This is a genomic window from Thiohalorhabdus sp. Cl-TMA, from assembly GCF_041821045.1.
Lineage (GTDB): Bacteria > Pseudomonadota > Gammaproteobacteria > Thiohalorhabdales > Thiohalorhabdaceae > Thiohalorhabdus > Thiohalorhabdus methylotropha.
This window is the reverse complement of sequence record NZ_JBGUAW010000002.1, coordinates 1-107,898: the sequence shown is the minus strand read 5'-3', so window position 1 is coordinate 107,898 and position 107,898 is coordinate 1. Positions and strand designations below refer to the sequence as shown.

Here is a 107,898-nt window from a genome sequence, read left to right as displayed (position 1 = left end):
CGAGAGCGACAAGGAGGCGCTGCTGCGCCATACGGCCCTGGGCCGGGCGGGCGGCGAGGAGCCCGTGGCCGAGGCGGTGCACTACCTGGCGCGCGCCGACTACGTTACCGGGCAGGTGCTCAGCGTCGACGGCGGGCGGCTGCTGTATTGAGCCGGTAGCGGCCTCCGCCCGGGTAGCTCCCTCGCGGCGGCAGCGGGCTCAGCAGGGCAGGTCCAGCTCCACCCGCCGCATGCCGGCTTCGGCCTCCGCGGGGAAGGACGCCCAGAGCGCGCCGAAGGTCCGCTCCTCGCCCGGAATCCGGCCCTGGGCATCCAGATCGGCCAGCGGCTTGGCGACGAAGGGGTACTCGGCCACGTCGCGGCGGGGCAGCTCCACCGGCTCCCGGGTCACGCGGTCGCCGTAGAGCAGCAGGTCCAGGTCCAGGGTACGACTGGAGAAGGACTTTTCCTTGGGGCCTTCGCCGGGCTCGGGGCGCTCCCGCCCGAACCGCGCCTCGACGGCGCGGAGGCGCTCCAGCACCCCCTCCAGGGAGCGCTCGGTCTCCAGCCGCGCCACCAGATTCAGGAAGGGCGGTCCCTCGAAGCCCACGGGCTCGGTCCGGTAAACGGGCGAGCAGACCACCCCGGAGAATTCCGTGCGCAGGGCCTCCACGCCAGCGGGCACGTGGACCTCCGGGTCCAGGTTGCTACCGATGCCGACATAGGCGATAGTCATGGGGCCTGGATCCGGTTCAGGGGCATTGGCCGCGCTCCACTTCCACGCCGACGTCGCGGGCATCGCTCAGGGCCCCGGGCTTGTGCAGCCGCAGATGCACCCAGGGGACGCCGAACTCCTCGAGCACCGTTTCGGCCACGCGCTCCGCGGCCGTTTCCACCAGCTGGAACTCGCCCTCCACCAGCACGGCGGAGACGCGCTTGGAGAGGGCCTTGTAGTCCACGGCCTCCGTTACCTGGTCCGTGGCCGCGGCGGCGGCGCAATCCACGGCCACCTCCAGATCCACCGACAGGGTCTGGCGGATTCGCCGCTCCCAATCGAAAATACCGATCACCGCGCTGACGCGTAGATCGGTAACGAAAACCTTATCCATGGGCATCCCGAAACCGGTCTTGATCCGTCCTCACTCTACGGTCAGGATTCCGACCCTGCAAGCACAGGTGGTAATGCATGAGCCGAGCCCTTGAGAACGCGCGTCGCACCCTCGCCATCGAGGCCGACGCCATCCGTGCCACGGAGGAGAACCTCGACGGCGCCTTCGAGCGGGCGGTGGAGCTGATCCTCGCCTCCCACGGCCGGGTGGTGGTCACGGGCATGGGCAAGTCGGGCCTCATCGGCCGCAAGATCGCCGCCACCCTGGCCAGCACCGGCACCCCCGCCTTCTTCATGCACCCCGCGGAGGGCAGCCACGGCGATCTCGGCATGGTCACCCGCCAGGACGTGGTGGTGGCCATCTCCTCCTCCGGGGAGACCCAGGAGGTGGTCTCCCTGCTGCCGCTGCTGCAGCGCCTAAAGGTGCCCCTCGTGGCCATGGTGGGCCGCGCCGACTCGACCCTGGGCAGCCGGGCGGATTCGGTGCTGGACATCAGCGTGGAGACGGAGGCCTGCCCCATGAATCTGGCGCCCACCGCCTCCACCACGGTAACCCTGGCCCTGGGCGACGCCCTGGCCGTGGCGCTGCTGGAGGAGCGCGGCTTCACCCCGGAGGATTTCGCCCGCTTCCATCCGGGGGGAAGCCTGGGCAAGCGACTCCTGCTGCACATCCGCGACCTCATGCACACCGGCGACGACGTCCCGCGGGTGGGCACCGGCGCCTCCATGCGCGAGGCCCTGCTGGAGATGACCTCCAAGCGGCTGGGCATGACCGCCGTGGAGGACGGCGAGGGCCGACTGGTGGGCCTGATCACCGACGGCGACCTGCGCCGCGCACTCGATGAAGAGATGGACCTCCTGGCCACCACCGCCGGCGAGGCCATGACCCCGAGCCCCTTCACCATCGGGCCGGACGAGCTGGCCGCCCGCGGCCTGCAGTTCATGGAGGAGAAGGCTATCAACGGCCTGCTGGTGGTGGACGAGGGGCATCGCGTGGTGGGCGCCCTGAACATGCACGATTTCCTGCGGGCGGGCGTAATATGAGCGGCCTGCACCCCCTCAGCCCCACGGAGGTGGACGCCCGGGCCGCGGCGGTGGAGCTGCTGGTCCTGGACGTGGACGGCGTGCTCACTGACGGCGGCATCCTCATGGACGACGACGGCCGGGAGCTGAAGCGGTTCCACGTGCGCGACGGCCATGGCATCAAGCTCCTGCAGCACTACGGCGTTCCGGTGGCGGTCATCACCGGGCGCACCTCCGGGGTGGTGGCCAAGCGCGCCGAGGAGCTGGGCATCGCGTACGTCTACCAGGGATACCGGCGCAAGGAGCCGGCCTTTCAGGCGCTCCTCGAGCAGGTTAATGTGGCGGCCGCCGCGGTGGCCATGGTGGGAGACGACGTGGTGGACCTTCCCATCATGGTCCAGGCGGGACTGACCGTAACGGTGCCCAATGCCCACTCCCTGGTGCGCCGGCGGGCCCACTGGTGCACCCACAGCGCCGGCGGCCACGGGGCCGTCCGCGAGGTCACGGACCGGCTCCTGCGGGCCAAGGGGCTCGAGGAGCGGATCCTGGCGGACTACCTGACCCCCGGCTCCTGACCGTGTCCGCCGCACGTACCGGCCGGATAAGGCCTCCGGGGGGGCGGCCCTTCCTGCTGACCCTGGCGGTGGCGGTGGCCGTTGGCCTGGGGGTGGCCCTGCTCTGGCAGGACCGCGAGGAAGGCCCCGCCGCCGTTGAGGAGGCGGGGCCCGTGGTGGACGTGGAGGCCTGGTCGGTGCGGCTGCGCCAGCGGGCCACCGACGGCGACCAGTGGTGGCTGAACGCCGACCATGCCGCCCATTTCCCGGAGCACGGCTACACCCGGCTCCGGACGGTGCACCTGGAAGTGAGCAGGCCCTCCGGCCCGCCCCTGACCGTGCGCTCCCGAACGGGGCGGGTTGCGGACGATAGCAACCAGGTCACGCTGAAGGGCGATGTCCGGGTGACGGATCCGGAGGGGTATCGCATGACCACCAAGACCCTGCACTATTTCCCCGATGAACAGCGGGCGAGGACCAACGATCCGGTGCGGGTTACCGCGGAATTCGGAACCGCCGACGGTATCGGCGCCACCGTATGGACCGACGAACGGCGCGTGGAGATTCATGAACAGGTCAATACCACCTTCTGGAAGATCCCGCGTGGCTCCGGCTGAGCGCCTCCGCCGGCTGTTCGCGCTCCTGGGCCTCGCCGTGCTCCCGCTGACCCTCTGCGCCGCGCCGGCCGCCGCCCAGGAGGCGCCCGCGCAGCAGGGCGGCCAGTCCGGGGACGGCCAGGCTCAGGAGCCCCCGCTGGTGGTGGAATCGGACGAGATGCTCATCCGGGACGCCCGGAAGCAGGCGGTCTATACCGGCAACGTGGTGGCCACCAAGGGCGACATGGTCCTGCACGCCCGCAAGGTGGTGGTGGACTACAGCGAGGGCGGCCTGCGCACGGTCCACGCCTACGGCGCCCCGGTGACCATGGACCGGGGGGAGCGCCACGGCGAGGCCCGGGAGGCCATCTACGACGCCCGCAAGCGAACCGTTCTGCTGATCGGCGAGGCCTTCCTGGAGGAAGGGCCCAATTCCCTGAAGGGGGCCCGCATCCGCTACTTCATGGGCGAGCAGCGCACGGAGGTCTATAGCGGCGACCAGGAGGACGGTCAGGGAAGGGCCCGTGCGATCTTCCAGCCGGGCAGCGAGCCGGGTCCGCAACAGCCCGGCGCCTCCGACCAACCGAGCCAGCCAGACGACACCCCGGCCGATGAATAAGCTCGAAGCCACGAGTCTGACCAAGCAGTACAAAGGCCGGGCAGTGGTCTCGGGTGTTGACCTGTCCCTGCGCCCGGGTGAGATCGTGGGTCTCCTCGGCCCCAACGGGGCCGGCAAGACCACCAGCTTCTACATGATCGTCGGTCTGGTTCGTCCGGACGACGGGGCCATTACCCTGGACGGCGACGATATCACCGAGCTGCCCATGTACCGGCGGGCCCGGCTCGGCATCGGCTATCTCCCCCAGGAGGCCTCGGTCTTCCGCCGCTTGACGGTGGAGCAGAACCTGCTGGCCATCCTGGAGACCCTGAACCTGACACGGGCGCAGATGGAGGAGCGCCTGGAGAACCTGCTCCAGGAGCTGGGCGTGGCGCATGTCCGCCACCAGAAGGGCCAGTCCCTGTCCGGCGGCGAGCGCCGGCGCGTGGAGATCGCCCGGGCGCTCACCACCGAGCCCAAATTCATACTCCTCGACGAGCCCTTCGCCGGGGTGGATCCCATCGCTGTCCGGGATATACAGCACATCATCCACCAACTGGAGGAACGGGGAATCGGCGTCCTAATAACGGACCATAACGTCCGCGAAACGCTCGGTATCTGCCACCGGGCCTACATCCTTTCCGAAGGCACCGTGCTGACGTCCGGCCAACCAGACGCTATCATTGGTGATGAACGAGTCAGGCGCGTCTATCTGGGTGAACACTTCCATTTGTAGGTTATGAAACCAGCCCTCGAACTAAAGGTCTCCCAGCAGCTAAAGATGACCCCGCAGCTGCGGCAGGCCATCCATTTGCTGCAGCTATCGCGTCTCGAACTGGATCAGGAGATCCGCGAAACGCTCGAAGAAAACCCGCTTCTCGAGGAGGTCACTCCCGGAAACGAAGAGGAATTCGAAGCCGAAGCCGATTCGGAGCCCTACTCCTCGCTGGAGGTGGCCGACCGGACGTCCGAGCCCGAGAAGGCCACCAGCGACCACGGCCCGGAGGATACGGTGGACACCGACTGGGACGCGGGCGTGGCGCCCGACTCCCCCGCCCTCTCCGGCTCCGGCTCCGGTACGGGCGAAGAGGATGAGCTGCCCGGGTTCGAGGCGCGCAACTCCGCGCCCGAGACCCTCGGCGACCACCTGCTGTGGCAGATCCACATGGCTCCCCTCTCCGAGGGCGACCGGGCCATCGCCGAGGCCCTGGTCTCGGGGGTCAGCGACGAGGGCTATCAGACCGCGACCCTGGCCGAGGTGGCCGAGGCCCTGGAGGTGCCCGAGGAGGACGTCCACGCCGTGCACGTCTGGGTCATGCATCTGGATCCGGTGGGCGTGGGCGCGCGGGACCTGGCGGAATGCCTCGGGGCCCAGCTCGACCTCCTGGACAAGGATACGCCCGGATTGGCCACCGCCCGGGAGGTGGTCCGCCACCACCTGGAGGCCCTGGGCAAGCACGACCTCAAGGGCATCCGCAAGGCCGTGGGCGTGGAGGAGGAGGAGCTGGACACCGCCGTGGCGCTGATCCGGACCCTCAACCCCCGGCCCGGTTCGGTGATCGGCGGCGAGGCGGCCCCCACGGTGCTGCCGGACGTCCTGGTGTACCACCGCGGCGGCCGCTGGCACGTGGAGCTGAACGCCGAGGCCATTCCGCGCCTGCGCATCAATGCCGCCTATTCGGACCTGGTGCGCGGCAACGGTGCCGACCAGGAAGCCCGAAAGTACGTGCGCGACCACCTGCAACAGGCGCGCTGGTTCATCAAGAGCCTGGCGAGCCGCAACGAGACCCTGCTCAAGGTGGCCACGGCCATCGTGGAGCGCCAGCAGGGCTTTCTGGAGCACGGGCCCACCGCCATGCGTCCCATGGTCCTGCGCGACATCGCCGATGCCGTGGAGCTGCACGAATCCACCGTTTCCCGGGTGACCACCCAGAAATATATGCATACCCCGCAAGGGGTCTTCGAGCTCAAGTATTTCTTCTCCAGCCAGCTGGGCACCACGGATGGCGAAGGGGTCTCCGCCACCGCGATCCGGGCCATGCTCCAGCGCCTGGTGGACGAGGAGGAGCCCGGCAAGCCCTACAGCGACGCCAAGCTGGCCGAGATCCTCGAGGAGCAAGGCTTCCAGGTGGCCCGCCGGACGGTGGTGAAATACCGGCAGGCGCTCGGGATCCCCTCCTCCAGCCAACGGCGCCGCATGATGCGGCGCTGAATCGGGGCTTTCCCCGCCTGGGCGTTTTTTGAGCCCGGCCCACGCCGGAGGTTGCAAATGCAGCTAGATGTCAGTGGTCAAAACATTGAGATCACCGATTCCCTCCATGAGTACGTTCGCGAGAAAGTGGACCGGGTGAAGCGCCACATGGATCATGTCACGGTGGCGCATGTGGTGCTCTCGGTGGAGAAGTTCCGCAATTCCGCGGAGATCACACTTACCGCGAGCGGCGCCACCCTGCACGCCGACGCGGAAGACAAGGACATGTATGCGGCAATCGATGCGATGGCCGACAAGATCGACCGGCAGGCCCGCCGATACCAAGGGAAAGTCAAAGACCACCACCAGCGTGAAGCCCGCGATGCCAAGGAACAGCCCCCCGAACCAACCGAGTAACGCGGCGGCGGACGGCTCCGGGGGGAGCGCGCCCCGGGAGCCCATCCGGGTACGCGACCTCCTGAGCCCGGGCCGGGTTCGGACGGACCTGAGCGCGTCCAGCAAGAAGAGCCTGCTGGACCAGCTTGCGGAGGAGTTCCACGCCGACCGGCCCGACCTGGACGAGCGGGAGGTCTTCCAGACCCTGTTGCGCCGGGAGCAGCTCGGCTCCACGGCGGTTGGCCACGGTGTGGCCCTTCCCCACGGGCGCCTGTCGGACCTGGACCGGCCCATCGGCGCCTTTTCCCGGCTGGAGCAGCCCACGGATTTCGACGCCCTGGACGATCAGCCGGTATCCCTGGTATTCGCCCTGCTGGTCCCCAACGAGGAGAACGACCAGCATCTGCAGGTGCTTTCCCGTCTGGCCCGGATGCTCGACGACAGCGGCTTCCGGGATCGGCTGCTGGAGGCTTCCGGAAACGACCTGTACGACCTGCTGGTGGGCAAGGACGAGGAACTGGCGGGTTCGTGAGCGCTTCCACCATAACCGTTGAAGAGGTCTTCAACGCCCAGGCCGAGACCCTTGGCCTGGAATGGGTGGCCGCCCGCGGCGCCGGCGGCCACCAGATCGACTCCGAAATGGTTCAGAAGCCGTCCCTGGCCCTCGCCGGCCAGCTGGACTTCGTCTATCCCAACCGCCTGCAGGTCTTCGGACGGGCAGAGATCACCTTCCTGAACAAGATGGATCCGGAACGGCGCGCCGAGGTCCTGGAGGGACTGTTCGCCAAGGGCCTGTCCGCCCTGATGGTGAGCGACAGCGGCCAGCAGCATCTGCCCGAGGAGCTCGCGGCGGCGGCCGAGGAGCACGAAACGCCGCTCCTCCTCGCCCACCTTTCCAGCCCACAGCTGGTGCACCACCTCCACCACTACCTGAGCCGGGTCCTCGCCGACCGCACCACCGTCCACGGCGTGTTCCTGGACGTGATGGGCCTGGGCACCCTGCTCACCGGGCCGAGCGGCGTGGGCAAGAGCGAGGTGGCCCTTGAGCTCCTGACCCGAGGGCACCATCTCATTGCCGATGACGCCCCCGAATTCGCCGCAGAGGTCCCGGGCATGCTGGTGGGACGCAGCCCCGAGCTGCTCCGGGACCATATGGAGGTCCGGGGGCTGGGCATTCTCAACATCCGCCAGCTGTTCGGCCCGGCCACCATCGTCGCCAGCAAGCGCCTGCGTCTCATCATCCACTTCAAGCGGGTCCAGGGGGACGACCTCTCCCAGATCGACCGGCTCCAGCAGGAGCAGGACACCCAGTCGATCCTAGGCGTGGAGATTCCCCGGGTGGTGCTTCCGGTAAGCCCGGGGCGCAACTTGGCGGTGATGGTGGAGGTGGCCGTGCAGAGTTATTTTCACAAGGCATCGGGGTTCAACCCGGAGAAGGACTTCCGGGAGCGGCTGCGCAAGCGCCTTATCGAGGACGACCGGGGCGGTGAATGGAACTGATCGTCGTCAGCGGCATATCCGGCTCCGGAAAATCCAGCGCCATCCATGCCCTGGAGGATGCCGGCTATTATTGCGTCGACAACCTGCCGCCGGACCTGCTCTGCGAGCTGGCCCGGGTCCTGGCCTCGGGCCCCCAGCCCGTGAACAAGGCGGCGGTAGGCATGGACGTACGCACCCGCGCCCATCTGGAGGATCTGCCCCAGGCCCTGCAGCGGCTGGAGCAGGAAGCCTTCCTCGATATCCGCGGGCTTTTCTTGGAGGCCAATGAGGCCAGCCTGCTGCGGCGCTTCAGCGAGACGCGCCGCCGCCACCCCCTGGCGGAAGGCGGTCACAGCCTGCCGGAGGCCATTAAGCTGGAACGCCGGCACCTCGCGCCGCTGGCGGAAACGGCGGACTGCATCCTGGATACCAGCGCCATTTCCGTGCATACCCTGCGGCGCCGGGTGCAGGATTTCGCTTCCGGCGGGGTGGGCGGCCGGCCGCTGACCCTGTTGTTCCAGTCCTTCGGCTTCAAGCACGGCATACCGATGGACAGCGACCTGCTTTTCGACATACGCTTCCTACCCAATCCGAATTACGAGCCCGGACTGGCCGAATTGACGGGTCAGGACCAGGCGGTCATCGACTATCTGGAGGCCCAGCCCGAGCTCGAACGCCGCCTCTCGGATATCCACCGGATACTGGCGGATTGGGTGCCTTCCTACGCGGAAGAGCCGCGCAGTTATCTGACCGTCTCCATCGGCTGTACCGGAGGCCGCCACCGTTCCGTGTTCATGGTGGAGCGGCTGGCCAAGCTCTTCGACGACCGGGCTCCCCATGTGCTGGTACGCCACCGGGAGCTGGGCGCCACGCAGCCGGTGGGACGCCAACCGGGTGCTACGACCGAATGACACCGCCCATGGCTGGAATTCTGATAATCGCGCATCAGTATCTTGCCCATGAGATGATCCGGGCCGCCCAGCACATCATGGGCCGTGAAGAGCCCGCCCTCGCCGGCGTGGACATCGGCCCGGAGTCCCCCTACGAGGAGGCCCGCGAGCGCATCCTCGCCGCGCTCGACGAGGTACGCACGGAGGACGGCACCATCATCCTCACGGACATGTACGGCGGCACCCCCGCCAACCTGGGAATGGACTTCCTCGACCCGGGCCGGGTGGAGGTGATCGCGGGCGTTAATCTACCCATGCTGGTCCGCCTGCTCACCTACCGCTCCCGCCCCCTGGAGGAGCAGGTCCAGAAGGCCCTGGAGGGGGGCTGGGAAGGGATCGTGCTCGGCCGCAGCCGATCGCTGCAGTACTCGCCGCCGGGGCGTCCATGATCCAACGCCAGCTCGATATCATAAACAAGCTGGGCCTGCATGCGCGGGCGGCCTCCAAGCTGGTCTCCCTGGCCTCCTCCTACGAATCGGAGGTCAACCTGAGCCGCGACGGCCAGACGGTCTCCGGCAAGAGCATCATGGGGGTCATGATGCTCGGGGCCAGCCGTGGCACGGAGCTCGAGCTGACCGTAGAGGGGCCGGACGAGGAAGCCGCCGCCGAGGCCATCTCCGAGCTGGTGGAGGACCGGTTCGGCGAGGGGGAATGAATAAGAAAGGGCTGAAAACGTCGCCCGGTGGAACCCTTGATAAAGGCAGCCCCATCGGGTACGTCTCGCCCCGAAATATCGGAATGACCGGGTTTGTAACCAGCGGCAAACCAGCAACAAGGAAAGACCCATGAGCGGACACGAGCTGCCTTTCGAGAAGCGCGTTGACCGCAATGCCATGCATAGCTTCTTCGAATACCACGGCTTCGACGAGGAGCTGGAGGAGGCGTATTACCGCTTCCTGTTCGATTTCATCCTGGAGCGGATGGAAAAGGACAACGGCCTCAAGGCCGCCTTCGGCCCCACCTTCCAGCACTACCCGCACGGCCAGCACCACGGCGAGGACTTCCACCTCCACGGCCACAAGTGGGCAGTGCGCGCCGCCGACCTGGGCAACTTCATCGGCAAGACTGCCTATCTCGCCATGTCCGATGCCGACAAGGAGGATTTCGCCCGGCGCCACGCGGAGAAGGTGACCGAGCTCGACGGCCGGGTGGCGGAGCGCGGACGCGCGGAAACCGACGACATCCCCGCGTATCGCCATACCTGAGGCGGCATCCCGGGAAACCGCGCACGGGCGGCCCCAGGGCCGCCCGCTTTTTCCCTGGCTCTCCAGCCGCACAGCAACCGGAATACGACCGCATGTCCGACGCCCCCCGCGCCATGACCGCCGAGGAAGCCGAGGCCTTCATCGCCCGCCTTGCGGAAACGGATCCCACCCCCACCACCGAGCTCAATTACTCCACGCCCTTCGAGCTGCTGGTGGCGGTGAGCCTCTCCGCCCAGAGCACCGACGTGGGCGTCAACAAGGCCACGGAGAAGCTGTTCCCGGTGGCCAGCACCCCGGAGGCCATGCTCGCGCTGGGCGAGGAAGGCATCCGCGACTATATCCGCACCCTGGGCCTGTTCAACAACAAGGCCAAGAATCTGGCGGAGGCCTCGCGCATCCTGGTGGAGGAATACGGCGGCGGGGTGCCGGAGGAGCGGGCGGCCCTGGAACGGTTGCCGGGGGTGGGCCGCAAGACGGCCAACGTGATCCTCAATACCGCCTTCGGCCATCCCACCATCGCAGTGGACACGCACATATTCCGGGTCTCCAACCGCACCGGCCTGGCCCCGGGCAAGAACGTCACCGCCGTCGAGCGGGCCCTGGAGGCCATTCTGCCGGCCGCCTACAAGCGCCACGCCCACCATTGGCTGATCCTGCACGGGCGCTATACCTGCACCGCCCGCCGTCCCAAGTGCGCGCAGTGCCGGGTGTACGACCTGTGCCTGTGGCCGGAGAAGGAGGAGTACGCCGAATCGGCGGCCTCGTGAACGACAAAACCACAACGCCAAACCACCAAGAGCGCCACCACACGCCAAGGAAAAGACCAAAAAGCCTCGGAACCTCGGTCCCGGGCACGGATTCTCATACTCCAAGACCTTTTTAGACCCGCGGAAACGCGAACAAGGACCCCCTATGCTATTCGGCAACGACCGTTCCGAGACCCGCGAGGTGTTCTTCCGCTCCTGGGAGAAATTCCACAAGGGCGAGCCCCTCGAGCCCGGCGAGCAGCTGGTGATCGACGTGCTTCATCGCCACCCCGAGTACCACCGGGTGGTGGGCGACCGCGAAGGCTACGCCGACTACGAGTGGACCCCGGAGAGCGGCGAGACCAATCCCTTCCTGCACATGGGCATGCACATCGCCATCGCCGAACAGGTGGGCACGGACCGGCCCCAGGGGATCCGGGAGGCCTACCAGCGGCTGGCGGCCGGCATGGGGGACACCCATGCCGCGGAGCACGAGATCATGGAATGCCTGGGCCGATCCCTCTGGGAGGCACAGCGGTCGGGCGGCCAGCCCGACGAGCAGGGCTATCTGGAATGCATCCAGCGCCTGGCCCGCGACAAGGGAGGACCCGCGCAATGACCACGGACGTGCATGCGGTTCGCTGGGACCTTTCCGATCTCTACACCGGGCCGGACGATCCGGCTATCCAGCAGGACCTGGACGCTGCGGAGGCCGAGGCGGAGGCGTTCCGCGCCACCTACCACGGCCGGGTCGCCGAGCTGGCCGCGGAGGAGCTGGCCGAGGCGGTGGCCCGGCTTGAGGCCCTGGAGCAGCGGCTGGCCCGGCCGGCGGTCTACATCCAGCTATTGCACACCGTCCGCACCGACGACCCGGAGGTGGGCGCGCTGCTCACCCGGGTGGAGGAGCGGGCCACGGCCATCGGCAATCAGGTGCTGTTCTTCCAGCTCGAATGGCAGGGGGTGGACGACGAACGGGCCGCGTCCCTACTGACCGACGCATCCCTGGCCGGCTACCGCCACTTCCTGGAGACCACCCGCCAGTACCGGCCCTACCGCCTCTCCGAGCCGGAGGAACGGATCCTGGCGGAGAAGCAGCTCACCAGCCGCTCCGCCTGGAACCGGTTGTTCGACGAGACCTTCGCTCGGCTGCGCTTCGAGGTGGACGGCGAGCGGCTCTCCGAGGAGGAGGTGCTCTCCCGCCTCAAACGGGAGGACCGGGAAACCCGGCGGGCCGCAGCGGCGGGGTTCACCGCCGGGCTGCAAGCGCAGCTGCCCCTGCTCACCCATGTCTTCAACACCGTGCTTTCCGACAAGTCCATCGAGGACCGCCTGCGCGGCTACCCGCATTGGCTCACCGAGCGCAACCTGGATAACGAGGCCTCCGACGCCATGGTGGAGGCCCTGGTGGGGCGGGTCACCGACCGCTACGACCTGGTGGCGCGCTATTACCGGCTCAAGGCCCGACTGCTCGGCCTCGACACCCTGCACGACTACGACCGCTACGCGCCGCTGCCCGGCACCCAGCGCACGGTTTCCTGGGACGAGGCCCGGGAGACGGTGCTCGGCGCCTTCGGCGGCTTCTCGCCGCGGATGCGGGAGATCGCCGAGGAGTTCTTCGCCCGCGGCTGGATCGACGCCCCGGTGGTGGACGGCAAGCAGGGCGGCGCCTTCTCCCACCCCGCCACACCGGACGTCCATCCCTACGTGCTGGTGAACTTCACCGGCACGCCCTCGGATGTCATGACCCTGGCCCACGAACTGGGTCACGGCGTCCACCAGTACCTGGCGCGCGAACAGGGCTTCTTCAACGCCGACACACCGCTCACCACCGCCGAGACCGCCTCGGTGTTCGGCGAGATGCTGGCCTTCGAGCACCTGATGGGGCAGGAGGGGGACGAGCGGGCCCGACTCGGGCTGCTTTGCAACAAGCTGGAGGAGATGTTCGCCACCGTGTTCCGGCAGGTGGCCATGAATCGCTTCGAGCACGCCGCGCACACCGCCCGCCGCGAGGAGGGCGAGCTGTCCGCGGAGCGTCTGGGCGCGCTCTGGATGGAGACCCAGCGCCCCATGTTCGGGGACAGCGTGGTGCTCACCGAGGACTACCGCGCCTGGTGGTCCTACATCCCCCACTTCCTGCACGTGCCGGGCTATGTCTACGCCTATGCCTTCGGCGAGCTGCTCACGCTGGCTCTCTACGAAAGCTACCGGGAGCAGGGCGCGGACTTCGTGCCGCGCTACATGGAGCTGCTCGCCGCCGGGGGCTCGGATAGCCCCGAGGCCCTGGTGGGGCGGCTCGGCCTGGACCTCTCCGACCCCGGATTCTGGGACCGCGGCCTGACGGTGCTGGACTCCATGGTGGCGCGCGCCGAGCGGCTGGCCGATTCGGTGGGCACCCTGACCGGCTGAGCCGGACCGGTCTCAGGCCCGGCCGGGGATCGCGGCCGGGCGGCCCCGAAGAAGGCGCGCATGCCCTACTCCGGGCGCACGGACTGCTCGAGCCGGTGCTCCTCCACACCGGCGATGAGCCCCATGAGGGGCAGAGCCGCCTCCGTCACCCGGTTCAGATCCTGACCCGACGCCGGCTGCCGACCAGGGCGACCACAGGAGCACCAGCCCAGGGTCTGCATCAATAAGTCTGAATCCTTGGGCTAGGGCCGGAGGGAATCCAGCCACCCCCGGCGATGGGGCGCCAGATCGGTGAGATAACGCCGGTAGGCGAGGCCGATACGCTCCTCGAGGAAGACGGCGCGGTCCGTGAGCTCGTGCCAGGGATTCTCGGGCAGGGGGGCCCGTCCGGCGAAGGCGGAGACATTGGCCCGTCCCCGGGCCTGGAGCCGGTAAACGGGCGCTCCGTAGACTTCCTCCAGGGCTCCCAGGGTACCGCGCAGCCGTCGCCGGTTGCTGCTCCAGAGGTTGGCGGCGAGCACCCCCTCCGGATGCAGCCCCAGCCAGCAGCGCTCGTAGAATTCGGCGAGCAGGGTCGCCTGCTCCGGCCCGTCGGCGTTGTAGGCATCGGCCACGATCAGGTCCCAGCCCCGCCGGGGCGCGGTGCCGGGCTCGGCGAGGAAGGATGCCGCGTCGCGGAGGTGGATGGTCAGGCGCGGATCCTCCAGGGGGAGGGCAAAGAAATCGCGGGCCACGGCCACCACCTGGGCGCGATTCTCCACCGCCTCCACCCAGGCCCGGGGAAAATAATGGAGGAAGAAATGGGCGAGGGCCCCGCCGCCCAGCCCCACCAGCAGGATGCGCCGCGGATCGGGCCGGAACAGGAGCGCCGCGGTCAGGGTCCGAGTATAAGGCAGCACCAGCGCGTGGGGCGCGTCCGGGCGGACGCTGCTCTGCTTGGACGGGCTGCCGAAGTAAAGGCTCCGGGCTTCCCCCTCCTGGACCACCTCGATGGTCCCCTCGGCGTCACTGTGCCGGTACAGGGTCTTGCGGTCCACGAAGGCCTCCGGACGAATTGAGGAAGGGAACCCGCATTTTGGCATACTCCGCGGGCGCCCGATCCTTGCCGCGCGCCCTGTTGGAGTCAATGATGATAGGGCGCTAACCGAGCCCACCGCCTGCCACGGGGAGCATCATGCACCGCAGCGATCCGCTTCAGCCCCTGAGCCGTCAGCACCACATCGCCCTGGTATTCGCCAAGACCCTACGCCAGTGGGAGCGTCTGGATCCGCCCCCCGATCCCGGCGAGAAGCGGGTAGTGGGGGAGGCCGCCCATCGCTTCTGGGAGGTAGAGCTGGTGCCGCACTTCCGCGCCGAGGAGGAAGGGCTGCTTGGGCGCTGGCACCGTCCCGGTACGGATTCGCTGGTGACCCGGGTACTGCAGGAGCATGTGGGCATTCACCGGGTAGCCCAGCGCCTGGGACGCTGCCTCCGGCAAGCGGACATCGAGAGCGCCTGGGAAGAAGCACTCCGCCTCGGCCAGTGCGTCAATGCGCACGTCCGCTTCGAGGAGCGCCACTGGCTCCCGGAGCTGGAAGCGGAAATGGATGCGGATTTGCTGGCCGAGGCGGAGCACGGAATCGGCCACGCCCTGGACCCGGAGGCGGCGGAACGGGCCCTTCCCCCCCGTCCGGACCGGGAACGGATCGGCGACGAGCATTAGCCGGGTGGCTGCGCATCATGGAGCCCTGGATCAGCGCCGCGGTATCCGAGATCGGACTACGCGGCACCAACGAGGACAGCTTCCTGGAAGCCCCCGACCTGCGCCTGTGGGCGGTGGCCGACGGCATGGGAGGCCATAGCCACGGCGAAGTCGCGAGCCGCACGGCCGTGCGCGCCTTGAAGCACGCCGTTCTGGAGGGGGAAGACCTGCCCGGCGCCGTGGCCGCCGCCAACCGCGCCACCTGGCGGGAGGCGCGGCACCGGGCCTCGGACATGGGTACCACGCTCGTTGCTTTGCGGCTTCACACCGACCGCTGGGAGCTGTCCTGGCTCGGGGATAGCCGGGCGTACCGCTGGTCCAACGGGCGTCTGGAGCGGCTTTCCCGGGACCATACCCTGGTCCAGCAGTGGGTGGAGCAGGGCCGCATAAGCGCCGGAGAGGCCCGCAACCACCCCTATGGACACGTGCTCACCCAGGCGGCCGGTCTCGAGGAGCAGGCCCGGACGGACAGCCTGGAGGGCCCCTTAACGGGCTCCGAGGTCTTCCTGCTGTGCAGCGACGGCCTCACCGATACACTGGGAGAGGAGCGGATCGCCGAAGTGCTGGACGACATGCCTCCGGCGGATCCGGCCCGGGCCCTGGCGGATGCCGCCCTGGCCGCGGACAATCCGTTCCAGGACAATCTCACCGTTGTGGTCATCCGGCGGCATCCCTGAGGGCGCCTCCGCGCCCGCCCGGGGCTCTCCGGGCGATCCGGCGGCCGCCGGAGAGTACGGAAGGAAGGCCGGCATGCCCAAATATTCCATCGACGCCCTGAACCCCAGCGGGACCCGGACCTGGCGCCTGCAAAGCGACGGGAGCTGGCGCAAGGCCCGGTTCGCCGAGCCGCTCGCCGGGGAGGACTACACCACGAAGGATTCCGCCGAGGCCAAGGGATGGCTGGCGGGCCATGTGGAAAAGGACTGGCGCGGTCGCGTTACATGGGAAGCGGCGCCCGATCGCGGCCCGTTCGCTCCGGGCGAGATCGGCATCCACGCCATCGCCCACCGGGAGGGAACGGCGCGGGTACCGGACCGGGAAGCCCTGAAGCGGGTCCTGGCCGAGGCCCCCTCCGAGGGGCGCCGCGTGGTCTGCCTGGACATGGACGGCAACTTCCTGCTGCGCGATCCCGAGGCCGAGCCCGTGGCCGGGGATCCTCGGCTCGCCGCCCACGGCGACAGCCTCTCGGGGCCGGCCTACCTGGGCCCGGAGGCGGCGGCCAACGACCGGTACGTCAACGAGACCTACCGCAATTTCCTCGGTGCCTGGTATCAGCACCTGCGCAGCGGCCGGGTGAGCCTCTATGCCGGGGAGCCCATCTGGGACCTGGATACGGCGTCGCTCATGGCCCGCATCCAGGACTGGCGAGGCGCCGGATAGCGGCGCCGGGGCCTCAGACCTCCGACTCGGCGCGCGAGTCCTGGGCCGCTTCCTCGATGGTCATGCCCAGCTTGTCGAGGAGGGCGCGGTCGCTGTTCTCGTTCGGATTGGGGGTGGTGAGGAGCTGCTCGCCGTAGAAGATGGAGTTCGCCCCCGCCATGAAGCACAAGGCCTGCTCCGCCTCGCTCATGGAGAGCCGCCCGGCAGCGAGGCGGATGTAGGAGGTGGGCAGACAAATCCGCGCCGCGGCCACGGTGCGGATGAACTCCACCACGTCCACCGGCTCGTTGTCCTCCATGGGCGTCCCGGGTACCGGCACCAGATTGTTGATGGGCACGCTCTGCGGCTGCGGCTCCAGGGCGGCGAGCTGGGCGATCAGACCGGCCCGGTCGGGGCGCTCCTCCCCGAGTCCCAGGATGCCCCCGCAACAGACGTTCATCCCGGCCTCCTGCACCTTCTGCAGGGTGTCCAGCCGGTCGCTGTAGGTGCGGGTGGAGATCACCTCGTCGTAATGATCCGGCGAGGTATCCAGATTGTGGTTGTAGTAGTCGAGGCCGGCTTCCGCCAGACGCTCCGCCTGTCCGTCCCGGAGCATGCCCAGGGTGGCGCAGGTCTCCATACCCATGCCCTTCACCGCGCTCACCATCTCCACCACCTGATCCAGATCCTTGTCCTTGGGACCCCGCCACGCGGCGCTCAGGCAGAACCGGGTGGCACCCGCCTCCCGGGCGGCGCGGGCCCGCTCCAGCACCTGGTCCACCTCCATCAGCCCGTCCCGCTCCGTGCCCGTATGATAGCGGGCGGCCTGGGAGCAATAACCGCAATCCTCGGGACAGCCGCCGGTCTTCACGGACAGGAGGCTGCTGACCTGCACGGCCCCCGGCCGAAAGTGCCGGCGGTGTACGGTCTGCGCCTCGTAGACCAGGTCCATGAAGGGCTTTTCCAGAAGCTCCTGGACCGCCTCGACGGATGGGGAATCGGGCATGGGGAAACGCCTCCAACTGCATTAAGTATGATCAGAAGCCGGCCCCCGGCGGGGACGCGGGGACATTGATTGTATTGGGCATTCGGCGACCTGGGATCCAGTTGCTAGAATGCCTCGACCGTCAACTCGGCTTTACGGGAAAGCCCACGAGGGAACCCCCAGCGGAGGCCCCGTCATGCAATCATTGCTGCGCCCGATCCTAGGGCTGTTCATCCTATCCGCCGCGATTATGGCGGTTTCCCCGGCGCCCGCCAAGACCTTGGAGTGGGGCGGCTGCGGCATCACCAAGAAGGCCTTCATGCGGGCCCTGGCCGGCGCTTTCCAGGAAAAGACCGGCACCAGGATCCATATCCAGGGCGGCGGGGCCACCTATGGCATCCGCGGCGTGCACGAGGGGGAGCTGGACCTCGGCGGCTCCTGCCGACCGGCGCTGGCCAACGACGAGCGCGAGGACGTGCGGATGGTGCAGCTGGCCTGGGACGCGCTGGTGGTGATCGTTCACCCTTCCAACCCCGTGAACGACCTCTCCGGCGGAGAGCTGGAAAAGGTCTTCCGCGGCGAGATCACCAACTGGAAGCAGCTGGGCGGTCCCGACAAGTTCATCATCATCGGCTACCGCTCCCTACCCCTTTCCGGCGTGGGCTATTCCTTCCGCGAGCTGGGCTTTCGGGAAAGCACCGGCGCCGGCGATTTCGCCCGCGGCCTGGCGCGCAAGTCCTCGGGACCGTTGGAAATGGCAGTGGAGCACGTCCCCGACGCCATCGCCGTCACCGGCGTATCCAGCGCCCGCAAGCGCGACGTGAAGATCATCGGAGTGGACGGCAAGGCCGCGTCCGCCGAAAATATCGCCAACGGCGACTACCCGCTCTACCGGCCCCTGTACCTGACCGTACCGCGGGATCCCGAGCCTGCGGTACAACGGTTTCTGGATTTCGCCCTCTCCGACGAGGGACAGCGCATCATCGCCGAGCAGGGCACCGTGAACCTGGAGATGGGTCGCAACCTGGACAATCCCTGGGGCGGCGACTACATCGAGCCGCCGCAATAGCAACGCAGCCTCCGAGGAGCCAATCAAAATGGGCCATCGGCTCTCCCGCATCTATACCCGTACCGGCGACGAGGGCAGCAGCGACCTCGGCGACGGGACCCGCGTGGCCAAGAATCACCCGCGCCTGGAGGCCTACGGCGACGTGGACGAGCTCAACAGCCAGGTGGGCCTGATCGCGGCCGAGCCCCTCCCGGAGGACATCGCCCGACTGCTCGGCGACCTCCAGCACGACCTGTTCGACCTGGGCGCCGAGCTGGTGGTCCCCGGCCACGAGGCCCTGCGCGAGGCGCAGGTGGATGCGCTCGAAGCCCGCATAGACGAGCTCAACGCCGAGCTGGGCCCGCTCAAGGAGTTCATCCTGCCCGGCGGCGGCCGGGCCGGCGCCCAGGCCCACGCGGCACGAACGGTCTGCCGGCGGGCCGAGCGGGCCGTGTATACCTTGTCGATCGAGGAGCCCGTCTCCGCGGTCACCCTCCGGTACCTCAACCGGCTCTCCGACCTCCTCTTCGTCCTGGCCCGGGCCATCAACCGCCGGACCGGCGCCCCCGAAACCCTCTGGAACCGCGACCGCGGCTGACCGGCTCCGCCCGATTGCCAACCTTCCCGGCGCGGGGCGCCGGGAGCCGTTCCCAACACCGAGGAAAACGATGACCGCGATGCACCTCCGCCTGGCCACCGCCGCGAGCCTCCTCCTGGCGGCTTGCGCCTCCGGACCGCAGGGTCCCGCCCTGGAAACGGGCGGAGCCACCTACCGGGCCTTCAACCACGGAGCGGAACGGGTGGCGGACTGCGATTTCAACGGCAGCGGCGCCACCGATTTCGTGGCCACCGGGCGCAGCCCCGAGGATGCGGGCCGCACCACCGTACTGGCCATCGACGGCGGGAGGCTTCGGCAGCCGCTCAACCTGCAGCGGGACTTCGCCGACCTGGCCACCGGAGATTGGGATGCGGACGGCCATTGCGATTTCGCGGGCATTCCCGGCGGCAGCTCCCGCAATGATGTGCGGGTCTTTTTCGGCGGCCCCCGCGCCACCTTTCCCGCCACCCTAGGGCGCACGGCCCGGCCCGACCACCCCCGGGCCCTGGCGAGCGGCGACTTCACCGGGGACGGCGTGGCGGATCTGGCGGTCCTCTACAAGACCTTCCGGGGCGGGGACAACGTCGTGGTGCTCCCCGGCGGACCGGACCGCGACCAGCCCCGAGCGAGCCACCAGCACCGGCTGAAGGGCACCGCCCGGGCCGCCCGGACCGCGGACCTGGACGGCGACGGCGATACGGACCTGGTCGTGCTCCGCGCGGACCGCCGGGTTACCGTCCTGGAGAACCGCGCCGGCAGACTCTCCCCCACCGATACCGCCGCCTACGGAACGGCGCCCGCCGGCGGCCGGCTCGACGCGGAGCTGGCCGTGGGCGACTTCGACGGCGACGGCGACCGGGAGCCGGTGGTCCTGGACCGCGGCGAGCGGCGCCTCTTCCTCTTCGACGGGGATCCGCGTCCCGCCATCACCCAGTCCTATCGCCTGTCCGGAGGCCGGGCGCCCCGGGCGCTGGCGGTGGCGGACCTGGACGGCGACGGGGTCAGCGACCTGCTGGTGGGCGCCGGGGAAGCGGAGCCCCGCCTGACCGCCCTGCGGGTACGCCCGGGAGACGGGGGCCCCACGCTCCGCGATACCGGCTCCCTGGTCCTGGAGGGCCTGACCCGGGTGGACCGGGTCCGCTTCACGGATTTCGACGGCGAGCGGGGCGCCGGGGCGGTGGTATGGGGCCTCCGGGGCGAAGCGCCGCGGATCGGCCTGGTCCGCGACATCCGGATCGCCGTGCCGCGCCCCTGAGGAGCCGGCCCGGCGCATCCGGTCAGCCCCGCGGGCCCATCTCCGGGCGCAGGGCATCCAGGACCGCGGTGTAGGCGTCCTCCAGCAGCTCCTCCAGTCCCACCACCACCGACCCCAGACGGTTGGCCGAGGCCCTCCGCTCCCGAACCTCCCGAACCTGGACCAGCGTCTTCCCGTTCCCGGGCCGGCTCAGGGTGGCCACCAGGGTCACCTGCAGCTCAGGGGCCGTTTCCAGCCCCTTGCGGTATACCGCCTGGAAGTCCCGCACCGCCACCTGCAACCGGTAATCGGCGGACGACACCTCCGTGGGGGTGCCCACCCGTACCCGGGGCAGCCGATGCTCCAGACTCTCGGCGAAGAAGGCCTGCAGGAGCTCCGGCAGGGACTGGGCCCAGCGCGCGTTGGCGAAGTAGTCCAGCCGCTGCCCGCCGCGGATCAGCGCGATGCGGTCCGTGGCGAGTCCGGGCGCCACCTGGGGCAGCTCCACCACCAGGGAGGTGGGCCGGCCTTCGGGCTTTTCCACGCCGGACTGGCGGGGCGGCAGGGCGTTCAACAGGTACAGGCTCGGCGCCTTGTCCTCCGACTGGGCGGACAGGGAGATGCAGCCGCCGAGCGGCAGAGCCGCCAGCAGCACCGCCACGAGGGCCAGGAGTCGAGTCGTCATTGGGGGATTTCCACGCCTTCTGCGCCCGGCTGATAGATGAGCTGGGAGGGATTCTCCTTCAGCCGGCGGCTCAGCTCCCGCACTTCCTTCAGGGTCGCGCGGCCGTCCTCCAGGAACAGGCGCAGCTCCTCCAGGCCTTCGCTGGTGAACCGGTCGAGGTCGCCCCGGTGCTGGGCCAGGAAGCGGTCGAGGCGTCCGCTCAGGGCGCGCAGATTGCCCAGGGCGGCCTCCGCCTCGGGCAGCACCTGCCGCGCCGCGCGCATGGTCTTCCGGGTGCCGGTCAAAGTCCGGTCCACGCCGGCGAGGGTCTCGCGGGTGCGGTCCATGATGCCCGAGAGCTCCCGGACGCGGCCGTTGAGATTCTCCGTGAGTCGATTCGCGCCCTTCAGCAGGGCATGCACCTGGCGTTCCGTGTCCTTGCCCAGCAGCCGTTCCGCCCTGCGGGCCACGTTCTCGATCCGCTTCAGAATCTTGGGCAGGTCCTCGAACACCTGCTCCAGCCGCGAGGGACGCGAATCGAGCACGGCGAAGCGCTCCCCGGGGGGCTTCCGCGGGGGCGGCGCATCGGCTTCGCGCGTTTCCAGACCCACGTACGCGAGCCCGGTGAAGCCCACGGACCGGCTCGTGGCCACGGTGGTCCGATTGACCGGCGTATTGGCCGAGACCTGGATATGAACCCGGATGAACCGGGGCCGATCCTCCAGTACCTCGATGGCGATCACACGCCCCACCTCCACCCCCTGATACTGGACCTCGCTTCCCGCATCGAGCCCCCCCACGCTGCCCTGGAAATAGATGCTGTACTGTTCGAAGTCCTCGCCCTCCGGGTTCTGGGAGAACCAGAGCAGGAACAGGAAAAAGCCGATCCCGGTCAGGATCACCACGATACCCACCGTTATATAGCGTACGTCGCGTTCCATGGTGCCTAGCGCCTGTTCAGGACCGACTGCATCCGTGCGCCGCGGAAGAAGGCGCGAAGCCACGGATGCGGGTGACGCTGCATCTCCTCGAGGGTCCCGGTAATCGCCTTGCCGTCCACGAGCACCGCCAAGCGGTCACAGATCTCGGCGAGGGTGTGGAGGTCATGGGTGGTCAGAACCACCGTCAGGCCGAAGGTGTCCCGCAGATCGCGGATCAGCTCGTCGAGGGCGCTGGCGGAAATCGGATCGAGTCCGGAAGTGGGCTCGTCCAGGAACAGGATCTCGGGATCCAGGGCCAGGGCCCGGGCCAGCGCCGCCCGCTTGTTCATGCCACCGGACAGGTCCGCCGGGAATTTTTCGCCGTGCTCCACCGGCAAGCGCACCAGCCGCAGGCGGAGCTTGGCCAGCGCCCGTCGCAGACCATCGGAAAGGCGGAAATGCTCCTGCATGGGAAGCTCGATGTTCTCGAGGACGGTCAGCCCGGAGAAAAGCGCCCCCTGCTGAAACAGTACTCCCCACTCCTTCTGCACCATTCGCCACTGGGCCGGAGAAAGGTCGCGGATATCACGCCCCTGGAACAGGATCCGGCCGCCAACCGGCCGCTGCAGACCGATCAGGCTGCGCAGCAGGACGCTCTTGCCGCTCCCCGACTCCCCGACCAGACCGAAGATCTCGCCGCGATGCACCTCCAGATCCACGGCGTCGTGGACCATCTGACTGCCGAAGCGGTTCACCAGCCCCTCTACCCGGACCATGGGCTCCGGGGCCGGCGCCTTCATTCAGATCCCGGCCCGGGAGAGCGCCACGGACACCACGGCGTCCGCGACGATGACCAGGAAGATGGACTGCACCACGGAGATGGTCACCTGCTGGCCCACCTCCTCGGGGGATTCGGCCTCCTTGATCCCCCAGAAGGTGGCGGTGGTGGCGATCATGAAGGCGAATACCGGCGCCTTGATCATGCCCATCCAGAAAGAATCCGGGGTCAGCGCGGAGCGGGCCTGATGCAGGAACTGCGGCAGGGAAAGCTCCACCAGCATGCGGGCGCTGAAGGCGGTCCCCACCAGGCCGAACAGGTCGGCAAGGAAGGTGAGCAGGGGCACCATGATCATCAGGGCGAGGATGCGCGGCAGCACCAGCACCTCCGTGGGGCTCATCCCGAGGGTCTCCATGGCGTCGATCTCGCCGTTGAGCCGCATTACCCCCAGCTCCGCGGCGAAGGCGCTTCCCGACCGGCCGGCCACCACCACGGCGGTAAGCAGTACGCCCATCTCCCGCAGGAGGGACACCACCGTGAGATTGATGGTGTAGATCTCCGCGCCGAAGCGCTCCAGCTGGACCACACCCTGGTAGGACAGCACGATGCTGATCAGGAAGGCCATGAGGCCCACGATGGGGATGGCCGTGACCCCCGCGCGGTACATGTTGGCCACCACGGCACCGAACCGGAACCTGCGGGGGTGCACGAGGATCCGGAGCGTGGTCATGAACACGCCGGCCAGGAATTCGGCGGACTCGCCGGCATGGCGCAGCCCCCCCACGCAAGTCCGGCCCAGGCCCTCCAGGCGCTTTAGGATGCCATTCCGGCGCCGGGGCTCCGCCGGCTCGCCGCTGGCGGACACCTTGGCGATCCGGGCGATAAAGCGGGAATGGGCCGCGCGGAAGCCATCCTGCTCGACCTCGATCCCCCGTTCGGCCAGGGCGGTGTACATCCCGTTCAGCTGCCAGGCGCCGACCGTGTCCAGGGCATCGATGCCCTCTCCCCGGACCACCACCCGCTGGACGTTTTTCACTGCGTCCAGTGTGCCGTCCACCGTCTCCTCGCTGTTCCCTGCGTGATCAATCACCCAGCTCCCGGAAAGCCGGATGATCGCCTGCCGCTCCCCCTGCTCCAGGCTGATCCGGGGCTCGCCTGCCATGCGTCGCCTCCCTGCGGGGACGGGGTCCGTCCGGGGCTCTCTGTGCACATGCCTTGACGGGCTTCTGTTCCGTCTCCCGCCTTCCGCGCCGGGGGAGCGGAACGACGCTCCCGGATCAGGAGATGTCCGCAGAGGCCTCCCGGACGAACCGGTCCGCGAGCATTCGAGGACCGACCCCGCGGATGAAGGCGAGCAGCTTGGTCCCCCGGGTACGGTTGAGCAGCAATTCACCGCATGGGCTGTCAAAACAGCCGCGCAGGACGTCACCCGACTGTAATTCCTGCCTTTCCAGCACTTCCATCCAGACGAACAGCCCGTCTTCCCGCTCCACGGCAAAGCGGCCCTGCTGGCCGATACGGATCTGTCCATCCATCGAATTTCCCCCTTTCACACATCGCTACCGGTTGGGTGTCAGGCACCTCCCTGATCAGTATTTCTGCCCGGGAGGACCCTAACCATCCGGATGACCCCCAAATAAAAAAGGCCTCCCGCTTTGGCGGGAGGCCTGGTGCTGGTGGGCTCGGTCGGACTCGAACCGACGACCAAGGGATTATGAGTCCCCTGCTCTGACCAACTGAGCTACGAGCCCGGAGAAAACCATGAATGTACCCGGAGCCCGGCGCGGCCATAATGGAGCGCGCCGGCCATTACCGGGGTTCGCCAGCTCGCGGACGGAAGATTAGGCGCTGCTGCCCTCGCTGTCCACCTCCATGAAGCTGGAGAGCCGCTTGGAACGGGAGGGATGGCGCAGCTTGCGCAGGGCCTTGGCCTCGATCTGACGGATACGCTCGCGGGTGACGTCGAACTGCTTGCCCACCTCCTCGAGGGTATGGTCGGTCTGCATGCCGATGCCGAAGCGCATGCGCAGGACCTTCTCCTCGCGCGGGGTCAGCTCCTTGAGCACCTCGTCGGTGCACTCGGCGAGGCTGGCGGAGATGGCCGCCTCCACCGGGGCCTGGGTGTTCTTGTCCTCGATGAAGTCACCCAGGGCGCTGTCCTCGTCGTCGCCGATGGGCGTCTCCATGGACAGGGGCTCCTTGGCGATCTTGAGGATCTTGCGCACCTTCTCCTCGGGCATCTCCATCTCTTCCGCGAGCTCCTCGGGCGTGGGCTCGCGGCCCATCCGCTGCAGCATCTGCCGGGAGGTCCGGTTGAGCTTGTTAATGGTCTCGATCATGTGGACCGGGATGCGGATGGTGCGCGCTTGGTCGGCGATGGCCCGGGTGATGGCCTGCCGGATCCACCAAGTGGCGTAGGTGGAGAACTTGTAGCCGCGCCGGTACTCGAACTTGTCCACCGCCTTCATCAGGCCGATGTTGCCCTCCTGGATCAGGTCCAGGAACTGCAGGCCCCGGTTGGTGTACTTCTTGGCGATGGAGATCACCAACCGCAGGTTGGCCTCGGCCATTTCGGTCTTGGCGCGGCGGGCCTTGGCCTCGCCGGTGGTGATCTGGCGGTGCAGCTCCTTCACCTCCCGCACGGGCAGGCCGGACTGGCGCTCGATGTCCGAGAGGCCTTCCTGATGCTCCCGGACGCGGTCCCGCACCGCCTTCAGGTCGGTGGCCTGCGGGTGGCCCTGCTCCAGGAGCTGGTCCATCCACTCGGTGTGCCCTTCCCAACCCTGGAAGTTGCGCAAGAACTCCTTGCGCGCCATGCCGGCTTCCTTGCAGCAGAGATCCATGATGGAGCGCTCGGACTGGCGCAGCTCGTTCACCTGCCGCTGGGCCCGCTCGGTGAGCTCGTCGATTAGCCGCGGATTGAGCTTGATGCGCTGGAATTCCGCAGCCAGGGCATCCCGCTTCTCGTGGTAAGGATCGGCACGGACACCCTGCTCCGCCCGGACCGCCATGGCTTCCTGATAGAGCTCCCGGCACCGGTTGAACCATTCGGTGGCCTGGGCTTCCAGCTCCTCCTTGGAGACCTCCTTTTCGGCGTCCTCCTCGCTGGGCTCCGCCGCTTCGCCTTCTTCCTCCTCAAGCTGCTCCACGGCGGCGTCGAGGGCGGCATCCTCCTGTTCGAGGTCGCCTTCCTTGGCCTCACCCTGCTCACCCTCCTCGGCGTCCACCGCCAGCAGGATCTCATCGAGACGCAGGTTGCCCTCACTCCACTGATCTCCGAGTGACAACACCTCCTCGAAGGTGGACGGCAGACTACACAGAGCGCGGATCACCTGGTTCCGGCCCTCTTCGATGCGCTTGGCGATCTCGATCTCGCCCTCGCGGGTCAGCAGCGGCACGCTGCCCATCTCCCGCATGTACATCCGCACCGGGTCAGAAGTCTGCCCCAGATCGGCCTCCACGTTGGCTACCGCCTCTTCGGCATCCTCGTCGGTGGCCGCGGTTCCCCCGATGAGCATTTCGTCCTGGGGCGCCTCGTCGAGGACCTCGATCCCCATATCCCCGATCATGCTGATGATGCTCTCGACCTGCTCGGCCTCGAGCACGTCCTCGGGGAGGTGATCGTTGATTTCCTTATAGGTGAGGTAGCCGCGCTCTTTCCCCAGCGCGATGAGGCGCTTTAGCTCGGAGCGCTCGGCCTGGTTACTCATGCGGCAATCCCTCCTGGCTGAACTGATACATAGGCTCTTGGGTCCCGGTGCTGCGACTGGGGCTCGTCCGGGTCGGCTCCCCGCCCGGACCGTTGGTCTTTGACGGCCCGCGCCTGAAGGGCAGGGACGGTGTCCGTCATTGCGTCGCCGGACCCGGCTGCGGGGCGGCGATCCGTTCCAGGTCCTGCTTCTGACGTTTGAGGTCGGTGAACTCCTTCCACTCCTCGGTGGACAGGGAGCTAGCCCGAGCCTGCTCCTCCAGGGCGTCCAGGCGCGCCTGGATGGCGTGGACCTGGAGCTTGTGCAGGCATCCCTTCAGCTCCATCCGCCGGCCTTCGGGCGGCACCCCGGGGTCCTGTCCGGCCAGCTGGGCCAGCGCCTCTCCGTAGGGAATCTGACGCATGTGCTCGATCAGCGCTCCCACGGAGATCTCCGGATGCGCGTGCACGATCTCGGACGCCGAGAGCAGCAGGTGGATGCCTGTCGAGCGGTGCCGGGACAGATCGTCCGCCACCGCCAGCACGTCCTCCGCCAGCTGATGGGGGTCATACAGCAAAAGCAGCAGGGCGCGCCGCGTAACCGGTTGACGCCGCAAGAATTCCAGGGAGCGCTGTACCTGATCGGCTCCCTCCGCTACGTTAGACCCGCGATTTCGCGGCATGCTCCGCTGCAGATGACGAATGACTTGTTTTTGGCCGAGTTTGACAATGCCATCCAGGCGCTGCACCAGTAAATCGCGTACTTTCTCGTCCCGTATATGACCGTAGAAGGGACCGGCCAATTCCAGCAGCCGATCGCGCCCTTCGGCGTAATCCAGATCCACGCGCTCCTTCAGGCCCTGGATCATGAACTCGAACAGCGGAAGGCCCGCGTCCAGCCGTTCTCGGAAGGCCGCCGCGCCCTCGCGGCGCACCAAACTGTCGGGGTCTTCCCCTTCGGGAAGAAACAAGAATCGTACCAAGCGCCCCTGACCGGCCTCGGGCAACGCGGTCTCCAGGGCGCGCCACGCGGCATCCCGACCCGCGTCGTCCCCGTCGAAGCAGAACACCACCTCGGGCACCGTACGCAGCAGGAGACGCAATTGGTCGCCGGTGAGCGCCGTGCCCAACGGAGCCACGGCATGATCCACTCCGGCCTGGGCCAGGGCGATCACGTCCATGTAGCCTTCCACCACCAGGGCCCGCTGCTCCCGGCGCAGCGCCTGGCGCGCCTCGTGCAGCCCGTACAGCTCCCGCCCCTTGTGAAAGAGCGGCCCCTCCGGGGAGTTCAGGTATTTGGGCTCACCGTCCCCCAGCACCCGGCCCCCGAAGGCGATCACGCGCCCGCGGCGGTCGCGGATGGGGAACATGAGCCGCTCGCGGAAACGGTCGTAGACCGAGCCGCTACGATTGATCACCAGGCCGAGCGCTTCCAGGGCCTCACGGTTCGCCGCGTCCCGGCCCAGCGCCCCGGCCAGATTGCGCCATCCGGCCGGCGCGAAGCCGAGCCGGAAACGGGCGGCGGTTTCGCCGCTGATCCCCCTTTCCTGCAAATAGCTCTGCACCTGCTCCGCCTGCTCGTGGTGGCGGAGCTGGTATTCGTAGTAGCGGGCCGCCTTCTCGTTGACCTCGGCCAGGAAGGCCGGGCTCGGGCCCTCTGTGTCGCGGTCCTCCCGGCCGCCACCGGCCTCCTCGGGCACCTCCAGACCGTAACGACCGGCCAGCTCCCGGACCGCCTCGGGGAAGCGGAGATGCTCGTACTCCATGAGGAACCCGAGCACGTTCCCTCCCGCCCCGCACCCGAAACAGTGGAAGATCTGGCGTTCCGGGTTTACATTGAACGATGGAGTCCGCTCTTCGTGGAACGGGCACCGGGCCTTGAAATTGCCCCCCTGCTTTTTCAGGGGAACGCATTCATCGACGACCTCCACAATATCGGCGCGGGCCAGGAGCTCATCGATGAATGATTGGGGAATTCGCCCCATGGGAGGGCCTCTTTTCTCCGTCAGCCGGAGCGGGCGCTGGAACCGCCCTTCTTGAATTCCACCTCGGTAACGCCGGCCCCGCCTTCCTCCGGCCGGGCGAAACCGAACCGGGCCACACGGCCGTCATCGGTCAGCATCTCCTGGACCGATTTGGACAGCACGCCCGTCCCCTTGCCATGCAGCACGGTAACGTGACCGAGTCCGGCACCATAGGCGTTGTCCAGGAAATGCTGCAGCGCGGCCATAGCCTCGTCCCGCCGCTTGCCGCGCAGGTCGATCTGGGTACTCTCCGGCAGTGACGGCCCCCGGCGGCCTGTTCCCCCGCCACTAGGGGCCGCCGGCTCCGCGGCCGGGGCCTCGGGCTCGGCGGCCTGCGTGCGCTGGAAGTTCTCCAGCTTGCCGGTCACCCGCTTGCCGCCCAGGTCCATCTCCACCTCGCCCCGGTCGTGGTCGACACCCACCACCTCGCCGGCCTGTCGGAACGGGGCGAGACGTCCCCGATCCCCAACATTGACCCTCAGTGGCTGTTCGACAACAGGGGCTTCCGCCTGTTCCGTCGGCGCCTGGCGACGGAACTCCGCGTCCAGGCGCGCCAACGCCTCGTCGGCGGCCGCGGTGTTTCCGGTCTCCTTGAGGTGCCGGATGATCTCGCGCACCTCCGCGCGTGCCGACTCCAGGGCCTGGTTCCACTGGGCTTCTACCTTGCCGAAGGCCTCCTCGCGCTCCGCGGACAGCCGTTCCCGCAGGCTCCGGGCTTCCCGCTCCGCCGCCTCGCCGCGACGGCGGGCCTCCGTAGCCTCTTGACGCTCCGCGGTGGCCTCCGCCAGCAATCGGTCCCGCTCCGCCAGCAGCCGCTCCACCTCCTGGGTCTCCTCCCCAAGGGCCTCCCGCGCCTCCTGCAGCAAGTCTCCCGGCAGGCCCAGGCGCTCGGCGATCTCGAGCGCCTGGGAGCGGCCGGCCTGGGCCCATTCCACCCGATAGGTGGGGGCGAGATGCTCCACGTCAAAGGACAGGGCGGCGTTGACCACCCCGGGATGACGCACGGCATAGTGCTTGAGCCGGTCGAGGTGCGTGGATACCAGCGCCACGGATCCGGCGCGGCGGAGCCGTTCCAGGACGGCCACGCCCAGGGCGCTGCCCTCGCCGGGGTTGGTGCCCGAGCCCAGCTCGTCGATGAGCACCATCCGGTGCTCGTCCACCCCCTCCAGTACCCCCTTCAAGCGCACCAGCTGCGCGGAGAAGGTGGACAGGTCCGCCGCCAGGCTCTGCTGGTCGCCGATCACGGCCCAGAGGTCGGCGAAAGCGCCCACGCGGCCGCTGGCGGCGATGGGCAGGCCGCAGTAGGCCATCCAGTGGGCGAGGCCCACCGTCTTGAGCAGTACGGTCTTGCCGCCGGTATTGGGCCCGGACACCACCAGACAGCGGGCCTCGCCGCCCAGGGCGAGATCGGTGGCCACCACCGACTCGCGACCGTGCTCCAGCACCAGCAGGGGATGGGCCGCCGCTTCCAGGTCGAATTCCGGACCGCCCGAGAGCTCGGGCACGGAGCCGCCCAGATCGGCGCGCAGGCGCTCGCCCGCCTGGAGTAGATCCAGCAGGCCCAGGAAGCCCTCCGCGCCTTCCAGCTCCTCACTGGCGCGCGCCACGGCGCGGGTGGCCAGCACCCGCACCTGATACTCCTCGCGCAGCACCTGATTCTCCGCCTGCTCCAGGGCATTGTTCAGGGACACCGCGTCCAGGGGCTCCATGAACACGGTCTCCCCGCTGCCCGAGGCGGCATGCACCACGCCCTTGACCCGGCCCTGGCTCTCGGCCTTGACCGGCAGCACGTAGCGCCCCTGGCGCAGGGTTACCCGCGTATCCTGGAGAAGGGGGCGAAGCGCATTGCTCTGCGCCCGCTGCTCGAGGTGGCTGCGCACCCGGTCCCGGGCCTGGCGCACCCCGGCCCGCGCGGCGGCCAGCTCGGGGCTCGCCTGGTCCCGGATGCCGCCCGCCGGATCCATGATCCGGTCCAGGTGGCGGACCAGCTCCTCCGGCCGGGAGAAGCCGCCCAGGTATTCGGCGAGCAGGGGATTCTCGACCTCCGCCGCGCAGGCTTCCACCTCGGCGGCGGCGATCAGGAAATGATGGACGGCGCCGAGGTCATCGGTCTCGAGCACCGCGTTCTCGATTCGGGCCCGTTTCAGCGCGGAGCGGATATCCGGCAGGGCGAGACGGGGCAGGGGCCTGCCCGCGGCCGTTTCCTCGGCCACCGCGGCGGCCAGGACCAACCGTCCGGCCACGGCCTCGGCATCGCGCAACGGATCCAGGGAATCGGCCCGCTCCGACCCGTACGGGTTGGCGGTCCGTTCCCGGAGGACGCGGCGGATTCGGCCGGTCTCCAGCGGATCATCCGGCGGGGTGGCGCCGGAGGCATACCGGCCCAGGAGCGTGGGCAGGCGAGGATCGCCAGCCTGCCTGGGTATCTCGCGGTCGGAAATCAGTTGAGTCACCGCAGCCTTGACGCGTTCTACAGGTGCTTGAGGGCTTGCGAGCGCCCGTACGGAACAGAAGGGTAGCCACTTCCTCGGCCGCCGCCCCGCGGGCCCGGCCCCGTAGCCGTCCTCCAACAACAGCACACCCCCGGGAATTCAATATCCACGGGGGAGACAGGTCCACTCGCGTTTTTTCGACCGCTCAGGAGCCCAAACGCTCCTTGACGCGCTGGCTCACCGCACCGAGGTCCGCCCGGCCCTGCAGCTTGCCCTTGAGCCGGCCCATGACGCTTCCCATATCCTGTGGGCCGCTGGCGCCGCTCTCGCTGATGGCCTCGTCGATTGCGGCGTCCACCTCCTCCTGGCTCAGGGCGGGAGGCAGGTACTCCGCGAGCACCTCCGCCTCGGCTTCCTCCGCGGCGGCCTGCTCCTCGCGGCCGGCATCGCGGTACTGCTCGGCAGAGTCCCGGCGCTGCTTGATCAGCTTGTTGATGAGCGCGAGCTGGTCCGGCTCGGCGAGCTCCTCGCCCTGCTTGATCTCGGCGTCCTTGAGAGCCGAGCTCAGCATGCGCAAAGTCCCCAGACGGGCCTTGTCCTTGGCCCGCATGGCGGCCTTGGTATCATCGTTGATCCGGTCTTTCAGGGTCACGCCGTAACCTAGCGGTTACGCCAGCCGCTGGTGCTGCGCTCCATGCGGCGCTGCTGCCGGCGAAGGCGCTTGAGCAGGCGCTTGCGGGCGGCGGCTTCCTTGCGCTTGCGGGCTTCGGTGGGCTTCTCGTAGCGCTCGCGGCGCCTAGCTTCGGAGATAACGCCCGCCTTTTCGCAGGATTTGCGGAAGCGCTTGAGCGCGGCTTCGAACGGCTCGTTATCGCGTACCTTGACGGCTGTCATAGACACCCCTCCTCGTGGCTAGCCGACTTCACCGGAAAACTGATTATTCTACGCTCGTAAGGCAACCCATTGCAAGCCTCCGGCAAAGGGCGCCGCACGCGGTATGCCGGCATATTCCCGTAGCGCGGCGGAGCGCCTAGAATAGGCCTCCCAGCCAGCAACCAAGCGCGAGGCCCCGTGCGCGTTCTCGGTATCGAAACCTCCTGCGATGAAACCGGCATCGCCCTCTGGGACAGCGAAGCCGGTCTGCTCGCCCACCGCCTCCACTCCCAAACCGAGATCCACGCCACTTACGGCGGCGTGGTCCCGGAGCTGGCCTCGCGGGACCATATCCGGCGCACCATCCCCCTGGTGGAGCGAACCCTGGCGGACGCCGGGCTCGACCTGGACGCCGTGGACGGGGTAACCGCCACCGCGGGACCGGGGCTGCTGGGGGCGCTGCTGGTGGGGCTTTCCGCCGGCAAGGCCATCGCCTTCGCCCGGGAGCTGCCCTTCCTGGGCATCCATCACCTGGAGGCCCACCTGCTGGCACCGGCCCTGGAGGAGCGGCCGCCGGAATTCCCCTTCCTGGCCCTGCTGGTCTCCGGGGGCCATACCCTGCTCGCCGAGGTGTCGGGGGTGGGACGCTACCGCCTGCTGGGCCAGAGCCTGGATGACGCCGCCGGCGAGGCCTTCGACAAGACCGCCAAGCTCCTGGAGCTCGGCTTCCCGGGCGGCCCGGCGGTGGCCCGGGCCGCGGAGGGAGGCGACGCGGCGGCCTTCGACCTGCCGCGCCCCATGGTGGACAAGCCCAATCTCGACTTCAGCTTCTCCGGCCTGAAGACCGCCGTACTCAATGCCGCCAAGGCCGCGGGCGACGACCCGGACCCGGGATTCCGGACCGACCTTTGCGCGAGCTTCCAGGAGGCGGTGGTAGACGTCCTCTGGCGCAAATCGGCGCGCGCCCTGGAGCAGGCGGGGCTGGATCGCCTGGTGGTAGCCGGCGGCGTGGGCGCCAACGCCCACCTGCGCACCCGCTTCGCGGCGGCCACCGAGGAGCTGGGCGTGGGCCTGCACTTCCCGCGCCCCGATTTCTGCACCGACAACGGCGCCATGGTGGCCCACGCCGGGGGCCTGCGGCTGGTCGCCGGCGAGCGCGACGGCTGGGACCGCACCGCCGTGGCCCGCTGGCCCCTCGACGAGCTGCATCCGCCTACCACCTGACCTCCTAATGGCGGGCTTACCGCCAAGTACGCCAAGCGCACCAAGAAGACGAACAGTGCAGAAGAAAAGCAGGGGTAAAGAACGCTGGAGCCGGACCGCACCCCCTTGCGCCCTTTTACTCTTCTTGTGACTTTTCTTGGCGTCCTTGGCGGTTCAAAGTCGTTCAGGCGGTTTTGGACTTGTCGCCGATGCGGGACTCCTCGCCCCGGACCAAACGAGTGATGTTGCCCTTGTGGCGGTAGACGAGGAGCAGGGCCAGCACCACGCCCAGAGCGATGAGCGGGCCGTGGCCGGGGTGCCAGTAGGCGCTCCACAGGGGCACGCTGACCGCCGCCGCCAGGGCAGAGAGCGACGAGTACCGGGTCAGGGCGGCCACCGTCAGCCAGGTAGCTACCAGGGAGCCAGCCACCGCCGGCGCCAGGGCCAGGTAGACGCCGAGTCCGGTGGCCACGCCCTTGCCGCCGTTGCGGAAGCCGGAATAGGCGGGGAACAGGTGTCCGAGGAAGGGGGCGGCGGCCACGAGGGCCAGCGGCCAGCCGCTCAGCCAGATCATCGCCACGGCTACCGGGACGGTCCCCTTGAGGATATCGGCCGCCAGGGTCAGGGCCGCGGGCAGCTTGCCGCCCAGGCGCAGGACGTTGGTGGCGCCGGGGTTTCCGGAGCCGGCGAAGCGGGGATCGGGCAGACCCAGCGCCCGGGAAACCACCACCGCCGAGGTCAGGGAGCCGACGGCATAGGCCGCGGCAAAGGCCACCGCCGCGGTCAGCCACATCACTTCGGGACTCAAAGGCGCACCCTCCGGAGCCGCAAGGCATTGATCGCCACCAGCAGGGACGCGGCCCCCATGGCGGCGGTGGCCACCACCGGAGACAGCGTCCAGCCGAGGAAAGGATACAGCAGTCCGGCGGCCACGGGGATGCCGACCCCGTTGTAGGCCGCCGCCCAGGCCAGGTTCTGGCGCGCGTTGCGCGCGGTCAGCCGGGCGAGACGCAGGGCCCGCCGAACCAGCCGGAGATCGCCGCGCAGCAGGGCCATATCCCCCACCGCCGAGGCGCCGTCGGCGTAAGCGCCCAGGGCGATGCCGATATCGGCCCGGGCCAGGGCCGGGGCATCCTTCACGGCCTCTCCGACCACCGCCACCTCCCGCCCCTGTTCCCGGAGCCGGCGGATCTCTTCGGCCTTGTGCTCCGGCAGGGCGCCGGCCACCACCTTCGCCACCCCCACCTGCCGGGCAAGGGCATGGGCGGTGCGCGGACTGCCCCCGGTAAGCAGAACCACCTGCTTATCGTCGCGTCGTAGCTCCCGCACCGCCTCCACCGCCGATTCCCGCACGGGGTCGCCAACGGCCACAAGACCCATCAGGTCCCCGTCCACGCCCACCCAGAGCACCGTCCGACCCTGCTCTTCCAGTGCCCGGGCGCGCCCCTGCAGGGGATCGGCATCCACGCCCACCTCCCTGGCGAGGGTGGCGTTGCCGCAGACTACCATCCGGCCGTTCACGATCCCGAACACTCCCTGGCCCGGCCAGACCTCGAAGCGCTCCGGGCGCCCTCCTTGGCAGCCCTGCTCGCGGGCATACATCCGGAGCGCCTCGGCCAGCACATGGTCGCTGCCTTCCTCCAGGGCGGCCACATCGGGGAGCCAGTGGGCCTCGGGATGGCTCGCCACCACCTCCACCACTTCCGGCCGCCCCCGCGTCAGGACCCCGGTCTTTCCGAGCACCACGGTATCCACCCGGTGGGCGCGCTCCAGGGCCCTGGCGGACCGGACGAGGATCCCCTGCATCGCCCCGATGCCGGCGCCAACCACCACCGAGGAAGAAGCCGCCAGCCCCAGGACTCGGGGGCTGGTCACCATGAGCACCGCCACGGCGTTGAACAGGGCCAGGGCCGGCTCGGGCCCTAGCCCCCACCAGACCGCGAGCACCAGCGCGGCGACGCCAAGGACGGCGGGCACCAGCTTCGCGGCCATATGCTCCCCCCAGGCCGCGAAGGCCGGCTGGCATGTCCGCACACGCCGCAGCTGCGCCAGCATGCGCGCCAGAAGCGTGCGCCCCTTCGCTGCCTCGACGCGGAAACGGAAGGTGCCGTGCTGGTTCAGGGTGCCGCCGACCACCCGGGCGCCCGGCTCCTTCTCCACCGGCGCCGCCGCGCCGGTGATCATGGACTCGTCGACGGTGGAGCGCCCTTCGATGATGCGTCCGTCCGCCGGCACCGGCTCCCCCGGGCGGACCACCACCACGTCCCCCGAGGTCACCTCTTCCACCGCCATATCCGCCACCCCCTCGCCGCGGACCACACGGGCCCGCCCGGGAATGAGCCGGACAAGCCGGTGAAGGGCCTCGCGAAGGCGCCCCTGCGCGCAGCCCTCGAGCCACCGCGTCAGCAGGAGCAGGACCACCATACCCCCGGCCGCGTCAAAAGCCGGCAACCCTGCCGTTCTCCCGGTATGAAGCCCCTCCGGGGCCAGCAGGACCGCCAGGCTGAGGAACGAGACCGCCGTTATGCCCAGGGCCGCCAGTGTGTTGGCATCCGCGGTGCCGCGCCGGGCCACCCGCCAGGCCCCGGCATAGACGGGAGCGCCCGCATAGGCGATCAGCGGCAGCACGAAAAGCAGCTGCAGGGCTTGATTGACCGCCGCGTCCAGGGGCAGCGCCCCCTGCAAGCCCAGGCGCGACCAGTTGGCCAGCAGCAGGATGGGCAGAAGCAGCCCCGACCCCGTCAGCAGGCGCCGCCGGATATCCGCCTGTCGCCGGCCCCGTTCCCGCTCCTCGCGCTCGACTTCCTCCGCTCCGCTCCCGGGGCGGATCAGCCGGAAGCCCCGACGGGCCACGGCATCGCGGAAATCGGCGTATCCGGTGCGTCCCGGCAGATAGGTGATGTCCGCCTGCTCCAGGGCCGGGTTTATTCGGGCGGCCAGAACTCCCGGCACATCGAGCAGCGCATCACGCAAACCGGCCACGCAGGTCCCGCATTGCAGGTCGCGCACCGGATAATGCCCGGTCTCCACCGGCACCGCGTACCCCGCTTGCTCGACGGCCACCACCAGTGCCTCCGGCCCCACCAAGCCGGACAGGTAGCGGATCCGTACCTGTCCGGACGCGCCCTCCAGCATCACGTCCATAACGCCCGTTTCGGCACCGAGCACCTCGCGGAGGCGGGCCGCCTCCCGGCCGCCCTCCAGTCCGGGCACCGGCAACAGCAGCTCGGCCGCCGGGGCCTCCCCTTCATGGCCCTCGAGGGTGCAGCCCGCACCGGCCACCGCGTCCGCCACTGCCGCCAGAACCGCTCCGGAGTCCCCCTCCACCCAGACCTCCAGACTTTCCGAAGCGGCATCCACTTCCACCGCCGCGACACCGTCCAGGGCCCCGATGACCGCTTCCACGACACGCTCCCCGCCGGGCGTCAGGCCCCGAACCGGCAGCCGGTGCCGGGTCCGGGCTTCCTCGATGGCTTCCATGATGGTTATTCCTTGCTCGGGGTGCGTGGCCACCCCGCGCTAGTTGATTTCCAGCTCGAACTGGAGGGGCCGGCTCCATTGATCCCCCAACCGTCCCAGCAGGCTCCCTCCCCCCAGGGTCAACCGCTCGGATGGGACGTCCAGATCCCGCGCCAGGGCCTCGCGCAAATAGGAGCGAACGTCCCCGATTCGGTCATAGACATCCGGGTACAGCACACCGCCGGTCTTGTCCAGCACCAGCGGCTGGTAACGGATCTCCACGGGCACCGGCTCCGGAAGCCGCACCCGAACAGGCCTGCCGGGATGCGCCTCGCGTTGGCGCCGGATCTCCACCCGCCGGTCCGGGGACAGCAGGTGCCGCTGGAGACGCTCCGCCAGCCGTACGGCGGTACCGTTGGCCAACCGTACGCAGCCGTGGCTCATGGCACGCCCGAGCCGCCCCAGGCGACGGGTACCGTGGATATAGTAGGGGCCCGCCAGCTGGATCTTCACCGCCCCCATGGGGTTCTCCGGCCCCGGCGGGCGGCGCTCGCTGCCCGCCGTTTCACGCATGGAGCGCGGCGGAATCCACGCCGGATTCCAGATCAGCCTGTCCACCTCCCAGCGTCCCGCCGGCGTGGGGTGTTCAGGGTCGCCGATAGTCACCGGCCGCTCCATGAGCAGCTTTTCGCCGTCGTAGAGCCGAAGGATGTACGCGGGGAGATTGACCTCCACGCGCAAGTCCCCGCCCACGGCCGGACCCACGGCGAGGCCCGCCAAAAGAATCCCGATCGCAATCAGCCCCCCTTTCCATCCCCTTGGACGCCGGAGCCGGCGATGGGCACGCAACAATGTCTCTCCCTTCCCGTTCAGGAAGCCTGCACAGGTCCGCTTCACTGTGATAGTCATTTAGGGACCGTGCCGAGGGGCCAGCGATACCGCGGCCTACCTCCCGGCCACCCAGGGGCGAATTATTTATGGATTTGAATGCGTTACTGAAGTTCATGGTGGATAAAGCGGGCTCGGACCTTTACCTCAGCACCGGCACCCCGCCCTCCATGAAAGTGGATGGCCGGCTCGCCCGAGTCGGCAAAACCCCGGTCAAGGCCGAGGACACGGAGCGGATCGCCGCCTCCATCCTCAACGAGCGCCAGAAGGCGGAGTTCGAGCGCGACCTGGAGCTGAATCTGGCCCTGTCTTATTCGGGGCTCGGACGGTTCCGCGTCAACCTCTTCCGGCAGCGGGGCACCGTGGGCCTCGTGATCCGGCGCATCTACGACGTGATTCCCTCTTTCGAGGAGCTCCACCTGCCCCCCCGGGTGCGGGAAGTCATCGATGCCCAGCGCGGCATGGTGCTGGTGGTGGGCGCCACAGGCTCCGGAAAGTCCACGACCCTGGCCGCCATGATCGACCACCGCAACAGCACGAGCGCGGATCATATCATTACGGTGGAAGATCCCATCGAGTACGTGCACAGCCACAAGAAGTCCCTGGTGAACCAGCGCGAGCTCGGCATGGACACGCTGTCCTGGGAGTCCGCGCTGGAGAACACCCTGCGGCAGGCCCCGGATGTGATCCTGATCGGCGAGGTGCGCAACGCCCGGGTCATGGAGCACCTCATCGCCTTCGCCGACACCGGCCACCTCGCCATCTCCACGCTCCACGCCAACAACGCCAATCAGGCAATGGAGCGGATCGTAAACTTCTTCACCGAGGATCGCTACAACCAGACCCTCATGGACCTGTCCCTGAACCTGCGGGCGGTGATCTCCCAGCGCCTGATTCCGCGCGCCGACGGCCGGGGGCGGGTTGCGGCCGTGGAGATCCTACTCAATACCCCCACCGTGGCAGACCTCATCGCCCAGGGCCGATTCGGGGAAATCAAGCAGGCCATGGAGGAGTCCCGGGACGAGGGCATGCAGACCTTCGACCAGGCCCTGCTGGACCTGTACAACCGCGGCGAGATCACCGCCGAGGACGCCCAGGGGCACGCCGACTCCGTCAACGACGTCCGGCTCGCCGTGAAGATGGCGCGGATCGAGAAGGGCGAATCCGTACCGGAGGAGACGAACTATCAGCTCGACGACGACTCTGCGGGGCGCGGAGGCAAAGGCCCCCGGCGGTTGTAGAGCGCCCCCGCTGTCCTTATGTATGGTCGGAGAACCCCTACAACCCGAGGAGACGGATATGGCCCGCGATATCCAGTGGCAGGGCGAAGCGGCGATGGACCTGCTGTCGGACGCCCTGGATAACGGCGACGAGGTGGTGGTCTGGTTCGAGGGCGAGCCCGTTCAGGATCTGGTGGCCATGGCCCAGCATCTGGACCCCCTGAACGAGAAGCCCGACCTGAAGCGGCCCGCGCTCTATCCGGTACAGGCGGTGCTCGGGGCCGGAAAGCACCAGCACATCAAGCCGCTGGCGCAGCTCCACGACAAGGCCGACGGCAACGGCTACCTGGTGGACCTGGATCCCGACGCCGGCAGCATGCGCTTCCATAAAGGCGTCTGAGCAGCCCTGCGGCGAGAAGGGCATTACTGTTAACCGCCAAGGACGCCAAGTAAAGCCAACCAACCGCCTGACGAGGTTTCGGTAGCCCGGGGGCTCGGGCCATCCGGCGTAAAGAGCGCACACGGGGCCGTACGGAAGGTACGGCCGCCCCCCGGCCAACCCCCGCCCGGAAAGCCGCTACTCAGGCCTCCTGCCGTTTCCCTTAGCGCGCTTGGCGTCCTTGGCGATTCATTCTGGTCTTTCCCGTCCTCAAAACAGCGCATCCTCGCCGCTCGCCAGCTTCACCCCGCAGGCATCCTCCACCCGCTCGAAGTAGTAGAGCAGGTCCAGTGGCGGCGAAACGCCGTCCACCCAGCGCAGGAACCCCCATTCACTGACGATGTGGAGGTCGGCCACGGACAACCGACCGCTGAAGAAGCGGCTCTTGGCCAGCACGTTGGCGAAGCGCCGCAGCTCCGCGGCGGCCTCGAACTGCCGGTAGTCGGCGTAGCGGGCGTTCACCAGCTCCTCCAGCCGGGCACCGTGGCGGTGCTCCACCTGGCGGCGGAAGTACTCGGCGGCCTCCTCGTCATCGCCCAGACCGCTGTAGCCGAGCTGGGTCGGCCCCCGCAGCCGATCCACCAGGACCTCCAGCTCCCCCATCCAGCGCTTGAGCGCTTCGTAATCCGCCGGGCCTACCGCATCCTCGAACAGGGGCGGCTCGGGCCGCTCCTCCTCCAGACGGCGGAGGATGGTCTCCGATTCGAGCAGGGCTTCTCCCGAGTCCGATACATAGACGGGAAGCTGCTTCTTCCCCGCCAGCTCGATGGGGGTTTCCAGGTCGGTGTAGGGCAGGGCGATCTGCTCGGCTTCCACCCCCTTGGCGCCCAGCGCCAGACGCACCCGCTGGGCGGGCGGGCAGAAGGGGTAGTGGTAGAGGGTCGGCATGGCGGCCTCCGCAGCGACGGCTTCAGTCCGAGGTGTTCAGGGACTGCACCATACCAACCATGAGCAGTAGCAGGCCCACGGGGACCAGCGCATACACGGGGGATTGGAACCCGGTCAGGAAACCGCCCACGCCGCCCGCCACGACGGAAACGGCACCCACGGCCAGTATGATCTTGCCCACCACGGCTCGACTCCTCCCGGCCTCACCAGGCCACGTAGGTGTATCCCTTGTTGCGCTGCAGCTCCACCATATCGACGACGCCGCTGGCCACGTAGACGGCCTCGTCGATCAGGGCCTCCTTGCCGAGATCCAGCGCCTTGAGCGTCTCCCCGCAGGCGTGGAACTTGACGCCGTAGGCGGAGAGGCTGCGCACCCGCTCGCGGAGCCCGGGATCCACCGGCCGCTGCGGCTCCTTGAGCAGGAGGTGGATCCCCGGACCGAAGCATTCGAGCACGATGGCCACATGGTTATTATAGTGCTTCAGCACCACGGAGGCACTGTGCACGATATGCCGCTGGTACTCGGGCTCGGCGTGATTGAGCTGGTAGAGTACCTTCACGTCCGGCTCGTCGCCGGGGAAGGCGAGATCGTCCTGCTGGGCGGGGGCCGAGCGCGTGCCGCTCAGGGCCAGGAGGCCGCCGCCAACCGTGCCCGCCAGCCCGCGCAGGAGCCCCCGCCGCCCCGCATCCGGGTCGCCGCCGTGCCGCCGCTTCAACAGCGCTTTCATCGGGAGAAACCTCCGCGCTTCAGGAGAATGGAGCACTTTCGCCATCCGGTACAGACCGGGCGACGCTTGCTAGAATCCGAACAGATCACTATAGCAAAGTGCGCATGACTCCTTTACCCATTCCGCGTACGGGAGAGAAGAGACCGCATGGATCGGCGGGAAAGCGGCATTCATATCGGCACACGGGGCTGGGTACTCCCCGAGGACGCCAGCGGCTTTTATCCGGAGGATCTACCGGAAGACTGGATGCTGGAGTACTACACCACCCAGTTCCATGCCCTGGAAATTCCGCCCCTCGCCGAGCCACCGGACGCGGAAACGGTGGCTTTCTGGGACGAGGAGACCCTCGAGGACGCCACCCTCAGCCTCTCCCTGACGGGCGAGTGGGGCCGTCGTCTGGCCGCCGGCCGGGACCCGGCCCCCCTCGCGCGGCTCTTGGAGCCTTTGGGCGACAAGCTGGCGGTCCTGGTCTGGCCGCAGAAGCCGCCGACCCGGGCGGCCGCCTTCTGGCCCCGGACCCTGCACCTGGACGGCACCGCCGAGATCCTGACGGAGGCCCGGCCCGGGCCGGGGGAGCGTGCCCCGGGAGCCGTCTACTACCGCCTCGGGGGTCCCGGACGCTATTCTCCGGAAAGCCTGGACAGGCTCGCGGAGTACCTGGTTCGGCGCGGCCGGGCGGGGCGCGCGAACTTCGTTTTCTTCACGGCGGTCCAAGGGGGAAATGCTATCCTAGACGCCATGCACCTCCAGGAAGCCGTGGAGGCTAGGTCCCGCGAATGACAGGGGCCCACCCATTCCGGTAGGGTTGACCGCCGACTGCGACCCCCTTACATTGACCAAGCCCCGCGGCCCGATAGGGGGCCGGCGGCAGGCTGCGCCCCCTTTACCGAAACGGCGATCGGACGGTTAAATATCCCTATACGTCCGGTCCAGCGCAGGAGGAAGGGATGAGCTCGACTCTGGATGTCACCGATGGCACTTTCGAACAGGAGGTGCTGAACTCTGACAAGCCGGTGCTGGTGGATTATTGGGCCGAATGGTGCGGTCCCTGCAAGATGACCGCGCCGATCCTCGACGAGGTATCGGACGAGTACGCCGACAAGCTGAAAGTTGCCAAGCTGAATATCGACGAGAACCCCAACACGCCCCCCAAGTACGGCGTGCGCGGGATCCCCACCTTGATGCTGTTCAAGGGCGGCAATGTGGAGGCCACCAAGGTGGGCGCGCTGTCCAAGGCCCAGCTGCAGGCCTTCGTCGAGGAAAACCTGTAGGATCGTCGTTGGGCTTCCGCTCCTCCGGGAACGGAGCCCGGCCCCCGACCCGGATCCAGGAACCGGGGCCGAAGGGCAACGTAGCCAGCGCCAGGACCGGCTCGCCACGCAACCCGCGGCCCCGATAGCAGCAAGCGAAAGACGACCCGGCTTACGGGGATTGACCGGAGCCACCAGGAGTCTCCGCCAATCCCTGGGTTGCCGTATTGTTGAACCATACCTTGAAGTGGCGCCACCCATGCGTCGCTTCCTCCGCCGCCGCGTGCGGCCATGCCCTAGCTGAGATCACTCCCGATTCGCCAACCCAAACCCCCTCGCTACCCAGGAAACGCAGTCAGGACCGAATCGCACTCATGAACCTCAATGATCTAAAGGCACAAACCGCCTACGACCTCAACGAGCTGGCCCAGGAAATGGGAATCGAAGGTGTAGGCCGCCTGCGCAAGCAGGACCTGATCTTCAACATCCTCAAGGCCCGGGCCAAGCAGGGAGAGAACATCTATGGCGAGGGGGTCCTGGAGATCCTCTCTGACGGCTTCGGCTTCCTGCGGGCGGCGGACGCCTCCTATCAGGCGGGCCCCGACGACATCTACGTGTCGCCGAGTCAGATCCGGCGCTTCAACCTGCGCGTGGGCGACACGGTGGCCGGCCAGATCCGCCCGCCCAAGGACAGCGAGCGCTACTTCGCCCTCCTCAAGGTGGAGCAGATCAACTTCGAGGCGCCGGAGAACACCAAGCACAAGGTGCTCCTCGACAACCTCACGCCGCTGTTTCCCGACGAGCGGCTGCGCATGGAGGTGGAGAACAGCGACCCGAAGGATCTGACCGGGCGGATCATCGACCTGGTGGCGCCGGTGGGCAAAGGGCAGCGCGGCCTCCTGGTCTCCCCGCCCAAGGCGGGCAAGACCATGATGCTGCAGTCCATCGCCCACTCCATCACCGCCAACAACCCGGAGTGCTACCTCATCGTGCTGCTCATCGACGAGCGGCCCGAGGAGGTGACGGAGATGCAGCGCTCGGTGCGCGGCGAGGTGGTCTCCTCCACCTTCGACGAGCCCGCCCAGCGCCACACCCAGGTGGCGGAGATCGTCATCGAGAAGGCCAAGCGTCTGGTGGAGCACAAGAACGACGTGGTGATCCTGCTCGACTCCATCACCCGTCTGGCCCGCGCCTACAACACCACGGTGCCGAGCTCCGGCAAGGTGCTCACCGGTGGTGTGGACGCCAACGCCCTGCACAAGCCCAAGCGCTTCTTCGGCGCGGCCCGCAACATCGAGGAGGGCGGCAGCCTGACCATAATGGCCACGGCGCTGGTGGATACGGGCTCGCGCATGGACGAGGTGATCTTCGAGGAGTTCAAGGGTACCGGCAACCTGGAGCTCCACCTGGACCGCAAGATGTCCGAGAAGCGCCTGTATCCGGCCATCAACATCAACCGCTCCGGCACCCGCCGCGAGGAGCTCCTCATGAACCAGGAGGAGCTGCAGAAGACCCAGATCCTGCGCAAGCTGCTGCACCCCATGGATTCCAACGAGGCCATGGAATTCCTGCAGGAGAAGCTCAAGGCCACCAAGGACAACGAGGATTTCTTCGCCAGCATGAACCGCTGACTTGCGAAAAACCGCAATCCCTTATAAGCTATCCAGCTTTTCCAACGGCGTTTCCAGCATTTCGAGGGCCCTGCGATGAAGGAAGGGATCCATCCCGAATACCAAACCGCCACGGTGAGCTGCGCCTGCGGGCACAGCTTCGAGACCCGGACCACGGTGGGCGATATCCACGTGGACGTGTGCTCGTCCTGTCACCCCTTCTTCACCGGGCAGCAGAAGATCGTGGACACCGCCGGCCGGGTGGAGAAGTTCCGCCGCAAGTACGGCCAGAGCGCCGGCAGCTGACAGCCGACTCCCGGCGGGATGCGGATGTCGAGAAGGGCGCCGGCGGGCGCCCTTTTTTTGGTCCTGGGCCTCCTTCCCCCGGCCGCTTCAGCGGCTGCCGCGGAGGGCACCGCCTATCGCTGGGTGGATGACCGGGGCACCGTGCACTACGGCGACCGCCCGCCCCCGGGCGCCGAGCCCATAGGCCGGGCCCGGAAATCCGGCGGCGGCGAATGGCGTGCCGTGGAGTGGATTCCCGACGGGGACACCATCCACCTCGCCGACGGCACCAAGGTCCGCCTCATCGGCATAAACACCCCCGAGGTGGCGCACCGCGACGATCCGGCCGAGCCCGGCGGTCCCGAGGCCCAGCGCTTCCTGCGCCGTTTCCTGGCGGAAAAGAAGGTGCGCCTGGAGCTGGGCCCGGAGAAAAAGGACAAGTACGACCGCACCCTGGCCCACGTGCACACGGCGGGGGGCGCCAACGTCAATGCCCTGCTGCTGCGTCGGGGCCACGCCCACGCCGTGGTCAAACCGCCCAATCTCTCCCGGCTGGAGCGCTATTTCGCCGCCGAGCGCGAGGCCCGGCGGGCGGGACGCGGCATCTGGTCCCGACCCCGTTACGGGGTCCAGCCCGCCGCCCGCGCCCGTGACCTGCGCAATGCCTTCCACCGGATCCGGGGCCGGGTGGCCAGGGTCGAAACGGCCCGCAAATACATCTATCTCCACTTTGCGGAAGATTTCGTCGCCATCCTGCGCAAGGACAGCCGGGACGCCTTCACCGGCGCCGGCAAGGCGCCCGCCAATATGGAGAGGCGCATCATGGTGGTACGTGGCTGGATCCATCTGCACGACGGCACGCCCTCGATCCGTCTCCGCCACCCCGTCCAGATCGAGTCGGTGCGATGAACGAGCACGGCGAGCTCAGCCACCGCGTGGTCCTGACCGCCGCAGACCTGGAGACGGCGGGACGGGCCGTTACCGCCCTCACCGAGGCCGGCATCGAGGGCCGGCACATCCGGGTCTTCCACCAGCAGCTTCCCGGCGGCGTAGACGCCGAGCAGGCCCCGGAGCACTTCACCCGGCTCACCTCGCCCTGGCACTGGGCCCGACGTGGCGCCCTGTATTCCCTGCCGCTGGGGCTACTGCTCTGGACCACCGGGTTCCATTGGATGTGGCTCCCCGGGGTGGTGGCCATCGGCGCCGTGTGGGGCTGGTTCGCCCGTTTCTACCTGGATCTGTTCCACGGCGACCAGACCCGCAAGCTGGAGGAGCTGGGCGTGCCCAGGGAGGATGCCCCCTTCTGGCAGACCCATATCACCGACGGCGGCACCGTCCTGGTGATCACCCTTCCGGCGGCCCAGGTGCCGGTGGCGGTGGAGGCTCTGGAACAAGCCGGTTTCGAGGATCGCCGCATCTATCTACCGTGACCCCACGGAGCAACGGAGCACCATGTCCAGTCAGGATTCCTTCCGCGCCGACGCCCTGCGCTATCATTCCCAGCCCCGCCCCGGGAAAGTGGAGGTGGAGCCCACCAAATCCTGCGCCACCCAGGGCGACCTCTCCCTCGCCTATACCCCCGGGGTGGCCGAGCCGGTGCGGGCCATCCACGCCGACCCGCCCACCGCCTACGACTACACCAGCCGGGCCAATCTGGTGGGCGTGATCACCAACGGCACCGCGGTCCTCGGCCTCGGCGACGTGGGCCCCCTGGCCGCCAAGCCGGTCATGGAGGGCAAGGCGGTGCTGTTCAAGCGCTTCGCCCACATCGACGTCTTCGACCTGGAGGTGAGCGCCGAGGATCCGGACACCTTCATCGACACGGTGGCCCGCCTGGAGCCCACCTTCGGCGGCATCAACCTGGAGGACATCGCCGCGCCCCACTGCTTCCGCATCGAGGAGGAGCTAAAGGCGCGCATGGACATCCCGGTCTTCCACGACGACCAGCACGGCACCGCCATCATCATCGCCGCGGGGCTGATCAACGCCCTGGAGCTGCAGGGCAAGGACATCGCCACCACCCGCATCGTCTGCATCGGCGCCGGCTCCGCGGGCATCGCCACCCTGCGGCTGCTACTGGCGCTGGGTGCGCGCCGGGAAAACCTGCTGCTCGCCGACCAGCACGGCGTGGTCCACGCCGGGCGCGAGGCGGACATGGACCGCTACAAGGCGGAGTTCGCCGCCGACACGCCCGCGCGCACCCTGGAGGACGCCCTGACGGGGGCGGACGTGGTCATCGGCGTCTCCGTGGGCGGCGTCCTCCAGCCCCGGCACATCGAGGCCCTGGCACCCCGGCCCATCGTGTTCGCCCTGGCCAACCCGGACCCGGAGATTCTCCCCGAGGAGGCCCGCGCGGTTCGGGACGACCTGATCATGGCCACGGGCCGCTCCGACTACCCCAACCAGGTGAACAACGTCCTGGGCTTCCCCTTCATATTCCGTGGCGCCCTGGACATCCGCGCCCGGGAGATCAACACCGAGATGCAGCTCGCCGCGGCGCGGGCGCTGGCCGCCCTGGCCCGGGAGCCGGTGCCCGACGAGGTGGCGCAGGCCTACGACGTGGACCGGCTCACCTTCGGCCCCGACTATTTCATCCCCAAGCCACTGGACCCGCGCCTCATCCAATGGGTGCCACCGGCGGTGGCCCGGGCGGCGACGGAGACGGGAGCAGCCACGGTCGCCGTCCCGGAATCCACGGAGTACGCCGCCCAGCTCGAGGGCCTGCTCGACCGCTCCATGCTGGTGATGCGCAAGGTCATGCGCCGGGCCCACCGCGCCCCCAAGCGGGTGGTCTACCCGGAAGGGGAGAACCGCACCATCCTGCGCGCCGCAGACGCGGTGCGCGAGGACGGCCTGGCCGTTCCCGTGCTCGTGGGCCGGGAACGGATCATCCGGGAGCGCCTCGCCGAGGAAGGCGTGGCGGCCGAGGGCCTGGAGATCATCGACCCGGCGGGGTTCGCCGGCATCGAGGATTACATCGCCGATCTGCATACCCTGCGGGGGCGCAAGGGCATGAGCCTGCGCGATGCCCGCCGGGCCATGCGCATCGACCCGTTCCGGTTCGCGGCCATGATGATGCGGCGCGGCGACGCCGACGCCCTGGTGGGCGGCGTGGAGAACCACTATGCCACCTTGCTGCGGCCCTCGCTGCAGATCATCCCCCACCGCCGGGTGTTCGGCATGCACATGCTGTTCGTCGGCGAGCGCATCTACTTCCTGGGGGACACCACGGTAAACATCGACCCCTCGGCGGAGGAGCTGGCCCGGATGGCGGTGGAGGCCGAGGGGCTGGTCCGCCATCTCGGCATGGAGCCCCGCATCGCCATGCTTTCCTTCTCCAATTTCGGCACCTCGCGCTCGCCCCGGGCCCAGAAGGTCCGCGACGCGGTGGCGCTGCTCCACGAGGAGCACCCGGACATGGAGGTGGAGGGCGAGATGCAGGCGGACGCTGCCGTGGAGCCGGACCTGCTGGCCGGCCTGTTCCCCTTCTCGAAGCTGTCGAGGGGCGCCAACGTCCTGCTGTTCCCCGACCTGGACGCCGGCAACGCCGCCTACAAGCTCCTCATGCACCTGGGCCGCGCCCAGGCGGTGGGGCCGATCCTGGTGGGCATGGAGAAGCCGGTGCAGATCGTGGAATGGGGCGCCTCGGCCACCGACGTGGTGAACATGAGCGCCTTCGCCGTACAAGAGGCGCAACAGGCGACGGGAGAAAACGCCAAGTAGCCAAGGCGCCAAGGAAGTGAGGAATCGAAAGGCAAACCAGCCTTTAGGTTTTTCCTCCGCTTCTTGGCGCCTTGGCGTTTTCTTTTCTGTCTATGCCTGGTCAGGACTCAGAGATTCAGCTCCGCCACCACCGGCGCGTGGTCGGAGGGCCGCTCCCAACGACGTGGCTCGACAAAGATATCGCACGCGGTGCAGGCCTCGGCGGCGGGCTTGCTGGCCCAGATATGGTCGATGCGCAGGCCCATGCCGCGGCGGAACTGGTTCATGCGGTAGTCCCACCAGGAGAACAGGCCGGCCTCCTCGTGGTGGAGACGGAAGCAGTCCGTGAAGCCCCAGGCCCGGATGGTCTCCAGCGCCTCCTTCTCGGGCTCGGAGAACAGCACCCGGCCCCGCCAGGCCTCCGGATCGTATACGTCACGGTCCTCGGGGGCGACGTTGAAGTCGCCCACCAGCACTACCGGATCGGCCGGATCGCAGGTCTCGTCCAGCCAGGCCCGGAGCCGCCGCATCCAGTCGAGCTTGTAGGTGTACTTCTCCGACCCCACCTCGGAGCCGTTGGGCAAGTAGATATTCACCAGCACCAGCGGCCCGAAGCGGGCGGCGATCAGGCGCGAATGGGCGTCCTCCCCGTCCGCGGGGAAGCCCCGGGCCACCTCGGTGGCCGCGTGGGGCTCCTCCCGGGCCAGGAAGGCCACGCCGTTATAGGTCTTCTGGCCGAACACGGTGGCGTGGTAGCCCGCTTCGGCGAAGAACCCGGCGGGAAACTGGTCATCCGTCACCTTGGTCTCCTGCAGGGCCAGGACATCGGGGCCGTACTCCTGCAGAAAGGCCTTCACGTGCTCCTTGCGGGTCCGAATGGAATTCACGTTCCAGGTGGCGATCTTCAAACCGGGTCTCCTCCGGGGATGGGGTCAGGGGGAAGCCCTATTGTAGCGATCCGGCTCCCCGCTGCCGACCGGGGTGGGCAACCGCCCCGTTTGTCCCTAAACTGACTGGGATTTCGAAGGAGGTTCAACGCCCATGAAGCTCGAGCTCATCAGCTTCCCCATCTGCCCCTTCGTCCAGCGATCCATCATCACCCTGCTGGAGAAGGAAGCGGCGTTTTCCACGACCTATATCGATCTGGCGGACAAGCCGGACTGGTTCCTGGCCATCAGTCCCGAGGGCAAGGTGCCGGTGATCCGGGTGGACGATTCGGAGGTGATCTTCGAATCCGCGGTCATCAACGAATTCGTCAACGAGGTCACCGACGGCGACCTGCACCCGGAGGACCCGGTGCGCCGCGCCCATAACCGGGCCTGGATCGCCCTGGGCGAGAACCTGATATTCGACCAGTTCCACATGATGATCGCCGAGGACGCCAAGCAGTTCGAGGACAAGTGGCACCAGGCGGAGCACCGGCTGGCCAAGCTCGAGCAGGCCGTCCGGGGTCCCTACTTCAACGGCGACACCTTTTCCCTGGTGGACGCCGCCTACGCCCCGCTCCTGCAGCGCTTCGCCATCCTGGAGCGGATCGTGGACCTTCCGGACTACGGGGATTTCCCGCGCATCCGCGCTTGGTGGGAAGCCCTGGCGGAGCGGGCGAGCATTCCGGGCTCGGTACCGGCCGACTTCGAAACCCAACTTCGCACCTACTTCCGGGAGAAGGGCGGCTATTTCGGACAAAAGTGCTGATTCCCCGGCCATGAAGGGGGGGCTGGAGCGAAAACCGGAGGAATTGCTGGAGGTTCTGGCGCGCTCCTTCGCGCTCAGCCTGCGGCTTCTGCCCCGCGCCATGCGGGAGCACTTCGCCCGCGCCTACCTGTTCGCCCGCGCGGCGGACACGGTGGCCGACACCGACGCGGTGGACCCCGAAGCGCGCGGGGAGACCCTGGCAGCCCTGGAGGCGGCCGCCGGCCGGCTGGCGCAGGGTGCGCCCATCACCCTGGAGCCCGCGCCGTTGGGACCGGGCGGTAGCCCGGAGGAGCGCATCCTGCTCGCCGGCCTTCCGGACATGGCCCGTTGGGTGAGCGAGATGGAGGTCCCGGCGCGCAAGCGGGCCGGGCAGGTGGCGTGCACCCTGATCCGGGCCATGCGGGACGATCTGGAGCGGTTCGCCGATACCGGCGGGCGGGTGGTGGCCTTGCCCGACGAGGCCGCCCTCGACGCCTACCTGTACGGCAACGCCGGCTGCGTGGGCGGGTACTGGGCCCTGGAGCTGGGAACCACCTCGCACCGGTTCACCGGGCTGGATGTGCAGAGCCTGGAGCGGGCCGGCATCCATCTGGGCAAGGCCCTCCAGCGGGTGAACGTGCTGCGGGACCTCGCCAAGGACATCCGCCGTGGGCGCTGCTACCTGCCGGCGAACGGCCTGGCCGCCTGCGGCCTGGAACCGCGCGACCTGTACTTTCCGGACATGATCGGCCGCATGCGGCCCTTCCTGAACACCCAGATCGCCGCCGCCCGCGCGGACCTGGAGGAGGGCCTGGAGTTCTTCCACCACCTGCCGCACCGCTGGATCCGGCGCCGGGCGGCGGCCGCCCTGCCGGCGGCGCTGGCCAAGCGCACCCTGGACCGGATCGAGGCCCGACCCGAGCGCATCCTGGATGCCCGGGACACCGTCAAGGTGCCGCGCGGCGAGGTCTATCGCCTCCTTCTGCGGCTGTTCCTGCTTCCCCCCACGGATCGCGGGCTGGACCGCCTGGTGGTGGGGCCGGAACGGCGGCTGCAGAAGCGGGCCGGCCCCCTGCCCGAGGACGGCTAGGTGTCGCGCTCCAGGGCGGCCGCCAGCTCGGGGTCCCCGTAGACCACCAGCCAGTGCAGCAGGTCCTTCCGCCGGATCAGCCCCCGCAGCCGGCCGTCCTCCACCACGGGAAGCTGGTTCACCCCTGCCCGGGCCAGCTCGCGCATGGCCTCCTGGGCATCCTGCCGCAACCGGACCCGCGCCACGCGCTCCTCCGGGACCATGATCTCGGCCACGCGGAGCCCCTCCCGTTCCTCCGGATCCCGCTCGCGCACCTCCGGCCTGCCCACAAGCCCCACCAAGCGCCCTTCCTCCACCACCGGGAAGACCCGCTGGGCCGATTCCCGGAACGGCCCCTCGGCTAGATCCCGCAGGGACATGCCCGGGGACACCGTGACCGGGTCGGCCTGCATGAGCCGTTGCACCGGCACGTCGTGAAGGGCCTCGCGCACCAGGATCTGCCGGTAGCTCGCCAGGGCAGCCGTATTCAGGAACCATCCGATGAAGGCCAGCCACAGGCCATTGATCGGCCCGCCGCCGAAGACAGGCAGGCGCGCCCCCAGGATCATGGTTACACCGGAGAGGATCAGGAGCCAGGCGAACCCCTGCCCGGCCCGGGAGGCCCACCGCGTGGCCCGGCGCAGGCTGCCGGTCATGCCCCACATCACCGCCCGCAGCATGCGGCCGCCGTCCAGGGGGAAGCCGGGGACCAGATTGAAGACGCCGAGGATGATGTTCACCGGACCGAGCCAGAACAGCAAGGTGGTCACCGGACCCAGCCGCGCCAGGCTCTCGCGCGGCCGCTCGGGATCCAGGCCCTCCGGTCCAGCACCCAGCACCCCGAGCACCAGGAAGCCCGCCCCCAGCGCCAGGCTGGTGAGGGGCCCCGCGCCCGCCATGAACAGCTCACCGCGCCAGTGCCTGGGCTCGTCCTCCATGTGGGCCAGGCCGCCGAAGATGAACAGCGTGATCCGGCGCACGGTGATGCCGTACGCGCGGCCTACCAGGGCATGGGAAAGCTCGTGCAGGAAGACCGAGGTGAAGAACAGCACGGCCGCCACGAACGCGACCAGCCAGCTGGTGGCCGGGGACCACTGGGGATGCAGTGCCGGGAAGGAGACTGCTCCCAGACTCACCAGGATCAACAGGAAGATGACGAGCAGGCTCCAGTCCATGTGGACCTCGATGCCCGCCACCGAGCCCAGCCGGATGCCTCGGTCCATCACCGACCCCCCGTGCACGCCGCGTGAACGTCCCGCGCCCCGTCCGGCTTCGCTACAGCAGGCCACGCTGGGCGAAGGAGGCCGCCTCGCCGTCGCCGATGACGAAGTGGTCCAGGAGGCGCACCTCCACCAGCTCCAGGGCCTGGCGCAGGCGGGCCGTCAGCCGCTCGTCCTCGGCGCTGGGCTCCGCCACCCCGGAAGGGTGGTTATGGGCCACGATCACCGCGGCGGCGTTGTGGTGCAGGGCCCGTTTGACCAGCTCGCGCGGATGCACCGCCGCGCCGTCGATGGTGCCCTGGAAAAGCTCCTCGAAGGCCATCACCCGGTGCCGGGTATCCAGGAACAGCGCCGCGAACACCTCGCGGGCGCGCTCGCGCAGCCGGGCGGTGAGGTACTCGCGCGCCGCCCGGGAAGATTCGATGGGCTCTTCCCGGAACAGCCCCTCGGCGAGGTAGCGGCGCGTCATCTCCGTCACCGCCCGGAGCTGCACGTACTTGGCAGCCCCCAGGCCGGGCGCCGCGCAGAACGCCGCCTCGTCGGCCGCCAGCAGCGGCCGGAGCCCGCCGAACCGGTCGAGCAGGTCCCGTGCCAGATCCACCGCGGAGCGACCCCTGCTGCCCGTGCGCAGGAAAATGGCGAGCAGCTCGGCATCGGTAAGCGCCTCCGGACCCCGGTCCGCCAGCTTCTCCCTCGGCCGGTCCTCCGCCGGCCAGTCGGTAATGGCCATTCCTCCCCCTTTTCATCGATCTCCGTATGGTCTCCGGCAGCCTAGCACGCTCCTTGCGCGCGGCGAGATGGGGACGGCACCCATGGCGCGAGGGGCACCCGCCCCGCCTCCGGGCTGTCCGGTTGTCCTCCGCCTCGCGGGGCGGGTGGCACATCCGGATAAAAGTTGTATAATTTTAACCAGATTAAATTACTCGGAAATATTCTGCTTATGGCAACGGAAGAAGGCGGCTGGCCGCCCCTGGAGCTGGAGCTCACCGAGTCGGACATCCAGGCGGCCATGGGATCCATTCCCGCCTATATCGATATCACCTCGTCGGACTTCCGGGAGATCTATCACCTGGCCTTCCGGCACGCCGTTGAGCGCCTGGCCGGGGCCATGAAGGCCCGGGACGTCATCGCCCGGTCCGTGGTGACCGTGCAACGCGACACCCCACTGCCAGAGGTCACCGCCCTGATGGTGAAGCACCGGATATCCGGCCTGCCGGTGGTGGACGAATCCGGGCGGGTGGCGGGCATCATCTCCGAGCACGACTTCGTCACCCACGCCCGGGAGGAGGACGGCCGCACCGTCATCGAGATCCTTCCGGCCGCCGGCGTTGTGGACGAGGCCGGCTCGGCGGCGCATGGATACGCCCATGTGGCGGAAGACATCATGACTCCGCAGGTGGTCACGCTGGAGGAGGATGCCCCGCTTCCGGAGATCGCTGCCCGCTTCGCCGAATGGACGGTGAACCGCCTCCCCGTGGTGGACCACCAGGACCGGCTGATCGGCCTGGTGTCCCGCTGGGACCTGGTGCAGTCGGTCTTGACCGCCTTCCGCGCCGGAGCCGATACCTCCTAGGAACATACCACCCATGCAGGGAATCCTCTCGCGGAAGGCGCGGCCCTTCCGGCGACTGCTCGTTTATGTCCTGAAAATGCGGGGCACCGGCCACGGCCCGCCCCGCCCGCCCCTGGCGGAGATCGGCTGGTCATGGCTGGGCTCCTTCCTCGGCATGGCCCTCATCGCCGTTCTGCACGCGCGGATCATGGCCCAAAGCGATCTGACGCTGCTGATCGGCTCCTTCGGGGCCTCGGCGGTGCTGGTTTTCGGCGCCATCCGCAGCCCCCTGGGCCAGCCCCGCAATCTGGTGGGCGGGCACGTGCTCTCGGCGGTGGTGGGCGTGGCCTGCTTCCAGCTGCTCGGCGACATGCCCCAGCTGGCGGTTCCGGCGGCGGTGGCAACAGCCATCGCGGTCATGCACGCCACCCGCACGCTGCACCCGCCGGGAGGCGCCACGGCGCTTATCGCGGTGATCGGCAGCGAGCGGATCCACGAGCTGGGCTACCTGTTCGCCCTGATCCCCGCCGGCTCGGGGGCGGTACTCATGCTGGTGGTTGGCCTGCTGGTGAACAACCTCTCCCGCGGCCGCCGGTACCCCCAGTTCTGGCTTTGAGGATGCACAGCGCCCCCGGGCCCGGTTTCGGGCCGGGCCGCAGAGCACCTCCCGGATCTGGCATCCCAATCTGGCGGACATCCTGCCGCTGTTTTTGTGGTGCTGGTACAGGCTCCGCATGATCCCGGATAATCGGGGCTGAACGGCACCAACCAACCTTTGGAAAGCGGCGATATGGAACGGATCTGCGTTTTCGCCGGCTCCGGAGCCGGACATCGGCCCGCCTATGCGGAAGCAGCGGATGCCCTCGGCGGACTGCTGGCCCAGCGGGGCATGGGGCTGGTCTACGGAGGCGGACATACCGGCCTCATGGGTGTTCTGGCGGACGCGACGCTGCGCGCCGGCGGCGAGGTGATCGGGGTGATCCCCGAGGCGCTGCGCACCCTGGAGCTGGCCCATGAGCGTTTACCGGAGCTGGAAGTGGTGGGCTCCATGCACGCCCGCAAGGCGCGCATGGCGGAGCTCGCCGACGCCTTCATCGCGCTGCCCGGCGGAATCGGCACCCTGGAGGAGCTCTTCGAGGTCTTCACCTGGGCCCAGCTCGGCCTGCACGCCAAGCCCTGCGGGCTGCTCAACGCCGCCGGGTTCTACGATCCCCTGACCCACTTCCTCGACGAGACGGTCACCGAGGGATTCCTGCGGCCGGAGCAGCGGGCCCTTCTGGAGGTGGCCCCCGATGCCGCCGGCCTGCTGGAAGCCCTGGAAAACGCCCACCCGCCCCGCGCCCATCGCTGGATCGGTCCGGACCAGACCTGAGGGGGAGCACCCAAGGGAATGGACCGCCGCCGGAGACCTGCTGTTTGCCAGCACCCATCCGCGCAGCGGCTCTATTCCGCAGGCCGCGGTGGAGCATGCCCTGTGGGGCAACTATCTGTTCATGCTGGGACTGGGCCCGTACTTCTGCGGCGAATCACTCAGCTGACTCCGCGAGACCGATCCGGCGGTGCACTCCCCAGCCAATGGGCTAGCAGGGCCACGGCACCTCCCTTGTCCAAGGGCTCGTTGGCGTTGCCGCACTGGGGATCCTGCACGCAGGAAGGACACCCTGCTTGGCAGGGGCACGCACGCAGGGCGTGGAGGGTGGCGGTGAGCCAGTCGCCAAGGGTCTCGAAACCGCGCCTCGAAAATCCGATGCCGCCCTCGTAGCCGTCGTAGACGAAGATCGCCGGACCGCCCAGGGGCGGAAAGAGGGGGTAGCTGACGCCGCCCACGTCGGTGGCGTCACACAGGGCGAACAGCGGCAGCATCTTGATGATGGCGTGCTCGGCCGCGTGCAGGGCCCCGGGCAGGTCCCCGCCCGCTTCCCGTACGGCGGACTGCGCCGCCCCCGTCACCGGCAGCCACAGGCCCTCCGTGTCGAAAGTGGTGGGGGGCAGGTCCAGATTGTGGGTGCCGATGCGCTTGCCGTCATTGGTGCGGCGGCGCTCGTAGCCGGTAACCCGCCGCGTGATGCGCAGGTCGCCCCAATGCGGGATCAGCCGATTGCCACGCCGGCGGCGCCGGACTTCCCGGACCTCGGTATCCTCGTCGGACAAGGCGCGGGTGTAGTAGTGGACCTTTTCCGGCCGCGCCACGGCGTAGCGCCCTTCCAGGTTCAGCTCGAGGATGCGGTGGTTGCGGCCCCGGTGCAGGTAAACGGCACCGGGGAAGGCCTCGCGCAGCACCCGGTCGCCATCCAGGTCGCCCAGGGGCTTGCCCGCCTCGTCCAGGATGCGGAAGGCAGGACCGATGGACCGGATGCCCACCGCCCGCTGCGGGCCGGGCAGGGCGGAATACCAGGCCGCACCCTCCCGGCGCAGGTCGCCGCCGGCCTCCAGGTCGGCCAGCGCCCCCCGGAAGCCGTCGGGGTCGTCGCCGATGTAGACCGGGTCGTCGGCGCCCAGGGGCAGCTCGGCGGCGGCGCAGGGCAAATGCTGACCGAGCAGGCGGGGATTCGCCGGGTCCACCACCACGGCCTCGTGGCTGCGCTCAAAAAACGTCTCCGGGTGGCGCATGAAGTACTGGTCCAGGGCGTCGTTGCCGGCCACCAGGAAAATCACCGCATCCTCCCCGCGCCGACCCACCCGCCCGGCGCGCTGCCAGGTGCTCGCCACCGAGCCCGGATAGCCCACCAGAACGCAGGCATCCAGCTCGCCGATGTCCACGCCCAGCTCCAGGGCGGAGGTGGAGATGACGCCATCCAGCTCCCCGGAGAACAGGCGCTGCTCGATGGCCCGGCGCTCGCCGGGGAGGAAGCCGGCCCGGTAGGGGCTGATGCGCTCGGCCAGGGCGCCGCCGCGCTCCGCCGCCCACTGGTAGACCAGCTCCGTGGCACGCCGGGCGCGGGTGAAGGCGATGGACTTGAGCCCCGTCTCCAGGCAGCGCAGGAACAGGTCGGTGGCGGTGGTGTAGGGGCTGGCCTGGGGGTTCACGAAGTAGAAGTGCTTGCCGCCGCTCGGGGCGCCGCTATCGGTTACCGCGGTGCACGACACGCCCAGGAGGCTCTCCGCCAGCTCGCCGGGATTGGCGATGGTGGCAGAGCAAGCGATGAACTGCGGCTCCGAACCGTAGTGGCGTGCCACTCGGCGCAGGCGCCGGAAGACCTGGGCGGCATGGCTCCCGAACACGCCACGGTAGGTATGGATCTCGTCCACTACCACGTAGCGCAGGTTGGCGAAGAGCTTCGCCCACTTGTCGTGGTGGGGCAGCAGGCCCAGGTGGAGCATGTCCGGGTTGGTGAACAGGGCCGTGGGGAGCCGTTGTCGGATCTTGGTGCGGCGGTGCCCCGGCGTATCACCGTCGTAGACCTCGGCGCCCCGTACCGGCGTCCGCTCGCGGGGTCCCGGCTCGGGGTGCAGGTCGAGCGCTTCCATGAGGGCGTCCAGGCCGCCCACCTGGTCCTGCTCCAGGCCCTTCAGGGGAAAAACGTACAGCGCCCGGGCCTCGGGATCCGCCAGCGCCGCCTCCAGCACGGGAAGGTTGTAGATGAGGCTCTTTCCCGAGGCGGTGGGGGTCATGGCCACCACGTGCTCGCCGCGCCGCGCCGCCGCCACGCCCTCGGCCTGATGGGCGTAGACCCGCTCCATGCCCCGGGCGGCCAGCACCTCGGCGATGCGCGGGTCCAGGTCCAGGTCGCCGTAGGTGGCGGGCCGCGGCGGGACGTAGCGATAGTGGGCCCGTTCCCGGCAAAAGCGGTCCTCGCCCTCCAGGTCGGATCGGAGGGTATCCAGGGGGGTTTGGGCGTGGGCTTTCTTGATGGCCATGCCTAGGGTCTTCCTTGGGATGCAGGCCCGGAAAGGATACAGAAAACGCCATGCCCCCAGTACGCCAAGGCGGAAAGGCAATTCGAGAGCCCCTCGTGCGAACCGCACAAGAGGTTGTATCCTTGAGCCCTTCGCGGTTCTTGGCGATTTCTCCGCTTCTTGGCGTTTTCTTCCGTCCCGCATGTTCCCACAGAGGGGGAGGTCCGTGCCCAGCACCCCCGCCGCGCGCCGCCTGCTGCTATTCGCCGCTGCCGCGGCGGGAACCGCGGTAATCTGCGCCCTGCCCACGCCGGGCGACCTGTCCGTGCGCGGTCAGTACGCCCTGGCCACGCTGTTCTTCGCCGCATTCCTGTGGATCACCGCTGCCCTGCCTCTGGCGGTGACGGCCCTGTCCATCCCGGTGCTGCTCACGCTGCTGGGGGTGTACAGCGACATCGATCCGGCCCTGGCCGGCTTCGCCAACCACCTGATCTTCCTGTTCATAGCCGGATTCATGCTGGCCAACGCCCTGCAGAAGTACGGCATCGACCGCCGTATCGCCCTGCGCATCCTGGCGGAGATGGGCACCTCGCCCCGGCTGCTGGTGCTGGCGATGATGCTGGCCACCGCCGTCCTGTCCATGTGGGTGTCCAACACCGCCACCACCGCCATGATGGTGCCCATAGCCGTGGGAATTCTGGCTCAGGTGGTGGGGCGCCACGCCGTGCGGACGGACGCCGACCCCGCCGCGGGATTCACCAACATGCAGGTGGCCATGCTCCTGGGTACCGCCTACGGCGCCTCCATCGGCGGCGTGGCCACGCTCATCGGCACCCCGCCCAACACGGTGGTGGCCGCCCAGCTGGACAAGCTGCTGGGCTACGCCATCGGCTTCGCCGACTGGCTGCTGATCGGCCTGCCCATCGCCGTGATCACCCTGCCGCTGGCCTGGTACCTGCTTACCTTCTGGCTCTACCCACCGGAGGAGCTGGACGTGGCCGAAGCCCGCGCCGAGGCGGAGCGGAGTCTGGCCGACGAAGGGCCGCTGGGGCCGCGCGGCCGGCGGGTGGCCTGGATCTTCGCCGCCACGGCGGGCCTCTGGGTGCTCGGCGGCCTGGACTTCCTGACCGCGGGCTGGCTGCCGGAATCCGCCCAGACCACCCTGTTCGGCGGCGAGGGCGCCACCCTCCTCGGCACCACGCACGGCCACCAGGGGATGCTCTACTATGTGGTGGTCGGGCTGGCCGCCATCCCCGCCCTGGTCCTCGCGGACACCATGGAATGGGATGACCTGGCGGCCATCGACTGGGGCACCATTCTGCTGTTCGGCGGCGGCATCTGCCTCGCCGACGCCTTCGCCCGGACCGGGGCCACCGCCTGGGTGGCCGACACCTTCTTCCAGGCGCTCACGGGCACGCCCATCGTCCTCATCGTGGGGGCGGTGGTGCTGCTGGTGATCTTCCTCACGGAGGTCACCTCCAATACCGCCACCGCCACCATCATCGCGCCACTGCTGATCGGCATGGGCGGCCTGCTGGCGGGCACCCTGGACCTCTCCGAGACCGGCGCCGCGGTGTTCCTGGCGGTGGCGGGCGGCGTAGCGGCGAGCTTCGCCTTCGCCCTGCCGGTGGCGACCCCGCCCAACGCCATCGCCTTCGGCTCCGGCCGCCTCCGGCAGGTCCACATGATGCGGGCGGGACTGGTGCTGAACCTGGTGATGACCCTGGTACTTACGGCACTCATCACGCTTATGTTCTATCATGTCTGGCCCGGCCTGCTATGGTGACCATTCCGTGATCCGGAGACCCGCATGCCCGATCCACAGTCCAATCCGGTAAGCAGCCTCCTCGACCGGTTCATCCCGCCCGCGGTGCTCGCCCTGGCGGCCTACGTGGGGCTCTGGGCCCTGGCGCGCGGCGGAGTGATCCCGCTGCCCCCGGAAACGGCGGGCTGGACCGGCCTGGGCGTCGGCGCGCTCCTGGGTCTTCTCCTGGATCGGCTTCCCGGCGGCGGGACGAAAAATGCCCCGGGCACGGACGACGATGACTGACACCGCGGTTCCCCGGCCATGAGCGACTCCCCCGGACAGCCCGGCACCGACCCCCTCGCCGGCGCCCGCATCCTGCTGGGCGTCAGTGGCTCCATCGCCGCCTACAAGGCCCCGGAGCTGGTGCGTCGGCTGCGCGAGGCGGGGGCGGCGGTGCGCGTGGTGCTCACGGAAGGGGGCGCCCACTTCGTCACCCCCATGGCCCTGCAGGCGGTGAGCGGTGAACCGGTGCGCACGGCGCTTCTCGACCCGGCGGAGGAATCGGCCATGGACCATATCGCCCTGGCGCGCTGGGCAGACGCCCTGCTGGTGGCGCCGGCTTCGGCCGACACGCTTGCGCGCCTGGCCCAGGGACGGGCCGACGACTTGCTGGGGGCGATCCATCTGGCCACCACCGCGCCCGTGCTCCTCGCCCCGGCCATGAACCACCGCATGTGGGCCCACCCGGCCACCCGCCGTAATTCGGCCCAGGTGCAGGCCGACGGCGCCGCCCTGCTCGGCCCCGGGGCCGGAGACCAGGCATGTGGGGAGGAGGGGCCGGGGCGCCTGCTGGAGCCGGGCGAGCTGGTGGCACACCTGCGCCTCCACTTGGCCCCCAAGCCGCTGGCGGACAAGCGCGTGGTGGTCACCGCCGGCCCCACCCGCGAGCCCCTGGACCCGGTACGGTTCGTGAGCAACCACTCTTCCGGAAAGATGGGCTACGCCCTGGCCGGCGCCGCCGCCGAGCTCGGTGCGGCGGTTACCCTGGTGAGCGGCCCCACGGAGCTTTCCGCGCCGACGGGGGTGGAGCGCATTGCGGTGGAGACCGCGGAAGAGATGTTGGCCGCCGTGCGCGCCCGCATCGGCGGCAGCGACCTGTTCATCGGCTGCGCGGCCGTGAGCGACCACCGCCCCGAGGAGGTGCCGACGCACAAGCGCAAGGGCAAGGAGCCCTTCGCCTTGGCGCTCACCCCCAACCCCGACATCCTCGCCGAGGTGGCAGGCCTCGATCCGGGCCCCCTGACCCTGGGCTTCGCCGCCGAGACCCACGAGGTCCTGGCGCATGGCCGGGAGAAGCGGGCCGCCAAGGGGGTGGACTGGATCGCGGTGAACGACGTGACCGAAGCCGGGGCCGGCTTCGGAGGGGACACCAACCGCGTGACCCTGCTCGGCCCCGAGGTGGAGGAGTCCCTGCCCTTCGGCACCAAGCGCGAGGTGGCGCGCGCCCTCCTGGCCCGGCTGGCGCCCCGGCTCGCCTAGCCCAGCCTTCCCCGGTCCCTCTCCGGGCTCGGTCCGGAATTTCCGTTCCCCCGAAACCCTGATTATCGTTGACGCCCCGCCGCGGGCGGCGTAGTGAAAATAAGAAGGGGCCCGCCCGGGTTCCTCACCGCCCCGGGAGGTTACGTTTTGGGGCATTCCTGGAGCCTGAAAGGAGCCCATGCCGAGGCCTGTACCTGCGCCGCCATGGCCTCGCCCTTCGATTATGCCGGGCCCTGAGCACGCACCATGGGCGGTTCCGTCCGCGCGGACACCGCCCTTTCGGGCTCCGGCGTCGGCATTCGGGATTGGACCCGGATGCGCGGCCCAGCTTTCCCCGGGGTGGTGGCGGGTCTGACCTGGGGGAACCCGGTCAGCATGGCCTAGACCTAGGCCCGCGAGGTGCCTCCCGGCAAACCGCTCCGCATGAAACGGCGCGACAGGGCGGAAGAGGCCGGCCCTCCCGGCCGGATCCATCCCGTACCGGGTGGCGACTGCCGCCCCAGGAGTATCGTTATGCTGGATCCCCGCCAGCCGGACCCCGAACGCACCAAGGCCTTCGTGGGTCAGGTGGTTTCCGACCTCGGCGCCGCCTTCTCCGGAGTAATGACCAACCTGGGCCACAAGCTGGGACTGTACCGGGCCCTGGCGGACGCCGGGACGCTCACGCCCGGGCAGCTCGCCGCCCGCACCGGAACCCGCGAGCGCTATGTCCGCGAATGGCTGAGCAACCAGGCCGCCGGGGGCTATCTGGACTACGATCCGGCCACCGGCACCTACAGCCTCCCCGAGGAGCACGCCGCGGTACTCGCCGTGGAGGACAGCCCGGTGTTCATGGCCGCCGCCTTCGACGTGGCCTCGGCGCTGTGGCACGACGAGGACCTGATCGCCGAGGCCTTCCGCACCGGCAACGGCATCGGCTGGCACCAGCACCATCCCCGTCTGTTCGACGGTACCGCGGCCTTCTTCCGTACGGGCTACCGGGCCCACCTCACCGACTCGTGGATACCCGCCCTGGAAGGCGTGGAGGACAAGCTGCGCCGGGGCGCCCGGGTGGCGGACGTAGGCTGCGGGTACGGCATCTCCACCATCCTCATGGCCCAGACCTATCCTGCCTCCCATTTCTACGGATTCGACTACCACGCCCCGAGCATCCAGGTGGCGCGCCGCAATGCCGAGGAAGCGGGCGTGCACCAGCGCACCTTCTTCGAAGAGCTGGATGCCGGCCAGCTGCCGAACCGGGAGTATGACCTGATCTGCTTCATGGACTGCCTGCACGACCTCGGCGATCCCCTCGGCGCCGCCCGCCGCGCCCGGGAGGCGCTGGCGGAGAACGGTACGGTCATGCTGGTGGAGCCTTTCGCCGGCGACTCGGTGACGGACAATACCAATCCCGTGGGCCGGCTGTTCTACGCCGCCTCCACGGGCTTCTGCACGCCGCACTCGCTTTCCCAGGAGGGGGCCGCGGGGCTTGGCGCCCAGGCGGGCGAGCAGCGGCTGCGGGCCTTGCTGGCGGAGGCGGGGCTCCGGCACTTCCGGCGCGCCGCCGAGACCCCCTTCAACCTGGTCCTGGAGACCCGGCCATGAGCATCCCGCCGCGGGGACGCCGGATCCTGTTGGGGCTCGCTCTGCTGCTGGCCTGTATGGGAGCCGCCCAGGCCGCCCGCGAAATGGTGCTGGAAGGCCCCCGACCCGTGCGGGTCCTGGTGCCCGAGGACGTTTCGGCGCCCTCCCGGCCGCTGGTGGTGCTGTTGCACGGCTACGGGGTGAACGCCCGCAAGCAGGACGCCTATCTCCGGCTCAGCCCCCTGGTGGACCGGCGCCGTTTCCTGCTCGCCCTGCCCGACGGCACCGTAGACCGTGCCGGAAAGCGGGGCTGGAACGCGGGTAGGACCTTCGGCAATCCTTACGGCCACCGGGCCGACGACGCCGCTTACCTCGCCGCGGTCATCCGGCGCCTTCAAGCGCGCTTTTCCGCCGATCCGCGGCGGATCTTTCTCGTCGGCCATTCCAACGGCGGCCGCATGGCCTACCAGCTGGTTTGCCGCCATCCGGGGACGGCCGCGGCCCTGGTCAGCCTCGCGGGAGCGCAGCTCGGCGATCCGTCGCGGCAGTGTCCCCCGGGCCCGGCCCTGCGGGTGCTGCAGATCCATGGTACCGCCGATGCCAAGGCCGCCTACGGGGGCGGCCGATTCCAGGGCCGTGCCCACCCCTCCGCGGAGGAGGCGGCCGCACAGTGGGCAGCCTACGACGGCTGTCCGCCGCGGCCCGCCCCCGACGGGGAGCGCCTGGACCTCGAAGTCACCGTACCCGGGCCGGATACCACCGCCCGGACCCATGCCCGGGGCTGTCGGCCGGGCGGCGCGGTCACCCTGTGGAGCGTGGAAGGCGGCGGTCATGTTCCGCGCCTCGCACCGGTCGGGGAAAGCACCGCCCTGGCCCGGGCCATCATGGACTGGCTGCGGGTGCCCCGGCTCCGCTAGGCCACGCCCGCCGCTCCGCTCATCATGCGCTCCAGCTCCGCCTGGTCGGGTCCCCGGAAGGGCGGGGCACCGCGTGCCTGGGCCAGCGCCCCAAGGAGCGTTCCGGTCATGCCCTCCGCCGGCGGGAGGTGGCTGCTCAGGACCGTGCTGGGCGTCAGCGCCCGCACCGTCTCCAAGGGCCTCCCCGTAGCGGTTTTCCTCCGCCAGCGCCAGCCAGGGCGCATCCACGGTGGCCCAGGTGATCATGCCCGCCCGCAGCGCCTCCTCCGGCACCGCGCGGGCCTCCTCCGCTGGCGTTTCCAGCAGGGCGCCGAAGCAGTCCGCCGAGAACAGCGCCCGGGTCTCCGTATCCAGGAAGCCCGCCGTTTCCGGCGCGTCGTAGACGGGTGGCGCGATGGCCGCCAGCTCCCGGTCGCCCACGTCCAGGCGCTGCCCCGGATTCAGGAGGTGGACCCGGTCCGTGGGCAGCCCGGCGAGTCCCATCTTGGCCATCCCCAGGAAGGTGGTGACCACGCGCGCCGCAGGCGCCGCATCGAGAACGGCGGCGAGGTTGCCCAGATGGTCCCAGTCCGTATGGGTGAGCCAGATCCAGCGCAGGTCCGCGGGGTCCACCTGACCGGCCAGCGCCTGGAGAAACGGTTCCCGCAGCGCGGCGAGGCCGGTGTCCACCAGCACGGGCTGGCGGGCGAGGAGAAGGAAGGCGTTGACGGGCAGGGTGCCGAAGCCGGGAACCGGCAGCAGGCTGGGAAGGATAGGGGTCACCGGAGCCACCGGGCGGGGCCCCAGCATGCGGGGCTGGTCCATGGCGTGCCCTCCTCGGGCGTAGCGGGGCCGGACCCCGCGCAAGGAGGCCGGCCCGGGATGCCGACGACAGGCGCACGGATTGTCAATACGGGGCATACCCCCTATGTTTGCCCCACGAAACAGTGGCCGCGCACGCCATCGAAACCAGCCAACGAGGAATCCCATGCGCCATTCCCCCCTTCCGGTCCAGGTGATGCGGCTGGACCACGGAGCCGACCTGCCCCTGCCTGAATACGCCTCCGCCCATGCCAGCGGCGCGGATCTGCTCGCTGCCGTGGACGAACCCGTCACGCTCCAGCCGGGAGAACGGACCCTGGTCCCCTCGGGGATCGCCGTGGCGGTACCCGAAGGCTATGAGGCGCAAGTCCGGCCACGGTCGGGACTGGCCGCCAAGCAGGGGGTAACGGTGCTCAATACGCCGGGGACCATCGACGCCGACTACCGGGGGGAAATCAAGGTCATCCTGATCAATCTGGGCGGGGAGCCGGTCACCCTGGAGCGCGGGGACCGCATCGCGCAGCTGGTGGTGGCCCCGGTGACCCGGGTCCTCTGGGAGCCTACCGAACAACTGTCGGACACCGAGCGCGGCGACGGCGGGCTCGGCTCCACCGGGGTGCGCCCGAGCTCCTGAAGCCGGGAGGGTGTGTGCCGCCGCTTAGGAGCGGGGCAGGGTCACCCCCCACTGGCCCTGGTATTTGCCGGCGCGGTCGGCGTAGGACACCTCGCAGGACTCGTCCGACTCCAGGAACAGGATCTGCGCCACGCCCTCGTTGGCGTAGATCTTGGCCGGCAGCGGCGTGGTGTTGGAGAACTCCAGGGTGACGTGACCCTCCCACTCCGGCTCCAGCGGGGTCACATTGACGATGATCCCGCAGCGGGCATAGGTGGATTTGCCGATGCAGATGGTGAGCACGTCGCGCGGAATGCGCAGGTACTCCAGGGTGCGGGCGAGGGCGAAGCTGTTGGGCGGGATGACGCACTCCGGGCCCTTGAAGTCCACGAAGCTGTCCTCGCTGAAGGCCTTGGGGTCCACCATGGCGTTGCGCACATTGGTGAATACCTTGAATTCGTCGGCCACGCGGATGTCGTAGCCGTAGCTGGACAGCCCGTAGGAGATCACCTTCTCCCCGGTCTCGGCGTTGCCCTTCACCTGCCCGTCCACGAACGGCTCGATCATGCCGTGCTCGTGGGACATCTCCCGGATCCAGCGATCGGACTTGATGGCCATGACTCCCTCGCCCTTGCCTCGGATTGGATTCGCTGCCGTCGCATTCTAGCAGCCCTGCGCCGCTGGGACCTCCACGAGAAAGGCCCGGCGGGATCCGCCGGGCCTTTTCCGCGCTCCCCCGCCAACGGGGCCTAGTCGGCCTGGATGGAGATGTTGGGGAACTTGTGGCTGTGGTCCTCGCCCTGCTTGGCGATCTCCACCGCCACCGCGTTGGCGATGGTGCGGTAGATCTCCGCCTGCCGGGAATCGGGCCCCGCCACCACCGTGGGATGGCCGGTGTCGGCCTGCTCCCGGATGTCCGCGTCCAGGGGAATCGAGCCCAGGAACTCCACGCCGTAGTCGTCGGCGAACTTCTGGCCGCCGCCGTGGGAGAAGATGTCGGTCTCCTCGCCGCAGCTGGGGCAGATGAACAGGGACATGTTCTCGACGATGCCAAGGCTCGGCACCCCCACCTTCTCGAACATCTGAAAGCCCCGCCGGGCGTCCAGCAGGGCGATGTCCTGCGGCGTGGAGACGATGACGGCGCCGGTGAGCGGCACCTTCTGAGAGAGGGTCAGCTGGGTGTCGCCAGTGCCGGGCGGCAGGTCCACCACCAGGTAGTCCAGCTCACCCCAGTTGGTGTCGCCCAGGAGCTGCTCCAGGGCCTGCATGACCATGGGCCCGCGCCAGACCATGGGCGTCTCCTCGTCGATGAGGAAGCCGATAGACATGGCCTTGAGGCCATAGGCCTCCTTGGGCTCCAGGGTCTTGCCGTCCTTGGAGGTGGGCTTGCCGGAGACGCCCAGCATGCGCGGGATGCTCGGTCCGTAGATATCGGCGTCGAGGATGCCCACCTTGGCGCCGCAGGCGGCCAGGCCCAGAGCGAGGTTCACGGCGGTGGTGGACTTGCCCACGCCGCCCTTGCCGGAGGCCACCGCCACCACGTTCTTGACCCCCTCCATGAGCTGTACGCCCTGCTGGACCTGGTGGGACTTGATGCGGGCCTCCATGTTCATCTCGACCTTCTTGACCCCTTCCACGCCTTCCACGGCGGCACGGGCCTTCTCGGCCACTTCCTTGCGCCCGGGACACAGCGGGGTATCCGGGCCGAAGACGAAGCTCACCTTGTTTTTCTTGAGCTCCAGATCCTGAATGAAGCCCAGGGAGACCACGTCCTGCTCGAAATCAGGATCCTCCACCTGCCGCAGTGCTTCCCAGATGGCCTCTTCGGTCGGGGTTGCCATGGCCTCGACTCCTTGCGAAATGCGCGCGTTTACCCGACCCTATTGGTCAGGATTATGGATCGATTTGTCCGTGCTCATCGGATGGTAAACCGTTCATGATACTATCCGGTGCGCCGGATCGAAAACGGGCCCAAGGTCCGTATCTTGACCCCAGGTTTAGCAAATTCTAATATATCTGATGCCACTTCTCTACCCGAAACCACGGCGGGCCGGCCGCCGCCGGGGAGCCGGCAGCAAGGCGGGACAGCCATGACGCACTACCTTGCGATCCTCGTGGGCACCGTCCTGGTGAACAACTTCGTGCTGGTGAAGTTTCTGGGCCTGTGCCCCTTCATGGGCGTCTCGCAGCGGCTGGAGACCGCCACCGGCATGGCGCTGGCCACCACCTTCGTGCTGACCCTGGCCTCCGTAAGCTCCTGGGTAATCGACCACTTCCTGCTGGAGCCCTTCGAGCTGGGCTACCTGCGCACGCTGTCCTTCATCCTGCTGATCGCCGCCCTGGTGCAGTTCACCGAGATGGTGGTACGCAAGACCAGTCCTCTTCTCCACCAGGTCCTAGGCATCTTTCTGCCGCTGATAACCAGTAACTGCGCGGTCCTCGGTGTGACCCTGCTCAATCAGCAGCAGGGCCACGGCTTCCTGGAAAGCGCCGTCTACGGCTTCGGGGCCGCCCTCGGCTTTTCCTTGGTTCTGATCCTGTTTTCCGGCATCCGGGAACGCATTGCCCTCGCGGAGGTCCCAACCCCCTTCAGGGGGTCGGCCATCGCCCTGGTTACCGCCGGACTGCTGTCGCTCGGCTTCATGGGCTTTACCGGTCTGGTGCGCCTGTAGCACCGCCCCCGCACCGGACCGTTCAGCTATAGATCGAAAAGGTTTCCATCCATGTGGATTGCCATTCTCAGCCTGGGGGCTCTGGCTCTGGCCATCGGGCTCTTCCTCGGGTACGCCTCGCGCAAGCTGGCCGTGGAGGAGGATCCGCTGGTGGAGGAGATCGACCAGCGGCTGCCCCAGACCCAGTGCGCCCAGTGCGGCTATCCGGGCTGCCGGCCCTACGCCGAGGCTATCGCCCGCGGCGAGGCGGAGATCAACCGCTGCCCGCCGGGCGGACAGGAAACCGTGGAATCCCTGGCCGATCTCCTGGGCGTGGAGCCCCCCAGCCTGGAAGGCGAGGAGCGTCCGCCCTCGGTGGCGATCATCGAGGAGGACAAGTGCATCGGCTGCACCCTGTGCATCCAGGCCTGCCCGGTGGATGCCATCGTCGGCGCGCCCAAGCAGATGCACACGGTGATCGAGGAGGCCTGCACCGGCTGCGAGCTCTGCCTTGAGCCCTGCCCCGTGGACTGCATTCTCATGGTGCCCATCCCCGAGACCCTCGAGAACTGGAAATGGCGGCATCCAGAGCGGGAGCCCGAGGGTATCGAGGACGAATCCGACAAGGAGGCGGCGGCCACCGGTGGCTGAGCACACGACCCCCATCCTGCCGGGCCTCTTCCAGGGGGGCATGCACCCCGCCGAGCATAAGGAGGCCACCGCCGGGCGCGCCATCCGGGCGATGGCCGTCCCCGAGGTGCTCCACGTACCCCTCAATCAGCATATCGGCAACCCCGCCCAGGCGGTTGTCCAGGCGGGGGAGACGGTCCGCAAGGGCGACGTGATTGCCAAGCCGGACGGCTTCGTCTCGGTGCCCATCCACGCGCCCACCTCCGGCACGGTCACCGCCGTGGCGGATTATCCGGCTCCGCATCCCTCCGGCCTCTCCGCGCCGGCGGTTTCCATCGAGGCCGACGGTCGCGACGAGTGGACGGAGCTCACCCCGCATCCGGATTACGAGCAGCTGCAGCCCGCCGAGATCCGCGCCCTGGTGCGCCAGGCGGGCATCGTCGGGCTCGGGGGCGCCGGCTTCCCCGCCTTCATCAAGCTGAACCCCGGCCCGGATCGGGCGGTGGACACCGTGGTGCTCAACGGCGGGGAATCCGAGCCTTACCTCACCTGCGACGACCGGCTCATGCGCGAGCGCCCGGCGGAGATCCTGCAGGGCGGATCCGTCCTCGCCTACGCGCTGGGCGCGGAGCGGGTGGTGGTGGGCATCGAGGCCAACAAGCCCGAGGCCTTCCAGGCCATGGCGACCGCGGCCGCCGATTGGCCCATGGTGGACGTGGTATTGGTGGAGAACCGCTATCCCATGGGCGCCGAGAAGCAGCTCATCCAGACCGTCACCGGACGCGAGGTGCCCAGCGGGCGGCTGCCCGCGGACGTGGGCGTGATCAACCAGAACGTGGGCACGGCCTATGCCGTCTACCGGGCCGTGGTGCATGGCGAGCCGCTCATAGAGCGGGTGCTCACCGCCGCCGGCTCGGCCCTGGCGGAGCCGGCCAACCTCACGGTCCGGCTGGGGACGCCCATCGAGGAGGTGGCCCGCGCCTGCGGGGGCTATTCCGACCTAGGACGCCTGATCATGGGTGGGCCGCTGGTGGGATCGGCGCTGCACACTACCGAGGCCCCGGTGGTCAAGGAGACCAACGGCCTGATCTTCCAGAGCCGAGCCGAGGTGGACGGGGCCTTCTCCCTGCCCTGCATCCGGTGCGGGGCCTGCGTGGACGCCTGCCCCGTCAACCTCATGCCCAATGAGATGTACAATCTGGCCCGCAACAAGGAATTCGAGCGGATCACCGAGTACGATCTCTTCGACTGCATCGAGTGCGGCTGCTGTACCTACGTCTGCCCCTCCCATCTTCCCCTGGTCCACTACTACCGCTACGCCAAGAACGAGATCGAGGCCAAGGAGCGCGAGAAGGAAAAGGCGGACATCGCCCGGCGCCGGACCGAGGCCCGCGATGCGCGCCTGCAGCGGGAGAAGGAGGAGAAGGAGGCCAAGCGCCGGGCCAAGAAGAAAGGGCCCGCCAAGGAAAGCGGCGGGGAAGGGGAGTCCGGCGACGCCCGGGAGGCCGCGGCCAGGAAAGCGGCGGAGAAGCGTCGCGCCATGCGTGGCCAAGGCCGGCAGGAGTCCCAAGAGCAGGCCGCCGGGGCCGATGAGGACGGGGGCGGGACCTCCGCACCCCAACAGCAAGACCAGGAGTAAGGGCCCGCATGGCGCAGTCCACCACGCCCAGCCTCGCAACCCCCAGTTCTCCCCATGCCCATGGGGGCGGCGGGGTGGGGTCCGTCATGGGCACGGTGATCATCGCCCTGGCGCCCGTCACCCTGTTCTCCTTCTATCTGTTCGGCTGGCCCGTGCTCTTCATGCTGCTGACCACCCTCGCCGCAGGGCTGGCCACGGAGGCTTTCGCCTTGTGGCTCATGGGCCGTCCCATCCGACCGCACCTGATGGATGGCAGCGCTGTGGTCACCTGTTTGCTGCTCGGGCTCAGCCTGCCGGCCTCGGCCCCTTGGTGGATCGCCGTGCTGGGCGGGGCCTTCGCCATTGGCGTGGGCAAGCAGGTGTACGGGGGCCTGGGTGCCAACCCCTTCAATCCGGCCATGATCTCGCGGGTCATGCTGCTGATCTCCTTCCCACAGCAGCTCTCCACCTGGCCGGCGATCCGCCCCCTGTTCTCCGAGGGCGCGCTGTCCTTCACCGAAGGCCTGCGGGTAACCTTTCTCGGCGAGCGGGGCCCCGCGCTCGGCATGGACGCGGCCTCGGCCGCCACCCCGCTCGGCCACCTCAAGACGGAGCTGACCTTAAGCCGTACCGTGGATGAGATCCTGGGCCAGGGCTACGACCATACCATGGCCCTGTTCGGCACCCTCTCCGGAAGCGCCGGCGAGACCTCCGCCGTGCTGATCCTACTTGGCGGCCTGTACATGTGGTGGCGGGGCATCATCGATCTGCGCATCCCCGGGTCCATGATCGCCGCCACCGCCGCCCTGGCCTTCGTCTTCCACGTGTACGACCCCTCGGCCTTCCCCGGGCCGGTATTCCATGTCTTCAACGGCGCGCTGCTCCTGGGCGCCTTCTTCATCGCCACGGACATGGTCACCAGCCCCACCACGCCGCGCGGGCAGATCCTCTTCGGCCTGGGATGCGGTGCGCTCACTTACATCATTCGCACCTGGGGCGGCTACCCCGAGGGGGTCTCCTTCGCCGTGGTGCTCATGAACGCCTGCGTGCCGCTGATCGACCACTACACCCGGCCCCGGGTGTTCGGGAAGGAGCGGGCGGGTGGCCCGCCGCTGGGGGGCGCGGAATGAAGCAGGTCTGGATCGTCGGTGGCATCCTGGCCCTGATCGCCGTGGTGGGGGCGGGCCTGCTGGCCGGCACCAAGCAGGTCACCGAGCCGACCATCAAGGCCAACCTGCGCGCGGACCGGCTCGCCCAGCTCCATGAGCTCATCCCCCACGGGCGCTACGACAACGACCTGCTGCAGGACACTATCAAGGTCCGCGACCAGGCCCACCTGGGCGCGACCGCCCCGATTACCGTGTACCGGGCACGCAAGGACGGCGAGCCCTCCGCGGTGGCTTTCCGCACCATCGCCCCGGACGGCTACAATGGTCGCATCGAGCTCCTGGTGGCCATCTGGGCGGACGGCAGCCTGGCCGGCGTGCGGGCCATTTCTCATGCGGAGACCCCCGGCCTGGGCGACCGCATCGAGACCGCCAAGAGCGACTGGATCAGGCAGTTCAGCGGCCATTCCCTGGGCACCCCCCCCGCCGGGGAATGGAAGGTGGAAAAGGACAACGGGGCCTTCGACCAGATGACGGGAGCCACCATTACCTCCCGCGCCGTGGTGGAGGCCGTACGCAAGGCGCTGGAATTCTATTCGCTGCGGGGCAGAGAGGTCCTGTTCGCCGAATCGGGGAGCAAGACCGCGGCGAAAGACTGAGCCCCGCGCATTTCTAGCAAGGAAGGACTTTCGGTATGAGCGAGCTGTCCATGGACGCCTTCCGCGAGGTCGGGCGAAAGGGCCTGTGGGACAACAATCCCGTTCTGGCCCAGGTGCTGGGCCTGTGCCCGCTGCTCGCGGTGAGCGGCACGGCGGTGAACGGCCTGGGCATGGGGATCGCCACCATCGCCGTGCTGACCCTGTCGGGAACCGCCGTTTCCCTGGTGCGCAAAACGGTGCCCGAGGAGGTGCGGATCCCCACCTTCGTAATCCTGATCGCCTCCTTCGTGACGGCGGTGGACCTGCTCATGAACGCCTATTTCCATGACCTACACAAGGTCCTGGGCCTGTTCGTTCCCCTGATCGTAACCAATTGCGCCATTCTTGGGCGGGCGGAAGCCTTCGCCTCCAAGAATCCGGTCCCGCTCGCAGCCTGGGACGGCTTCATGATGGGTGTGGGCTTCACCGGCGTCCTGGTGGTCCTGGGCATGATCCGGGAGGTCCTGGGGAGCGGGACGTTGTTCGCCGGTGCCGGGAACATGTTCGGGCCGTCCTGGGCCTGGCTGGAAACCACCATATTCCCGGAGTACGGCAGCTTCCTGCTCATGATCCTGCCGCCCGGCGCTTTCCTGGTGCTCGGATTCCTCATGGCCCTGAAGAACGTCATCAACGCCAAGGCGGAGGAACGCCGCGCGACGCGGCCGGCCGAGGTCCCCGGAGCCCCGGAGATCAAGCCGGAAGCCACCTGAGCCGCCGAGCCGCGCCCCGGCCCTCAGAAGCGGTAGGCCACGGAGGCGAAGCCGTAGTGTAGCCAGGCGAAGTTGTAGACCTCGTCGTTGTCCACCCCGCCCTCCAGGGCCCGGTAGCCGAGCCCGACCTGCCAGTTGTCGCCCACGTCACGCATCACCTTGAGGCCCAGGTCCAGTGCCCGGCCCTGGGGGGCGGCCAAACCGTCGAAGTCGAGCACGAAATCCCATCCCGGGGCGAAGCCGTGGCGGCCATGGAGGTGCAGCAGGGGTACAAACCCCACATTGGAGTCGCGCGCGCTCCGACCGTCCTGCTCCAGTTGGATCTTGGCGTCCCGGACCAGTCCGGTAAAACCGATCCGCCACACCGATCGGGGACCGCTGGCGAAGGTGTAGCGATAGGTGAGCCTGTAGGTGCTGAAACGGTAGGTGGCCTCGGTGCGCCCCGGCTCGAAGGTAGTTCCGGCGAATCGGACTTCCTTCCCCAGGCTGCCGGTGCTGCTCACCTCCAGGGGAGCGACCCCCAGGCGCAGCCCGTGTCGCCGGTTGAGATCCCAATCGGCGTAAATCCGGTAGAAGCCGTAGGGCCCGGAATCCACGACATCCAGCAGATCAAAGCGGGTGCCGGAATCTCCGGGGATGCGGACATCGTTGCGGCTCAGCCAGGCCGCACCGCCCTCCACCTCCAGCCCGAAGGGGCTCCGGTCGGCCGCCAGCAGTGGCGGCGCCCCCAAGAGCACGGCGGCCCCCGCGAAAAGCGCAGTCAGAAGCCTGCTATCCATTCCCTGCCTCCTTGTGGCCACCATCTCCCTCGGGGTTTGGGGCGTCAACTCGGGGGAACAGGCACCCTGGCCGGGGAAGCCCCAAGAAGGGACCGGGATGGGAGAGGCAAAAGGGCGGAGGGGCGACCGGAAGCACCGCGCCGAAGGGGGAAACCGTCGGCTCGCATTTACGAGCGGCCGGGCCTTCCGGGCCCTTGGTGGCCCGGATCAGTCGCTCACCCAGGAAACCGGCGTCCCGGTTCCGGCCCCCAGGCGCTTGGCGGCGGACCCTTCACGGGCAGCGATCTCTACCCGATCCAGACTGTTGCGGTACCAGAAGAGCTCACCGGGCCCTACCTCCCCGAAGGTACGGGCGAAGTCGACGGTACGCCCCTCTATGCGCAGGCGTCCGCCTTCGGCCGGCACAGGCAGGCCGGTCATGAGGTTACCGTAGTGGTCCACATACAGCACCTCTTCCCGCCGGGATTCCACCCGCACCGGCTGATCAACCAGCCCGTCCAGCACCATCCGATCCCCCCGCGAAAGGGCGGCGGCCACCGGTGCGAACAGGTCCCGGCCGTGGAAACTAGCGGATAGGACCCCCTGGCCAGGCGCATGCATCCGGTAGCAGCGTACACCTTGGCGCTCCAGCAACGGGGCGAAGAGCCCGTTGTCCGGTCCTACGAACCAGTGCTCCGGGGTTTCCACCACCAGCGCCTCGCGAGAGGTTCCCACCCCGGGATCCACCACGCCCACCACCACCATCCGCGGCGCCAGGTAGGGCAGCAGGGCCTCCAGGAGCAGGCCGGCCTGTCCCGGATTGAAGGCCGGCGCGTAGTGATGCAGATCGATCACCCGGGCCTGCGGAGCATCGGCCATGATCCGGGCGTGCATCTGACCCACGTACGGGTCCGTGATCCCGAAATCGGTAAACAGGGTGATGACCGGTTGCGCCATGAGTGACCTCCTGCATGGAGAACGAGAAGGGCCGGGCCCTTCCCGGACCCGGCCCTCCACGTTAAGGCACCGCTTGTCGCCGGTTATTCGGCCTCGGCGCCCTCGGGGCGGTCCACCAGCTCGATAATGGCCATGGGGGCGTTATCCCCTTCACGGTAACCCGCCTTCAGGATGCGGGTGTACCCGCCGGCCCGCTCCTGGAAGCGCGGCCCCAGCTCGTCGAATAGCTTACCCACCGCACCCCGGTCCTGGAGCTTGGAAAAGGCCAGCCGCTTGCGGTGCACGGTGTTCTCCTTGGCCTTCGTGATCATGGGCTCCACGAAGCGACGAAGCTCCTTGGCCTTGGGAACCGTAGTGGTGATTCGCTCGTGCTCGATGAGCGATTTCGCCTGATTGGTCAGTAGGGCTTTCCGCTGCGAAGCGCGACGGTTCAGCTTCCGACCGGATTTGCGGTGACGCATGCTTGAATCCCTTTGTGATGCGGTTCTACGCGCAGGGCCCGTTAGCCGGCCTGCTGATCCTCGTTGGCCTCGTCCTCGAGCTCGGGCAGATTCTCCGGCGGCCAGTTCTCCAGCTTCATGCCCAGGGAAAGCCCCATGGAAGCTAGCACTTCCTTGATCTCGTTCAGGGATTTCTTCCCGAAGTTGGGCGTTTTCAGGAGCTCCTGCTCGGTTTTCTGCACCAAGTCGCCGGTGAAGCGGATGTTCTCCGCCTTCAGACAGTTGGCGGAGCGCACGGACAGCTCCAGATCGTCCACGCTCTTGAGGAGGTTCGGGTCCACCTCGGTGCGCTCGGCTTGGCTGCTTTCCGTTGGCGCGGAAGGAGCGAGCTCGACGAAGATGGTCAACTGGTTCCGGAGCAGGTCCGCGGCACGCCGCACGGCCTCCTCGGCGGACAGACTGCCGTCCGTGTCCACCTCGAGAATCAGCCGATCATAGTCGGTCACCTGCCCCACACGGGCGTTCTCCACCTTGTAGGTGGCCCGGGTTATGGGGGTAAAGGTGGCATCCACGGGGATGACCCCGATAGTGGAGCTGCCGTCATCCTCGCGCAGGGCCGCCGGCTCATAGCCGCGCCCCCGGGAAACGGTGACCTCCATATTGAGGCTGCCGCCCGCGGCGATGTGTGCGATTTCCAGGTCCGGATTGATCACCTCGGCGTCGGCGGGCACGTCGAAGTCCGCAGCGGTCACCGCTCCTTCGGCGCTCTTGTTGAGGCGCAGGGTGACCTCCTCGTGGTCTCCGGCGATGGACACGGTCAAGCCCTTGAGATTCAGGATGATGTCCACCACGTCTTCCCGGACCCCTTCGATGGACCCGAACTCGTGGAGGACGCCTTCCATCTGAACCCTGGTTACGGCGGTTCCGGGCATAGAGGACAGCAAGATCCGCCGCAGGGCGTTGCCCAGGGTGTGCCCATAGCCGCGCTCAAGCGGCTCCAGGGTCACCTTGGCTCCGTGGCTGCCGTTGGGCTCGATTTCGATATTGTCCGGTTTAATCAAGGCGTCCGGCATGGCCGCCACTCCGTTTCGGCAATCTGAAGGAACAGGCGGAGGCGGCCGCACGGGGCCGCCGCCTCCTTGCATTCGGGAAAGCGCCGTAGAGGCGCTGTGACCGGCTCTCGCACCCTTACTTGGAGTACAGCTCCACGATGAGGTGCTCATTCACGGCCTGGGAGAGCTCGGAGCGCTCGGGAATGGACTTCACCACGCCCTTGAGGTTGCCCGAGTCCACCTGGAACCACTCGGGCCGGCCGAGGTCTTCGGTCCGTTGAACGGCTCCCTGCACACGGCCCTGCGTACGCGCCCCCTCGGCCACGGAGATCTCGTCCCCGGCTTTCACCTCGTAGGACGGCACGTTTACCCGCTCGCCATTAACCATGATCTGGTTATGGACCACCACCTGGCGCGCTTCCGTGCGGGAATTGGCAAAGCCCATGCGGTAGACGATATTGTCCAGCCGCCGCTCCAGAAGCTGCAGGAGCAGCTCGCCAGTGTTGCCCTTGCGCCGGGCGGCTTCCTTGTAGACCCGCCGGAACTGGTCCTCCATCAGGCCGTAAGTGCGGCGCACCTTCTGCTTCTCACGCAGCTGAAGGCCGAACTCCGACTGACGGCGGCGGCTCTGCCCAGCCTCCCCCGGCGGATAGGGACGCTTTTCGATCGCGCACTTATCGGTGTAGCACTTCTCTCCCTTCAGGTAGAGCTTCTCGCCCTCCCGACGGCAGATGCGGCATTTGGGACCGGTATATTTCGCCAAGGCTGACTCCACACCCTCGTTGTTTGCTTAGACCCGACGCTTCTTCGGCGGCCGGCACCCGTTATGCGGCAGGGGGGTCACGTCGCGGATGCTGGTGATCTTGATGCCCGCGGCGTGCAGGGAGCGCACGGCCGATTCGCGGCCCGGCCCGGGACCCTTGACCTCCACGTCGAGGCTCTGGATACCGTGCTCCTGCGCGACCCTGGCGGCCTGCTCGGCGGCCACCTGAGCGGCGAAGGGCGTGCTCTTCCGCGACCCCTTGAACCCGGTGGCTCCGGGCGTGGACCAGCAAAGGGTGTTGCCCTGCCGATCGGAGATGTTCACCAGGGTGTTGTTGAAGGTGGCCTGGATGTGAGCCACCCCCTCGGCTACATTCTTCTTGACTTTTTTCCTGCTGCGCGTGGCGCGGCGTTGTTGCTTAGCCATTTCCCGTCGAATGCCTTTGTTCTGACCGACTTAGCGGTTGATCGGCTTGCGCGGGCCCTTCCGGGTGCGCGCATTGTTTTTGGTGTTCTGACCCCGGACGGGGAGGCCCCGCCGGTGACGAATACCCCGGTAGCTCCCCACATCCCGAAGCCGTTTGATGTTCATGGAGATCTCACGCCGAAGATCACCTTCGACGGAGTACTCGTTAACGGCGTCCCGTACAGCCACCTCTTCGCTGTCCGTGAGGTCGCGGACACGGGTGGCCGGATCCACTCCCGCTTTCCGGCAAATCTCTTCGGCGCGGGTGTGTCCGATCCCGTAGATGTACGTCAGGGCAATGACTACCCGCTTGCGCACGGGGATATTGACACCTGCAATGCGGGCCATAGGTATTCCTCGCGTTCGCTACATATCAATCCGCTCCGCCGGCCAGGCAGAGGGAAAAGAACAAATTCTAGGCCAGGAGCTAGGTCCCGGTCAACCTTGCCGTTGTTTGTGCCGCGGATCCGAGCAGATTATCCGGACTCTTCCCTTCCGCTTGATCACTCGGCAATTCCGGCAGATCGGCTTCACCGATGCACGAACTTTCATCCTTGCTTTCCTCCATCCCCGGCCGGCGAATCGGGCCGACTCATTTTGCCCGGTAGGTGATCCGGCCACGGTTCAGATCATAGGGAGTCAATTCCACCGTGACCTTGTCGCCGGGCAGGATCCGAATATAGTTTTTGCGCATCTTTCCCGAGATGTGGGCGATCACCTCGTGCCCGTTCTCCAGCTCCACCCGGAAGGTGGCGTTGGGCAGGGTCTCGACGATCTCGCCCTGCATCTCGATGGTGTCTTCCTTGGCCATACGCCCTCGTTACCCTGCCTGGATTATCCGGGAGATCTCTCCCAGAACCGCTTCCGGTTCCCGGTCCCCGTCGATCTTCCGGTAGATCCCTTGCTGCTGATAGTACTCCACAAGGGGCTGAGTCCGTTCGGCGAAGACGCCAAGCCTGGAGCGCACGGTCTCCTCCTGGTCGTCCTCGCGCTGGAACAGCTCGCCCCCGCACGAATCGCAGACCTTGTCCTTGGACGGCGGATTGAACCGGACGTGGTAGCTAGCCGCGCAGTCCCGACAGATCAGTCGCCCGGAAAGGCGTTCCACCAGAGCCTCGTTCTCCACGTCGATGTGGATGACGTGATCCAGCCGCTGATTGATGGCCTCCAGCATCTCGTCCAGGGCCTCTGCCTGAGCCACTGTCCTGGGGAAGCCATCCAGGATGTATCCGTTCTGGGCATCCTCGGCCTGAAGGCGTTCCCGGATGATCTCCACCATGATCTCGTCGGGCACCAGATCGCCGGCATCCATGTAGGATTTCGCCTTCTGGCCCACCTCGCTGCCCTCGGCGACCGCCTTGCGAAGAATGTCGCCCGTGGCGATCTGCGGGATATCGAGCCGCTCGGCGAGCATCTGCCCCTGGGTTCCCTTGCCGGCCCCCGGAGGGCCAAGTAAGACCATGCGGGTCATCAGCTACGTCCACCTTTCAGTCGCGCCTTCCGCATCAGGCCCTCGTACTGGTGAGAGACCAGATGGGATTGGATTTGATTGGCCGTGTCCATGGTCACCGCCACGATGATCAGCAGCGAGGTGCCCCCGAAGTAGAACGGTACGTTCCAGTTCACAATCAGGAATTCCGGAAGCAAGCAAACGGCGGTGACATACAGGGCGCCGAAGAAGGTCAGCCGGGTGAGCACGCGATCCACGTAGTTGGCTGTCTGCTCACCGGGCCGGATGCCCGGAATGAAGCCGCCCGACTTCTTCAGGTTATCCGCCGTGTCCCGCGGGTTGAAAACGATCGCCGTATAAAAGAAGCAGAAGAAAATGATGGCGATGGAGTACAGGACCACGTACAGCGGCTGCCCGGGAGATATGGCCTGCGCCGCCCCCTGGAGCCAGTTCATTCCCTCGGAGCTGCCGAACCAGTTGGCGGCCGTCACCGGAAACAGGATGATACTCGAAGCGAAAATGGGCGGGATCACCCCGGCCATGTTCACCTTGAGCGGTAGATGGGTACTCTGCCCACCGAACATCTTTTGTCCCACCTGGCGCTTGGCGTACTGGATCGTGATGCGCCGCTGGGCCCGTTCCATGAAAACGATGAAGCCAGTCACGGCAAGCGCCATGAGCAGCAGGAAGAGGACGAACAACGGCTGGAATTCGCCGGTCCGCGCCAGCTCAAGCGTCCCGTAAAGGGCGGAGGGAAGCCCGGAGACGATGGCGGCGAAAATGATCAGGGAGATGCCGTTGCCGATCCCCTTCTCGGTGATCCGCTCACCCAGCCACATCAGGAAGGTGGTACCGGCCACCAAAGTGATTACGGTGGTGGCGCGGAAGCCCCAGCCCGGATCCAGGACCACCGGGTTTCCGCCGGCCTGCATGGACTCCAGCGCGATGGAGACGCCCAGGCCCTGGAAGGTGGCCAGCCCAACCGTCAGGTAACGGGTATAAATATTGATCTTGCGCCGGCCCGCCTCGCCCTCTTTCTTTAGCTGTTCCAGCTTGGGGGATACCACGGTGCCCAACTGGAGAATAATGGAGGCCGAGATATAGGGCATGATACCCAGGGCGAACACGGTCAGACGTGACAGCGCCCCCCCGGAGAACATGTCGAAAAGCCCCAGCATGGACCCCTGCTGCTGGCTGAAAAAGTTGGCCAGCGCGTCGGGATCGATGCCCGGGGTTGGGATGTGCGCGCCGATCCGGTAGACGATCAGGGCCCCGAGCACGAACAGAATGCGCCGCTTGAGCTCGTCGACCTTCGTCAGATTCCCGACCTGGGCCAGGCCACCGAGGCTGCTCCCGACTGCCATGGTTCAATCCGCCTTGTTCATACGGGATTCCGGAGTATTCCGTCTCGGGCCCCTCGGACCAAAGACCGGCCCTTCCCGGGCCGGCCTGAACGAGCAGGGCGAGGGCAGGGCACCTCGCGCCCCCGGATCCCTAATGGATTTTGTCTGCGCCGTTCAGGAGCGGTGGGTCGAAGGGAAGCAGGGCGTTACTGCTCGTCCACCACGCTGCCACCGGCTGATTCGACGGCCTTGCGGGCGCCGCCGGTCACCTTGGTAAGCCGGATGGTCAGCTTTCGCTCTAGATTCCCGGATCCCAGCAGCTTTGCCCACTTGTCGGCGCCGCTGATGATCCCGAGGTGGCGCAGCGCCTCCTCGGTGACCTCGGAACCGTCCTCGAAGGCGTTCAGGTGGTCCAGGCGCACCTCGGCGTAGCGTTCGGCGAAGCGGTTGTGAAAGCCCCGTTTCGGGAGGCGCCGCTGAAGGGGCATCTGCCCACCCTCGAAGCCCGCCTTGATGGAGCCACCGGAACGCGCCTTCTGCCCCTTGTGGCCACGGGCCGAGGTCTTGCCCCAACCAGAGGATTCGCCGCGACCGACCCGTTTCCGCGTTTTACGGCTTCCGGGGGTCGGCTTCAGCTCATTGAGTTTCATGCTTACTCCTCGACTTTAACGAGGTGCGCCACGGATCTCGCCATTCCCCGAACCTGGGGGGTGTCCTCGCGCTCAACCGTATGATTGAGGCGCCGGAGGCCCAGGCCGCGAAGGGTGGCCCGATGTTTCTGCTGAGAGCCGATGGGGCTCTTGGTAAGGGTGATCCGGATGGTTCCAGCCATGGTCACTAGCTCCAGATTTCGTCCACGGGCTTACCGCGCTTGGCGGCCATCTGCTCGGGGCTGACCATCTGATCCAGCGCATCGAACGTGGCCCGGACGACGTTTACCGGGTTCGAAGAGCCCAGAGATTTGGCCAGCACGTCCTTTACGCCCATCACCTCCATGACAGCGCGGACCGGACCGCCCGCGATGATCCCGGTGCCGGGGCTCGCGGGCTTGAGCAGCACGCGGGCGCCGGCGTGGGTCCCCTCCACGGTGTGGAAGAGGGTGTCCCCATGAAGCGCAAAATGGCGCATGTGCTTACGGGCCTGCTCCATGGCCTTGGAAATGCCGTCCGGAACCTCGCGGGCCTTGCCCCGGCCGAAACCAACCCGGCCCTCGCCGTCGCCGACAACGGCAAGGGCGGCGAACCCGAACTGCCGGCCACCCTTCACGGCCTTGGCGACACGGTTGATATTGACGAGCTTTTCCTGGAGGTCGTCCGACGGGCTATCAGCTCTTTGGTTTGCGGCTGCCACAACCGTCTCCTTTTCTAGAACTTCAGGCCGTTTTCGCGCGCGGCCTCGGCCAGGGCCTTGACCCGGCCATGGTACTGGTACCCGCCGCGATCGAAGGCGACGTCCCCGACCCCGGCCTGCTTGGCCCGTTCGGCGAGAGCCGCCCCGACGGCCCGGGCGGCGTCCACATTGCCGCCCTGGGAGAGATCCGCGGCCAGCTCCTTATCCACGGTGGAGGCGCTGGCTACGGTGCGCCCCTCCAGGTCGTCGATGATCTGGGCATAGATATGCTTGGAGGACCGGTGCACCGAAAGACGGGCCTTGCCCTGTTCCCGGATTTTGGCCCGGGCCTTGCGGGCGCGACGTTGCCGACGCTGATCTTTGGTAATTTTGCTCATGGCTCCGCCTACTTCTTCTTGGCTTCCTTGCGGATAATGCGCTCATCCGCAAACCGAATCCCCTTACCTTTGTAAGGCTCGGGCGGCCGGTAGCTGCGGATGTCCGCGGCGACCTGGCCGACCTGTTCCTTGCTGGCACCTCGGACCACTACCACGTTGCCCTCGACCGCCACCGACACCCCTTCGGGCACCTCGTAGGCGACCGGGTGGGAGAAACCGAGCTGCAGATTCACGGTCTGGCCCTTCACATCGGCGCGGTAGCCCACACCGTTGATCTCAAGGCGCCGCTCGAAGCCCTCGTGGACGCCGGTGACCATGTTATCCACCAGCGAGCGCATGGTCCCGGCGAAGGCGACGGACTTCCTGGAATCGTCCCTGGGCACGAAGCGGAGCAGGTCTTCTTCCTGGTCGATCCGCACATGGGGATCCACGGCCTGGTCCAGCTCGCCCTGAGGTCCTTTCACCCGGATACTTTCGGGATCGATGCTGACCTCGACCTTCTCGGGCACACGCACGGGAGCGTTCGCAATACGGGACATGGGTCAGTTCCCTTTAGTAGACGGTGCAGAGAAGCTCGCCGCCGATATTCTCGGCCCGCGCCTGCCGGTCGGTCATGACCCCCTTGGAAGTGGTGAGAATCACCACGCCCAAGCCCCGCAGGACCTTGGGGATCTCGTCGGAGCCGGCATAACGCCGGAGACCGGGGCGACTGGCCCGCTGAAGGTGGGTAATCACCGGCTGGCCGTTGAAGTACTTGAGCTCAACGGAAAGGGTACGCTTACCGTTGCCCTCGTCATGCTCTTCATAGCCGTTGGTGAACCCTTCCTCCTGAAGAATCCGTGCGACTGCGGTTTTCAGTTTCGAGGCCGGCATGGACACGGAATGCTTCTCGGCCATCTGGCCGTTACGAATCCGCGTCAGCATGTCGGCGATCGGGTCGGTCATGCTCATCGCTTAAGCCCTCACTACCAGCTGGACTTCGTTACGCCCGGGACCTCTCCCTGCAGGGCGTGTTTTCGGAGGCACAGCCGGCACAGGCCGAACTTTCGGTAATAAGCGCGGGCGCGACCGCAGTTGTTGCAGCGGTTATATTCCCGCACGCTGAATTTCTGCTTTCGCTTGGCCTTGGCGATTAGCGATTTCCGTGGCACGGCCTACCTCACTTCTTTATTTAGTTCCGGAACGGCATGCCAAAACCGTTGAGGAGCGCTTTGGCCTCCTCGTCGGTGGGCGCCGTCGTGGAGAAAATAATGTCCATCCCCCGGACGCGGTCGATCTTTTCGTAGTCAACTTCCGGGAAGATGATCTGCTCGTTTACGCCCATGGCGTAGTTGCCCTGGCCGTCGAAGGAGTTGCCGTTCAGTCCCCGGAAATCGCGAATTCGGGGCAGGGCCACCTGGATAAAGCGATCGAGGAACTCGTACATCCGCTCACGCCGCAAGGTCACCTTGCAGCCCACCGGCATGCCAGCCCGGATCTTGAACCCCGCCACGGACTTGCGGGCCCGCGTCATCATGGGCTTCTGGCCGGAGATGGCCGCCAGCTCCTCCATCGCGTTATCCAAAGCAGAGCGGTCCCGAGCCGCGTCGCCGATGCCCATGTTGATGGTAATCTTATCCAGCCGCGGGACCTGCATGGGGCTGGCGTAGCCGAACTCCTTCAACAGCTGAGGAGCCAACTCCTCCTTGTAGCGCTGCTGTAACCGGGCTTGCATCGCCGAAACTCCTAACTGTCCAAAGCCTCGCCGCAAGAGCGGCACATCCGCACCTTGCGACCATCTTCGAGGGTCTTGAAGCCGACTCGAACGCCCTTGTCACAGGAGCGGCAGAAGGGATTCACCTTGGACATGTCCAGAGGGGCCTCCCGCTCCTGGATCCCGCCGGCAATACCGGCCTGGGGGTTGGGGCGGACATGCCGCTTAACCATGTTCGCATTGGCAACGACGACCCGGTTCTCCCCGGAAAGGACCCGCTGCACCGTTCCGCGCTTCCCGGCGTCCTTTCCGCTCCGGACGACAACATCGTCGCCTTTCTTGATTCGTTGCATCTACTAGTCTCCCGCGGCTTTAAAGGACTTCCGGGGCCAGGGAAATGATCTTCATGAAATTCTTGGCCCGAAGCTCCCGGGTCACGGGACCGAAGATCCGCGTCCCGATCGGCTCAAGGGAGTCGTTGAGCAGAACGGCGGCATTCCGGTCGAACCGGATCACCGAACCGTCCTGCCGCCGCACGCCCTTGGCGGAGCGGACCACGACGGCGTTGTACACGCCGCCTTTCTTCACCCGGCCACGGGGGGCGGCTTCCTTGATGGTGACCTTGATCACGTCGCCGATATTGGCGAATCGGCGTTTGGACCCGCCCAAGACCTTGACCGCCTGAACCTCGCGGGCCCCGCTGTTGTCGGCAATGCCAAGCCGAGTCTGCATCTGAATCATCGACGTATCTCCCCTCAGGGCTCGGCGTGGTTCAGACCTGGACGGCCCGCTCCACGACCTCCACCAGGCGCCAGGCTTTGTTCTTCGAAACCCTCCTGCATTCCTCCACGGTCACGAAGTCACCTTCCTGGCAGGTGTTTTCCGGATCGTGGACATGCAGCTTGGTTGAGCGGCGCACGTACTTGCCGTAGAGCTCATCCGGACGCCGGTAATTCACCCTCACCACAGCGGTCTTGCCGCCCTTGTTGCTGACCACGACGCCACTCATACGGCGTTTGCTGGTTTCCTGAGCCATTTTAATCCGCCGCCTCGACCTGTTCGTTCATCACCGTCTTTATCCGGGCGATCTCCCGACGGACCTCGCGCATGCGGGCCGTGTTCTCCAGCTGCCCAGTGCTGTGCTGAAAGCGCAGGTTGAACTGCTCGTCCCGCAGCTCGTTGAGCTTGCTGGCACGCTCTTCCCGGCTCAGCTTACGGATATCCTCTGCCTTGTTCGCCATTCCCGCCTCCTACCTAATTTCCGCCGCCGCGGGTGACGAACCGCGTCTTGAAGGGCAGCTTGGCCGAGGCGCGGCGCATGGCTTCCTGGGCGATGTCTTCCGGAACACCTTCCAGTTCATACAGGACGCGGCCCGGCTGCACCTGCGCCACCCAGAATTCCGGATTGCCCTTGCCCTTACCCATCCGTACCTCGGCGGGCTTCTTGGACACGGGCTTATCCGGGAATACACGGATCCAGACCTTGCCGCGGCGCTTGATGTGCCGGGTAATGGCGATTCGGGCCGCTTCGATCTGGCGGCTCGTGAGCCGCCCGCGGTCCGAGGCCTTCAAGGCATAGGAGCCGAAGCTCACCTTATCGCCCCGGTAGGCCAGACCCCGATTGCGGCCCTTTTGCTGCTTCCGGTACTTGGTCTTGTTGGGCTGTAGCATGGTGATTCCTTCCTTACGGCTAGCCGGCCTGGACCTGGGCGCCGGTGGAAACGGTCGTTTCCTGCTCCTCGAGCACCTCGCCCTTGAAGATCCACACCTTCACGCCGATCACGCCGTAAGTGGTCTTGGCCTCGGCCAGCCCATAGTCGATATCGGCCCGGAGGGTGTGCAGCGGGACCCGCCCCTCGCGATACCACTCGGTCCGCGCGATCTCGGCGCCGCCTAGGCGGCCGCCGGCGGAAATCTTGATCCCCTGGGCGCCCAGACGCATGGCGTTGCCCACCGCCCGCTTCATGGCCCGGCGGAAGGAAACGCGCCGCTCAAGCTGCTGGGCGACGTTCTCCGCCACCAGCATGGCTTCGGTCTCGGGCTTCCGGATCTCTTCGATATTGATGTGGATCTGCTCGGTGGACAGCTTCTGCACCTCGCGGCGCAGCTTTTCGATGTCCTCGCCCTTCTTGCCGATCACCATGCCCGGCCGAGCGGTATATATGCTGATCCGGGCGTTACGGGCCGGCCGCTCGATGACGACCTTGGAGACCGCGGCGTGGCGGAGCCGATCCTCGATGAAGTTCCGGATCCGGATGTCCTCGGCCAGCTGATCGGAGTATTCCTTGCGCTCCGCCAGCCAGCGGGAATCCCAGTTCTTGACGATTCCCAGGCGCATCCCGATCGGGTGGACTTTCTGTCCCATAGCGTGCGTCCTTTTATCCCTGCGCCACCACGATGGTGATGTGGCTGGTGGGCTTCTGAATCATGGTGGCCCGCCCCATGGCCCGCGGCCGGAAGCGCTTCATGGCGGGACCCTCGTCGACATAGGCCGCCTTGACGACCAGCTGGTCCACGTCCAGACCCTCGTTGTGCTCGGCATTGGAGATGGCCGAATCCAGGGTCTTCCTAACGTAGTGGGCCGGCTTCCGACGCTCGAAAGTCAAAAACTCCAGGGCCTGCTCGACGGGCTTGCCCCGAATCTGGTCCACCACCAGCCGGGTCTTGCGCGGAGAAAGCCGCACCGACCGGGTAATGGCCCGTGCTTCAAGCTTTTCTTCACTCATTACCGACGCGCCTTCTTGTCGACTTTATGCCCCCGAAAGTTCCGGGTGGGGGCAAACTCCCCGAGCTTGTGGCCGACCATATTCTCGTTGACCGCCACAGGTACGTGCTGCCGGCCGTTATGGACGGCGATGGTGAGCCCGATCATCTCCGGCGTCACCGTGGATCGCCGCGACCAAGTCTTGATCGGCTTCTTGTCGCCCCCCGCCGAGGCGGACTCCACCTTCTTCATCAGGTGGTCGTCGACGAAGGGCCCCTTCTTGATTGACCGAGGCATTTGTACGCTCCCTGTTACCGTGCGGCCCTACTTCTTACGGCGGCGGACGATCAGCTGGTCGGTTCGCTTGTTGTTCCGGGTGCGGTGGCCCTTGGTGGGCTGACCCCAGGGCGTCACCGGATGGCGGCCACCTTTGGTGTGCCCCTCGCCGCCGCCGTGGGGATGGTCCACCGGATTCATCGAGACACCGCGGACCTTGGGCCTCCGGCCCCGCCAGCGGCTCGCACCGGCCTTGCCCAGCACCTGGTTGGCGTGGTCGGAGTTGCCCACCTCGCCAACAACCGCGCGACAGTCCACGCTCACGCGACGGACCTCCCCGGAGGACATCCGCACCTGGGCTTCGCGTCCTTCCCGCGCCAGCAGCTGCGCGCTGGCGCCGGCGGCCCGGGCGATCTGACCACCCTTGCCGGGCTTGAGCTCGACATTGTGGATCACCGTTCCGGTTGGAATGTTCCGGATCGGTAGGCAGTTGGCCGGACGGATGGGCGCCTCTTCACCCGACTGGATGCGGTCACCCACCTTGAGATTGCGAGGCGCGACAATATAACGCTTTTCGCCGTCCTCGTACACCACCAAGGCGAGATGGGCGCTCCGGTTGGGGTCGTATTCCAGGCGGTCCACGCGGGCAGGAATCCCGTCTTTGTCCCGCTTGAAGTCCACGATCCGAAGGCGCCGCTTGTGGGAGCCTCCGCGACGGCGAACGGAGATGCGGCCGCCGTCGTTGCGACCGTCCACCCGCTTGCTCTTAGCGATGAGGCTCTTTTCCGGCTCCCCTTTGTGCAGGTCCGGATTCATGACGGTGATCCGGTACCGGCTCCCCGGGGAAGTGGGCTTACGTTTCTTGGTCGGCATGGGAGGCTCCTACCCTTATTCCGCGCCGAAGAAGTCGATGTCCTGCCCCTCGCTGAGCCGGACGTAGGCCTTCTTCCAATCCTTGCGGCGCCCTTGAATACGACCGAAACGCTTGGGCTTGCCCTTGACGTTGGCGGTCTGCACTTTTTCCACATTGACGCCGAAGCGGTCCTCGACGGCCTTCTTGATCTCGTGCTTGGTGGCGTCCCGAGCGACGGCGAAGGCGATCTGGTTGCCCTCGGCCCGCAGCCGGGTGGATTTCTCGGTGACGATCGGCGAACGCAGCACCTGAGTCAGCCGTTCATGGTTCATGAGAGGCGTTCCTCCAGCTCACGCAGGGCTTCCTCGGTGGCTACCACCTTGGCGTGCTTCACCAGGGCGAGGGCCCCCACTTGTTTGCTCGTCATCACGTCCACCCGGGGAAGATTCCCTCCGGCGCGGGCGACCAGCGTGTCGTCGGCGGTTGTAATGACCAGGGCATCCTCGGCGTCCAGCGCCTTCAAGGTCCCGGCGAGCTCCCGGGTCTTGCCCTCGCTGACGCCCAACCCCTGAACCACCAGCAGCTCCTCACGCCGGGCCAGCTCGGAGAGCAGGGAGCGTATCGCCCCCTGCCGCATCTTCTTGTTCACCTTCTGGGCGTAGGAGCGCGGGGTGGGACCGAACACCGTGCCGCCGCCGCGCCAGAGCGGGCTGCGAATGGTCCCCGCACGGGCACGGCCCGTTCCTTTCTGGCGCCAGGGCTTGCGGCCGCCCCCGGCGATCTCCCCGCGGGTCTTGGTGTCATGGGTCCCCGCGCGCTGCCCTGCCATGGTGGCTTGGACCACCTGGTGGATCAGGCCTTCGCGGAAGGGCACGGCAAATACCGCGTCCGCCAGCTCGGCGGCACCCTTTTCTTCATTATTCGGGGTCTTTACTGGGATCTGCATGTTTTACCCTTTCAGCCCGCCGTAACCACCGGTTGCTGTCTTCCCTTGGTCCCAGGGGACCCGCCCCGAAAGACCGTAAAATGGAGCCCTAACCGGACCCGCCCCAACCCCTTTCATAGACGGGCCGGTGCGGGGAGGTGCTGGACCCTATCGCGGAGCCTGGTCGCTCCCGGTGTAAGCGCTGAATTTCCTTGGTTTCTTCGCCAGACGGAGGAAGCTCCCCCTCCGAAGGGCGGATTCAGGACTTCACCGTGGGCCGGACGAGCACATCCGAATTCTTCGCGCCGGGGATCGCCCCCCGAACGAGCAGGATCTGCCGGTCGGCGTCCACGCGTACCACCTCGAGATTCTGCTGTGTGGATCGACGTCCGCCCATCTGCCCGGACATCTTCTTGCCCTTGAACACCCGGCCGGGATCCTGCATTTGACCGATGGAGCCACCCTTGCGGTGAATCTTGTGGGCGCCGTGGGTAGCGGGCCCGCCTCCGAAGTTCCACCGCTTCATGGTGCCCGCGTAGCCCCGGCCCTTGGTGATGCCGCTGATATCCACGCGCTGACCCGCCTCGAACCGGTCCACCTCCAGGACGGAGCCGCTTTCGGGGAGCTCCTCCCCGTCGGCGGGGCGGAACTCCCGTGTGGTGCGCCCGGGCTCCACCCCGGCCTTGGCGGCGTGGCCGGCCAAAGGCTTGGAGATCCGGTGAGGCTTTCGCTGGCCGGTCGTCACCTGAACCGCGCTGTAGCCGTCGCGGTCGGCGTCCTTTACCTGGGTAACCCGATTAGAGGTTACCTCGATCACCGTTACGGGGATGCTTTCCCCGGATTCGGTGAACACGCGGGACATTCCGACTTTCTTTCCAATTACGCCAATTGCCATGACCTGATCCCGCTAGAGCTTGATCTGGACGTCGACGCCCGCCGCCAGATCCAATTTCATCAGGGCGTCCACGGTCTGGTCGGTGGGGTCGACGATGTCGAGAAGCCGCTTGTGGGTACGGCATTCGAATTGGTCCATACCCCGCTTGTCCACGTGGGGCGACCGCAGGACGGTGAACTTCTCCACCCGCGTGGGCAGCGGAACCGGACCCTGAACCCGGGCGCCGGTGCGCTTGGCCGTGTTGACGATCTCTGCGGCCGAATGATCCAGCAGCTTGTGATCGTAGGCCTTAAGGCGGATGCGAATCTTTTGCTGTTTAACGACGGCCATTTGGCTGTTACTCCAGGATTTGGGCGACCACGCCGGCGCCGACGGTGCGGCCGCCCTCGCGGATGGCGAAGCGCAGACCGTCTTCCATGGCGATGGGGGCGATCAGGTTGACTTCCATGGTCACGTTGTCGCCGGGCATCACCATCTCCGTGCCCTCCGGCAGGGTGCAGCTGCCGGTGACGTCCGTGGTCCGGAAGTAGAACTGCGGCCGGTAGCCCTGGAAGAACGGGGTGTGGCGGCCGCCTTCTTCCTTCTTCAGGATGTAGACCTCACCCTTGAAGCGGGTGTGCGGGGTGATGGACCCGGGCTTGGCCAGCACCTGGCCCCGCTCCACGTCCTCCCGCTTGATGCCCCGCAGCAGGCAGCCGACGTTGTCGCCCGCCTCGCCCTCGTCGAGCAGCTTGCGGAACATCTCCACGCCGGTCACCGTGGTCTTCGCGGTGTCCTTGAGGCCCACGATCTCCACCTCGTCGCCGGTGTGGATCTTGCCCCGCTCCACCCGGCCGGTCACCACCGTGCCGCGCCCGGAGATGGAGAACACGTCCTCGATGGGCATCAGGAAGTCCTGGTCCACCGGCCGGTCCGGGGTGGGGATGTACTCGTCCATGGCGACGGCCAGCTTGTTGATGGCCTCCTCGCCGTGCTCGCCGGTGTCCCCCTCCAGGGCCTTCAGCGCCGAGCCCACGATCACCGGGGTCTCGTCGCCGGCAAACTCATATTCGTCGAGCAGCTCGCGGACTTCCATCTCGACGAGCTCCAGCAGCTCCTCGTCGTCCACCATGTCCGCCTTGTTCAGGAACACCACGATCTGCGGCACGCCCACCTGCCGGGCCAGCAGGATGTGCTCCCGCGTCTGCGGCATCGGGCCGTCCGCCGCCGACACCACCAGGATCGCGCCGTCCATCTGCGCCGCCCCGGTGATCATGTTCTTCACGTAGTCGGCGTGCCCCGGGCAGTCCACGTGCGCGTAGTGCCGGTTGGAGGTCTCGTACTCCACGTGCGCCGTGGCGATGGTGATCCCGCGCTCGCGCTCTTCGGGGGCGTTATCGATGTCCGAGAATTCCCGGCTCTCGCCGCCGTACTCCGAAGACAAGACCTTGGTCATGGCCGCCGTCAGGGTGGTCTTCCCGTGGTCCACGTGACCAATGGTGCCCACGTTCACGTGCGGCTTGGTGCGCTCAAACTTCTCCTTGGACATTTCGTGTCCCTCCCCTCAAGCGGTCCGTTCGCCTAGCCGTGCGCCTTGGCGATGATCTCTTTTGCGACGCTCTGCGGCACTTCCGCGTAGCTGCTCGGCTGCATGGTGTAGGTAGCCCGGCCCTGGGTCAGGGACCGCAGGGTGGTCGCATAGCCGAACATCTCGGCGAGCGGCACTTCCGCGCTAACCACCTTCCCGGCCTTGCTGTCCTCCATGGAACCGACGTGGCCGCGGCGGCTGTTCAGGTCGCCGATCACGTCCCCCATGAACTCCTCGGGGGTTACTACCTCCACCTCCATCATGGGCTCGAGGATGACCGGATCGGCCTTGCGGGCCCCTTCCTGGATGGCCTGCGAACCGGCGATCTTGAAGGCCGCCTCGCTGGAGTCCACCTCGTGGAAAGTGCCGTCGAACAGGGTCACCTTGACGTCCACCATGGGATAGCCGGCCAGGATGCCGTTCTCCAGAGCCTCTCTGGCGCCTTGTCCCACGGCGGGGATATACTCCTTGGGCACCACGCCGCCGACGATCTTATCCACGAACTCGAACCCGGCACCCTGCTCGTTGGGCTCGATATTCAGGAATACGTGACCATACTGCCCGCGGCCGCCGGACTGCCGGATGAACTTGCCTTCCTGCTCCACCGGCTTGCGGATTGTCTCCCGATAGGCCACCTGCGGCTGGCCGACATTGGCCTCCACGTTGAACTCGCGCTTGAGTCGGTCAACGATCACCTCCAGGTGCAGCTCACCCATGCCGGAGATCACCGTCTGGCCGCTCTCCTCGTCGGTGCGCACCTGGAAGGAGGGGTCCTCCTGGGCCAGCTTGCCGAGCGCGGTGCCGAGCTTCTCCTGGTCGGCCTTGGACTTGGGCTCGATGGCAACGGAGATCACCGGGTCCGGGAACTCCATCCGCTCCAGGATGATCTGGTTCTTGGGGTCGGACAGGGTCTCACCGGTACCGGTGTTCTTGAGGCCCACCGCGGCGAAAATGTCGCCGGCGTGCACCTCGGTTACCTCTTTCCGCTCGTTGGAGTGCATGTGCAGCAGGCGGCCGATGCGCTCCTTCTTGTTCTTCAGCGGGTTGAAGAGGTTGGCGCCGGAGGAGAGGCTGCCGGAATAGCAGCGCATGAAGGTGAGCTGTCCGGCGTAGGGGTCGGTGGCCACCTTGAAGGCGAGGGCCGAGAAGGGCTCCTCGTCGTCTGGATGGCGCTCGAGCTCCTCTCCCGAATCCGGGTCGTCGCCCTTGATGGCAGGAATATCCTGCGGGCTCGGCATGAACTCAATCACGCCGTCGAGCAGCGACTGAACGCCCTTGTTCTTGAAGGCGGAGCCGCAATACACCGGCACGATCTGCTGCGCCAGGGTGCTCAGCCGCAGCCCCCTGATGACCTCTTCGGGGGCGAGCTCGCCCTCCTCGAGGTACTTCTCCATCAGCTCCTCGTCGCCCTCGGCCGCGGCCTCCACGAGGGACTCCCGGTACTCCTGGGCGAGCCCCTGGAGGTCCTCCGGGATCTCGGACTCGGTGAAGTTGGCCCCCATGGTCTCCATGTCCCAATGGATGGCCTTCATCCGCAGCAGGTCCACCACGCCCTCGAAGTCCTCGCCCGCGCCGATCGGCAGGGTGACCGCGACCGGGCGGGCGCCGAGCTGCTCCCGCATCTCGTTCATGACGTTGTAGAAATCCGCGCCCATGCGGTCCATCTTGTTGACGAACGCCATGCGCGGGACTTCGTACTTATCGGCCTGCCGCCACACCGTCTCGGACTGCGGCTCCACGCCACCCACGGCGCAAAAGACGGCGATCGAGCCGTCCAGCACCCGGAGAGAACGCTCCACCTCGATGGTGAAATCCACGTGGCCGGGCGTGTCGATGATGTTGATTCGGTGCTCGGGAAACTGCTGCTCCATGCCCCGCCAGAAGCAGGTGGTCGCCGCGGAAGTAATGGTGATTCCGCGCTCCTGCTCCTGCTCCATCCAGTCCATCACCGACGCACCGTCGTGGGTCTCCCCCATCTTGTGGGAGATGCCGGTGTAAAAAAGTATGCGCTCGGTAGCGGTGGTCTTGCCGGCATCGATGTGCGCCATGATGCCGATATTCCGATACCGCTCCAGGGGAGTCTTCCTAGCCACGGCGGGAGCCTCTTGGTCCGTCGACGAACGAAATTCGGATTTTTGCCGGATTTACCAGCGGTAATGGGCGAAGGCCTTGTTGGCCTCGGCCATCTTGTGCGTCTCTTCGCGCTTGCGCACGGCGCCGCCGCGGCCGTCCGCGGCCTCCATCAGCTCGTTGGCGAGCCGCTGGAACATGCTCTTTTCCTGCCGCTGACGGGCGTACTGGACGAGCCAACGCATGGCGAGCGCGGTGCGTCGCTGAGCGCGCACCTCCACAGGAACCTGGTAGGTCGCCCCGCCCACGCGGCGGCTCTTGACCTCCACCACGGGGCGGATGTTCTCCAGCGCCGTCTCGAACACCTCCACCGGATCCTCGCCCTTGGCGTCGCGGATCTGATCGAACGCACGGTAGAGGGTTCGCTCGGCGGTGTTTTTCTTCCCGTCACGCATGAGGTGGTTGATGAACTTCGCCGCCGTCTTGGAACCGTACTTCGGATCCGGCAGCACCTCGCGCTTCGGTACCTCACGTCTCCTGGGCATTTCGCCTTCCCCTTACTTCGGCCGCCGGGTGCCGTATTTCGAGCGCGCCTGACGGCGGTCGCTCACCCCGGCCGTATCCAGGGCCCCGCGAACCACGTGATAACGCACACCCGGCAGGTCCTTCACCCGGCCACCCCGAACCAGAACCACCGAGTGCTCCTGCAGGTTGTGGCCTTCGCCGGGAATATACGTACTTACTTCCTTCCCATTGGTGAGCCGCACACGGGCCACCTTTCGCAGCGCCGAGTTCGGCTTCTTGGGCGTCGCGGTGTAGACACGGGTGCAAACGCCCCGCCGCTGCGGACAGGAATCCAGCGCGGGCGTATTGCTCTTCTCTACGACCTTCTTGCGCCGCTTGCGCACCAACTGGTTGATGGTCGGCATGCGACTCGCTCCCTTCAAAATAAATGACAGGCCGATGACTCCGGCCCGTCATGGGAAAGCAGAGAATTGTAGTTTGCGCATTGTAGGGTGTCAAGAAACGGCACGACGGGCAGACAGCCCGCCGTGCCCTCGACACGCCGGCTTCAGTTACACCCTAGGCCCACTGGGCGTTCACGGCGGACTCGCCTTCACCCTCGGCCGCCGGGGCCTCCTCGGAAACCTCCGGCTCACGCTGGGCCTGGCGCAGGCTGTGGTAGGCGAGGCCGGTACCCGCCGGAATCAGGCGACCCACGATCAGGTTCTCCTTCAGGCCGCGCAGGGTATCCACGCGCCCCTCCATGGCCGCCTCGGTGAGCACCCGGGTGGTCTCCTGGAAGGATGCCGCGGAGATGAAGGACTCCGTGGACAGGCTGGCCTTGGTCAGACCCAGCAACATGGGCCGGCCCACCGCCTCGGTCTTGTCCTCGGCGCGGAGGCGGTCGTTTTCCTCCTCCAGTACGGCCCGGTCCACCTGGTCCCCTTCGAGGAAGCGGGAATCCCCGGCCTCCATGATCTCCCGGCGCCGCAGCATCTGCCGCACGATGATCTCGATGTGCTTGTCGTTGATCTTCACGCCCTGCAGGCGATAGACCTCCTGCACCTCGTCCACGATGTAACGCGCCAGGGCCTCGATGCCGAGGATATTGAGGATATCCTGCGGCACCGGCGAGCCATCCACGATGGGATCGCCCGGCCGGACGTGGTCGCCCTCGTTCACGGCGATCCGGCGGCCCTTGGGGATCAGGTACTCGTGCTCGTCGCCGTCGCTGGTGCGCACCAGAACCCGGCGCTTGCCCTTGGTGTCCTTGCCGAAGGAGACCAGGCCCTCGTTCTCGGCGAGCACGGCGTGCTCCTTGGGCTTGCGCGCTTCGAAGAGCTCCGCCACCCGGGGCAGACCGCCGGTGATGTCCTTGGTCTTGGAGGTCTCACGCGGGATACGCGCCAGTACGTCGCCGGGGTGGAGCGCATCGTTGTCGTTCACCGAGATGATCGCTCCGGCCGGCAGATAGTACCGGGCGGGCAGGTCGGTTCCGGAGATCTTCACCGGCTCTCCGGAATCGTCCACGAGCTCGATGCGCGGCCGCATGTCACGACCCTTGGCGCCGCTCACGTCCGTCACCTGCATGCTGGTGAGGCCGGTGACCTCGTCCACCTGCTGGGTGGCGGTGGAGCCGGACTCGATGTCCTGGAAGCGGGCGGTACCCCCCACCTCGGTAAGGATGGGCATGGTGTAAGGGTCCCACTCGGCCAGGGTAGCGCCGGCTTCGGCGTGGCCGCCTTCCTCCACGGTGAGCGTGGCACCGTAGGGGATCTTGTAGCGCTCCCGCTCCCGGCCGGTCTCCTCGTTCACGGTCATCTCGCCATTACGGGAGACCACCACCGCGCGTCCGTTCCGGTCGGTCACGGTCTTCAGGTTCTCGAAGCGCACGTAGCCGCCGTATTTGGTCTCCTGGGAGGCCTGCTCGGCGGAGCGGGACGCGGCGCCGCCGATGTGGAACGTCCGCATGGTGAGCTGGGTGCCCGGCTCGCCGATGGACTGGGCGGCGACGATGCCCACGGCCTCGCCGGTGGTCACCCGGGAGCCGCGGCCCAGATCCCGGCCGTAGCAGTTGGCACAGACGCCGTGGCGGGATTCGCAGGTCAGCACGGAGCGGGCCACCACCTGGTCCACGCCCAGCTCGTCCAGCTGCTCCACCTCGTTTTCGCCGAGCATGGCGCCGCGCTCGAAGAGGACCTCGCCGGTATTCGGGTGGTACACCGGCTCGGCCGTCACGCGGCCCAGGACCCGCTCGGAGAGCGGCTCCACGACGTCGCCGCCTTCCACGAGCGGGGTCATGGCGGTGCCGTTCTCGGTGCCACAGTCCTCCTCCTCGACGATGCAGCTCTGCGACACATCCACTAGGCGCCGGGTCAGGTAGCCGGAGTTGGCGGTCTTGAGCGCCGTATCGGCCAGCCCCTTACGGGCGCCGTGGGTGGAGATGAAGTACTGCAGAACGTTCAGGCCCTCGCGGAAGTTGGCCGTGATGGGCGCCTCGATGATGGAGCCGTCCGGCTTGGCCATGAGGCCGCGCATGCCCGCCAGCTGCCGGATCTGCTGCGCGGACCCCCGGGCCCCGGAGTCGGCCATCATGTAGATGGAGTTGAAGGACTCCTGCTCCACCTCCTTGCCCTCGGCGTCGGTGACCTTGTCGGTACCGAGACCGTCCATCATCTTCTCGGCCACCTTGTCGTTGGTGTGCGCCCAGACGTCGATGACCTTGTTGTACCGCTCGGAGTTGGTTACCAGGCCGTCGGTGTACTGCTGGTAGATCTCCTTGACCTCGCCCTGGGCCTCCTCGAGCAACGTGCTCTTCTCATCCGGGATCACCATGTCATCCAGCCCGAAGGAGATTCCCGACTTGGTGGCGTAGTGGAAGCCGGTGTACATGACCTGGTCGGAGAAGACCACGGTGGTCTTCAGGCCCTCACGGCGATAGCAGGCCTTCACCAGCTGGCCAATGGCCTTCTTGTCCAGCACCCGGTTCACCAGGCCGAACTCCAGCTTCCCGGGGAGGATGTCCACCAGCAGGGCGCGGCCCACGGTGGTCTCCACCCGCTCACCGCGAATCCGGCAATGGATCTTGGCGTGCAGGTGCACGGCACCGGTTTCATAGGCGCGGCGCACCTCGTCCACGTCGCGGAAGATGGCACCCTCGCCCTTGGCGTTCACCGCCTCCCGGGTCATGTAGTAGAGCCCGAGGACGATGTCCTGGGTGGGGGAGATGATGGGCTCGCCGTTGGCCGGACCCAGGATGTTGTTGGAGCTCATCATGAGCACCCGGGCTTCCATCTGCGCCTCGGTGAACAGCGGCACGTGCACGGCCATCTGGTCGCCGTCGAAGTCGGCGTTGTAAGGCACGCAGACCAGCGGGTGCAGCTGGATGGCCTTGCCCTCGGTGAGCACCGGCTCGAAGGCCTGGATGCCCAGCCGGTGCAGGGTCGGCGCCCGGTTGAGCATCACGGGATGCTCGCGGATCACCTCCTCGAGGATGTCCCAGACCTCGGGCCGCTCCTGGTCCACCATCTTCTTGGCGGCCTTGATGGTGGTGGCGTAGCCCCGGGACTCCAGCTTGTTGTAGATGAACGGCTTGAAGAGCTCCAGCGCCATCTTCTTGGGCAGGCCGCACTGGTGGAGCTTGAGCTCCGGACCCACCACGATCACGGAACGGCCGGAATAGTCCACGCGCTTGCCGAGCATGTTCTGCCGGAAGCGGCCCTGCTTGCCCTTGATCATGTCCGCCAGGGACTTGAGCGGCCGCTTGTTGGGCCCGGTCATGACCTTGCCGCGCCGGCCGTTGTCCAGCAGGGCGTCCACCGCCTCCTGGAGCATGCGCTTTTCGTTGCGCACGATGATCTCGGGCGCCTTGAGGTCAAGCAGGCGCTTGAGCCGGTTGTTCCGGTTGATCACCCGGCGATAGAGGTCGTTCAGGTCAGAGGTGGCGAAACGGCCGCCGTCCAGCGGCACCAGGGGCCGCAGCTCGGGCGGGATCACCGGCAGCACCTCAAGGATCATCCACTCGGGACGGTTGCCGGAGAACAGGAAGGCCTCCACGGTCTTGAGCCGCTTGGCAACCTTCTTGCGCTTGGCCTCGGAGCGGGTCTCGTCCAGCTCCTCGCGAAGCTGCCGGGCCTCGGAGTCGAGGTCGATCTCACGCAGCATGTCGCGGATGGCCTCAGCACCCATCATGGCGGTGAAATCGTCACCGTACTCTTCCACGGCGTCCAGGTACTGCTCGTCGGTGAGCAGCTGGCCCCGCTCCAGCGGGGTCATGCCCGGATCCACCACCACGTAGGACTCGAAGTAAAGCACCCGCTCGAGGTCCTTGAGGGTCATGCCCAGAAGGAGCCCCATCCGAGAGGGCAGGGACTTCAGGAACCAGATATGGGCCACCGGAGCGGCCAGATCGATATGTCCCATGCGCTCACGGCGCACCTTGGACTGGATAACCTCCACACCGCACTTCTCGCAGACGACGCCGCGGTGCTTGAGCCGCTTGTATTTGCCGCAATTGCACTCGTAGTCCCGGACCGGGCCGAAGATCTTGGCGCAGAACAGGCCATCCCGCTCGGGCTTGAAAGTCCGGTAGTTAATGGTCTCCGGTTTCTTGACCTCGCCATAGGACCAGGACCGGATCTTGTCCGGCGACGCGATGGCGATGCGTACGCCATCGAAGTCGAGCTGCTGGCTGGTCTGTTTGAACAGGTTCATGATGTCCTTCAAGGTCATCCTCCTTGGCGCCTCAATACGCCTGGATGCGGTCGCCGGCGAGCAATGCCGCCGGCCCAAAGGGGCCAACCCCCCGTCGGCCCCACCGCCAATGCGCGCGCGATCTACTCCAGCTCAACGTCGATGGCCAGGGCCCGAAGCTCCCTAAGCAGCACGTTGAAGGATTCGGGGATCCCGGGCTGGAATTTGTCGTCCCCCTTCACCAGGGACTCGTAGGCGGCGGTCCGCCCGGCTACGTCGTCGGACTTGATGGTCAGCATCTCCTGCAGGGTGTAGGCGGCACCGTAGGCCTCCAGCGCCCATACCTCCATCTCGCCGAACCGCTGGCCGCCGAACTGCGCCTTGCCGCCCAGCGGCTGCTGCGTGACCAGGGAGTAGGGGCCGGTGGAGCGGGCGTGGATCTTGTCGTCCACCAGGTGATGGAGCTTGAGGATGTACATGTAGCCCACGGTTACCGGCCGGTCGAAGGCGTCCCCCGTGCGGCCGTCGTACAGGGTCACCTGGCCGGAATCCGGCAGGTCCGCCTTGCGCAGCATCCCCTTGATCTCGCCTTCGCTGGCCCCATCGAACACCGGGGTCGACATGGGGACGCCACCGCGCAGATTGCGGCCCAGGTTGCGGATCTCGCCGTCGTCCATCTCGGCGAGTGCCTCGCGCTCCTCGTCGTGGTCGTAGACCTCGTTGAGGAAGTCGCGGACCTCCTTCATCTCACCGCCATTGTCCAGCATCCGGCCCACCTGCATGCCCAGGGCCTTCGCGGCCCAGCCCAGGTGGGTCTCCAGGATCTGTCCGACATTCATCCGGGAGGGCACACCGAGCGGGTTGAGCACCACGTCCACCGGAGTGCCGTCGTCCAGGAAGGGCATGTCCTCCTGCGGCATGATCTTGGAGATCAGGCCCTTGTTGCCGTGGCGCCCGGCCATCTTGTCGCCGGGCTGCAGCGGCCGCTTCACGCCGACGAACACCTTCACCATCTTGAGCACCCCTGGGGAGAGCTCGTCGCCGGAGGTGAGCTTCTCGCGCTTTTCCTCCAGCCGCTGTTCGAGCAGCTGCCGCTGCTCCTCCAGGTGCTCGCGAATCTTGTCGACCTGGTCATTGACGGTTTCGTCCCGCATGCGGATCTCGAACCAGCGCTTGCGGGACAGCCCTTGCAGGTACTCGGAGGTGACTTCGCTACCCGGCTCCAGATTGGGCCCGCCATCGGCCACCTTCCCCACCAGCAGGTCCTCGAGCCGCGCGTAGGCGTCGTCCTCGACGATGCGGTGCTGGGTCTCCAGATCCTTTTGCACCCGGGCCAGCTCATCCTCCTCAATGGCCTTGGCGCGGCTGTCCTTTTCCACCCCTTCGGAGGTGAACACCTGCACGTCGATCACCGTGCCGTACACGCCCGTGGGGGCGCGCAGGGAGGTGTCCTTCACGTCCGAGGCCTTCTCGCCGAAGATGGCGCGCAGCAGCTTTTCCTCCGGGGTGAGCTGGGTCTCGCCCTTGGGGGTGACCTTGCCCACCAGGATGTCGCCGGGATTGACCTCCGCACCGATCCGCACCACGCCGGCCTCGTCCAGATCGCCGAGGGCCTCCTCGTTGACGTTCGGGATGTCCCGCGTGATCTCTTCGGCGCCGAGCTTGGTGTCCCGGGCCATCACCGAGAAGGCCTCCACGTGGATGGAGGTGAAGCGGTCCTCCTGCACCACCCGCTCGGAGATGAGGATGGAGTCCTCGAAATTGTATCCGCCCCAGGCCATGAAGGCGGTCATCATGTTCTGGCCGAGGGCCAGCTCGCCCATGTCCGTGCTCTGGCCGTCGGCCAGCACGTCACCCGCCTCGATCCGCTGGCCCTGGTGGACCAGGGGCTTCTGGTTGATGCAGGTGTTCTGGTTGGAACGGCTGTACTTGATCAGGTTGTAGATGTCCACGCCGGGCTCGCCGGGGGTGGTCTCGTCGTCGTTGACCCGGACCACCACCCTGGAGGCGTCCACCGATTCAACCAGTCCGCCGCGCCGCGAGGCCACCGCGACGCCGGAGTCCACCGCAACGCGCCGTTCCATGCCGGTACCCACCAAGGGCTTGTCGGCGCGGATGGTGGGCACCGCCTGGCGCTGCATATTGGCGCCCATGAGCGCGCGGTTGGCGTCGTCGTGCTCCAGGAAGGGCAGCAGCGAGGCAGCCACGGAGAGGATCTGCTTGGGCGAAACGTCCATGTACTCCACCTGGTCCGGCCGGGCCAGGGTGGATTCGCCCCGGTGCCGGCAGGAGATCAGGTCGGCTTCAAGCTGCCCGTCATCGCCCACCGGCGCGTTGGCCTGGGCGATCACGTAGTTGCCCTCCTCGATGGCCGAGAGGTAGTCCACCTGATCGGTGGGCATGCCGTTTTCCACCCGCCGGTACGGCGTCTCCAGGAAGCCGTAGCGATTGGTGCGGGCGTAGCTCGACAACGAGTTGATCAGCCCGATGTTGGGGCCTTCCGGCGTCTCGATGGGGCAGATCCGGCCGTAGTGGGTGGGGTGCACGTCCCGCACCTCGAAACCGGCCCGCTCCCGAGACAGCCCCCCCGGTCCCAGCGCGGAGACCCGGCGCTTGTGGGTCACCTCGGAGAGCGGGTTGGTCTGGTCCATGAACTGGGAGAGCTGGCTGGAGCCGAAGAACTCCTTGATGGCGGCGGAGACCGGTTTGGCGTTCACCAGCTTCTTCGGCACCAGGTCGTCGGCATCGGCGAGCGCCATCCGCTCCTTGACGGCCCGCTCCATGCGGACGAGGCCGATGCGGAACTGCTCACCGGCAAGCTCCCCCACCGAGCGGACCCGCCGGTTGCCGAGGTGGTCAATGTCGTCCACATCCCCGAAGCCGTTCTTCAGGGAGATGAGCGTCCGCATGACATCGATGATGTCCTCGGGATCCAGCGTCCCGGGCCCCTCATCGGACTCTCGGCCCACCCGGCGGTTGAACTTCATGCGGCCCACGGCGGACAGATCATACCGCTCGTCGTTGAAGAACAGATTATTGAACAGATTCGCCGCCGTCTCTTCCGTGGGCGGCTCACCCGGCCGCATCATGCGGTAGATCTCGATCTGCGCCTCGGACTGGGTATTGGTATGGTCCAGCCGGATGGTCTCCGACATGAACGGGCCGCGATCGATCTCGTTGGTGTAGATGGTCTCGAACTCGGTTACCCCGGCCTCCCGCAGCCGTTCCAGGAGATCCTCGGTAACCTCCTCGTTGGCGCTGGCCAGGAGCTCCCCGGTTTCCGTGTCGGGGATGTCGTGGGCCAGGACCTTGCCGAGCAGGATGCCCTCCGGAACCTCGACGGACTGGATGCCCGCTTCTTTCAGCTGGTTCACCCGACGCCGGGTGACCTTCTGCCCGATGGCCACCAGGGGCTCCCCACCCTCGGGATCCTCCACCTCGAAAGGCGCTTTCATGCCCTGTAGCCGCTCCGGCACCAGGGTCATGCGGATGCCGCTGCCCTCCATGCGGAAATGCTCGCGCTCGAAGAACAGGTCGAGCATCTCGGCGTTGGAGTAGCCGAGCGCCCGCAGCAAAACCGAGGCGGGCAGCTTCCGCCGGCGATCGATCCGGACGTAGAGGTGGTCCTTGGGATCGAACTCGAAATCCAGCCAGGAGCCCCGGTATGGAATCACTCGGGCGTTGTGCAGCAGCTTGCCGGAGCTGTGGGTCTGCCCTCGGTCATGCGAGAAGAACACGCCGGGGCTGCGGGTCAGCTGGGAAACAATTACCCGTTCCGTACCATTGACGATGAACGTCCCGCGCTCGGTCTGCCAGGGGATCTCCCCCAGGTAGACCTCCTGCTCCTTGATGTCGCGCACGGCCTTGCCGCCTGTGGCCTCATCCTTGTCGTAGACAACGAGACGAAGCTTGCAGTGGAGAGGCCGGGAAAAGGTCAGGCCCCACTGCTGGCATTCGCGAACATCGAAGGAAGGCTCGCCGAACTCGTAGCCGGCGTACTCGAGCGAAGCCTTTCCGCTTTGGTCTTCGATCGGGAAAACGGAGCGGAATACCTCCTCCAGGCCGTCGTCCAAACGGTCTTCGGGGCCGCGCCCGGCCTGTAGAAACCGTTGGTACGATTCAACCTGCGTCTCCAGCAGGTACGGCACCTCCCTAATGGTGGGGTTCTTGCCGAAATCCTTCCGGATCCGTTTTTTTTCGGTGAGCGAGTACATGGCTACTCCTACGGGAGTGGAAGGCACGCGCCGTCGCGGGAACGGGCAGTAGCCGCTTCACGGCCCCATCCATCGCGCGGATGGCGGGACGAGCGGCGGTCAACGCTTCGCAGGGCCCCGAGTCCCGGTGGCCGGCGACTCGAAGGCGGTCATTCAGAAACACAGAAGGGCTGGCGCCCCGTGCGGGCCGCCAGCCGCTTCAACCGGTTGCGATAACCGGAGACTTCGGAGGGTTACTTCAGCTCCACCGGGGCGCCGGCCTCTTCCATCTTGGACTTGATGTCCTCGGCCTCTTCCTTGGAAGCGCCTTCCTTGAGGGTCGCCGGCAGGTTCTCGACCATCTCCTTGGCCTCCTTCAGGCCCAGACCGGTCACCTCGCGGAGCACCTTAATGGTCTGCACCTTCTTCTCACCCTCGCCGGTGAGGAGGACATCGAACTCGTCCTGCTCGGCGGCAGCCGCCTCGCCACCACCGGCGGCGGGAGCGGCAGCCACGGCGGCCGGGGCTTCGGCGGATACGTCAAACTTCTCCTCGATGGCCTTAACAAGCTCAGACAGCTCGAGGACAGTCATGTTCTCGATAGCGCTCAGGATTTCTTCCTGGGACATGATGCGACTCCCTTGCGAAAATTAGGAAATGCAAACGGTTTGGGCGGTTAAGCGGCTTCGCCTTTCTGGTCCCGAACGGCGGCCAGGGCTCGCGCAAACTTCGCCGGGACGGCATTGAGATCGCGCGCCAGCTTCGTGATCGGGGCGTTCAGGCCCACGGCAAGCTGGGTGAGAAGCGTGTGCCGATCAGGCAGCTGCGCCAGCGCCTCAAGGTCCTGGCCACTCAGGGTTTTGCCCTGGAGCACGCCCGCCTTGATTTCCAGGTCCTGGTGGTTCTTGGCGAACTCGGTAAGGACCTTGGCCGCGGCCACGGGATCCTCGGTGAGGGCCATGGCCGTGGGGCCGGAGAAATGCTCGGCGAGGGGCTCCAGGTCCGTCCCGTCCACGGCCCGCTTGGCGAGGTTGTTCTTCACCACCTTGAAGTACACGCCGTTCTCGGTGAGCTCGGCGCGCAGGCTGGTGACCTCGTCCACGGTGAGGCCGCGGTAGTCGGCGAGAATGGCCGCCTGGGCGGCCTCCGAACGGGCACGCAGATCAGCGACTACCGCCTTTTTCTGCTCCAGGTTCAGCAATGCTGATCCCCCTACTCGGTTTTGCGGCCCGCCCGCCATTCCCCCCAAAAGTTTAGGGAGTCGCGGACGGCACCGCCGTCTCGGCAGGCCGGTGGTTTAAGCCCGGTCATTCCGGGCACCTGCGGTCTTCGACGGCCCAGAATATTCCGGTGCCGTCGCATCGCCCCGGCGAGCCGGGGCTTCACATCGCCCTATACGCGGGCGAAAGAGGTGTCCACCTGGATCCCGGGACCCATGGTGGAGGAAATGCTCACTTTCCGGAGATACTTGCCCTTGGCGGCGGCGGGCTTGGCCCGGACCAGGGCATCCGCCGCGGCCTTCAGGTTCTCCTCCAGCGCCTCTTCCCCGAAGCTGGCTCGGCCGATGGGCAGATGCACAATACCGCCCTTGTCAGCGCGATACTCCACCTGGCCAGCCTTGATCTGGGCAACCACGTTGGCCAGGTCATCGGTCACCGTACCCACCTTGGGGTTCGGCATCAGGCCCCGGGGGCCGAGGATCTGCCCGAGGCGACCTACCACGCGCATGGAGTCCGGGGTGGCCACGGCGCGATCGAAGTCCGTCCAGCCGGCCTCGATCTTTTCCGCCAAGTCCTCCAGACCCACGTGGTCGGCCCCCGCTTCCTGGGCCTCTTCCGCTTTAGCGCCTTCGGCGAACACCACCACCCGGGTGGTCTTGCCGGTGCCGTGGGGAAGAGTGACCGTGCCGCGAACCATCTGGTCCGCCTTGCGGGGATCGATGCCCAGGTTGAAGGACGCGTCCACCGACTCGTCGAAGGATACCTTGCTGGTACTCTTGGCGAGCTGTACCGCCTCCGACAGGTCGTAGGCGTGGCCTTTTTCAACCTGCTGCTTCAGGTCCGTTATGCGCTTTCCTTGCTTGGCCATGACGCCCTCCTAGCCTTCGACCTCGATACCCATGGACCGGGCGGTGCCCTTGATCATGGTGGCCGCGGTGGCCAGGTCATTGGTGTTCAGATCGGGCAGCTTGGTCTGGGCGATTTCTTCAACCTGCGCCTCGGAGACCTTACCCACCTTGTTCGTAAGCGGGCTGGAGCTCCCGCCCTTGAGTCCGGCCGCCTTCAGTAGCAGGATCGAGGCCGGCGGGGTCTTGGTCACGAAGGTGAAGGACTTGTCGGAGAACACGGTGATCACCACCGGCACCGGCAGTCCCTGCTCCAGCTCCTGGGTCTGGGCGTTAAAGGCCTTGCAGAACTCCATGATGTTGAGGCCGTGCTGCCCCAACGCGGGACCCACCGGGGGGCTAGGCTGCGCCTGGCCGGCGGGTACCTGCAGCTTGATGTACGCTTCGATTTTCTTCGCCATGAATCACTCTCCGAGAGGCCGCGGCATCCGCGGCTTGGAATGGCTCCCCCGTTTGGGTATCAGGCCTTCTCGACCTGATTGAACTCCAGCTCGACCGGGGTGGGTCGACCGAAGATGGTTACCGAGGCCTGGATGGTGCTCTTGTCGTAATTGACGTCTTCCACCACCCCGTTGAACCCGGAAAAGGGACCGTCGATAACATGAACCGCCTCGCCCACGGCGAAGGTGACCTTGGGTCGCGGCTTCTCCATGCCTTCCTCGATCTGCCGCAGAATGGCTTCCGCCTCCTTTTCCGGCAGAGGGTGCGGCTGGCCCGCCTTGCCGCCCACGAATCCGGTAATTCGCGGGACATCCTTCACCAGATGCCAGGTGTGCTCATCCATCTCCATCTCGATGAGCAGGTATCCGGGGAAGATCTTGCGCTCGGCGGTCCCCTTGTTGCTGGAGGTCACGTCGACCACCTCCTCGGTAGGGACGAGGATCTGCCCGAAGGAATCCTCCATCCCGGCCTGTCGGATAGCTTCCTCCAGCATGGCCTTCGCCTTTTTCTCATAGCCGGAATAGGCATGGACAACGTACCAGCGCATGGCCATTGCGGCCTCCTAGCCCATTACGTAGCGGACGGCGGAAAAGACGACCCAATCCACGATCCACAGAAAGGCCCCCACAAACAGCACCATGCCGATGACCACGGCGGTGGTCTGCAGGGTTTCCTGCCGGCTGGGCCAGACCACTCGGCTCAGCTCCACCCGGGCTTCCCGGATAAAGCGACGCAGCTGGGAGAACTGCTCGGTGGTGTAGTAAATACCCCCACCGGCAACGCCTCCGATCAGGATACTGGCGTACCGAGCCCATTCCCCCTGGCCCGCCAGGACCTGGCCTCCGAGAAAGTAATAACCGAGCACGCCCGCCGCGAACACGGCGACGGCCACAGTAATTTTCGCCTTATCGGTCATAAAAGGGGCCCGGGTTGGTACGGGGTGCTAGGCGGAAGGGAAGATTGGCTGCATCCCATAAAGAAAAAAATGGCAGGCCAGGAGGGATTCGAACCCCCAACCTACGGATTTGGAGTCCGTTGCTCTGCCAATTCGAGCTACTGGCCTGCAAAACGGTGCAAGGCGGCGGACCGCCTGCTATTTGATCTTGTCCTCGCGGTGCTCCGTGTGCGCGCGGCAGAACCGGCAGAACTTGCGGAACACCAGCTTGTCGGGGGTGTTCCGCTTGTTCTTGTCACCGGTGTAGTTGCGCCGGCCACACTGCCCGCAGGCTAAGCTGTACAGTTCACGCATGAGCTTCCTCGGCTCCCCGGACTACTCCAGGATTTGGGCGACCACGCCGGCGCCGACGGTGCGGCCGCCCTCGCGGATGGCGAAGCGCAGGCCGTCTTCCATGGCGATGGGAGCGATCAGGCTGACTTCCATGGTCACGTTGTCGCCGGGCATCACCATCTCCGTGCCCTCCGGCAGGGTGCAGCTGCCGGTGACGTCCGTGGTCCGGAAGTAGAACTGCGGCCGGTAGCCCTGGAAGAACGGGGTGTGGCGGCCACCTTCTTCCTTCTTCAGGATGTAGACCTCACCCTTGAAGCGGGTGTGCGGGGTGATGGACCCGGGCTTGGCCAGCACCTGGCCCCGCTCCACGTCCTCCCGCTTGATGCCCCGCAGCAGGCAGCCGACGTTGTCGCCCGCCTCGCCCTCGTCGAGCAGCTTGCGGAACATCTCCACGCCGGTCACCGTGGTCTTCGCGGTGTCCTTGAGGCCCACGATCTCCACCTCGTCGCCGGTGTGGATCTTGCCCCGCTCCACCCGGCCGGTCACCACCGTGCCGCGCCCGGAGATAGAGAACACGTCCTCGATGGGCATCAGGAAGTCCTGGTCCACCGGCCGGTCCGGGGTGGGGATGTACTCGTCCATGGCGACGGCCAGCTTGTTGATGGCCTCCTCGCCGTGCTCGCCGGTGTCCCCCTCCAGGGCCTTCAGCGCCGAGCCCACGATCACCGGGGTCTCGTCGCCGGCAAACTCGTATTCGTCGAGCAGCTCGCGGACTTCCATCTCGACGAGCTCCAGCAGCTCCTCGTCGTCCACCATGTCCGCCTTGTTCAGGAACACCACGATCTGCGGCACGCCCACCTGCCGGGCCAGCAGGATGTGCTCCCGGGTCTGCGGCATCGGGCCGTCCGCCGCCGACACCACCAGGATCGCGCCGTCCATCTGCGCCGCCCCGGTGATCATGTTCTTCACGTAGTCGGCGTGCCCCGGGCAGTCCACGTGCGCGTAGTGCCGGTTGGAGGTCTCGTACTCCACGTGCGCCGTGGCGATGGTGATCCCGCGCTCGCGCTCTTCGGGGGCGTTATCGATGTCCGAGAATTCCCGGCTCTCGCCGCCGTACTCCGAAGACAAGACCTTGGTCATGGCCGCCGTCAGGGTGGTCTTCCCGTGGTCCACGTGACCAATGGTGCCCACGTTCACGTGCGGCTTGGTGCGCTCAAACTTCTCCTTGGACATCGACTAAACTCCCCTTCGAGGATCGTGCGCCCTAATGCCTATACAAACGAATGGTGCCCACGCTCGGACTTGAACCAAGGACCTCACCCTTACCAAGGGTGTGCTCTACCGACTGAGCTACGTGGGCAGTGAATCGGCCTCCGTACCAGCTTGCCGCGATACGCCGCTTCTCGCCAGCCGAAGGAAATCCGCCGATGACCGCTGGCCATCGGCGAACATGGCTTTCGCCCGTTTGTTTGGTGGAGGGGGGAGGATTCGAACCCCCGAAGGCTGAGCCGGCAGATTTACAGTCTGCTCCCTTTGGCCACTTGGGTACCCCTCCAGCGATGGGAAGCATGAAACGTTAATGGCCTCGGGCCGTAATGTCAAGGGCTGGAGCTGGCGACAGGAGTCGAACCTGCGACCCGCTGATTACAAATCAGCTGCTCTACCAGCTGAGCTACGCCAGCAAAGACAGATAGAATACCGAAACTTTCCGCGGCTTCTCAAGGGGCGGGCGAGCGGTTTCCAGCCAGGAGCGCGATTCCCTCCAGGGTAAGGTGAGGGATCCGCTCCGCGATCCCGGCCACCTGACCCTGCAACCGGCTGCCGCCGCCTCCGGTGAGGATCACCGGCAGTGGCACGGATACCGCGTCCCGGGCCCGCGAAATCAGCCCTTCCACCAATGCCGGATATCCGTGGGCCACCCCCGCGGATATTCCCTCCGCGGTGGAGCTGGCGAGCATGGGGCCCGCGGCGTCTGGCAATCTGCCCTGTAGGCGCGCGGCATGCTCACCCAAGCCCCGCAGCGCCACCTCCGGGCCCGGGAATATCGGCCCTCCCCATAAAACACCCCGTTCGTCCACGATTTCCATGGTCAGCGCGGTACCCACATCCACCACGGCCACTGGCCCCCCGTAACGATGGTAGGCGGCAGCCGCGTTGGCGTAGCGATCCACACCAAGCTCCTCCGGCATTGTGTAGCCCACCCTTATGTCGGCGGAGAGGCCCGGACGAATTTCCAGGACTTGCAGCCCCATTTCCCGGATTAGCGTCCGCAAATCCGGATCGACTTTCGGTACCACGGAGCACACCCCGGCTACCTGGACCTCTTCCAACCCCGGGGCCTCCTGGAGCAATCTTCCGAGACTGCCGGGCAAACCGGTACAGTCCGTGGGCACCCGACCGCACCATTCCATGCCTTCCCGACCGAATACCGCCACACGGGTGACGGTATTGCCAACGTCAACGGCAAGGATCACGTTCCACCTCCTGCGTCTGCGCGCAAGGAAATTTCACCGGCGGCGAAGCGCTTTTCCCCCTCTTCCGTACGCACCCGGATCCGGCCGTGGGCATCGAGCCCTTCGAAGACTCCCGCATCGCATCCGGCTTCCAACAGGACTTCTACTCGGGCACCGAGCCACAGGCCCCTGGCCAGCCAAGCCGCATGGACCCCTTCCGGACCCTGGTTTTGCATGGCCTCCATCCGAGCCTGGATGGTCCTGAACAGGGCGCCTATCAACCGATTGCGGTCCAATTGATGGCCGAGGATTTCCGACAGACAGCCGGGCTCGGTGCCACCGGGATTTATCACCCGGGCGTTCACGTTCAGCCCCAAGCCGATAACGGCGCCATTTCTTTGCCTCCCCGTCGAGGAGGCCTCCACCAGGATCCCGCCGACTTTCCTTTCGCGGGTATCCAACAGGTCATTGGGCCATTTGAGCCACAGGGCGCCCCCCGCCGCCTCGACGACCTCCGCCACTGCCACGCCTACGAGCAGGGGCAGCCAAGGCATCAGGACGGGGGAGGGCAGGGGGGTCAGCAGGGATAAATACAGATTGCCGGCGTGCGCGGAGTGCCAAGTCCTGCCGCGCCGCCCCTTTCCGGCGGTCTGATGTTCAGCAGCGGCGATCACCGGAGGCTCCAGCCCGGTCTCCGCGAGCTCGCGCAGCCGGACGTTCGTGGAATCCACTTCTTCCCACAGCCGAATTTCCGGAGGTGGCCCGCCTCGCCCTTTGACCATCGCAGCGATCACCGACGACCGCAACCTGTCCTTACGGTCCTCGGCCAGGCGGAAATCGTGCATGGCGCCGAGCCCATTCCCTGTTCGCAAAAAAAAAGCCCCCGGGGGGACCCCGAGGGCTTGGCGAAAATGCCTGGCGGTGACCTACTTTCGCACGGGGAGGCCCCGCACTATCATCGGCGCGCCGCGTTTTCACTGCCGAGTTCGGAATGGGATCGGGTGGTTCCCGCGGGCTATGGCCACCAGGCAAACCTGGAAAGTGCTGAATTCGGAGTACGAGCGGTGTTTGGCGCCTGCAGGCGGCGGATACACCGTTGCTTGGGTGTTATATGGTCAAGCCGCACGGTCGA

Annotated in this window: 126 protein-coding genes, 5 tRNA genes, 1 rRNA gene and 1 pseudogene (1 of these 133 only partly in view); 50 read left to right on the top strand and 83 right to left on the bottom strand. The window is 67.3% G+C overall.

Annotated features, from left to right (window positions below):
* On the top strand, positions 1 to 151 hold the end of the coding sequence (locus ACERLL_RS02770; RefSeq protein ID WP_373654535.1) for a pteridine reductase. The gene continues 593 nt to the left of window position 1, outside the view; the window shows 151 of its 744 coding nt (coding positions 594-744); its start codon lies off the left edge, out of view; it ends in the stop codon at positions 149 to 151.
* Between the two features lie 48 nt (positions 152 to 199).
* Here the strand turns inward: ACERLL_RS02770 and folK are convergent, their stop codons facing one another.
* Together folK and folB are read right to left on the bottom strand one after the other, a co-directional pair.
* Positions 200 to 715: a 2-amino-4-hydroxy-6-hydroxymethyldihydropteridine diphosphokinase gene (folK, locus tag ACERLL_RS02765; protein WP_373654534.1), complete on the bottom strand. Its 516-nt coding sequence runs from the start codon at positions 713 to 715 to the stop codon at positions 200 to 202.
* A 16-nt stretch (positions 716 to 731) separates the two neighbouring features.
* Positions 732 to 1,088: a dihydroneopterin aldolase gene (gene folB, locus ACERLL_RS02760; RefSeq protein WP_373654533.1), complete on the bottom strand. Its 357-nt coding sequence runs from the start codon at positions 1,086 to 1,088 to the stop codon at positions 732 to 734.
* Positions 1,089 to 1,165: 77 nt separating this feature from the next.
* On the opposite strand from folB, the gene ACERLL_RS02755 reads away from it, so the two are divergent.
* From ACERLL_RS02755 to ACERLL_RS02680, 16 genes are all read left to right on the top strand, one after another.
* Positions 1,166 to 2,131: a KpsF/GutQ family sugar-phosphate isomerase gene (locus tag ACERLL_RS02755; RefSeq protein WP_373654532.1), complete on the top strand. Its 966-nt coding sequence runs from the start codon at positions 1,166 to 1,168 to the stop codon at positions 2,129 to 2,131.
* Positions 2,128 to 2,685: a KdsC family phosphatase gene (locus ACERLL_RS02750; RefSeq protein WP_373654531.1), complete on the top strand. Its 558-nt coding sequence runs from the start codon at positions 2,128 to 2,130 to the stop codon at positions 2,683 to 2,685. The genes ACERLL_RS02755 and ACERLL_RS02750 overlap by 4 nt, the downstream gene beginning before the upstream one ends.
* A 2-nt stretch (positions 2,686 to 2,687) precedes the next feature.
* A complete protein-coding gene (lptC, locus tag ACERLL_RS02745) occupies positions 2,688 to 3,281 on the top strand; it encodes an LPS export ABC transporter periplasmic protein LptC (RefSeq protein WP_373654530.1) in 594 nt (197 codons plus the stop codon).
* The gene (lptA, locus tag ACERLL_RS02740; RefSeq protein ID WP_373654529.1) at positions 3,268 to 3,879 is read left to right on the top strand and encodes a lipopolysaccharide transport periplasmic protein LptA; all 612 of its coding nucleotides are present in this window, start codon (positions 3,268 to 3,270) and stop codon (positions 3,877 to 3,879) included. Before lptC ends, lptA begins: the two co-directional genes overlap by 14 nt.
* Positions 3,872 to 4,594, top strand: a complete 723-nt coding sequence (gene lptB / locus ACERLL_RS02735) for an LPS export ABC transporter ATP-binding protein (protein WP_373654528.1) — start codon at positions 3,872 to 3,874, stop codon at positions 4,592 to 4,594. Before lptA ends, lptB begins: the two co-directional genes overlap by 8 nt.
* Before the next feature lie 3 nt (positions 4,595 to 4,597).
* Positions 4,598 to 6,070, top strand: coding sequence for an RNA polymerase factor sigma-54 (locus ACERLL_RS02730; RefSeq protein ID WP_373654527.1), 1,473 nt, complete (start codon positions 4,598 to 4,600; stop codon positions 6,068 to 6,070).
* A gap of 57 nt (positions 6,071 to 6,127) precedes the next feature.
* A complete protein-coding gene (gene hpf, locus ACERLL_RS02725) occupies positions 6,128 to 6,466 on the top strand; it encodes a ribosome hibernation-promoting factor, HPF/YfiA family (protein WP_373654526.1) in 339 nt (112 codons plus the stop codon).
* Entirely contained in the window at positions 6,432 to 6,977 is a 546-nt protein-coding gene (gene ptsN / locus ACERLL_RS02720) for a PTS IIA-like nitrogen regulatory protein PtsN (protein ID WP_373654525.1), read from the top strand. The genes hpf and ptsN overlap by 35 nt, the downstream gene beginning before the upstream one ends.
* On the top strand, positions 6,974 to 7,945 hold the full coding sequence (gene hprK, locus ACERLL_RS02715; protein ID WP_373654524.1) for an HPr(Ser) kinase/phosphatase: 972 nt from the start codon (positions 6,974 to 6,976) through the stop codon (positions 7,943 to 7,945). Before ptsN ends, hprK begins: the two co-directional genes overlap by 4 nt.
* Positions 7,936 to 8,835, top strand: a complete 900-nt coding sequence (gene rapZ / locus ACERLL_RS02710; RefSeq protein ID WP_373654523.1) for an RNase adapter RapZ — start codon at positions 7,936 to 7,938, stop codon at positions 8,833 to 8,835. The genes hprK and rapZ overlap by 10 nt, the downstream gene beginning before the upstream one ends.
* Positions 8,836 to 8,843: 8 nt before the next feature.
* Entirely contained in the window at positions 8,844 to 9,263 is a 420-nt protein-coding gene (locus ACERLL_RS02705) for a PTS sugar transporter subunit IIA (RefSeq protein WP_373654522.1), read from the top strand.
* Positions 9,260 to 9,529, top strand: a complete 270-nt coding sequence (locus ACERLL_RS02700) for an HPr family phosphocarrier protein (protein ID WP_373654521.1) — start codon at positions 9,260 to 9,262, stop codon at positions 9,527 to 9,529. Before ACERLL_RS02705 ends, ACERLL_RS02700 begins: the two co-directional genes overlap by 4 nt.
* A 130-nt stretch (positions 9,530 to 9,659) precedes the next feature.
* Positions 9,660 to 10,079 carry a hypothetical protein gene (locus ACERLL_RS02695; protein WP_373654520.1) on the top strand — a complete coding sequence of 140 codons (420 nt, stop codon included), beginning with the start codon at positions 9,660 to 9,662 and terminating at the stop codon, positions 10,077 to 10,079.
* Positions 10,080 to 10,192: 113 nt separating this feature from the next.
* Positions 10,193 to 10,846, top strand: coding sequence for an endonuclease III (gene nth / locus ACERLL_RS02690; protein WP_373654839.1), 654 nt, complete (start codon positions 10,193 to 10,195; stop codon positions 10,844 to 10,846).
* Between the two features lie 145 nt (positions 10,847 to 10,991).
* Entirely contained in the window at positions 10,992 to 11,444 is a 453-nt protein-coding gene (locus tag ACERLL_RS02685; RefSeq protein ID WP_373654519.1) for a DUF1841 family protein, read from the top strand.
* Positions 11,441 to 13,231, top strand: a complete 1,791-nt coding sequence (locus tag ACERLL_RS02680; protein WP_373654518.1) for a M3 family oligoendopeptidase — start codon at positions 11,441 to 11,443, stop codon at positions 13,229 to 13,231. Before ACERLL_RS02685 ends, ACERLL_RS02680 begins: the two co-directional genes overlap by 4 nt.
* Positions 13,232 to 13,296: 65 nt before the next feature.
* Here ACERLL_RS02680 and ACERLL_RS02675 read toward each other — a convergent pair whose 3' ends face one another.
* Positions 13,297 to 13,452, bottom strand: a complete 156-nt coding sequence (locus tag ACERLL_RS02675; protein WP_373654517.1) for a hypothetical protein — start codon at positions 13,450 to 13,452, stop codon at positions 13,297 to 13,299.
* A gap of 21 nt (positions 13,453 to 13,473) precedes the next feature.
* Positions 13,474 to 14,268 (bottom strand): spermine/spermidine synthase domain-containing protein, encoded by a 795-nt coding sequence (locus ACERLL_RS02670; protein ID WP_373654516.1) that lies wholly within the window; start codon positions 14,266 to 14,268, stop codon positions 13,474 to 13,476.
* 137 nt (positions 14,269 to 14,405) lie between these two features.
* On the opposite strand from ACERLL_RS02670, the gene ACERLL_RS02665 reads away from it, so the two are divergent.
* From ACERLL_RS02665 to ACERLL_RS02655, 3 genes are all read left to right on the top strand, one after another.
* Positions 14,406 to 14,933, top strand: a complete 528-nt coding sequence (locus ACERLL_RS02665; RefSeq protein ID WP_373654515.1) for a hemerythrin domain-containing protein — start codon at positions 14,406 to 14,408, stop codon at positions 14,931 to 14,933.
* A gap of 17 nt (positions 14,934 to 14,950) precedes the next feature.
* Positions 14,951 to 15,649, top strand: a complete 699-nt coding sequence (locus ACERLL_RS02660; RefSeq protein ID WP_373654514.1) for a PP2C family protein-serine/threonine phosphatase — start codon at positions 14,951 to 14,953, stop codon at positions 15,647 to 15,649.
* 73 nt (positions 15,650 to 15,722) lie between these two features.
* Positions 15,723 to 16,352 carry a hypothetical protein gene (locus tag ACERLL_RS02655; protein ID WP_373654513.1) on the top strand — a complete coding sequence of 210 codons (630 nt, stop codon included), beginning with the start codon at positions 15,723 to 15,725 and terminating at the stop codon, positions 16,350 to 16,352.
* Between the two features lie 13 nt (positions 16,353 to 16,365).
* Here ACERLL_RS02655 and bioB read toward each other — a convergent pair whose 3' ends face one another.
* Positions 16,366 to 17,337 (bottom strand): biotin synthase BioB, encoded by a 972-nt coding sequence (gene bioB / locus ACERLL_RS02650; RefSeq protein ID WP_373654512.1) that lies wholly within the window; start codon positions 17,335 to 17,337, stop codon positions 16,366 to 16,368.
* Positions 17,338 to 17,512: 175 nt separating this feature from the next.
* On the opposite strand from bioB, the gene ACERLL_RS02645 reads away from it, so the two are divergent.
* From ACERLL_RS02645 to ACERLL_RS02635, 3 genes are all read left to right on the top strand, one after another.
* Complete coding sequence (locus tag ACERLL_RS02645; RefSeq protein ID WP_373654511.1) at positions 17,513 to 18,385, top strand: phosphate ABC transporter substrate-binding protein; 873 nt, start codon at positions 17,513 to 17,515, stop codon at positions 18,383 to 18,385.
* A 28-nt stretch (positions 18,386 to 18,413) separates the two neighbouring features.
* Positions 18,414 to 18,962, top strand: coding sequence for a cob(I)yrinic acid a,c-diamide adenosyltransferase (locus tag ACERLL_RS02640; RefSeq protein WP_373654510.1), 549 nt, complete (start codon positions 18,414 to 18,416; stop codon positions 18,960 to 18,962).
* 70 nt (positions 18,963 to 19,032) lie between these two features.
* On the top strand, positions 19,033 to 20,217 hold the full coding sequence (locus tag ACERLL_RS02635; protein ID WP_373654509.1) for an FG-GAP repeat domain-containing protein: 1,185 nt from the start codon (positions 19,033 to 19,035) through the stop codon (positions 20,215 to 20,217).
* A gap of 22 nt (positions 20,218 to 20,239) precedes the next feature.
* Here the strand turns inward: ACERLL_RS02635 and ACERLL_RS02630 are convergent, their stop codons facing one another.
* The 11 genes from ACERLL_RS02630 to rpsU form a co-directional block, all read right to left on the bottom strand.
* Complete coding sequence (locus ACERLL_RS02630) at positions 20,240 to 20,881, bottom strand: ABC-type transport auxiliary lipoprotein family protein (RefSeq protein ID WP_373654508.1); 642 nt, start codon at positions 20,879 to 20,881, stop codon at positions 20,240 to 20,242.
* Positions 20,878 to 21,801, bottom strand: a complete 924-nt coding sequence (locus tag ACERLL_RS02625) for an MlaD family protein (protein ID WP_373654507.1) — start codon at positions 21,799 to 21,801, stop codon at positions 20,878 to 20,880. The genes ACERLL_RS02630 and ACERLL_RS02625 overlap by 4 nt, the downstream gene beginning before the upstream one ends.
* Positions 21,802 to 21,806: 5 nt before the next feature.
* Positions 21,807 to 22,580 carry an ABC transporter ATP-binding protein gene (locus ACERLL_RS02620; RefSeq protein WP_373654506.1) on the bottom strand — a complete coding sequence of 258 codons (774 nt, stop codon included), beginning with the start codon at positions 22,578 to 22,580 and terminating at the stop codon, positions 21,807 to 21,809.
* Entirely contained in the window at positions 22,581 to 23,720 is a 1,140-nt protein-coding gene (locus ACERLL_RS02615; RefSeq protein ID WP_373654505.1) for an MlaE family ABC transporter permease, read from the bottom strand.
* Between the two features lie 115 nt (positions 23,721 to 23,835).
* Complete coding sequence (locus ACERLL_RS02610) at positions 23,836 to 24,093, bottom strand: hypothetical protein (RefSeq protein WP_373654504.1); 258 nt, start codon at positions 24,091 to 24,093, stop codon at positions 23,836 to 23,838.
* Positions 24,094 to 24,232: 139 nt separating this feature from the next.
* A tRNA-Ile gene (locus ACERLL_RS02605) sits at positions 24,233 to 24,309 on the bottom strand.
* 90 nt (positions 24,310 to 24,399) lie between these two features.
* Positions 24,400 to 26,268 carry an RNA polymerase sigma factor RpoD gene (gene rpoD, locus ACERLL_RS02600; protein ID WP_373654503.1) on the bottom strand — a complete coding sequence of 623 codons (1,869 nt, stop codon included), beginning with the start codon at positions 26,266 to 26,268 and terminating at the stop codon, positions 24,400 to 24,402.
* A 136-nt stretch (positions 26,269 to 26,404) separates the two neighbouring features.
* Complete coding sequence (gene dnaG / locus ACERLL_RS02595) at positions 26,405 to 28,231, bottom strand: DNA primase (protein WP_373654502.1); 1,827 nt, start codon at positions 28,229 to 28,231, stop codon at positions 26,405 to 26,407.
* 20 nt (positions 28,232 to 28,251) lie between these two features.
* Positions 28,252 to 30,723, bottom strand: coding sequence for an endonuclease MutS2 (locus ACERLL_RS02590; protein ID WP_373654501.1), 2,472 nt, complete (start codon positions 30,721 to 30,723; stop codon positions 28,252 to 28,254).
* Positions 30,724 to 30,907: 184 nt separating this feature from the next.
* Positions 30,908 to 31,354, bottom strand: coding sequence for a GatB/YqeY domain-containing protein (locus ACERLL_RS02585; protein ID WP_373654500.1), 447 nt, complete (start codon positions 31,352 to 31,354; stop codon positions 30,908 to 30,910).
* A gap of 8 nt (positions 31,355 to 31,362) precedes the next feature.
* Positions 31,363 to 31,596 carry a 30S ribosomal protein S21 gene (rpsU, locus tag ACERLL_RS02580; protein WP_373654499.1) on the bottom strand — a complete coding sequence of 78 codons (234 nt, stop codon included), beginning with the start codon at positions 31,594 to 31,596 and terminating at the stop codon, positions 31,363 to 31,365.
* Between the two features lie 177 nt (positions 31,597 to 31,773).
* On the opposite strand from rpsU, the gene tsaD reads away from it, so the two are divergent.
* Positions 31,774 to 32,799 carry a tRNA (adenosine(37)-N6)-threonylcarbamoyltransferase complex transferase subunit TsaD gene (tsaD, locus tag ACERLL_RS02575; protein ID WP_373654498.1) on the top strand — a complete coding sequence of 342 codons (1,026 nt, stop codon included), beginning with the start codon at positions 31,774 to 31,776 and terminating at the stop codon, positions 32,797 to 32,799.
* Positions 32,800 to 32,962: 163 nt separating this feature from the next.
* Here tsaD and plsY read toward each other — a convergent pair whose 3' ends face one another.
* Genes plsY through ACERLL_RS02560 form a run of 3 tightly spaced genes read right to left on the bottom strand, consistent with a single transcriptional unit; the run spans position 32,963 to position 37,017 of the window.
* Positions 32,963 to 33,565, bottom strand: a complete 603-nt coding sequence (gene plsY / locus ACERLL_RS02570; protein WP_373654838.1) for a glycerol-3-phosphate 1-O-acyltransferase PlsY — start codon at positions 33,563 to 33,565, stop codon at positions 32,963 to 32,965.
* A gap of 17 nt (positions 33,566 to 33,582) precedes the next feature.
* Positions 33,583 to 36,258, bottom strand: a complete 2,676-nt coding sequence (locus tag ACERLL_RS02565; protein ID WP_373654497.1) for a heavy metal translocating P-type ATPase — start codon at positions 36,256 to 36,258, stop codon at positions 33,583 to 33,585.
* A 39-nt stretch (positions 36,259 to 36,297) separates the two neighbouring features.
* Positions 36,298 to 37,017 carry a L,D-transpeptidase gene (locus tag ACERLL_RS02560; RefSeq protein WP_373654496.1) on the bottom strand — a complete coding sequence of 240 codons (720 nt, stop codon included), beginning with the start codon at positions 37,015 to 37,017 and terminating at the stop codon, positions 36,298 to 36,300.
* A gap of 197 nt (positions 37,018 to 37,214) precedes the next feature.
* On the opposite strand from ACERLL_RS02560, the gene ACERLL_RS02555 reads away from it, so the two are divergent.
* The gene (locus ACERLL_RS02555) at positions 37,215 to 38,366 is read left to right on the top strand and encodes a PilT/PilU family type 4a pilus ATPase (RefSeq protein ID WP_373654495.1); all 1,152 of its coding nucleotides are present in this window, start codon (positions 37,215 to 37,217) and stop codon (positions 38,364 to 38,366) included.
* Positions 38,367 to 38,424: 58 nt separating this feature from the next.
* On the top strand, positions 38,425 to 38,745 hold the full coding sequence (locus ACERLL_RS02550) for a hypothetical protein (protein WP_373654494.1): 321 nt from the start codon (positions 38,425 to 38,427) through the stop codon (positions 38,743 to 38,745).
* A gap of 249 nt (positions 38,746 to 38,994) precedes the next feature.
* On the opposite strand, the gene ACERLL_RS02545 is transcribed toward ACERLL_RS02550, so the two are convergent.
* From ACERLL_RS02545 to ACERLL_RS02535, 3 genes are read right to left on the bottom strand one after another with little or no spacing between them, the layout of a single operon-like run.
* Complete coding sequence (locus tag ACERLL_RS02545) at positions 38,995 to 39,672, bottom strand: glutathione S-transferase N-terminal domain-containing protein (protein ID WP_373654493.1); 678 nt, start codon at positions 39,670 to 39,672, stop codon at positions 38,995 to 38,997.
* A 22-nt stretch (positions 39,673 to 39,694) separates the two neighbouring features.
* Positions 39,695 to 39,856, bottom strand: coding sequence for a hypothetical protein (locus tag ACERLL_RS02540; protein WP_373654492.1), 162 nt, complete (start codon positions 39,854 to 39,856; stop codon positions 39,695 to 39,697).
* A 19-nt stretch (positions 39,857 to 39,875) separates the two neighbouring features.
* Positions 39,876 to 40,400 (bottom strand): DsrE family protein, encoded by a 525-nt coding sequence (locus ACERLL_RS02535; RefSeq protein ID WP_373654491.1) that lies wholly within the window; start codon positions 40,398 to 40,400, stop codon positions 39,876 to 39,878.
* 147 nt (positions 40,401 to 40,547) lie between these two features.
* Between ACERLL_RS02535 and ACERLL_RS02530 the strand changes: the two genes are divergently transcribed.
* The 7 genes from ACERLL_RS02530 to ACERLL_RS02500 all read left to right on the top strand — a co-directional run bounded on the left by ACERLL_RS02530 (position 40,548) and on the right by ACERLL_RS02500 (position 47,268).
* A complete protein-coding gene (locus tag ACERLL_RS02530; RefSeq protein WP_373654490.1) occupies positions 40,548 to 41,180 on the top strand; it encodes a DUF72 domain-containing protein in 633 nt (210 codons plus the stop codon).
* A 167-nt stretch (positions 41,181 to 41,347) separates the two neighbouring features.
* Positions 41,348 to 41,671, top strand: coding sequence for a thioredoxin TrxA (trxA, locus tag ACERLL_RS02525; RefSeq protein WP_373654489.1), 324 nt, complete (start codon positions 41,348 to 41,350; stop codon positions 41,669 to 41,671).
* 353 nt (positions 41,672 to 42,024) lie between these two features.
* On the top strand, positions 42,025 to 43,281 hold the full coding sequence (rho, locus tag ACERLL_RS02520) for a transcription termination factor Rho (RefSeq protein WP_373654488.1): 1,257 nt from the start codon (positions 42,025 to 42,027) through the stop codon (positions 43,279 to 43,281).
* A 75-nt stretch (positions 43,282 to 43,356) separates the two neighbouring features.
* Positions 43,357 to 43,566, top strand: a complete 210-nt coding sequence (gene rpmE, locus ACERLL_RS02515) for a 50S ribosomal protein L31 (RefSeq protein WP_373654487.1) — start codon at positions 43,357 to 43,359, stop codon at positions 43,564 to 43,566.
* 57 nt (positions 43,567 to 43,623) lie between these two features.
* The gene (locus ACERLL_RS02510; protein ID WP_373654486.1) at positions 43,624 to 44,454 is read left to right on the top strand and encodes a thermonuclease family protein; all 831 of its coding nucleotides are present in this window, start codon (positions 43,624 to 43,626) and stop codon (positions 44,452 to 44,454) included.
* Positions 44,451 to 44,975: a hypothetical protein gene (locus ACERLL_RS02505; RefSeq protein WP_373654485.1), complete on the top strand. Its 525-nt coding sequence runs from the start codon at positions 44,451 to 44,453 to the stop codon at positions 44,973 to 44,975. Before ACERLL_RS02510 ends, ACERLL_RS02505 begins: the two co-directional genes overlap by 4 nt.
* A gap of 22 nt (positions 44,976 to 44,997) precedes the next feature.
* Positions 44,998 to 47,268: an NADP-dependent malic enzyme gene (locus ACERLL_RS02500; protein WP_373654484.1), complete on the top strand. Its 2,271-nt coding sequence runs from the start codon at positions 44,998 to 45,000 to the stop codon at positions 47,266 to 47,268.
* 107 nt (positions 47,269 to 47,375) lie between these two features.
* On the opposite strand, the gene xth is transcribed toward ACERLL_RS02500, so the two are convergent.
* Entirely contained in the window at positions 47,376 to 48,155 is a 780-nt protein-coding gene (xth, locus tag ACERLL_RS02495; protein ID WP_373654483.1) for an exodeoxyribonuclease III, read from the bottom strand.
* 133 nt (positions 48,156 to 48,288) lie between these two features.
* Between xth and ACERLL_RS02490 the strand changes: the two genes are divergently transcribed.
* Positions 48,289 to 48,942, top strand: coding sequence for a glutathione S-transferase family protein (locus ACERLL_RS02490; protein ID WP_373654482.1), 654 nt, complete (start codon positions 48,289 to 48,291; stop codon positions 48,940 to 48,942).
* Positions 48,943 to 48,985: 43 nt separating this feature from the next.
* Positions 48,986 to 50,011, top strand: a complete 1,026-nt coding sequence (locus ACERLL_RS02485; RefSeq protein ID WP_373654481.1) for a squalene/phytoene synthase family protein — start codon at positions 48,986 to 48,988, stop codon at positions 50,009 to 50,011.
* Here the strand turns inward: ACERLL_RS02485 and ACERLL_RS02480 are convergent.
* Positions 50,008 to 51,213 (bottom strand): site-2 protease family protein, encoded by a 1,206-nt coding sequence (locus ACERLL_RS02480; protein WP_373654480.1) that lies wholly within the window; start codon positions 51,211 to 51,213, stop codon positions 50,008 to 50,010. The genes ACERLL_RS02485 and ACERLL_RS02480 overlap by 4 nt on opposite strands.
* Positions 51,214 to 51,265: 52 nt before the next feature.
* Entirely contained in the window at positions 51,266 to 51,940 is a 675-nt protein-coding gene (gene radC, locus ACERLL_RS02475; protein ID WP_373654479.1) for a RadC family protein, read from the bottom strand.
* 210 nt (positions 51,941 to 52,150) lie between these two features.
* On the opposite strand from radC, the gene ACERLL_RS02470 reads away from it, so the two are divergent.
* The 3 genes from ACERLL_RS02470 (at position 52,151) to ACERLL_RS02460 (ending at position 54,134) form a co-directional block, all read left to right on the top strand.
* The gene (locus ACERLL_RS02470; protein WP_373654478.1) at positions 52,151 to 52,783 is read left to right on the top strand and encodes a CBS domain-containing protein; all 633 of its coding nucleotides are present in this window, start codon (positions 52,151 to 52,153) and stop codon (positions 52,781 to 52,783) included.
* A gap of 13 nt (positions 52,784 to 52,796) precedes the next feature.
* Positions 52,797 to 53,378 (top strand): HPP family protein, encoded by a 582-nt coding sequence (locus tag ACERLL_RS02465; RefSeq protein ID WP_373654477.1) that lies wholly within the window; start codon positions 52,797 to 52,799, stop codon positions 53,376 to 53,378.
* A gap of 174 nt (positions 53,379 to 53,552) precedes the next feature.
* Positions 53,553 to 54,134 (top strand): LOG family protein, encoded by a 582-nt coding sequence (locus tag ACERLL_RS02460; protein ID WP_373654476.1) that lies wholly within the window; start codon positions 53,553 to 53,555, stop codon positions 54,132 to 54,134.
* Between the two features lie 158 nt (positions 54,135 to 54,292).
* On the opposite strand, the gene ACERLL_RS02455 is transcribed toward ACERLL_RS02460, so the two are convergent.
* Positions 54,293 to 56,620 (bottom strand): DEAD/DEAH box helicase, encoded by a 2,328-nt coding sequence (locus ACERLL_RS02455; RefSeq protein ID WP_373654475.1) that lies wholly within the window; start codon positions 56,618 to 56,620, stop codon positions 54,293 to 54,295.
* Positions 56,621 to 56,801: 181 nt separating this feature from the next.
* Here ACERLL_RS02455 and ACERLL_RS02450 point away from each other — a divergent pair, with 181 nt between their 5' ends.
* The 5 genes from ACERLL_RS02450 (at position 56,802) to ACERLL_RS02430 (ending at position 62,365) form a co-directional block, all read left to right on the top strand.
* On the top strand, positions 56,802 to 58,385 hold the full coding sequence (locus ACERLL_RS02450) for an SLC13 family permease (protein ID WP_373654474.1): 1,584 nt from the start codon (positions 56,802 to 56,804) through the stop codon (positions 58,383 to 58,385).
* A 24-nt stretch (positions 58,386 to 58,409) separates the two neighbouring features.
* Entirely contained in the window at positions 58,410 to 58,649 is a 240-nt protein-coding gene (locus tag ACERLL_RS02445) for a hypothetical protein (RefSeq protein ID WP_373654473.1), read from the top strand.
* A gap of 18 nt (positions 58,650 to 58,667) precedes the next feature.
* Positions 58,668 to 59,885 carry a bifunctional phosphopantothenoylcysteine decarboxylase/phosphopantothenate--cysteine ligase CoaBC gene (gene coaBC, locus ACERLL_RS02440; RefSeq protein ID WP_373654472.1) on the top strand — a complete coding sequence of 406 codons (1,218 nt, stop codon included), beginning with the start codon at positions 58,668 to 58,670 and terminating at the stop codon, positions 59,883 to 59,885.
* A 513-nt stretch (positions 59,886 to 60,398) separates the two neighbouring features.
* Complete coding sequence (locus ACERLL_RS02435; protein ID WP_373654471.1) at positions 60,399 to 61,469, top strand: class I SAM-dependent methyltransferase; 1,071 nt, start codon at positions 60,399 to 60,401, stop codon at positions 61,467 to 61,469.
* A complete protein-coding gene (locus tag ACERLL_RS02430; protein ID WP_373654470.1) occupies positions 61,466 to 62,365 on the top strand; it encodes a CE1 family esterase in 900 nt (299 codons plus the stop codon). The genes ACERLL_RS02435 and ACERLL_RS02430 overlap by 4 nt, the downstream gene beginning before the upstream one ends.
* Here the strand turns inward: ACERLL_RS02430 and ACERLL_RS02425 are convergent.
* Together ACERLL_RS02425 and ACERLL_RS02420 are read right to left on the bottom strand one after the other, a co-directional pair.
* The gene (locus ACERLL_RS02425; RefSeq protein ID WP_373654469.1) at positions 62,362 to 62,541 is read right to left on the bottom strand and encodes a hypothetical protein; all 180 of its coding nucleotides are present in this window, start codon (positions 62,539 to 62,541) and stop codon (positions 62,362 to 62,364) included. The genes ACERLL_RS02430 and ACERLL_RS02425 overlap by 4 nt on opposite strands.
* 172 nt (positions 62,542 to 62,713) lie before the next feature.
* Positions 62,714 to 63,154 (bottom strand): annotated as a pseudogene (locus ACERLL_RS02420) (MBL fold metallo-hydrolase); the annotation flags it as partial.
* A 178-nt stretch (positions 63,155 to 63,332) separates the two neighbouring features.
* On the opposite strand from ACERLL_RS02420, the gene dut reads away from it, so the two are divergent.
* Complete coding sequence (gene dut / locus ACERLL_RS02415) at positions 63,333 to 63,800, top strand: dUTP diphosphatase (RefSeq protein WP_373654468.1); 468 nt, start codon at positions 63,333 to 63,335, stop codon at positions 63,798 to 63,800.
* 24 nt (positions 63,801 to 63,824) lie between these two features.
* Here dut and dcd read toward each other — a convergent pair whose 3' ends face one another.
* Positions 63,825 to 64,397: a dCTP deaminase gene (dcd, locus tag ACERLL_RS02410; RefSeq protein WP_373654467.1), complete on the bottom strand. Its 573-nt coding sequence runs from the start codon at positions 64,395 to 64,397 to the stop codon at positions 63,825 to 63,827.
* Between the two features lie 131 nt (positions 64,398 to 64,528).
* Positions 64,529 to 65,620, bottom strand: a complete 1,092-nt coding sequence (gene apbC / locus ACERLL_RS02405) for an iron-sulfur cluster carrier protein ApbC (protein WP_373654466.1) — start codon at positions 65,618 to 65,620, stop codon at positions 64,529 to 64,531.
* A gap of 249 nt (positions 65,621 to 65,869) precedes the next feature.
* On the opposite strand from apbC, the gene rsxA reads away from it, so the two are divergent.
* From rsxA to ACERLL_RS02375, 6 genes are read left to right on the top strand one after another with little or no spacing between them, the layout of a single operon-like run.
* Positions 65,870 to 66,451 carry an electron transport complex subunit RsxA gene (rsxA, locus tag ACERLL_RS02400; RefSeq protein WP_373654465.1) on the top strand — a complete coding sequence of 194 codons (582 nt, stop codon included), beginning with the start codon at positions 65,870 to 65,872 and terminating at the stop codon, positions 66,449 to 66,451.
* A gap of 51 nt (positions 66,452 to 66,502) precedes the next feature.
* Complete coding sequence (gene rsxB, locus ACERLL_RS02395; RefSeq protein WP_373654464.1) at positions 66,503 to 67,081, top strand: electron transport complex subunit RsxB; 579 nt, start codon at positions 66,503 to 66,505, stop codon at positions 67,079 to 67,081.
* Positions 67,074 to 68,699 (top strand): electron transport complex subunit RsxC, encoded by a 1,626-nt coding sequence (gene rsxC / locus ACERLL_RS02390; RefSeq protein WP_373654463.1) that lies wholly within the window; start codon positions 67,074 to 67,076, stop codon positions 68,697 to 68,699. Before rsxB ends, rsxC begins: the two co-directional genes overlap by 8 nt.
* An 8-nt stretch (positions 68,700 to 68,707) precedes the next feature.
* Complete coding sequence (locus ACERLL_RS02385; protein WP_373654462.1) at positions 68,708 to 69,808, top strand: RnfABCDGE type electron transport complex subunit D; 1,101 nt, start codon at positions 68,708 to 68,710, stop codon at positions 69,806 to 69,808.
* A complete protein-coding gene (gene rsxG / locus ACERLL_RS02380; protein WP_373654461.1) occupies positions 69,805 to 70,443 on the top strand; it encodes an electron transport complex subunit RsxG in 639 nt (212 codons plus the stop codon). Before ACERLL_RS02385 ends, rsxG begins: the two co-directional genes overlap by 4 nt.
* A gap of 35 nt (positions 70,444 to 70,478) precedes the next feature.
* Positions 70,479 to 71,192, top strand: coding sequence for an electron transport complex subunit E (locus tag ACERLL_RS02375; protein WP_373654460.1), 714 nt, complete (start codon positions 70,479 to 70,481; stop codon positions 71,190 to 71,192).
* Between the two features lie 23 nt (positions 71,193 to 71,215).
* On the opposite strand, the gene ACERLL_RS02370 is transcribed toward ACERLL_RS02375, so the two are convergent.
* The 53 genes from ACERLL_RS02370 to rrf form a co-directional block, all read right to left on the bottom strand.
* Positions 71,216 to 71,971 (bottom strand): hypothetical protein, encoded by a 756-nt coding sequence (locus ACERLL_RS02370; RefSeq protein WP_373654459.1) that lies wholly within the window; start codon positions 71,969 to 71,971, stop codon positions 71,216 to 71,218.
* 207 nt (positions 71,972 to 72,178) lie between these two features.
* Positions 72,179 to 72,907 carry an SAM hydrolase/SAM-dependent halogenase family protein gene (locus ACERLL_RS02365; protein ID WP_373654458.1) on the bottom strand — a complete coding sequence of 243 codons (729 nt, stop codon included), beginning with the start codon at positions 72,905 to 72,907 and terminating at the stop codon, positions 72,179 to 72,181.
* A gap of 83 nt (positions 72,908 to 72,990) precedes the next feature.
* Positions 72,991 to 73,368, bottom strand: a complete 378-nt coding sequence (gene rplQ / locus ACERLL_RS02360; protein WP_373654457.1) for a 50S ribosomal protein L17 — start codon at positions 73,366 to 73,368, stop codon at positions 72,991 to 72,993.
* A 41-nt stretch (positions 73,369 to 73,409) separates the two neighbouring features.
* The gene (locus tag ACERLL_RS02355; protein WP_373654456.1) at positions 73,410 to 74,420 is read right to left on the bottom strand and encodes a DNA-directed RNA polymerase subunit alpha; all 1,011 of its coding nucleotides are present in this window, start codon (positions 74,418 to 74,420) and stop codon (positions 73,410 to 73,412) included.
* 115 nt (positions 74,421 to 74,535) lie between these two features.
* On the bottom strand, positions 74,536 to 75,162 hold the full coding sequence (gene rpsD / locus ACERLL_RS02350) for a 30S ribosomal protein S4 (protein WP_373654455.1): 627 nt from the start codon (positions 75,160 to 75,162) through the stop codon (positions 74,536 to 74,538).
* Between the two features lie 27 nt (positions 75,163 to 75,189).
* The gene (rpsK, locus tag ACERLL_RS02345; RefSeq protein WP_373654454.1) at positions 75,190 to 75,588 is read right to left on the bottom strand and encodes a 30S ribosomal protein S11; all 399 of its coding nucleotides are present in this window, start codon (positions 75,586 to 75,588) and stop codon (positions 75,190 to 75,192) included.
* Positions 75,589 to 75,618: 30 nt separating this feature from the next.
* Positions 75,619 to 75,975, bottom strand: coding sequence for a 30S ribosomal protein S13 (rpsM, locus tag ACERLL_RS02340; protein WP_373654453.1), 357 nt, complete (start codon positions 75,973 to 75,975; stop codon positions 75,619 to 75,621).
* A gap of 90 nt (positions 75,976 to 76,065) precedes the next feature.
* Positions 76,066 to 76,179: a 50S ribosomal protein L36 gene (gene rpmJ, locus ACERLL_RS02335; RefSeq protein WP_074471390.1), complete on the bottom strand. Its 114-nt coding sequence runs from the start codon at positions 76,177 to 76,179 to the stop codon at positions 76,066 to 76,068.
* Between the two features lie 40 nt (positions 76,180 to 76,219).
* Entirely contained in the window at positions 76,220 to 76,438 is a 219-nt protein-coding gene (gene infA, locus ACERLL_RS02330) for a translation initiation factor IF-1 (protein ID WP_054965206.1), read from the bottom strand.
* Positions 76,439 to 76,447: 9 nt separating this feature from the next.
* A complete protein-coding gene (locus ACERLL_RS02325) occupies positions 76,448 to 77,098 on the bottom strand; it encodes an adenylate kinase (RefSeq protein WP_373654452.1) in 651 nt (216 codons plus the stop codon).
* On the bottom strand, positions 77,098 to 78,441 hold the full coding sequence (gene secY / locus ACERLL_RS02320) for a preprotein translocase subunit SecY (RefSeq protein WP_373654451.1): 1,344 nt from the start codon (positions 78,439 to 78,441) through the stop codon (positions 77,098 to 77,100). Before secY ends, ACERLL_RS02325 begins: the two co-directional genes overlap by 1 nt.
* 185 nt (positions 78,442 to 78,626) lie before the next feature.
* Positions 78,627 to 79,070 (bottom strand): 50S ribosomal protein L15, encoded by a 444-nt coding sequence (gene rplO, locus ACERLL_RS02315; protein ID WP_373654450.1) that lies wholly within the window; start codon positions 79,068 to 79,070, stop codon positions 78,627 to 78,629.
* A 2-nt stretch (positions 79,071 to 79,072) separates the two neighbouring features.
* Positions 79,073 to 79,252, bottom strand: coding sequence for a 50S ribosomal protein L30 (gene rpmD / locus ACERLL_RS02310; RefSeq protein WP_373654449.1), 180 nt, complete (start codon positions 79,250 to 79,252; stop codon positions 79,073 to 79,075).
* A gap of 5 nt (positions 79,253 to 79,257) precedes the next feature.
* On the bottom strand, positions 79,258 to 79,770 hold the full coding sequence (rpsE, locus tag ACERLL_RS02305; protein ID WP_373654448.1) for a 30S ribosomal protein S5: 513 nt from the start codon (positions 79,768 to 79,770) through the stop codon (positions 79,258 to 79,260).
* A 14-nt stretch (positions 79,771 to 79,784) separates the two neighbouring features.
* Positions 79,785 to 80,147 (bottom strand): 50S ribosomal protein L18, encoded by a 363-nt coding sequence (gene rplR / locus ACERLL_RS02300; protein ID WP_373654447.1) that lies wholly within the window; start codon positions 80,145 to 80,147, stop codon positions 79,785 to 79,787.
* A gap of 8 nt (positions 80,148 to 80,155) precedes the next feature.
* On the bottom strand, positions 80,156 to 80,686 hold the full coding sequence (gene rplF / locus ACERLL_RS02295; protein ID WP_373654446.1) for a 50S ribosomal protein L6: 531 nt from the start codon (positions 80,684 to 80,686) through the stop codon (positions 80,156 to 80,158).
* Between the two features lie 13 nt (positions 80,687 to 80,699).
* On the bottom strand, positions 80,700 to 81,098 hold the full coding sequence (gene rpsH, locus ACERLL_RS02290) for a 30S ribosomal protein S8 (protein WP_373654445.1): 399 nt from the start codon (positions 81,096 to 81,098) through the stop codon (positions 80,700 to 80,702).
* 14 nt (positions 81,099 to 81,112) lie between these two features.
* Positions 81,113 to 81,298 (bottom strand): type Z 30S ribosomal protein S14, encoded by a 186-nt coding sequence (locus ACERLL_RS02285; protein WP_373654444.1) that lies wholly within the window; start codon positions 81,296 to 81,298, stop codon positions 81,113 to 81,115.
* 20 nt (positions 81,299 to 81,318) lie between these two features.
* Positions 81,319 to 81,861, bottom strand: coding sequence for a 50S ribosomal protein L5 (rplE, locus tag ACERLL_RS02280; RefSeq protein WP_373654443.1), 543 nt, complete (start codon positions 81,859 to 81,861; stop codon positions 81,319 to 81,321).
* Positions 81,862 to 81,872: 11 nt separating this feature from the next.
* Positions 81,873 to 82,193 (bottom strand): 50S ribosomal protein L24, encoded by a 321-nt coding sequence (gene rplX, locus ACERLL_RS02275; protein ID WP_373654442.1) that lies wholly within the window; start codon positions 82,191 to 82,193, stop codon positions 81,873 to 81,875.
* A gap of 19 nt (positions 82,194 to 82,212) precedes the next feature.
* Entirely contained in the window at positions 82,213 to 82,581 is a 369-nt protein-coding gene (gene rplN / locus ACERLL_RS02270; RefSeq protein WP_373654441.1) for a 50S ribosomal protein L14, read from the bottom strand.
* A gap of 31 nt (positions 82,582 to 82,612) precedes the next feature.
* Positions 82,613 to 82,876, bottom strand: coding sequence for a 30S ribosomal protein S17 (rpsQ, locus tag ACERLL_RS02265; protein WP_373654440.1), 264 nt, complete (start codon positions 82,874 to 82,876; stop codon positions 82,613 to 82,615).
* A 1-nt stretch (position 82,877) separates the two neighbouring features.
* Positions 82,878 to 83,081, bottom strand: coding sequence for a 50S ribosomal protein L29 (gene rpmC, locus ACERLL_RS02260; protein ID WP_373654439.1), 204 nt, complete (start codon positions 83,079 to 83,081; stop codon positions 82,878 to 82,880).
* A gap of 13 nt (positions 83,082 to 83,094) precedes the next feature.
* Positions 83,095 to 83,511, bottom strand: a complete 417-nt coding sequence (gene rplP / locus ACERLL_RS02255) for a 50S ribosomal protein L16 (RefSeq protein ID WP_373654438.1) — start codon at positions 83,509 to 83,511, stop codon at positions 83,095 to 83,097.
* 19 nt (positions 83,512 to 83,530) lie between these two features.
* Entirely contained in the window at positions 83,531 to 84,205 is a 675-nt protein-coding gene (gene rpsC / locus ACERLL_RS02250) for a 30S ribosomal protein S3 (protein WP_373654437.1), read from the bottom strand.
* A gap of 13 nt (positions 84,206 to 84,218) precedes the next feature.
* On the bottom strand, positions 84,219 to 84,566 hold the full coding sequence (rplV, locus tag ACERLL_RS02245; protein WP_373654436.1) for a 50S ribosomal protein L22: 348 nt from the start codon (positions 84,564 to 84,566) through the stop codon (positions 84,219 to 84,221).
* Positions 84,566 to 84,841, bottom strand: a complete 276-nt coding sequence (gene rpsS, locus ACERLL_RS02240; RefSeq protein ID WP_373654435.1) for a 30S ribosomal protein S19 — start codon at positions 84,839 to 84,841, stop codon at positions 84,566 to 84,568. The genes rplV and rpsS overlap by 1 nt, the downstream gene beginning before the upstream one ends.
* Before the next feature lie 27 nt (positions 84,842 to 84,868).
* Positions 84,869 to 85,693, bottom strand: a complete 825-nt coding sequence (gene rplB / locus ACERLL_RS02235) for a 50S ribosomal protein L2 (RefSeq protein ID WP_373654434.1) — start codon at positions 85,691 to 85,693, stop codon at positions 84,869 to 84,871.
* Between the two features lie 15 nt (positions 85,694 to 85,708).
* Positions 85,709 to 86,005 (bottom strand): 50S ribosomal protein L23, encoded by a 297-nt coding sequence (rplW, locus tag ACERLL_RS02230; protein WP_373654433.1) that lies wholly within the window; start codon positions 86,003 to 86,005, stop codon positions 85,709 to 85,711.
* The gene (rplD, locus tag ACERLL_RS02225) at positions 86,002 to 86,619 is read right to left on the bottom strand and encodes a 50S ribosomal protein L4 (protein ID WP_373654432.1); all 618 of its coding nucleotides are present in this window, start codon (positions 86,617 to 86,619) and stop codon (positions 86,002 to 86,004) included. Before rplD ends, rplW begins: the two co-directional genes overlap by 4 nt.
* Positions 86,620 to 86,857: 238 nt before the next feature.
* Positions 86,858 to 87,493 (bottom strand): 50S ribosomal protein L3, encoded by a 636-nt coding sequence (gene rplC, locus ACERLL_RS02220; protein WP_373654431.1) that lies wholly within the window; start codon positions 87,491 to 87,493, stop codon positions 86,858 to 86,860.
* Positions 87,494 to 87,505: 12 nt separating this feature from the next.
* A complete protein-coding gene (gene rpsJ / locus ACERLL_RS02215; RefSeq protein WP_054965184.1) occupies positions 87,506 to 87,823 on the bottom strand; it encodes a 30S ribosomal protein S10 in 318 nt (105 codons plus the stop codon).
* Positions 87,824 to 87,830: 7 nt separating this feature from the next.
* Positions 87,831 to 89,021, bottom strand: coding sequence for an elongation factor Tu (gene tuf / locus ACERLL_RS02210; protein WP_373654430.1), 1,191 nt, complete (start codon positions 89,019 to 89,021; stop codon positions 87,831 to 87,833).
* Between the two features lie 32 nt (positions 89,022 to 89,053).
* Positions 89,054 to 91,153: an elongation factor G gene (gene fusA, locus ACERLL_RS02205; RefSeq protein WP_373654429.1), complete on the bottom strand. Its 2,100-nt coding sequence runs from the start codon at positions 91,151 to 91,153 to the stop codon at positions 89,054 to 89,056.
* 51 nt (positions 91,154 to 91,204) lie between these two features.
* Positions 91,205 to 91,675, bottom strand: coding sequence for a 30S ribosomal protein S7 (rpsG, locus tag ACERLL_RS02200; RefSeq protein ID WP_373654428.1), 471 nt, complete (start codon positions 91,673 to 91,675; stop codon positions 91,205 to 91,207).
* A gap of 12 nt (positions 91,676 to 91,687) precedes the next feature.
* The gene (rpsL, locus tag ACERLL_RS02195) at positions 91,688 to 92,059 is read right to left on the bottom strand and encodes a 30S ribosomal protein S12 (RefSeq protein ID WP_373654427.1); all 372 of its coding nucleotides are present in this window, start codon (positions 92,057 to 92,059) and stop codon (positions 91,688 to 91,690) included.
* Between the two features lie 154 nt (positions 92,060 to 92,213).
* Positions 92,214 to 96,359: a DNA-directed RNA polymerase subunit beta' gene (gene rpoC / locus ACERLL_RS02190; protein WP_373654426.1), complete on the bottom strand. Its 4,146-nt coding sequence runs from the start codon at positions 96,357 to 96,359 to the stop codon at positions 92,214 to 92,216.
* A gap of 110 nt (positions 96,360 to 96,469) precedes the next feature.
* A complete protein-coding gene (gene rpoB, locus ACERLL_RS02185) occupies positions 96,470 to 100,540 on the bottom strand; it encodes a DNA-directed RNA polymerase subunit beta (protein ID WP_373654425.1) in 4,071 nt (1,356 codons plus the stop codon).
* A 233-nt stretch (positions 100,541 to 100,773) separates the two neighbouring features.
* Positions 100,774 to 101,148: a 50S ribosomal protein L7/L12 gene (rplL, locus tag ACERLL_RS02180; RefSeq protein ID WP_373654424.1), complete on the bottom strand. Its 375-nt coding sequence runs from the start codon at positions 101,146 to 101,148 to the stop codon at positions 100,774 to 100,776.
* Between the two features lie 47 nt (positions 101,149 to 101,195).
* Complete coding sequence (gene rplJ, locus ACERLL_RS02175) at positions 101,196 to 101,720, bottom strand: 50S ribosomal protein L10 (protein WP_373654423.1); 525 nt, start codon at positions 101,718 to 101,720, stop codon at positions 101,196 to 101,198.
* Between the two features lie 191 nt (positions 101,721 to 101,911).
* The gene (gene rplA / locus ACERLL_RS02170; RefSeq protein ID WP_373654422.1) at positions 101,912 to 102,607 is read right to left on the bottom strand and encodes a 50S ribosomal protein L1; all 696 of its coding nucleotides are present in this window, start codon (positions 102,605 to 102,607) and stop codon (positions 101,912 to 101,914) included.
* 9 nt (positions 102,608 to 102,616) lie between these two features.
* Positions 102,617 to 103,045 carry a 50S ribosomal protein L11 gene (gene rplK / locus ACERLL_RS02165; protein WP_373654421.1) on the bottom strand — a complete coding sequence of 143 codons (429 nt, stop codon included), beginning with the start codon at positions 103,043 to 103,045 and terminating at the stop codon, positions 102,617 to 102,619.
* Positions 103,046 to 103,104: 59 nt separating this feature from the next.
* Positions 103,105 to 103,638 carry a transcription termination/antitermination protein NusG gene (gene nusG / locus ACERLL_RS02160; protein WP_373654420.1) on the bottom strand — a complete coding sequence of 178 codons (534 nt, stop codon included), beginning with the start codon at positions 103,636 to 103,638 and terminating at the stop codon, positions 103,105 to 103,107.
* A gap of 9 nt (positions 103,639 to 103,647) precedes the next feature.
* Positions 103,648 to 103,977, bottom strand: a complete 330-nt coding sequence (secE, locus tag ACERLL_RS02155) for a preprotein translocase subunit SecE (RefSeq protein ID WP_373654419.1) — start codon at positions 103,975 to 103,977, stop codon at positions 103,648 to 103,650.
* A gap of 94 nt (positions 103,978 to 104,071) precedes the next feature.
* Positions 104,072 to 104,148: transfer RNA gene (locus ACERLL_RS02150), tRNA-Trp, on the bottom strand.
* Positions 104,149 to 104,178: 30 nt separating this feature from the next.
* A complete protein-coding gene (gene rpmG, locus ACERLL_RS02145; RefSeq protein WP_373654418.1) occupies positions 104,179 to 104,334 on the bottom strand; it encodes a 50S ribosomal protein L33 in 156 nt (51 codons plus the stop codon).
* 21 nt (positions 104,335 to 104,355) lie between these two features.
* Positions 104,356 to 105,546, bottom strand: a complete 1,191-nt coding sequence (tuf, locus tag ACERLL_RS02140) for an elongation factor Tu (RefSeq protein ID WP_373654417.1) — start codon at positions 105,544 to 105,546, stop codon at positions 104,356 to 104,358.
* Between the two features lie 51 nt (positions 105,547 to 105,597).
* Positions 105,598 to 105,673 (bottom strand) — tRNA-Thr (locus ACERLL_RS02135).
* Between the two features lie 110 nt (positions 105,674 to 105,783).
* A tRNA-Tyr gene (locus ACERLL_RS02130) sits at positions 105,784 to 105,868 on the bottom strand.
* A gap of 51 nt (positions 105,869 to 105,919) precedes the next feature.
* A tRNA-Thr gene (locus ACERLL_RS02125) sits at positions 105,920 to 105,995 on the bottom strand.
* 36 nt (positions 105,996 to 106,031) lie between these two features.
* Positions 106,032 to 106,787 (bottom strand): type III pantothenate kinase, encoded by a 756-nt coding sequence (locus ACERLL_RS02120; protein WP_373654416.1) that lies wholly within the window; start codon positions 106,785 to 106,787, stop codon positions 106,032 to 106,034.
* On the bottom strand, positions 106,784 to 107,611 hold the full coding sequence (locus tag ACERLL_RS02115) for a biotin--[acetyl-CoA-carboxylase] ligase (protein ID WP_373654415.1): 828 nt from the start codon (positions 107,609 to 107,611) through the stop codon (positions 106,784 to 106,786). The genes ACERLL_RS02120 and ACERLL_RS02115 overlap by 4 nt, the downstream gene beginning before the upstream one ends.
* A gap of 68 nt (positions 107,612 to 107,679) precedes the next feature.
* A 5S ribosomal RNA gene (rrf, locus tag ACERLL_RS02110) occupies positions 107,680 to 107,795 on the bottom strand.
* Positions 107,796 to 107,898: the final 103 nt, after the last annotated feature.

Bases quoted from the DNA above. Each gene is read 5' to 3' on its own strand.
- rplW (WP_373654433.1), bottom strand. From the start codon at position 86,005: ATGAACCATGAACGGCTGACTCAGGTGCTGCGTTCGCCGATCGTCACC.
- ACERLL_RS02355 (WP_373654456.1), bottom strand. From the start codon at position 74,420: ATGCCGGACGCCTTGATTAAACCGGACAATATCGAAATCGAGCCCAAC.
- ACERLL_RS02755 (WP_373654532.1), top strand. From the start codon at position 1,166: ATGAGCCGAGCCCTTGAGAACGCGCGTCGCACCCTCGCCATCGAGGCC.
- rpsM (WP_373654453.1), bottom strand. From the start codon at position 75,975: ATGGCCCGCATTGCAGGTGTCAATATCCCCGTGCGCAAGCGGGTAGTC.
- rplD (WP_373654432.1), bottom strand. From the start codon at position 86,619: ATGCAGATCCCAGTAAAGACCCCGAATAATGAAGAAAAGGGTGCCGCC.
- rpsS (WP_373654435.1), bottom strand. From the start codon at position 84,841: ATGCCTCGGTCAATCAAGAAGGGGCCCTTCGTCGACGACCACCTGATG.
- ACERLL_RS02685 (WP_373654519.1), top strand. From the start codon at position 10,992: ATGCTATTCGGCAACGACCGTTCCGAGACCCGCGAGGTGTTCTTCCGC.
- ACERLL_RS02365 (WP_373654458.1), bottom strand. From the start codon at position 72,907: ATGGCGCAACCGGTCATCACCCTGTTTACCGATTTCGGGATCACGGAC.
- rsxA (WP_373654465.1), top strand. From the start codon at position 65,870: ATGACGCACTACCTTGCGATCCTCGTGGGCACCGTCCTGGTGAACAAC.
- ACERLL_RS02535 (WP_373654491.1), bottom strand. From the start codon at position 40,400: ATGAAAGCGCTGTTGAAGCGGCGGCACGGCGGCGACCCGGATGCGGGG.
- tuf (WP_373654417.1), bottom strand. From the start codon at position 105,546: ATGTCCAAGGAGAAGTTTGAGCGCACCAAGCCGCACGTGAACGTGGGC.
- ACERLL_RS02550 (WP_373654494.1), top strand. From the start codon at position 38,425: ATGGCCCGCGATATCCAGTGGCAGGGCGAAGCGGCGATGGACCTGCTG.
- ACERLL_RS02385 (WP_373654462.1), top strand. From the start codon at position 68,708: ATGGCGCAGTCCACCACGCCCAGCCTCGCAACCCCCAGTTCTCCCCAT.
- ACERLL_RS02620 (WP_373654506.1), bottom strand. From the start codon at position 22,580: ATGAAGGCGCCGGCCCCGGAGCCCATGGTCCGGGTAGAGGGGCTGGTG.
- rpoB (WP_373654425.1), bottom strand. From the start codon at position 100,540: ATGTACTCGCTCACCGAAAAAAAACGGATCCGGAAGGATTTCGGCAAG.
- dnaG (WP_373654502.1), bottom strand. From the start codon at position 28,231: ATGGGGCGAATTCCCCAATCATTCATCGATGAGCTCCTGGCCCGCGCC.
- rplX (WP_373654442.1), bottom strand. From the start codon at position 82,193: ATGCAACGAATCAAGAAAGGCGACGATGTTGTCGTCCGGAGCGGAAAG.
- rapZ (WP_373654523.1), top strand. From the start codon at position 7,936: ATGGAACTGATCGTCGTCAGCGGCATATCCGGCTCCGGAAAATCCAGC.
- ACERLL_RS02115 (WP_373654415.1), bottom strand. From the start codon at position 107,611: ATGCACGATTTCCGCCTGGCCGAGGACCGTAAGGACAGGTTGCGGTCG.
- ACERLL_RS02645 (WP_373654511.1), top strand. From the start codon at position 17,513: ATGCAATCATTGCTGCGCCCGATCCTAGGGCTGTTCATCCTATCCGCC.
- dut (WP_373654468.1), top strand. From the start codon at position 63,333: ATGCGCCATTCCCCCCTTCCGGTCCAGGTGATGCGGCTGGACCACGGA.
- dcd (WP_373654467.1), bottom strand. From the start codon at position 64,397: ATGGCCATCAAGTCCGATCGCTGGATCCGGGAGATGTCCCACGAGCAC.
- ACERLL_RS02545 (WP_373654493.1), bottom strand. From the start codon at position 39,672: ATGCCGACCCTCTACCACTACCCCTTCTGCCCGCCCGCCCAGCGGGTG.
- radC (WP_373654479.1), bottom strand. From the start codon at position 51,940: ATGGCCATTACCGACTGGCCGGCGGAGGACCGGCCGAGGGAGAAGCTG.
- ACERLL_RS02450 (WP_373654474.1), top strand. From the start codon at position 56,802: ATGTTCCCACAGAGGGGGAGGTCCGTGCCCAGCACCCCCGCCGCGCGC.
- trxA (WP_373654489.1), top strand. From the start codon at position 41,348: ATGAGCTCGACTCTGGATGTCACCGATGGCACTTTCGAACAGGAGGTG.
- ACERLL_RS02730 (WP_373654527.1), top strand. From the start codon at position 4,598: ATGAAACCAGCCCTCGAACTAAAGGTCTCCCAGCAGCTAAAGATGACC.
- ACERLL_RS02460 (WP_373654476.1), top strand. From the start codon at position 53,553: ATGGAACGGATCTGCGTTTTCGCCGGCTCCGGAGCCGGACATCGGCCC.
- rplP (WP_373654438.1), bottom strand. From the start codon at position 83,511: ATGCTACAGCCCAACAAGACCAAGTACCGGAAGCAGCAAAAGGGCCGC.
- ACERLL_RS02325 (WP_373654452.1), bottom strand. From the start codon at position 77,098: ATGACCCGCATGGTCTTACTTGGCCCTCCGGGGGCCGGCAAGGGAACC.
- ACERLL_RS02680 (WP_373654518.1), top strand. From the start codon at position 11,441: ATGACCACGGACGTGCATGCGGTTCGCTGGGACCTTTCCGATCTCTAC.
- nusG (WP_373654420.1), bottom strand. From the start codon at position 103,638: ATGGCCATGCGCTGGTACGTTGTCCATGCCTATTCCGGCTATGAGAAA.
- ACERLL_RS02465 (WP_373654477.1), top strand. From the start codon at position 52,797: ATGCAGGGAATCCTCTCGCGGAAGGCGCGGCCCTTCCGGCGACTGCTC.
- rplA (WP_373654422.1), bottom strand. From the start codon at position 102,607: ATGGCCAAGCAAGGAAAGCGCATAACGGACCTGAAGCAGCAGGTTGAA.
- rpmJ (WP_074471390.1), bottom strand. From the start codon at position 76,179: ATGAAAGTTCGTGCATCGGTGAAGCCGATCTGCCGGAATTGCCGAGTG.
- rpsL (WP_373654427.1), bottom strand. From the start codon at position 92,059: ATGCCGACCATCAACCAGTTGGTGCGCAAGCGGCGCAAGAAGGTCGTA.
- rpsK (WP_373654454.1), bottom strand. From the start codon at position 75,588: ATGGCTAAGCAACAACGCCGCGCCACGCGCAGCAGGAAAAAAGTCAAG.
- ACERLL_RS02640 (WP_373654510.1), top strand. From the start codon at position 18,414: ATGGGCCATCGGCTCTCCCGCATCTATACCCGTACCGGCGACGAGGGC.
- ACERLL_RS02665 (WP_373654515.1), top strand. From the start codon at position 14,406: ATGCACCGCAGCGATCCGCTTCAGCCCCTGAGCCGTCAGCACCACATC.
- rplC (WP_373654431.1), bottom strand. From the start codon at position 87,493: ATGGCAATTGGCGTAATTGGAAAGAAAGTCGGAATGTCCCGCGTGTTC.
- rpmD (WP_373654449.1), bottom strand. From the start codon at position 79,252: ATGGCTGGAACCATCCGGATCACCCTTACCAAGAGCCCCATCGGCTCT.
- lptB (WP_373654528.1), top strand. From the start codon at position 3,872: ATGAATAAGCTCGAAGCCACGAGTCTGACCAAGCAGTACAAAGGCCGG.
- rplR (WP_373654447.1), bottom strand. From the start codon at position 80,147: ATGAGCAAAATTACCAAAGATCAGCGTCGGCAACGTCGCGCCCGCAAG.
- infA (WP_054965206.1), bottom strand. From the start codon at position 76,438: ATGGCCAAGGAAGACACCATCGAGATGCAGGGCGAGATCGTCGAGACC.
- rplV (WP_373654436.1), bottom strand. From the start codon at position 84,566: ATGAGTGAAGAAAAGCTTGAAGCACGGGCCATTACCCGGTCGGTGCGG.
- rho (WP_373654488.1), top strand. From the start codon at position 42,025: ATGAACCTCAATGATCTAAAGGCACAAACCGCCTACGACCTCAACGAG.
- rpsG (WP_373654428.1), bottom strand. From the start codon at position 91,675: ATGCCCAGGAGACGTGAGGTACCGAAGCGCGAGGTGCTGCCGGATCCG.
- ptsN (WP_373654525.1), top strand. From the start codon at position 6,432: ATGCCAAGGAACAGCCCCCCGAACCAACCGAGTAACGCGGCGGCGGAC.
- rsxB (WP_373654464.1), top strand. From the start codon at position 66,503: ATGTGGATTGCCATTCTCAGCCTGGGGGCTCTGGCTCTGGCCATCGGG.
- hpf (WP_373654526.1), top strand. From the start codon at position 6,128: ATGCAGCTAGATGTCAGTGGTCAAAACATTGAGATCACCGATTCCCTC.
- rplE (WP_373654443.1), bottom strand. From the start codon at position 81,861: ATGCAAGCCCGGTTACAGCAGCGCTACAAGGAGGAGTTGGCTCCTCAG.
- rplQ (WP_373654457.1), bottom strand. From the start codon at position 73,368: ATGCGTCACCGCAAATCCGGTCGGAAGCTGAACCGTCGCGCTTCGCAG.
- ACERLL_RS02655 (WP_373654513.1), top strand. From the start codon at position 15,723: ATGCCCAAATATTCCATCGACGCCCTGAACCCCAGCGGGACCCGGACC.
- ACERLL_RS02445 (WP_373654473.1), top strand. From the start codon at position 58,410: ATGCCCGATCCACAGTCCAATCCGGTAAGCAGCCTCCTCGACCGGTTC.
- rplN (WP_373654441.1), bottom strand. From the start codon at position 82,581: ATGATTCAGATGCAGACTCGGCTTGGCATTGCCGACAACAGCGGGGCC.
- ACERLL_RS02530 (WP_373654490.1), top strand. From the start codon at position 40,548: ATGGATCGGCGGGAAAGCGGCATTCATATCGGCACACGGGGCTGGGTA.
- ACERLL_RS02555 (WP_373654495.1), top strand. From the start codon at position 37,215: ATGGATTTGAATGCGTTACTGAAGTTCATGGTGGATAAAGCGGGCTCG.
- ACERLL_RS02705 (WP_373654522.1), top strand. From the start codon at position 8,844: ATGGCTGGAATTCTGATAATCGCGCATCAGTATCTTGCCCATGAGATG.
- rplF (WP_373654446.1), bottom strand. From the start codon at position 80,686: ATGTCCCGTATTGCGAACGCTCCCGTGCGTGTGCCCGAGAAGGTCGAG.
- ACERLL_RS02630 (WP_373654508.1), bottom strand. From the start codon at position 20,881: ATGACGACTCGACTCCTGGCCCTCGTGGCGGTGCTGCTGGCGGCTCTG.
- coaBC (WP_373654472.1), top strand. From the start codon at position 58,668: ATGAGCGACTCCCCCGGACAGCCCGGCACCGACCCCCTCGCCGGCGCC.
- rplB (WP_373654434.1), bottom strand. From the start codon at position 85,693: ATGCCGACCAAGAAACGTAAGCCCACTTCCCCGGGGAGCCGGTACCGG.
- ACERLL_RS02435 (WP_373654471.1), top strand. From the start codon at position 60,399: ATGCTGGATCCCCGCCAGCCGGACCCCGAACGCACCAAGGCCTTCGTG.
- ACERLL_RS02470 (WP_373654478.1), top strand. From the start codon at position 52,151: ATGGCAACGGAAGAAGGCGGCTGGCCGCCCCTGGAGCTGGAGCTCACC.
- ACERLL_RS02375 (WP_373654460.1), top strand. From the start codon at position 70,479: ATGAGCGAGCTGTCCATGGACGCCTTCCGCGAGGTCGGGCGAAAGGGC.
- ACERLL_RS02750 (WP_373654531.1), top strand. From the start codon at position 2,128: ATGAGCGGCCTGCACCCCCTCAGCCCCACGGAGGTGGACGCCCGGGCC.
- ACERLL_RS02500 (WP_373654484.1), top strand. From the start codon at position 44,998: ATGTCCAGTCAGGATTCCTTCCGCGCCGACGCCCTGCGCTATCATTCC.
- rsxG (WP_373654461.1), top strand. From the start codon at position 69,805: ATGAAGCAGGTCTGGATCGTCGGTGGCATCCTGGCCCTGATCGCCGTG.
- ACERLL_RS02695 (WP_373654520.1), top strand. From the start codon at position 9,660: ATGAGCGGACACGAGCTGCCTTTCGAGAAGCGCGTTGACCGCAATGCC.
- ACERLL_RS02625 (WP_373654507.1), bottom strand. From the start codon at position 21,801: ATGGAACGCGACGTACGCTATATAACGGTGGGTATCGTGGTGATCCTG.
- ACERLL_RS02480 (WP_373654480.1), bottom strand. From the start codon at position 51,213: ATGGACCGAGGCATCCGGCTGGGCTCGGTGGCGGGCATCGAGGTCCAC.
- rpmC (WP_373654439.1), bottom strand. From the start codon at position 83,081: ATGGCGAACAAGGCAGAGGATATCCGTAAGCTGAGCCGGGAAGAGCGT.
- ACERLL_RS02610 (WP_373654504.1), bottom strand. From the start codon at position 24,093: ATGGATGGACAGATCCGTATCGGCCAGCAGGGCCGCTTTGCCGTGGAG.
- folK (WP_373654534.1), bottom strand. From the start codon at position 715: ATGACTATCGCCTATGTCGGCATCGGTAGCAACCTGGACCCGGAGGTC.
- folB (WP_373654533.1), bottom strand. From the start codon at position 1,088: ATGGATAAGGTTTTCGTTACCGATCTACGCGTCAGCGCGGTGATCGGT.
- rplL (WP_373654424.1), bottom strand. From the start codon at position 101,148: ATGTCCCAGGAAGAAATCCTGAGCGCTATCGAGAACATGACTGTCCTC.
- rpsJ (WP_054965184.1), bottom strand. From the start codon at position 87,823: ATGGCCGTCGTTAAACAGCAAAAGATTCGCATCCGCCTTAAGGCCTAC.
- ACERLL_RS02565 (WP_373654497.1), bottom strand. From the start codon at position 36,258: ATGGAAGCCATCGAGGAAGCCCGGACCCGGCACCGGCTGCCGGTTCGG.
- bioB (WP_373654512.1), bottom strand. From the start codon at position 17,337: ATGCCCGATTCCCCATCCGTCGAGGCGGTCCAGGAGCTTCTGGAAAAG.
- ACERLL_RS02660 (WP_373654514.1), top strand. From the start codon at position 14,951: ATGGAGCCCTGGATCAGCGCCGCGGTATCCGAGATCGGACTACGCGGC.
- secY (WP_373654451.1), bottom strand. From the start codon at position 78,441: ATGGCAGTCGGGAGCAGCCTCGGTGGCCTGGCCCAGGTCGGGAATCTG.
- ACERLL_RS02615 (WP_373654505.1), bottom strand. From the start codon at position 23,720: ATGGCAGGCGAGCCCCGGATCAGCCTGGAGCAGGGGGAGCGGCAGGCG.
- apbC (WP_373654466.1), bottom strand. From the start codon at position 65,620: ATGGCAACCCCGACCGAAGAGGCCATCTGGGAAGCACTGCGGCAGGTG.
- ACERLL_RS02675 (WP_373654517.1), bottom strand. From the start codon at position 13,452: ATGCAGACCCTGGGCTGGTGCTCCTGTGGTCGCCCTGGTCGGCAGCCG.
- rplK (WP_373654421.1), bottom strand. From the start codon at position 103,045: ATGGCGAAGAAAATCGAAGCGTACATCAAGCTGCAGGTACCCGCCGGC.
- ACERLL_RS02635 (WP_373654509.1), top strand. From the start codon at position 19,033: ATGACCGCGATGCACCTCCGCCTGGCCACCGCCGCGAGCCTCCTCCTG.
- tuf (WP_373654430.1), bottom strand. From the start codon at position 89,021: ATGTCCAAGGAGAAGTTTGAGCGCACCAAGCCGCACGTGAACGTGGGC.
- rpsU (WP_373654499.1), bottom strand. From the start codon at position 31,596: ATGACAGCCGTCAAGGTACGCGATAACGAGCCGTTCGAAGCCGCGCTC.
- ACERLL_RS02430 (WP_373654470.1), top strand. From the start codon at position 61,466: ATGAGCATCCCGCCGCGGGGACGCCGGATCCTGTTGGGGCTCGCTCTG.
- rplO (WP_373654450.1), bottom strand. From the start codon at position 79,070: ATGAAACTCAATGAGCTGAAGCCGACCCCCGGAAGCCGTAAAACGCGG.
- rpoD (WP_373654503.1), bottom strand. From the start codon at position 26,268: ATGAGTAACCAGGCCGAGCGCTCCGAGCTAAAGCGCCTCATCGCGCTG.
- ACERLL_RS02455 (WP_373654475.1), bottom strand. From the start codon at position 56,620: ATGGCCATCAAGAAAGCCCACGCCCAAACCCCCCTGGATACCCTCCGA.
- ACERLL_RS02370 (WP_373654459.1), bottom strand. From the start codon at position 71,971: ATGGATAGCAGGCTTCTGACTGCGCTTTTCGCGGGGGCCGCCGTGCTC.
- rpsC (WP_373654437.1), bottom strand. From the start codon at position 84,205: ATGGGACAGAAAGTCCACCCGATCGGGATGCGCCTGGGAATCGTCAAG.
- rpmE (WP_373654487.1), top strand. From the start codon at position 43,357: ATGAAGGAAGGGATCCATCCCGAATACCAAACCGCCACGGTGAGCTGC.
- nth (WP_373654839.1), top strand. From the start codon at position 10,193: ATGACCGCCGAGGAAGCCGAGGCCTTCATCGCCCGCCTTGCGGAAACG.
- ACERLL_RS02490 (WP_373654482.1), top strand. From the start codon at position 48,289: ATGAAGCTCGAGCTCATCAGCTTCCCCATCTGCCCCTTCGTCCAGCGA.
- rpsH (WP_373654445.1), bottom strand. From the start codon at position 81,098: ATGAGCATGACCGACCCGATCGCCGACATGCTGACGCGGATTCGTAAC.
- ACERLL_RS02700 (WP_373654521.1), top strand. From the start codon at position 9,260: ATGATCCAACGCCAGCTCGATATCATAAACAAGCTGGGCCTGCATGCG.
- rpmG (WP_373654418.1), bottom strand. From the start codon at position 104,334: ATGCGTGAACTGTACAGCTTAGCCTGCGGGCAGTGTGGCCGGCGCAAC.
- ACERLL_RS02505 (WP_373654485.1), top strand. From the start codon at position 44,451: ATGAACGAGCACGGCGAGCTCAGCCACCGCGTGGTCCTGACCGCCGCA.
- rpsQ (WP_373654440.1), bottom strand. From the start codon at position 82,876: ATGGCTCAGGAAACCAGCAAACGCCGTATGAGTGGCGTCGTGGTCAGC.